This is a genomic window from Fusicatenibacter saccharivorans, from assembly GCF_015557635.1.
Lineage (GTDB): Bacteria > Bacillota > Clostridia > Lachnospirales > Lachnospiraceae > Fusicatenibacter > Fusicatenibacter saccharivorans.
Genome location: NZ_JADNOP010000013.1, coordinates 1 through 115343, shown reverse-complemented (window position 1 = coordinate 115343; position 115343 = coordinate 1). Strand labels below are relative to the sequence as shown.

The following is a 115343-nucleotide window of genomic DNA, read 5'->3' as shown; positions in this document are numbered from 1 at the left end:
TCTTCACTGCGTCAACCATTGTGATACGCTCGAACGGCTTACCGAGATCCATCGGGATTCCTTTGTATACGATCTGTGTCGTTCCGAGCACTTCCTGTGCGACAAAACGATACAGGTTCTCTGTCAGATCCATCATGCCGTGGTAATCTGTAAATGCCTGGTAAAGCTCCATCAGAGTGAACTCCGGGTTATGTCTTGTATCAAGACCCTCATTACGGAATACACGTCCGATCTCATATACCTTCTCGAGTCCTCCGACAATCAGTCTCTTCAGGTACAGCTCCAGGGAAATACGAAGCTTCAGATCTTCGTTCAGGGCATTGAAATGTGTCTCGAACGGTCTTGCTGCTGCTCCACCTGCGTTCTGTACAAGCATTGGAGTCTCAACTTCCATGAATCCTTCTCCGCTTAAGTACTTGCGGATCGCACTGAGAATCTTGGAACGCTTGATAAAGGTATCTTTAGACTCTGCATTCATGATCAGGTCTACATATCTCTGACGGTAACGGGTATCTACATCTGTCAGACCGTGGAACTTCTCCGGGAGGATCTGTAAGCTCTTGGAGAGGAGTGTCACTTTCTCTGCATGGATAGAAATCTCACCTGTTCTTGTTCTGAAAGCAAATCCTTCCACTCCGAAGATATCACCGATATCAGATTTTTTAAAATCAGCGTAAGACTCTGTTCCGATCGCATCTCTTGCAACGTATACCTGGATGTTTCCCTGTAAATCCTGAATATTGCAGAAAGATGCCTTGCCCATGACTCGCTTAAACATCATACGTCCTGCAATTGCCACATGGATCGGGCTTGCGTCCATGATATTTCTTCTCTCTTCGTAATCCTTTTTAAGAGCTTCTTTCGCCTGCTCCTCATCCATTCCCTCTACGTTCGGCTCCTGGCGGTCTTTTAACAGCTCACTCTCATGTGCCTCATAAAGACCTTTCACCTCAAGCGAATGATGTGTCTGATCGAACTTTGTAATCTGGAACGGGTCTCTTCCGTTCTGCTGCAGCTCTGCAAGTTTCTCGCGGCGAACCTTCAGTAAGTGGTTAATATCCTGTTCCTGTGTCTGCTGTGCCAATCTCTTCACTCCCTTTTCTTTGTATTTTTTAGATATTTCTCTGGATAGAAAGTACTTTGTACTGCATAATTCCGGCCGGTGTTTCTACATCGACAATATCATCCTTGTGCGCGCCGATCAGAGCTTTTCCCACCGGAGACTCGTTGGAAATTTTTCCTTCCAGGCTGTTTGCTTCGGTGGAGCCAACGATCTGGAACTCGATTTCCTCGTCATACTCCAGATCCAGTACGTCTACTTTACATCCGATATTGATCTTATCGGAATCTACTTCGTCCTCAACAACAACCTCTGCGTTTTTCAGGATTTTTTCGATCTCTTCAATTCTTGCCTCGATGTCACGCTGCTCATCTTTGGCTGCATCGTACTCGGCGTTCTCGGAAAGGTCTCCCTGCTCTCTTGCTTCTTTGATTTTACCGGCAATTTCTCTACGTTTGTTTACTTTGAGATCATGAAGCTCGTCCTCCAGTTTTTTCAGGCCGGCATAGGTAAGAATCGTTTTTTTCTGTTCCATTTTATACACCCTTTCTATCGTTTCTGTATCCAGTCATATCTGATTTTATTCTGTAAACTCTCCGGAAATGCGCTGTATTTTCAGTATTCCCGGTTGAAATAAGGATAGACTCCGCCTATCCTAACAATTAAAGTAGTATAAAGGATTGCCCACGGAATGTCAAGAAAAAAAGAAACGCAGGAAAGATTTTCTTTTTCACAAATCCTTCCTGCATCTTTCTCTTATTTTTCCTTTATTTTTCGGATGAGCTTCCTGTCAGTGCTTTCTTTTTCCAATTTCCTTTTTTATAGAAAATCAGCGTCAGAAGCGCACCCATGCACCAGCTTACCAGCATGGAAATCCAGAGTACCTGATATCGTCCGTTTGGCAGCTCCGGCGTTCTGGTCAGAAAGGCCAGACCGTATGCCAGCGGCACACGGATTACAACGGTAACAACCATCGAAATCCACATCGGGGTCATCGTATCGCCTGCTCCACGCATGACGCCGGAAAGCGACTGTGTTATTGCCATGGCAATATAGCCGACCGCAAGGATCTTCATCATATTGGCACTTAATGTTACGAGCTCTGTGGTATTCGTAAAGATTCCCATCAGATGATGGCCGAAAATAACAATTAAAAGGGTAATGGTCGTTGAGGTTCCGACCGCAATCAGTGTTCCCTGTTTTGCGCCCTGCTCTACGCGGTCCATACGGCGTGCACCGACATTCTGACCGGCATACGTTGTCATCGCGGTACCAAACGAAAAGTTCGGCATCATTGCAAAGCCATCGACACGCATGATGATAACATTCGCGGCGATAACCATTTCACCGAAGCTGTTGGTCAGCGACTGTACGATAACCATCGCCATGGAGAAGATCGCCTGGGTAATACCGGACGGCAGACCAAGGCGGATAATTTCCATCGAATACTGTTTTTTCATTTTCAGGTATTTGGGTCTGAAATCAAAAATGTCGGTCATACGCATCAGACGCCACATGCAGAGTACTGCAGAAATTGCCTGCGCAATCACGGTCGCGTATGCAACTCCGGCAACGCCCATGTGGAACTGGGAAACGAATACAATATCCAATACAATGTTGATGACCGTTGCCACCAGCAGATAAATCAGCGCCGAAATCGAATCGCCGAGTCCGCGAAGGATACCACATAGAATGTTATAGTACGCACTGCCGGCACAGCCCACCATCAGGATCACCAGATACGAGGTACACCAGTCGATGATGGAATCCGGTGTTTTCAGCATTTCCAGCAGCGGCCTTGAGAGGACGGCTCCCAGAATCATAATAATGATGGAAGAAATTGCTGTCAGCGTGACGCAGTTTCCGATCGTCATCGAAAGCTCTTTTCTTTGTTTTGCCCCAAAATACTGCGACACCATGACGCCGGCGCCGACGGAAATTCCGACGAACAGAACCAGAAGCAGGTTTAAGATCGGGCTGGCGCTTCCAACTGCCGCAAGCGCATTGTCCCCGACATATTTTCCGATCACAATACTGTCAACCGTGTTGTAGAGCTGCTGGGCAATGTTGCCGATCAGCATAGGGATTGTAAAAGCTACAATCTTTTCCCACGGCTTTCCCACCGTCATGTCGGACGGTGCGAAAAGTTCTTTGATAGTCATACACTACACTCCCTCTTTTGTTTTTTTATTCCCAATACCTCTAAATGTCAGTATAGCATAGAAAAAGTACCCGTGATATATCAATATTGGCATATCATAGGTACTTTTTTGACTTATTTTACTTACTTGTCAGCCGCGTTCCCACTCATTCAGCATCTGTTCCAGCTCCTGCAGGCTCTCCACCTGGTTGATCGCTGCGCGCAGTTTCGCCGAGTGCGGGAATCCCGCCGTGTACCACGCAACGTGCTTCCGCATCTCGCGGATGCCGATCGCGCCGCCTTTGTATTCCACCTGCATGCGCGCATGGCGAAGCATCATCTCTTTTACCTCATGCTGCGTCGGCTTTGCAAGTGTTTCTCCGGTTTCCCTGTAATGAAGAATCTGTTTAAAAATCCACGGATTTCCTTCCGCGCCGCGGCCAATCATAATGCCATCGCAGCCCGTCTGTTCAACCAGCGCTTCGGCGCTCGCCGCATCAACCACATCGCCATTTCCGATGACCGGAATCGAAACCGCTTCTTTTACCTGACGGATGATATCCCAGTCTGCTTTTCCGGAATAGAACTGTGCCCGCGTTCTTCCATGCACCGCAATCGCAGCCACACCGCAGTCCTCGAGAATCTTTGCAATCTCCACAGCATTCGCCGACTCTTCGTTAAATCCCTTTCGAATTTTAACTGTCACCGGCTTTTTCACTGCCTTTACCATACCGGTCACAATCTTCCGCACCAGCGCAGGATCCTTCATCAGCGCGGAGCCCTCGCCGTTGTTGACGACCTTCGGCACCGGGCAGCCCATGTTAAAATCCAGAATGTCAAACGGCCGCTCCTCGATCTGTGCGGCAATCTGCGCCAGAATTTCCGGATCACTGCCAAAAAGCTGGAGCGATACAGGATGTTCACCCGGATGAATCGTCATCAGATCCTCGGTATTTTTGTTCTTATACAGAATCGCCTTCGCGCTGACCATCTCCATACAGATCAGGCCTGCTCCCTGCTCCTTGCAGAGAACGCGGAACGGCAGATCCGTCACACCTGCCATCGGTGCGAGCACGAGCGGATTTTGCATTTCCACATTTCCGATTTTCAGCGGAGACATCGTCTGGAGCGTACGTTTCTTACTTTCCATCCGGCTTCTCTCCGTCTTCTTCTGCGAACGCTTCCTCCGGCACTTCCTCGCCGAGGAAGAAAACGCGGTAATACAGCTCCAGAGATTCCAGCAGATCCTTTTTCTCCTCCTGATACTGCTTGATCCGCAGCGCACCGCCGATCTCATCGTACATCGCATCCGCATCTACAGCCTCTGTTTCGAACTGCAGACTGCCGTCACTGTCAAACCACATGGTGAAAATGCCGCCGATTTCCACGGTGAACATAACGCACATGATATGAAGCTCATCCTGCACGGACTGCGGCAGGGATGCAAAATCCTGGTTAAAATAATATTTCTGCTCATACGCACTCGCTCCGCAGAGCACTACTTTTTCATCATCTGAATACATATATTTTCCTTTCCTGATCCAAGTTTTTTATACATAACTGTACAGGCCGCGCACTGAAACCTCGCCGGAATGCACTTCCGCGATCGTTCCATCCTCTTTTCTCACACGCAGCTCACCCGTCGACGTGATGCCGAGCGCCACACCCTCGAACGGCTCTTTCGGATCCAGCACACGCACCGGCTGATCCTTATTTGCAAGTACAGCCTCATAGGCTTCCTGCAGCGCCGAGAGATCTCCCGCCTCCAGGAATTTTTCGTAATTCTCCTCGAACGCCTCCAGCACCGCTGCGACTATTTTCGCCCGATTGACCGGATGCCCCATTTCGATCGCCAGTGACGTCGCGATCTCAGCAATTTCTTCCGGAAACTCCGTCTGGTTCACATTGATTCCCGTTCCAATGACGACATAATTGATGTAATCGATCTGTGCACTCATCTCGGTTAAGATTCCGCAGAGCTTTTTCCCGTTCAGCACCGCATCGTTCGGCCACTTAATTCTCGTGTCGACGCCGAGCGCTCTCTGTACCCCCTGCACAACAGCAAGTCCCATCACAATCGTCAGCATCGGCGCTTTGGCCGGCTCGAGATCCGGGTACAGCAGGAGGGACATCGAAACGGAAGTTCCCTCCGGCGATTTCCAGACTCTTCCGCGGCGGCCTTTTCCAGCGGTCTGCGTCTCGGCCGTTGTCAGTGTACCGTTCGGCGCTCCTTCTTCCGCCAGGCGCTTCGCCCACGTATTTGTCGAATCTACTTCATGGCTGTAATAGACCGTCTGTCCAACATATTTCGTATGCGTGCGGCTTTCCAGCTCGTCCTTCGTCATCAGATCCGGCTCGTTCAGCAGACGGTAACCTTTATTCTGTACCGCCTCGATCTCGTATCCTTCCTCTTTTAACTGATTCATGATCTTCCACACTGCAGTACGGGAAATTCCAAAATGTTCACACAAATCCTGACCCGAAACATTTTCTCCTGATTCTCGCAGAAGGCGCAGTGTCTCAGCTCTTTTATTTTCCAGCATATGATATCTTCACACTCCTCACATAAACCAACAGCAGCGCTGCGAAAGACGTGCTCCGCAGCGCTGCTGTACGTGTCTTGCCATTCTTCTATTATACACAGTCTGTTCCGGTTTTTCCACCAGAAAGTTTATGCACCAAGCGTTGCTGCCATCACAGCTTTGATCGTGTGCATGCGGTTCTCTGCTTCCTCGAAGACTCTCGACTGTGCGGACTCAAATACCTCATCGGTAACTTCCATCTCATCCAGTCCGTAACGGTCGTGGATCTCTTTTCCAATCTTTGTTTTCAGATCGTGGAACGACGGCAGGCAGTGCAGGAATACCGCGGTATCCTTGGCATTTGCCATTGCTTCTTTTGTCACGCGGTACGGAGTCAGATCGTGGATTCTCTCCTCCCATACGCTGTCCGGCTCACCCATGGATACCCAGACATCCGTATAGATAACATCGGCGTCTTTCGTTCCCTCTTTTACATCCTCGGTGAGGGTGATGGTTGCGCCGCTCTCCTTTGCATACTCTTCACACTGTGCAACGAGTTCCGCGTTCGGGAAGTATTTCTTCGGTGCGCAGGCTACAAAATCCATACCCATTTTTGCAGATGCAATCATCAGGGAATTTCCCATGTTGTAGCGGGCGTCGCCCATGTAAACGAGTTTGATGCCTTTTAAGTGGCCGAACTCTTCCTGGATTGTCAGCATATCGGCGAGCATCTGGGTCGGGTGGTACTCGTTGGTCAGTCCGTTCCATACCGGGACTTTGGAATATTTTGCCAGCTCCTCTACGATCTCCTGGCCGAATCCACGGTACTCAATTCCCTCATACATTCCTGCAAGAACGCGGGCCGTATCTTTGATGCTCTCTTTTTTACCGATCTGGGAACCGGTCGGGTCAAGATAGGTGGTTCCCATGCCGAGATCATGTGCGGCTACTTCGAAGGAACAGCGGGTTCTGGTGCTGGTTTTCTCGAAGATCAGCGCAACGTTTTTACCGCGCAGGGTGTCCACCGGAATGCCTTTCTTTTTCTTATCCTTCAGCTCTGCGGACAGATCCAGCAGATAGGAAATCTCTTCCGGGGTGAAATCCTTTAATGTCAGAAAATCGCGTCCTTTTAAATCCATGGTGTGTTCCTCCTTAAATATATCGGTATGTAATGTATTTTTATCGCTTAAGATGGTTTCTATTATGAAACAGGCCGGCGCATCTGTCAAGGGGTGAAATGTATATTTTTACGTATTTTACTTGTATTATTCATAATATATGTATTTTTATACATTTTTATTCTGTTATTCTTACCGGCAACTACAGAATCTGCCAGTGGCAGCTCCCTCCGGATGCAGAGCAATAAAAAATTCTCCCGTGTCCGGCATGATGCGTTTCACGGGAGAATCCTGCTTTTTTATTTCTGTCCTTCTTTCCCTGCCGGGCCTTTCTGCTCTTCCACGATTCCCTTGAATGTGGTAGCCAGACTTGCCAGTCCCTGCAGATCGGACGGAACAACAATCTTCGTTGCTTTTCCATTCGCCAGAACACCAAGTGCCTCGAGACTCTTTAAGGTAAGAACCGCATCGTCAGCACCTGCCTCTTTGATGGCACGGATACCATCGGCATTTGCCTGCTGTACTTTGAGGATCGCCTCCGCCTGGCCTTCTGCCTCGCGGATTCGTTTCTCTTTTTCTGCCTCAGCACGAAGAATCGCTGCCTGCTTCTCTGCCTCTGCATCCAGGATCGCAGACTGTTTTTTACCTTCGGCAACCAGGATGGTCGATTTTTTCTCACCTTCTGCAATCAGGATTGCTTCACGGCGTTCACGCTCTGCTTTCATCTGTTTCTCCATGGCTTCCTGAATGGCTGCCGGAGGCATGATGTTTTTCAGCTCAACACGGTTGACTTTAATGCCCCACGGGTCGGTTGCGATATCGAGAGCTGCCTGCATCTTCGTGTTGATAATCTCACGGGATGTCAGTGTTTCGTCCAGCTCCAGATCTCCGATGATGTTTCGAAGTGTCGTTGCGGTCAGGTTTTCAATGGCCATCAGCGGATTTACAACACCGTATGCGAACAGCTTCGGATCGGTAATCTGGAAAAATACGACCGTATCAATCTGCATCGTAACGTTATCTTTTGTAATGACCGGCTGCGGCGGGAAATCCACCACCTGCTCTTTTAAGTTCACGCGGATTGCCACGCGCTCGATAAACGGAACCTTAAAATGAAGACCGGTTGCCCAGGTGCCTTTGTATTTTCCAAGACTCTCAACAACGTAAGCACTGGCCTGCGGCACGATCTTCACACACGATGCTGCAATAAACAGTACAATCACAAGAAGAAAAATCATTAAAATTCCTGCAATTCCTCCACCACTCATGTTTCATTTCCTCCTTCTTTTTCTTTGACCTTTACAATCAGCTTGACGCCTTCCACACGGAGCACTTCCACCACGGTCTCTTTCGGGATAATGCCTCCTTCGCTTTCCGTTCTCGCAGTCCAGGTGTTTCCGCCCAGCGATACCTTTCCGGTGCCTGCCAGGTTGGAAATCTCTTCTGCGACGATCCCTTCCATTCCAATCACGCGGTCTACATTTGTTTTTAAGGTATCCTTATTCAGGAAACGGACGGCTACAGGACGTGTAAAAATCAGAAGTATCAGCGATACAACAAGAAAGCAGACCATCTGAATTACAAATCCGGCTCCGCACATAGCTGCGATCAGAGCAATCAGGGCGCCGCCCGCAAACCAGATGGTTGCCAGACCTAACGTTGCCGCCTCAATCACCAGCAAAACCACAAGCGCAATCAGCCAGTACACTGCATATTCCATGCTCCTCTCTCCTTTCCGATTTCTTGGCTGTTGGATTCATGATACTATATGAGAATGAAAATAGCAAGCGGAGAGGTGGAATATTCAGAAAAAAGACAGGATTTTAAGAACTGGTCGCACAGAGACAGCGCAGAAAACCCGATCTTCTTATTCTTCCATCACATCTTTTCATTTTAAAACGGCTACAACCATTCTTTACACACTCCTATCTGTTGTGATGCAGTTATAGAAACGAAGAAATTTGTAATGTTTAAAGCGTTCGAAAAAGCAGATTACATTTTCATAACGTTTTGCACCTGTGTGAAGTGAAAGGAATGGCTATAAAAATGAAAAACTGGAAAACAGCTCTTTCAAGAAGGAAATAAAGAAAGGAAATATAAAGACTGATTTTTTATTTATAAACTATCAATTCCAAGGCTTGACATCCATACAAAAACAGCTGCCACAACAAAATACATATGCATCTGTATAAAAAGTACCAAGGTAAATGCTAATAATTTCCAAAACAGCGATTTAATCTGCCTTGTATAACGAATGCACTCTTTTAGTGTCAGTTTTTGTTCTACAAACGGGTTTCTGCTGTATTGCTTTAATATCTTCGCCGCGACACGAATTTTTTTCCCTTGATATGTCATTTCTTCTTTGGCAAGATACATTGCACCAATGAGCAGATGAAAGAAAATCAGATCTCCATATTCTCTGGAAAGATGCTTTTCTTTCAGAAACTGTTCAAAATCAGATGCAATCAAAATCCAGTTTCTCATCAGATTCTTTTTCGGTTGATATGTCAGGGACTGGAGATTTTCACGGTAAAGAACGATGCTCTGTGGGACAAAAGCATATTTCGGATGGCATGCACAGCATCTAAAATTATGTGCCTTGTCTTCGGCGTAACTGTATGGGGGAATCCACAAATCGTGAGACTCCAGAAAAGATTTGCGGTAGAGTTTTCCCCAGTCGTAAGAAAGCGTTCCTTTTTGAAAAAATCCATGAAACCGGAACTCTGCGCTGTCCGGGTTTTCTTTTTCCAGATTACTGCAGCATTTCACTTTTTCGCCATTCGCCCTCCATCTGCGATATGTTCCGATCACAATATCTGCCTGCTCTCTTTCTGCCCGTGCGGCAAGGGAACGTATGGCAGATGAATCGTCCAGCTTGTCGTCTGCATCCAGGAAGAGAAGATATTTTCCTGTTGCTTCTTTTATCCCTGCATTTCTGGCTGCTCCACTGCCTTTATTATTCTGATGAATCACACGGATTCTTGGATCTGCTGCAGCAAGTTCCTCACACATTTGATTGGAACGATCTGTTGAACCGTCATTCACCAAAACAATCTCCAACTCTGAATAGTCCTGTTTTCGTACGCTCTCAACACACTCCGTCAGAAATTTTTCCGCCTGATAGACCGGAATAATCACACTTACCAGTGGATAAAACATCTTTTTTCTTTCCTCTTCTCCTATTCTTTGTACCCAAAATATAGCGGATTTTTAAAGAAACGTCAACTGAACTTTGCTTTCTTTTTGTTTTCATTTACAAATGTCTCAGCGTATTGATTCCTCCATTATTCTATAAAACAAGCTATTTCTCATCCACTCTTTACACCACAGTATATGTTGTGCTAAAGTTATAAAAGGGTCAAACATTTGCACACCCATTCCTATTTTTCCTGAAAACATTTTTCGGATATATTCTGCACGTTGGACATTACTGGCAGTATTCCTACTTAGCAGTTGCATCAATATATGGCTTTGGCGAACAGATCATAAAAAAATACGTTTTATCTGTCTGGATGCTTTTGTCATGTTGTTAATCATGAATCTTGGAAATGGATATATCCATTATTACCAGATGCTATCTTAAATAAAATACCAGAAAATGAGCGGTCCAGTGTATATAATTATGAGACAAGTTCCCAATGGCTGCTGTCTGGACTTGAACCTTATGACAAATACTGTATTACAGCAGACCATTTTTCGATGCTTTCAAATGAAATTTTTCAGCATATTCAAAATTTATTCGAGCACAGAGAGCCTATGTACATAGTAACAGGGCGCAATGTGCAGATTCAAAACCAAATTGTACAAACATATCTGGAAAAAGATTATACTGAATTGTATACCAACAACATTTATACATTATATCAAAAAATTCCTTAAACACTAAATAAATCGTTCTCACTATTAAAGTAAAGAAAAAAATATATCAACTTCTACAAAGAAAATTGAACAACTTTGACAATGTAAACTGATTTTTTGTACTGTTTCGTTATCGAAAGTATACTGTTTTTTTTGGTACAATATACGAAAGGATCGTTACAAATGAAAAAACAGATCATTGATTTTGTCATCACATGGGTGGACGGATCAGACCCCTTATGGTTTCGCCAAAAACAGAACGCCAAAAAAAAGCAAGGAGTTTCTGTTGATATCGACGACCGTATTGAACGCTATCGCGACTGGGAAATTCTAAAGTATCTATTTCGTTCGATAGAAAACTTTGCTCCATGGGTAAATAACGTATATTTTGTAACATGCGGTCATCTGCCGGCGTGGCTCAATACAGAATGTCCAAAATTGCAGATTGTTTCACACAAAGATTTTATTCCCGAAAAATATCTCCCCACCTTTAACTCGCATTCCATTGAGTGGAATTTCCACCGGATAAAAAATCTGTCGGAACACTTTGTTTATTTTAATGATGATATGTTTTTGCTGCATCCAATAAAGCCAACCGATTTTTTTGAAAACGGAAAACCCGTTGATATGCTTGCCCTGCAGCCCGATGTTGCAAACGTAGAAGATACCATTATGCCATATATCTATCTGAACAATACTATGCTGCTTGCCAAGTACTTTGACAAACGGGAAAACATGAAAAAGCAGCCAGGTGCCTATTTTCACATCGGATATCCTCCCATGTACTTTGGATATAATCTTCTGGAAATGGCATTTCCACGATTTACCGGTTTTTACACCGTTCATGGCCCGTCTCCTTTGAAAAAGGAGACTTATCGTTTCTTCTGGGAAAAGGAAGAAGAATTGTTAGACGGTGTCTGCAGCCACCCATTTCGTCATAAAGATGATGTGAGCCAATATGTTCTGCGGGAATATCAGAAACTGAGTGGTGATTTCGTTCCAAGAAACACGCACAAGTTCTGTAAATACTTCAATTTAAAACCGGAAAACCCGGAACTGGTAAAGACAATCACAAAGCAGACTGCAAAGTGCATCTGCATCAATGACAGCAATTTTGAAATCCCATATGAACATGTAAAACGGGAACTGAACGATGCCTTTTCCAAACTTTTTCCGCAGAAATCACAGTTTGAAAAGTAAATTTTGTTCCATATTCAGAGGCGGAAATTTATCTGCATCTATTTTGGCATTACGTTATCGGAACGTTCTTGTTTTTTAATCGAAATAGTAACATTTTTACCCCAAATTAGTTGATTGTCTTGAAAAACGCTTGATTTACAGGCATATTCGCAGGTTTGCAGATTGATTTTACTACTCATTTACTACTTTTAACGAATTGAGCCTTGATATGCAAAAGCACCTGCGAAGTTGCCGGATAGACCGCTGCACCACTTTACGCGACACGTCGAAAAGAAAAAATAAAATAAGCACCACCTATAAGGCGGCGTTTCTCACTCCTACACAGGAGAACAGGAACGCCGCTATTTTTATGCCCTCATGTTACGCAGTAAGGGGCAAAAAAGCCTTGATTTATGCGGCTCTTAGAGCGCGGAAATAAGAAAGACAAGGGTTGATACCTTTTCCCTCAAAACCGCGTTTCTACTGCGTAACAAATCCAACCAAAGGAGTGATGAAGCTATGGCAGTTTTCCGCGTGGAAAAGAACAAAGGTTATACGGTTATGAGCAACCACCATTTACGCAACAAGGAACTTTCTCTAAAGGCAAAGGGCTTGTTGTCGCAAATGCTCTCACTTCCCGAAGATTGGGACTACACCCTTGCAGGGCTGTCCCTTATCAACCGGGAAAGTATCGACGCTATCCGCACTGCTGTATGGGAGCTTGAAAAAGCCGGATATATCACAAGGCGGCAGGGACGCGACGAGAAAGGCAAAATGACCGCTATCGAGTACACCATTTACGAACAGCCACAGCCCCCGGCATTGGATTGTCCGGTATTGGAAAATCCAACAGCGGATAAGCCGATATTGGAAAATCCGACACCGGATAACCCGACGTCGGAAAATCCAACGCAATTAAATAAAGAGATACAAAAAACTAACTTACCAAAAAAAGAAAAATTAAATACAGATATATCAAGTACCCATTCCATTCCTTTCCATTCCCTAAATCCCTCTCCCTTAGAGGACGCGGCACAGCCGTCGGAACGGAAGCGAAAGGAAGCGACAGACGCATATAGCGTGTATGAGGAAATCATCAAGGACAATATCGAGTACGACTATCTGATACAGGACAGATACCTTGACCGGGACAGGATAGAGGAAATCCTTGCCCTTATTCTTGAAACCGTCTGCACAAAACGAAGAACAATCCGTATCGCCGGGGACGACCACCCGGCAGAGCTTGTAAAAGCAAAATTTATGAAACTGAACAGCGAACATATCCGCTTTGTACTGGACTGTATGCAGGAAAACACCACCAAAATCCGCAACATCAAACAGTACATGAAAGCTGCCCTTTTCAATGCCCCGTCTACGATTGGCAGCTATTACACGTCCCTTGTATCTCACGATATGTACGGCGGGCACACTATCCAGTCGGCAAGAAGCAGGGGCATACCCGATTACACCTGCAACGAGGGCGAAAGCCTGTAAACCAACCCAAAGGAGGATTTTATGATGACACAGAAAACAGGAGCTTTGATTTTTGATGAAACCGCTGACCGCTACGACATTCGCTTTGACGTAAACGACTATTACGGGGGCTTGCATTGCGGCGACTGCATGGAGGTCTTTGTGCGGGGCAAATGGAAGCCTACCCGTATGGAGTACGGGGACAACTGGTATCTTGTAGGTATTCGGGCGGCAGACCTTTCCGGGCTGCGGGTACGGATTTAACAGGGCGGCGTGAAAGCGGACGCTCTTTTTTCATGCCCGCCCCGCTTCCCGGCGGCGGGCATACCACCATAGAACACGAAAGGAGGACACCCATTGCAGGAGGAAACCAACGAAAAGACCATAGCCCTTTACATCAAGACAGGGAAGCTGACGGCGCAGCAGCTCCAAAAGGCTATGAAAGCCCTGCTTGCACAGATGAAAAAGCAGCATGACAAACAGAAAATCCCGCATGGAAAGCAGACCCTAAAGCAGCTTATGGAGCAGAACGCGGGCGTTTCCAACATTGAAATCACAAAGGACAATATCAAAGCCTTTGAGAGTACGGCGAAAAAATACGGGATTGACTTTGCCCTAAAGAAAGACAGCACCGAAACCCCGCCCCGCTATCTTGTGTTTTTCAAGGGACGGGACGCGGACGCACTGACCGCAGCTTTCAAGGAGTTTTCCGCAAAGAAGCTGACGCAGGAACAAAAGCCCTCTATCCGCAAGCTGATTGTTTCCCTCAAAGAAAAGGCGGCGGCTCTGAACGCACAGCGGGACAAAGTAAAAAACAAAGACAGGGGGATTGCAAGATGAACGCTATCAACTGGAAAAAATTGCTGCTTCCCAACATTCCTTATCTGCTCTTTGTGTATCTTTTTGATAAAGTCGGGCAAGCGGTACGCCTTGCGCCGGGGGCTGACCTTTCCGGCAAGGTACTTTCCCTTGCAGACGGCTTTTCCGCTGCCTTTGCAAACCCGTTTCCGAGCCTTGCCCCTATGGATTTACTGATAGGGTTTTTCGGCGCGGTGCTTATCCGGCTGATTGTCTATGTAAAAAGCAAGAACGCAAAGAAATACCGCAAAGGTATCGAATACGGCTCTGCCCGTTGGGGGACTGCCGAAGATATTAAGCCCTACACCGACCCGGTATTTCAGAATAACGTGCTGCTGACACAGACGGAACGGCTTACCATGAACAGCCGCCCAAAGCAGCCGAAGTATGCAAGGAATAAAAATATCCTTGTTATCGGGGGAAGCGGAAGCGGCAAGACGAGATTTTTTGTGAAGCCGAATTTAATGCAAATGCACTCAAGCTATGTTGTAACCGACCCGAAAGGAACGGTTTTAGTCGAGTGCGGGAAGCTCTTACAGCGCGGCGGGTATCGGATAAAGGTGCTGAACACGATAAACTTTAAGAAATCCATGCGTTACAATCCCTTTGCCTATCTCCGCAGCGAAAAAGACATTTTGAAACTGGTAAATACCTTGATTGCCAACACCAAAGGGGACGGGGAAAAAGCAGGGGAGGATTTTTGGGTAAAATCGGAACGGCTCTTTTACTGCGCCCTTATCGGCTACATTTGGTACGAAGCCCCGGAGGAAGAAAAGAACTTCACGACGCTGCTTGAAATGATAAATGCCAGTGAAGCCCGCGAGGACGACCCGGAATTTCAGTCCCCCGTTGACCTCATGTTTGAACGGTTGGAGGAAAAAGACCCGGAACACTTTGCCGTCCGGCAGTACAAGAAATTCCTGTTATCTGCGGGAAAGACACGAAGCTCTATCCTCATTTCCTGCGGTGCGCGGCTTGCCCCTTTTGACATTAAGGAGCTGCGCGACCTTATGGAAACCGACGAAATGGAGCTTGACACCATAGGCGACCGCAAGACCGCCCTGTTTGTTATCATCAGCGACACCGACGATACTTTTAACTTTGTCGTGAGTATTCTTTACACGCAGCTTTTCAATCTCCTTTGCGACAAGGCAGATGATGAATACGGCGGCAGGCTGCCCGTCCATGTGCGCTGTCTGTTAGACGAATTTGCAAATATTGGGCAGATACCGAAGTTTGAAAAGCTCATAGCCACCATACGAAGCCGGGAAATCTCCGCTTCAATCATTTTGCAGAGCCAGTCGCAGTTAAAAGCCATTTACAAGGACAACGCCGATACCATAGCCGGCAACTGCGACACCACCCTTTTCTTAGGCGGAAAGGAGAAAACCACCCTCAAAGAAATGTCGGAAATCTTGGGGAAAGAAACCATTGACAGCTTCAACACTTCCGAGAACCGGGGGCGGGAGGTATCGCATGGGCTGAACTATCAGAAGTTAGGCAAGCAGCTTATGACGGAAGATGAAATTGCGGTTATGGACGGCGGGAAATGTATCTTACAGCTACGCGGGGTGCGCCCGTTCTTCTCTGATAAGTACGACATTACAAAGCACCCCAACTATAAATATCTTTCCGACTATGACAAGAAAAATACCTTTGATATGGAAAAGCATTTAAGGCGCAGACCCGCCCTTGTAAAGCCGGACGAACCCTTTGACTATTACGAAATCAGCGAAGCAGATTTGCAGGAGGACACCGACCATGAATAGACGTATGCAGAAGAAAAAAGATAAGAAAATCACAGAAGCCATAAACGGGCTTGTTTTCATTGCCGAGCGACGGGAACAGCAACGGCAGGCAGCTATCCAGCAGTTTGTGAAACGGTGTGAAGCCCTGTATGAGCAGAAACGGGTGCGGCGGGAACTTTGATTTTACGGGAGGTTATACTATGAGCAGACAGAAAATAAAAACTGATGATATACGTCGTGAACGTTATTTTACAAAGATGATAGAAAATGCAGAAAACGCTCTGCGGGAGTATTTGCAGGAACGCGGAGGGGAACAGACCCTTTACGTTACCGAGTATATGCAGCGTAGGAGCTATCTTTTGGAATGACGAAAAATGTGTGTTCCCGGCTGAAAAGAAAGGAGGAATTGACGCAGTAACAAAGAAACAGACAACTTACAGAATACGCGCCCCTACTGGAAAATCCATAACGCCCACACTTAAAAACTGAATACCGCCGCGCGGCAGACACATAAGCAGCGCGGGGACTTATGACCGCGGCAGTTACAAAACTGACCGCCGTTTTTTATGCCCTTTTATAGGGCAAGCCGCATTTGCGGCAGAAAGGAGCTTTATGGAATTTTTTAACTCTGCTATCGACGTATTACAGACCCTTGTTATCGCACTGGGCGCAGGCTTAGGCATTTGGGGCGTTATCAATCTCTTGGAGGGATATGGAAACGACAATCCGGGTGCAAAATCACAAGGCATTAAGCAGCTCATGGCGGGCGGCGGCGTTGCCCTTATCGGCACTATCCTTGTACCGCTTCTTTCCGGTCTGTTCGGATAAGATTACGGAGGGTAGCCTATGGAGAGCATACTTGACGCGATTAACGAATGGATAAAGGAAATCCTTATCGGTGCGATAAACGGTAATCTGTCAACTATGTTCGGGGACGTAAATGAAAAAGTAGGCACCATTGCAGCGGAGGTAGGCAAGACCCCGCAGGGGTGGAACGCAAACATTTTCAGCATGATACAAAACCTGTCGGAAAATGTGATTGTACCCATTGCGGGGCTTGTCATTACCTATGTCCTCTGTTATGAGCTTATCAGCATGGTAACGGAAAAAAACAATATGCACGACGTTGACACTTTTATGTTTTTCAAGTGGTTTTTCAAAGCCTTTGTTGCCGTTTTCTTGGTAACACATACCTTTGATATTACTATGGCGGTGTTTGATATGGCGCAGCATATTGTGTCCGGCGCGGCGGGGGTAATCGGCGGCGATACGAATATCGACGTAACCGAAGCCCTTGCCGCCATGCAGGAGGGACTAAAAGATATGGAAATCCCCGAACTACTGTTACTTGTCATGGAAACGAGCCTTGTAAGCCTTTGTATGAAAATCATGTCCGTACTGATAACCGTTATCCTCTACGGAAGAATGATTGAGATATACGCCTACTGTTCCGTTTCCCCTATCCCTTTTGCCACCATGACAAACCGGGAATGGGGACAGATTGGGAACAACTACCTAAAGGGGCTGTTTGCACTGGGCTTTCAAGGCTTCCTCATTATGATATGCGTCGGCATTTACGCAGTTTTAGTAGGCGAAATGGTGGTAGCGGACAATCTGCACAGCGCGATTTTTTCCCTTGCAGCCTATACCGTTATCCTTTGTTTCTCCCTGTTCAAATCCGGCGCACTGGCAAAATCCATTTTCAATGCACATTAACACAGCACACGCGGGAAAGTCCCGCAGAAAGGAGGTTTTTTCTTGGCGTATGTACCTGTACCCAAAGACTTATCCAAAGTCAAAACAAAAGTCGCTTTCAATCTGACAAAGCGGCAAATCCTTTGTTTTTCAGTGGCACTTCTTATGGGACTGCCGCTTTTCTTTTTGCTCAAAGACAGCGCAGGGACGAGCCTTGCGGCAATGGCAATGATTGTCGTCATGCTTCCCTGCTTCTTGGTTGCCATGTATGAAAAGCATGGACAGCCCCTTGAAGTGGTTATAAAGAACATCATTCAGACAAAATTGACCCGCCCCAAAGTGCGACCGTATCAGACGGAAAACCTATATGCACTTTTGGAGAAACAGCGGGCATTAGAAAAGGAGGTATCAGCGATTGTCAAAAGGACAGACAAAAAAGACGCGGGAAACCGCAGGAAACAAGCGTAAGCTGACCCGCGCGGAAAAGAAACAGATAGCGGCGGTTATCCGGCAGGCAAAGGGGGACGGGAAAGCCCACACCGCACAGCAGACCATTCCCTATCTTGCCATGTACCCGGACGGTATCTGCAAAGTGGCACAGCGGAAATATTCAAAAAGCATTGCTTTTGAGGACATCAACTATCAGCTTGCACAGGCAGATGATAAGACCGCCATTTTTGAAAACTGGTGCGATTTCCTCAACTACTTTGACGCGAGCGTGAACGTGCAGCTTTCTTTCATCAATCAAGGCTCACAGCAGGAACAGGCAGCGCGGGCAATCCATATCCCGCCGCAAAACGACGATTTTAACTCTATCCGCACCGAGTATTCCGATATGCTGAAAGCGCAGCTTGCCAAAGGGAACAACGGGCTTGTAAAGCACAAGTACATCACGTTTTCCATTGAAGCGGACAATCCGGCGGCAGCAAGGGCGCGGCTTTCCCGTATTGAAACCGACGTACTCAACAATTTCAAGGTGCTTGGCGTATCGGCGCACCCCTTATCGGGCTATGAACGCTTAAAGGTGCTGCATGGGGTATTCCACCCGGCAGGCGAGCCGTTCTCATTCTCTTATGACTGGCTGACCCCGACGGGGCTTACCACAAAGGACTTTATCGCCCCGTCCTCTTTCAAGTTCAGGGAGGGACGCTACTTTGCTATGGGGAAAAAGACGGGGGCGGTATCGTTCCTTGAAATCCTTGCCCCGGAGCTAAACGACCGTATCTTAGCGGATATGTTGGACTTGGAAACAGGGGTTATTGTCAATCTCCACATTAAAAGTATCGACCAGTCGGAAGCAATCAAGACCATTAAGCGCAAAATCACAGACCTTGACAAGATGAAGATTGAGGAACAGAAAAAAGCGGTTAGAAGCGGTTACGATATTGACATACTCCCGTCCGACCTTGCCACTTTCGGAAATGAAGCAAAGAATTTATTGCAGGATTTACAGAGCCGCAACGAGCGAATGTTTCTTCTCACGTTCCTTGTGGTAAACATGGCAGACACGAAGCGGAAACTGGAAAATGACATTTTCGCGGCGGCGGGCATTGCACAGAAATACAACTGCGCCTTGACCCGTCTTGACTATCAGCAGGAAGCGGGGCTGATGTCCTCTATCCCTTTGGGGGAGAACCTTATCCCTATTCAGCGAGGTTTGACGACGAGCAGCACCGCTATTTTTATTCCGTTCATCACACAGGAGCTATTTCAGACCGGGGCTGCCCTTTATTACGGGCTGAACGCTTTAAGTAATAACATGATACTCTGCGACCGCAAGCAGCTTAAAAACCCCAACGGGCTTATCTTGGGAACACCGGGCAGCGGAAAATCCTTTGCGGCAAAGCGGGAAATCACAAATGCCTTTCTCATTACCGACGACGATATTTTTATCTGCGACCCGGAAGCCGAGTATTTTGCCCTTGTAAAGCGGCTTGGCGGGCAAGTGATACGATTATCCCCGACCGGGAAAGGCATGGACGGTACGCCCCAATATGTGAACCCTATGGATATGAACCTTAATTACAGCGAGGACGACAGCCCCCTTGCACTGAAAAGTGATTTTATCCTGTCCCTCTGCGAGCTTGTCATTGGCGGCAAGGAGGGCTTGCAGCCCGTTGATAAGACCGTCATTGACCGCGCCGTAAGGAATGTGTACCGGGACTATCTTGCTGACCCTGTACCGGAAAAAATGCCTATTTTGGGCGACCTTTACGACGAGCTGTTAAAACAGCCGGAGCCGGAAGCTGCCCGTATTGCGGCGGCGTTGGAACTGTATGTTTCCGGCAGTCTTAACGTGTTCAACCACAGAACTAACGTGGAACTTTCTAACCGCCTTGTCTGCTTTGATATTAAGCAGCTTGGAAAACAGCTCAAAAAATTAGGTATGCTCATTGTGCAAGACCAGATATGGAACCGCGTTACCATTAACCGGGCAGAAAAGAAATCTACCCGCTACTATATGGACGAATTTCATTTGCTCTTAAAAGAGGAACAGACCGCCGCTTACAGTGTGGAGATTTGGAAGCGTTTTAGAAAATGGGGAGGTAAACAGGCACAGTCCCTACAATCTTGCAAATGGGGATTGTGTATGCCGTCTTAACCGAAGCCGAAAAGAACGGTTAAGAATATCAGCGGAGAAGAAAACGGGAAAGGTTTTGCAATCCTAATCCGAGTGGAAGTGTCAAGGTAATACTTGATACACACGCAACGCATAGGGCTTGACCCCCGGTTTGCAATAGCCGGGAATATAACAGCCCCACGAGGCTCCGCTATCGTTTCGGTCTGCGGCATAAACCGCAGGATAAAAAGATATGCTATGCCGGGTATGAACAGACATACCGCTGAAAATGGGCGAAAGCCCCGGAGGGACAGATAAAAAACTGTCCGCTAATCACACAACAGATACCCACAGCTATCACGCAGAACATCAAGGACTTGCTTGCTTCCCGCGAGGTGGAAAATATCTTTGAAAACTCTGATTTTGTCCTCATGCTCAATCAGGCGCAGGGCGACCGGGCTATCCTTGCAAAGCAGCTAAATATCAGCCCACAGCAGATGAAATATGTAACCCACACCGAAGCAGGCGAAGGACTTATCTTTTACGGAAATGTGGTGCTGCCCTTTGTAGACCATTTCCCGAAAGACACCGAGCTTTACCGCATTATGACGACGAAGCCGGAGGAAGTGAGCAGCCTATGAAACAGTTAAAACCACGCGATAAAATCACACAGAAAATGACCCGCGACGGTGCGGTGGAAGTCAACGAAACACAGCAGACCGCCGAGCGTATCAGCAGCCGGGAAGCAGACAGCAACTTTTCACAGCCGGACACCGCTACCGCAGAGCGCGTCATGGAACACCTTGACGCAGCCCATACCCGAAAGGCAAGCAAAAAGGCAGTCAAGAAAGCGCAGGAAGCTACCGTTTTGCGTACTTCCACTTCCCGCTTGCAGTTTACCGACGAGGAACGGGCAACGCCGGAACTGGAAACTTACATCAAAAAATCAGAAAAAGCAGCCGACAAACTGGACGCGGCAAAGGCAGCTCTCCCGAAGCAGAAGAAACTGGTAAAAGAGCGCACCTTTGAGGAAGCCACCGGAAAGGCAAAGACCCGGCTTCACTTTGAGGAACAGGAAAAGCCCCTACCCGGCGGCAAACCCCACAATAATCCGTTATCCCGCCCCGCGCAGGAAGCGGGTATTTTTGTTCACAACAAAATCCACAGCGTCGAGAAAGACAATTCCGGCGTGGAGGGCGCGCACAAATCGGAGGAACTTGCCGAGCGCGGCGCAAGGTACGGGACGCAGAAACTAAAACAGGGCTACCGCAGCCATAAGCTGAAACCCTACCGGGAAGCGGCAAAGGCAGAACGGGCAGCGTTTAAGGCAAACGTCAATTTCCAGTATCACAAAGCCTTGCAGGAAAACCCGCAGCTTACAAGTAATCCCTTTTCCCGGTTCATGCAGAAACAAAAAATCAAACGCCAGTATGCAAAGACGGTAAAGAAAGGCGGCGCAGCTACCGCCAAAGCAGCCGCCGGAGCGTCCCAAACAGCAGCAAAAAAAGCGGCTGCCTTTGCAGGGCGACACCCGGCAGGCGTGATAATCGCTATCACCGCGCTGCTTCTGTTCATCATGGTATCGGTAGGGCTTTCCTCTTGTGGGGCAATGTTTTCCGGCAGCATGAACAGCGTGTTAGGGACTTCCTACACGTCCGAGGACAGCGACCTTGTGGCAACGGAACAGAGCTATGCCGCAATGGAAAACGAGCTGCAAAGTGAGATTGACGCTATCGAAAGCACCCACAGCGGCTATGATGAATACCGCTATGACCTTGATACTATCGGGCATAACCCACATGAGCTTGCGTCTTATCTGACTGCCCTTTTGCAGAGTTATACCCCGCAGAGCGCACAGGCAGAGCTAAAGCGGCTGTTCGGCTTACAGTACACCTTGACGCTGACGGAAGAAATCGAGATACGCACCACCACCGACGAGGAGGGCAACGAGGAAGAATACGAATACCGTATCTTAAATGTGAAACTGACAAACAAGCCGATTGCTTCCCTTGCGGAAGAACTGCTGAACCCACAGCAGTTTGAAATGTTCAAAGTGTACTTACAGACACAGGGCAACAAACCGCTGATTTTTGGCGGCGGCTCCCCCGACGGTAGCCCGTCCGAGGATTTAAGCGGCGTAGAGTTTGTAAACGGCACACGTCCCGGAAACCCGGAGCTTATGGAGCTTGCAAAGCAGCAAGTGGGAAATGTGGGCGGCTACCCCTATTGGAGTTGGTACGGCTTTAACAGCCGCGTGGAATGGTGCGCCTGCTTTGTGTCATGGTGCTACAATCAAGCCGGAAAAAGCGAACCCCGCTTTGCAGGCTGCGAATGGCAAGGCGTTCCCTGGTTCCAGTCAAGGGGACAATGGGGCGCGCGGGGCTATGAGAATATCGCACCGGGCGACGCTATCTTTTTCGACTGGGATTTAGACGGTGTTGCCGACCATGTGGGGCTTGTGCTTGGCAGGGACGGCAGCCGCGTCTATACCGTTGAGGGCAATTCCGGCGACGCCTGCAAGATAAAAAGCTACGACCTCAACTATCAATGTATCAAAGGCTATGGGCTGATGAACTGGTAAGCAGCCCCAAAAAGAAAGGAGAATTTACTTTATGGCAAACAAAAAAATTGACCGTATCAATAAGGAAATCGCAAAGACCCGCGAGAAAATCACAGAATATCAAAACAAATTAAAAGGACTGGAAGCGCAGAAAACCGAAGCGGAAAACCTTGAAATTGTGCAGCTTGTACGCGCTATGCGTATGACCCCACAGGAACTTAACGCCATGCTCAAAGGCGATACTATCCCCGGCATGACAGCCACAGACTATGAAGAACAGGAGGAAAATGCAGATGAAGAATAAATTCAAACAGACCATGACAGCCCTTTGTGCCGCCCTTATCCTTATGGGCGGTTTTTCTGTCCCTGCCTATGCACAGGGGACAGCCACAGAGCCGCCTACAGAGGACGCGACCAACGACAGCAATGTAGTTGTGGAGGAAAAAGAAGAAACGCCGCCCCTTACCCCAAAGGGCAACGCAACACTGGTGGACGATTTCGGCGGCAATAAGCAGCTTATCACTGTTACCACCAAAGGCGGCAATTATTTCTATATCCTCATTGACCGGGCAGCCGAGGGGGAACAGACCGTACATTTCCTTAATCAAGTGGACGAAGCCGACCTTATGGCACTGACCGAAACCGGGGAAGCCACGAAAAAACCGGAAGTCTGCAACTGTACGGAGAAATGCGAAGCCGGAAAAGTAAATACGTCCTGCCCTGTATGTGCAACTACTCTGACAGGCTGCACAGGCAAAGAACCTACCCCAACACCCACAGAGCAGCCGGAAGAACCGAAAGAAAAAGGGGGCAATCCCGGCGCGGTGCTTGCCTTAGTCCTCTTTGTGCTGCTTGGTGGTGGCGCAGTGTTCTACTACTTTAAGTTTGTAAAACCGAAGCAGAACGTGAAAGGAAACACCGACCTTGAAGATTTTGACTTTGAGGACTACGACGAGGACGAGCCGGAAGCAGATACCGGGGAAACTTCCGAAGATGAAGAAACGGAGGAAGAAACCCTATGACCCTGTTTACCGACAATCCCTTTGAAAAGATGATGATACAGAAACCGAACAGGCGGCGTGATAATGCGCCGCCTGTTCTTTATCCCCCGGCTTGTGCTTCCTGCCCTTATAAGGGACAGTCCCCTTGTGTGGGGTACTGTATCAGAAAGATTGAAAACAAACAACCGACAGAACGATAAAAAGATATACTTGCGATATGGAATATGATATAATTGTTCCAACCATAGGAAATGACAGAGTTAAACAAATTTGAAGTTGAGGAAAAGAAAGAATGGAAGATAAAAAGATATTGCTTGATAATATTGATAAAATTCATACAACCGAAATGGGAATTGATAGAATTAAAAGAAACCTAAAAATAGATACAGCAGATGTTGTTGAGTATTGCAAAAATAAGGTGTTGGATAAAAATTGCAATATATACAAACAGGGTAAAAATTGGTATTGCGAAGTTGAAAATATCAAAATTACTATCAATTCATATAGTTATACAATTATCACAGCACATATTGTTAAGTAAAATCGGACTTTGGAGTGAAATTATGGACTATATAATACGAGAAATGAGAAGTGAAGAATACTGTTTATTAAGTGATTTTTTGTACGAAGCGATTTATATTCCAGAAGGAATTGAACCGCCACCTAAATCAGTAATAGAATGTCCAGAATTACAAGAATATATCGTTGAGTTTGGAAATCGAAAACACGATAAAGCCTTAGTTGCAGAAATGCAGGGAAATGTAATAGGAGCTATTTGGGTAAGAATTATGAATGATTATGGACACATTGATAATGATACTCCATCGCTTGCTATGTCTGTCCACAAAAAATACAGAGGATTAGGCATTGGAACTTCATTATTGAAACAACTATTACAGGTAGAAAAATTGGCTGGATATTCAAAAATATCCTTATCCGTTCAGAAAAGTAATTATGCAGTCAAGATGTACGAGAAAGTGGGATTTACTGTTGTTGATGAAAATAATGAGGAATATATTATGATTGTAAATCTATAACCGAAAGCTACAGTTTGTCAAATTATTTTACTATTTCATATCGCACAATTTTATACAATCACTTGTAGGAGCAATCGAAAAATCGGTTGCTCTTTTCTTTTACCCGAAAGGAGGAACTTATATTTGATTTTAGTTATTGCAGAAAAGCCCAGTGTGGCGCAGACAATCGCTGCCGTACTTGGGGCAAAGGAAAAGAAAGACGGATTTCTCACAGGAAGCGGCTATATCGTTTCTTGGTGCGTAGGACATTTGGTAGGGCTTGCGGAAGCTGCCGCCTACGGGGAACAATATAAAAAGTGGAGCTATGACAGCTTACCGATTTTGCCGCAGGAATGGAAGTACACCGTTGCTTCTGACAAGGAAAAGCAATTCAAAACCCTAAAAGAGCTTATGCACCGGGCAGACGTTTCCGAAGTCGTCAATGCCTGCGACGCAGGGCGCGAGGGAGAACTCATTTTCCGTTTTGTCTATGAAATGGCGGGCTGCAAGAAACCTATGCGCCGCCTTTGGATTTCCTCTATGGAGGACAGCGCAATCAAAGAGGGCTTTTCCCGTCTGAAGAACGGCGAGGAATACGACGCGCTCTTTGCTTCCGCATTATGCAGGGCAAAGGCTGACTGGTTAATTGGTATCAATGCCACCCGCCTTTTCTCTGTCCTTTACAATCATACCTTGAACGTGGGGCGCGTACAGACCCCAACCTTAAAAATGCTTGTTGACCGGGACGCAGCGATTACCACTTTCAAGAAAGAAAAATACTACCATGTGCGCCTTGCCTTATCCGGCGCGGAAGCTGCAAGTGAAAGAATTTCAGATAAGGCAGAAGCAGACGCATTAAAAACGACTTGCGAAGCGTCAAAAGCAGTCTGTACTTCCCTTTTGAAAGAGAAAAAGACCGCAGCCCCGCCGAAACTCTTTGACCTTACTTCTTTACAGAGGGAAGCAAACCGCCTGTTCGGATATACGGCAAAACAGACCCTTGACCTTGCACAAGCCCTGTATGAAAAAAGACTTCTTACTTATCCGAGAACAGACAGCAGCTATCTTACTGACGACATGGGCGACACAGCGGCGGGCATTATTAAGCTGCTTTGCGGAAAATTTTCTTTTATGGCGGGAAAAGACTTCACGCCGGAGCTTGGAAAGGTGCTGAACAGTAAAAAGGTATCAGACCACCATGCCATTATCCCTACTATGGAGCTTGCAAAGACCGACCTTGCAGCGCTGCCGGAAAGCGAAAGAAATATCCTTACTCTTGCCGGGGGGCGTCTTATTATGGCGACTGCTGTACCGCATACCTTTGAAGCGGTTACAGCAGTTTTTGAGTGTGCCGGACAGTCCTTTACCGCAAGGGGAAAAACGGTACTGTCCGACGGGTGGAAAGAGATTGACCGAAAATACAGGACAGCCTTAAAGAACAAGCCCGAAACGGACGACGCAGACAGCGACACAGAAAATACCCTGCCGCCATTTACCGAGGGACAGACCTTTGAAAATCCGGCGGCAACGGTAACGGAGCATGACACAACACCGCCAAAACCTCACAACGAAGCGTCGCTGCTCTCTGCTATGGAGCGCGCCGGAAACGAGGACACCGACCCGGACGCAGAACGCAAAGGGCTTGGAACTCCCGCCACCCGCGCCGCCGTCATTGAAAAACTGGTAAAGGGCGGCTTTGTGGAGCGAAAAGGCAAGCAGCTACTTCCCACAAAGGACGGTATCAACCTTGTGTGCGTCCTGCCGGACACCTTGACAAGCCCGCAGCTTACCGCAGAATGGGAAAACAATCTGACGCAGATTGCAAAAGGCAAGGAAGACCCCGCCGCATTTATAGAGGGTATTGAGGATATGGCGCGGGAACTGGTAAAGACCTATCCGTTTCTTTCTGATGATAAAGCGCAGATGTTCAAGCCGGAACGGGAAGCGTTGGGAAGCTGCCCCCGCTGCGGTTCTCCTGTCTATGAGGGAAAGAAAAACTACTATTGCAGCAATAAGGAATGTAGCTTTACCATGTGGAAAAATGACCGTTTCTTTGAAGAACGAAAAGTAACCTTTACCCCAAAAATTGCCGCGGCACTCTTAAAATCCGGCAAGGTAAATGTGAAAAAGCTCTATTCCCCAAAGACGGGCAAAACCTACGACGGAACTATCGTATTGGCTGATACGGGCGGGAAATATGTCAACTACCGGGTGGAGCTTCCGAAGAAAAAATAACTGAATAGCAAGCATAGGAAAAGAGTACCCTTTTCCGTAAAATCCCTGCTTTCTCTACCGAGAACGGCGGGGATTTTTGCTTGTTGGGAAGTGTCCCAAACCCTCTGAAATCTTGAAAAAATATATAAAATCTTTGGCAAAAAGGCGGGCGGCAGGGTACTGAATGATGAAACAGGAAAAAGCAGCGTCCGCGCTGCCTTTGGGAAAGGAGGTTACACATGGCAAGTTTACGGGACACCGTAAAGGACTATCAAGAAGAATTAAGGGACGGTATCGCTTGGGTGGCGTTTTGGAAAACGGGACGCTCTTGGAACGCAGAATATTTCCACCTTGAAATGGGCGACTACCTTTACCCGGAGGACAGAAGCCGTATGGAAGAAATCAAGCAGGCTGACCCTGCCGCCGTTGTGGTAAACGGTTATTATTCCGGCTATCTTGGCGAGAATATGAACCTTGACGAGCTGACCGCCGGAGTGCGCCGCCACTACGAAAACGGATATAGCAATATCGGGGAATTTATCGAAGCCCACGACGACAGGCTGCCGCCGGAGCTTATTGAGGAAGCAAGAGCCGCCGCCCACGCTGCGGGGCTTCCTTTCTCTGAAAAAGCCTACCGGGACGGCGAAGAACCCGACCCCTATCTATTTGACGGGAGCATGAGCATGGAGGACTACGAACTTATGCACCGCATGATTGAAAACGAAAGGAGTGAACGCATGGCAGAAACGATTTTAAGCGGGTATCTTTCTAATCTTGGAAAGTACACCGAGGGCAGACCTGCGGGCGAATGGGTATCATTCCCCACGACTGCCGAGCATTTGAAAGAAGTCTTTGACCGTATCGGCATAGACGGCAAAAACTACGGGGAGCTGCATATCACAGAATATCAGTCCTCTATTTCGGGACTGGCAGGAAAATTGACCGAGCTTGAAAGTCTTGACGAGCTGAACTATTTGAGCGAACTTTTGAAAATGCAGTTTGACGACGACCGGGAAAAATTTGTTGCAGCTATGGCATACGGCGACCATACAAGGGACTTGCAGGACATTATCAATCTTGCACAAAACCTTGACTGTTACTGGCTTTACCCGTCCATAAAAAGCGAGGAAGATTACGGGCATTATCTGATTGAAGAACTGGACGAGTTGGAGCTGCCCGAAGAAGCAAAAAACTATTTTCTCTATGAGGAATACGGACGGGACGCTGCTATTAACGACGGGGGCAGATTTACCGAGCAGGGCTATATCTACAATAACCGCAACACCTTTACAAAATGGTATGACGGGCGCGACGTGCCGGAGGAATACCGGGTAACGCCGCAGCCGTCAGTACAGGAAAAGGAGCAGGCAGACCTTGACGCTTCCGCAGCCATACAAACCGCCGCCACAGAGCCACCCCCGGTTCTCCCGATTATCCTATCTTCTGAAAAGCCCGCCGATAAAATGAAAGAGATTACCGACCGACTGGAACAGGGAATTTTAGGACTGTATGAAAGCGACCGTTACGCCGATTATCTGCGTACTATGTCTAAATTCCATGATTACAGCCTTAACAATACAATCCTTATCGCCATGCAGGGCGGCAATCTTGTGAAAGGCTATAAACAATGGGAAAAAGAATTTGACCGTCATGTAAAGCCGGGAGAAAAAGCTATCAAGATACTTGCGCCGTCCCCGTTTACCGTCAAGAAACAGGTGGAAAAAATCGACCCGGACACCCAAAAGCCTGTTTTCGATAAAGACGGGAAGCCTGTTACCGAGGAAAAGGAAATCAAGATACCCGCTTTTCGTGTGGTATCTGTCTTTGATATTTCACAGACCGAGGGAAAGGAGCTTCCTGCCCTTACCTATGAGCTGACAGGCAACGTGGAACAATACAAGGACTTTTTCGCTGCCCTTGAAAAGACTTCCCCCTTTGCTATGGGATTTGAAGCACTAAGCGGCGGCGTAAAAGGACGCTGCAATTATGAGGAAAAGCGTATCATCATCAACGAGGGTATGGACGAATTGCAGAATATCAAGACCGCAATCCATGAAATCGCCCACGCCACGCTGCATGATACCGCCCTTGCCATGCCGGAACGCCCCGACCGCCGCACCCGCGAGGTACAGGCGGAAAGCGTCGCCTATGCGGTCTGCCAACATTACGGGCTTGATACGTCGGACTATTCTTTTGGATATATCGCCGGGTGGAGCAGCGGAAAAGAACTTGCAGAACTGAAAGGCTCTCTTGAAACAATCCGCAGCACAGCCGCAAGTCTGATTGATACCATAGACGGGCATTTTGCAGAAATCCAAAAGGCACAGGATAAGGAACAGACCACCGAACAGGCGCAGCCCGCACAGGAAGCCGCCAAACAACCCGAAGCAGAAGCAGCCGCGCCGGAGCTTCCCGAAGAAATAGCCCCGGTACAGGAAAAAGAAGCACAGCCGGAACAGGCTGCACCCGCCCCTTATTACACTATCAATGAAGCTGCCGCCAAACGCGCAAAGGATATGAACAGCTTTTCCGATTATAAGCAAGGCAGCGCGACGGCTGAATACAGGCATTACGTTGATGAAGCCGTACAGCTTGCAGAAAGGCAGAAACAGCGGGTAGACCCGATGTACCATGAGAAAATCGACAGCCTGCTTGACACCTACGCCCGGAAACTGGCGGCGAACATGAACAAGGGCTATGAGATTGACGCGCGTGTTCCCTCTATCCTGATTGCGGGCGGCTCTAACTTCCCCACAAGGAAGAAAGAAAAGCAGAACGCAGCCCGCGACAGCAATTACCGGGAATGGCAGGACATACAAGGGCTTCTTGATAAAATCCGCAGCACCGGCATGGGCGGTATCAGCGCAGACGACCCGCAGGCAGTACAGAAGTTAGAAAAGAAACTGGAAAACCTTGAAAAATCACAGGAAACCATGAAAGCCGTAAACGCCTATTACCGTAAGCATAAGACCCTTGACGGCTGCCCGCATTTACCGCCGGAGGAACTGGAAAAACTGAAAGCGGACATGGCGAGCAGTTGGCATTTGGAGGACAAGCCCTTTGCGACTTGGGCGTTATCCAACAACAGCGCAGAAATCCGGCGTGTAAAAGACCGTATCAAATCCCTTTCACAGCAAAAAGAAATCGGTTTTGTCGGTTGGGAATTTGACGGCGGCAAGGTGGAAGCAAACACCGAAGCGAACCGACTGCAAATCTTCTTTGAGGATAAGCCGGACGAAGCCACGCGGGAAGCCTTAAAAAGTAATGGCTTCCGTTGGTCGCCAAAAGCAGGGGCATGGCAGCGGCAGCTTACCAGTAACGCCTACTATGCGGCTGATTATGTGAAAGCGATTGCACCCCTTACCGGGGAAAAGCCTACCGAGTTACAGCGGGCGCATATCCGGCAACAAAAGGTAGCTGCACAGGAACAACCAGTACAGGAGCAGCCGGAACAGGAAGCCCCACAGGACAAAGACACCTTTTCCATTTATCAGATAAAAGGCGGGAACGAAACAAGGGACTTGCGCTTTGAACCTTACGACCGTCTGACTGCCACAGGACACCGGGTAGACCCGAAAAACTATGCCCTTGTCTATTCCGCAGAGCTTACGCCGGGGACTTCCCTTGAAGATATTTACACCCGCTTTAATATCGACCACCCGAAAGATTTTAAGGGACACAGCCTTTCCGTTTCCGACGTGGTGGTGCTTCATCAGAACGGGCAGGACACCGCCCACTATGTAGACAGCTTTGGTTATAAGGAAGTGCCGGAGTTTTTCAAGGAGCAGGAAAAAGCCCTCATTCCCGATGACTTGGAAACGGGCGAAACAATCAAAACACCGAGGGGGACTTTCTATGTAACCGCCATGAGCCGCGAGCAAATGGAAGCTGCCGGATATGGATTGCACCACCAGTCCGACGACGGAAAATATTTGATTATGGGGAACGGCACAAGGGCTTTTGCTGTTCCCGTTCAGCCGGAAAACTATCTGAAAGCTGCCGAGCAGACCACAGAGCAAAATTACAACATGATTGACGGGCAGATAAATAACACCCCGACCGTCGCAGAACTGGAAGCAAAGGTAAAGGCAGGAGAAACCATTTCCCTTGTTGACCTTGCGGAAGCTGTCAAGGCTGACAAGGAACGCGGCAAGGCGGCGAAAACGGAAAAGAAGCCCTCTATCCGGGCGCAGCTTAGAGCAGACAAAGAAAAGACCGCGCAGAAAAAAGCGGCAAAATCAAAAAATCACGAATTGGAGGTATGAACATGATTAGACTGACCGTTGAAGAAACAAACCTGTTGAGCATTTACAATGAGGGCGGCAAGCGCGGGCTTATGGAGAACATCAACGCTGCGCTGCCATTCATGGACGAGGATATGCGGGAACTTGCGAAACGTACCCTTGCGAAAATCGCACCTCTGACAGAAAATGAGTATGTGGAGCTTGCCATTTTCGCCGCTGATGAAGTATGACCGGGGTTAAGCGGCTTACGCCGCCCCAAAGCCGGAAAGTCAACAGCCTTGTAAAAAAGGAGTGCTGCAACTGCGATAACGGACACTGTATTTTACTGGACGACGGGGAGGAATGTGTCCGCCCGCAGCTTATTTCCTATTCGCTTCTTTGCAAATGGTTTCAGACCGCCGTATTGCCCCTTGATAAGCTGCTGTATGCAGAGCTTTTCAAGACCGAGGATAAAAAGCGTTGTACCGAGTGCGGAACTTCTTTTGCGTCCACCTCTAACAGCGTCAAATACTGCCCGGACTGCCGGAAGCGTATTACCCGCAGACAGGCAGCGGAGCGCATGAGAAAACGGCGCGCCCTTGTTACGCAGTAGGGGCAAAAAAAGTCTTGATTTAAGGGGATTTCAGTGTTTGAAAATGACGCGGCAAGGGTTTTATACCTTATTCCCTAAAAATGGCGTTCTATTGCGTAACAGATACCAAAAATGCACCTACATAAAACAGGGCGCGGACAGTCTTTTGTTAGCTGTCTGCGCCCTGTTTTTTTACTTTATTCGTGCAGTTCTTCTATATCCTTTATTCGGTTTCCCGATAGGATATACAGCTCTCCATTCTCTACCCTTATAACCAAAGTATCATTTTCTTCGGAATAAGTTCCATATTCCACACATTCTATATATCCGATAAGTGTATTTCCGTCCTCAAAAGTAATTTGGATTTTACTGTCTGCGTCAATATAAGTTTCCACGCCATAACTGCCGTTTTCTAATGTTATTCTGTAACATGGTGTAATACCAACCATTTTCATAATTATTCCCGTTCCTTTCCTTTTTCCCGTTCCGGCTCTTTGCCTTGCCGCAAAATGCTGTCTATGTTCCGTTTGATAACGTCGTATTCCTTGACCTGTTTTTTCAGCTTGCCATAATCAGTGTAAAGGGCTTCTTTCTGCGCTTGGAGCTTCCCGTATTCTTCCTGCATGGCGGCAAGATTGGGGAGCTTGGTAACGCCCGCCGCTTTCAATGCCTTTGCCGCCGCTTCATGGAGTATCAGACTGCTTTCCTGCTTTGCCCGGTATGCGTCCTTATCCTTTGCCCTGCGGTATGCTTCATAGACGGGTTTTGTCTTTTGGTAGGTGGTAACGTGCTTCATCAGCACCGCCATATCAGCAAGACGTTTTTCCACGCTCTTTAATGCGTCTGCTGTCTTTTCATTTTCCGCATTTATTTCTTCAATCCGGCTGACTAAATCTGCGTACTGTTCAATCTTATGTTCCGTCAAGAAATTCATAGTCTTTGCAGCCAGTTTCAGATTATGGATTTTCGCCCACTGTTCATAGCCCCGGCTCTCTTGTGCCTTGATACTGTTTTCAATGTCGATAAGCAGCGATACGCCGCGCTGCTCTTTGGGAGCTTTCGCCGCCTTTGTGCGCTTGCCTGCAATCCGTTCTTTGATTGCTTCCTCTGTATAGTCTGCACCGAGAGTTTTTAAGCGGGTAAAGCGTTCCTGTCCGGGAGCGCGGCAGGAGATATATTTTCCAGTCTTTATCTCATAGCCCGCTGCCTGTAACCGCTGCAACAATTCTTCAAAACTTGCCACTTGGGGGATAAGCGTATCAACAGCAATTTTCAGCTTGCCTTTCCAACTTGTACCGACCTTTTCCGCTTGATATTCCGCATAGCTCTTTCCCTTGCTGCCTTTGCCCGGAACGACAACAGACAGCCCGTTTTCCCGACACAGCCTATCACTCATGTTCCGTATGCCGTAGTAGCTGCGCTTATTGGAATTGTACTTATGGTAGTCAACAAAATTGACCGCACAAAAAATGATATGGTTATGGATATGCCCTTTATCTATGTGGGTAGTCAAGACGTATTCATGCTGTCCCTTTGTTACTGCGTCGGCAAGCTGTTTTCCTATTTCGTGGGCTTTCTCATAATCTACTTCTCCCGGCTCAAAGGACTGTATCAAATGGTGGGCGAGATTGTTCCCTTTCTCTATGGCTTGTGCAAGCGTAAATCCAAATTCAATGTCTGCCGTTTCATAGCTGCACCCAAAAGAGGACACAAGCATTTTCCCGTCTGTTTTATCCGGGTTTTGGATATAGTCAAGGGCTTTGCTCAACGTGCTTTTAATAGGCTTAATCTTTGTAACCGCCATATCTCCGCAAGCACCCCCTTTATTTCCTCTATGTCCTCTTGGTAGACGCTGCTTGTCGCATTGACACGCTTTGCAATCTGATTGATATTAACCCCGATTTTCTGTATCTCCGCAGTCATAGCTTTTATGTCGCTATGGTCTGTCTGAATGATATACCCGTCAATGGCAATCTTGCGAAGATACGCCGCCATGTTCCGGGTTGGTACGAGCTTCATTTTCTGCTCAATCAATGCCCGTTCTTCCTCTGTTACATAGAATTTGATTTGTACTTTTCTTTTGCGTCCGTTCATGCAATCGTTCCTTTCCGTTCCGAGGGTTTGGGACACTTCCCAACAAGCAATTTTCAACCGACGCACCGCAGGACGGGAGGGCGAAAATACGGAAAAGGGTACTCTTTTCCTATGCTTGCTACGAAAGTTTTTTCCTCACTGGTTACTACAATGCAATGCTCTATATGCCAAAAAAGAGCAAAAGAAAAACGCTGCAATCTACAAAGATTACAACGCTTCCTAATCCTATTTAATTTTACTGGACACATTTATTTGTCCTCTTTTTCGACTTCTGAAATTTCTTTTGCAGTTGCTGTTACAATCCGTATGCCGTTATCGCTCATTTCATCAAGCAGAGCGTCAAGCTGCCGCCGCTTTGTATTTTTTTCGGCAGGCGTATCTAAAAGAAACTGGTCTACGGATATATTGTAACGGAGCATAAGCTCAAAAAAGATTTGCAGACTGGGGTGCTGTCCTTTATTTTCAATATTCGCAAGGTAACGAGGGGAAATATACATTTCATCACTTACCTGTTTGCGGCTTTCCTTGCGTCCCGTCCGCGCAGATTTTATCGCTTCTCCAAATGCTTTGAAGTCATATTTTTCTACTGGTCTTTTTGCCATATTTATTCACCCAGTTACATTTTACTGTTCACTTTTTGTTTTGGATATGCCTACACTGTTCACATTATTAGCTTAAATAATTCCTATTATGCAATGAACAAAAAGAAGTAACGGGTAAAATGAAAAAAGCAGGGTTACCCCTGCTTCCTCTGTACCTATTGCGGTATCATTAGCGCGACTTTGAAGCCGCCATATTTACTATGGTCTATTGTAACAGTTCCTCCATGACCATTCACAATCTGCTTTACAATCAATAACCCTAAACCATGTCGCTGTTCGGTGGTGTTCGTATCACAGACCATATAATGCGGTGCATGATTGAGTTTTTTTATTTGTTCATCAGAAGCACCTATGCCATTATCCTCAACACAGATAATACACTTATTATTGTCTGCGACAACTGATACATAAATCGTGCAACCGTTTTCATTATGGCTTATGCTGTTCTGAATAAGGTTTGAAATTGCGCGTTTTAATAAATTTTTATCTACGCTTATATTGCAAACTGTTAATTTTTCGTCTGTGTTCCATTTCATCGGAAATCTATCATCAATATCCATATTCATAAAATCCACAACTACTTGTCGGACAATAGCAACTGCATTTTCCTGTTTTTTTACCAGTGGTTGCATATCGTATTCAAGTTTTGAAGCAAGATTGAGATTGCTAATCAAATTTTTCATTCTCTTACTCTGCTTCACAATAACAAAAGCCTTTTGGCGTTCAGTTCCCGAAAGATTAGGAGAATTTTCTAACTGTTCGGCATATCCCATAACCATTGATAATGGTGTTCTAATATCGTGAGAAACTCCTGCTATCCAGTTTGCTCTTGCTGTTTCTTTCTTTCTTAACTGTTCCTGCTGTTTTTGCAAAATATCAGAAGTACAGTTGATATTAGCTGAAATTTCAGAAAGCAATCCTTTTTCTGAAACGTGGACACACGCCCCGGCAGATAAATCTTGTATTCCTTTTGTAATCGGCTTTATTGATTTTAGAAGTTTGATATTGGCTATTACATAGATTGCAAGAATGAGCGCAACATTGATAAATAACACTGTTAAAACCGTTTTCGGCAAATCAGCAATCAGACTGTAATCCCAACTGGGCTGTATATGTTTCCAAAAACTTTTTTGCGGAAATCCGAGAACAACGATACCATTTTCATGTTTCCCCGTATAGGTTGGGTAACTGTCAAGATAACCGACACTCAAATTTGCTATATCAGACAAAGTATAATCGTTTGGAATAGTGGCAGGTACATTTTCTGTTTTCCATACAACCTTACGGCTATCATCTTCAATCAAAATCGCCCATATATCATTTTCCGCTAATCTTGCAGATATATCTTCTGACAGCATATAGTTTCCGCTGTCTGTCGCTTTTAACGCTGTTCCCGTTTCCTTAGCTATACTGTAAGGAGATGTATTTTCATCAGGAATTTTGCTTGCCATAAGTGCCACAAATGCAATCACATTTATAATCACTATGAGGATAGAGCTTAACAACAAAATGCCCACAAAACGCCGTATAAGTTTTGGCACACTTTTCATACTATTTGCCCTCCACATTCAACTTGTAACCTAACCCCTTAATCGTTACTAAGGAAATCGGCTGCGAGGGGTTTTTCTCTATCTTTTCTCTGATACGGCGTATATGCGCCATTAAAGAATTTTCATATCCAAAAGGATTATTGCCCCACGCCGCTTCACACAATGCGTCAATCGTTACAATGCGTCCTGCGTTACGGTATAAGGCAGAAAGTAAATCATGCTCCTTTGCTGTCAACGGGATATGTTCATTATTCTTTATCACTTCTGCGCGAGAAAAATCAATCTGACTATATTTTAACTGCACAAGGGGATTGTCGCCCTTATAGCTTCTTCTTAAAATCGCCATTACACGAAAAACAAGTTCTTTTGGCAAAAACGGTTTTACTATGTAATCATCTGCGCCTAACCCGAAACCGCGAAACTTGTCATCATCTTCGCCGCGTGCAGTAAGGAACAAAATCGGATAATCGCCATTCATCTTTAGCTGTTCCATTAAATCAAATCCGCTACCGTCCGATAACATCACATCAAGTATTGCTAATTCCGGGGGGGATTTTTTTGCTTGCACTATGGCTTCCTCTATGCTTTTTGCTGTATTTATATGATGAAATCCGTATTCATCAAGAATGGAATGAACCATATCTAATAACTCTTGTTCATCATCAACAAGCAGTATATGTTTATCTAACAGGTAATCATTGCTCATGGTAAAAACCTCCCTTCATTTTTACATTGTACCACAGAACTATGAAATTTTTTAGTCTGCTACAAAATGTAAGGTAGATGTAAGGTAGGGAGAATGTTATCGCAAGGTTCATGTTATATCATAGAAGCAACGAAAGGAGATGTTTCTATGAACTATATTATCACAACAGAGCAGTTGACAAAAAAATACAAATCTTTTGTTGCTGTCAATGATGTTACACTTCACATTCGGAAAGGGAGTATTTATGGCTTTCTTGGTCCGAATGGCGCAGGAAAATCTACAACTATGAAAATGCTCTTGGGCTTGACTGCCCCTACAAACGGTAGTTTTACAATAGACGGAAAACAGTTTCCTACTGACCGTATTGCTATTTTGAAAGAGGTTGGCTCATTTATTGAGTCCCCGTCTTTTTATGCAAATCTAACGGGAAAAGAAAATCTTGACATTATACGTCGTATTTTAGGTTTGCCCCAAAGCACAGTTGATGACGCATTAGAGCTTGTCGGTCTTTCAGAGTTTGGTAACCGTCTTGCAAAAAAATATTCTCTTGGTATGAAACAAAGATTAGGGCTTGCCGGAGCATTGCTTGGCAGACCGCCTATTTTGATTTTAGACGAACCTACAAACGGACTTGACCCGTCCGGTATACATGAAATCCGAAATCTGATTAAGTCCCTGCCTGACCTCTACGATTGCACCGTCCTTATTTCTTCTCATATGCTGTCTGAAATAGAACTGATAGCAGACGACATAGGCATACTCAATCATGGGCGGCTGCTATTTGAAGGCAGTTTAGACGACTTGCGACAACACGCCCTGCAATCCGGGTTTGCTACTGATAATTTGGAAGATATGTTCCTGTCTATGGTTGAGAAAGACAATGCCAGCAGGAAGCAGAGGGCAAAACTATGAGGACGTTTGTAATCGAACTTCGGAAAGAAAAACGGACAGGCGTTATTCCTTTGATGATTGCCATTGGCGTTTTAGGCGCAGCATACGCCTTTGTCAATTTTATTGTCCGAAAGGACACGTTACTAAACTTGCCATTAGCTCCTATGGACGTTTTACTTACGCAGCTTTATGGTATGATTATGGTCTTAAATATGTTTGGTATCATAGTCGCCGCCTGTATGATTTATAACATGGAATTTAAGGGAAGCGCCGTCAAAAAAATGTATATGTTACCCATAAGTGTTCCCACCATGTATCTATGTAAATTTTTGATTTTGACTATCATGCTGTTAATTGCAGTATGCTTTCAAAATATGGCACTTGCGAAAATCGGTGTAACAGATTTGCCAAAAGGCACATTTGAAGCGCACACTTTAATATCCTTTGCCGGATATTCCTTTCTTACATCAATGCCCGTATTATCCTTTATGCTTTTCATAGCGTCCCGCTTTGAAAATATGTGGGTTCCGCTTGGTATCGGTGTGGCAGGATTTTTAAGCGGTATGGCATTGGCAACATCTGAAATTGCGCTATTCATGGTACACCCTTTTGTGGTTATGCTAAAGCCTGCTATTGCCATGAGTGCCCAGCCGGATATTGCAGTTGTAATTGTGTCTATGATTGAAACAATCCTATTTTTATGTGCCGGATTGTGGTCTGCAAAGAAACTGCGTTATGAATAAGGAGGTGTATAGAAATGAGTTTTTGGGAATTACTCAAAATTGAGTTTATGAAAGTCAAACGAGGAAAAATTGTACCTTTGATTTTTATTGCCCCGCTGCTCGTGGTTGTTTCCGGCGTGGCAAATCTACACAGTTACTTTACCCCGGAATATACGAACGCATGGGCTGCTATGTTCATTCAAAGTGCATTAGTCTATTCCTACTATCTGCTTCCGTTCAGCATGATTGTAGTCTGTGTAATGATTGCCGGACGGGAAACAGGAAATAACGGGATATTAAAGATGTTAGCCTTACCTGTTAGCCGATATGCACTTTCAGCCGCAAAGTTTTGTATACTGTTGTTTTATCTACTCTTGGAAATGATTGTATTTCTTGTTGTATTCATTATAGCCGGATTGATTGCAACGAGCAGTACTGGAATTACAGAAACCTTACCTATCGTGTATCTGCTGAAATGGTGCGCGGGATTATTTCTTACCATGCTCCCCAGTGTAGCGGCGATGTGGGCAATCACTATACTTTTTGACAAGCCGCTGCTATCTGTCGGCTTAAACCTATTCCTTGTTATTCCGGGTGTATTAGTGGCAAATACCCCGCTTTGGATAGTATATCCCTATTGTTATAGCGGTTATTTGGTTTCTTGCTCCTTACATGACTTCTCAACAACAGGAGGAAGTACCGGGTTTGAATTGTTCCCGTTTTTACCATGTGCCATTGTGATTTTTGCATTTATATTTGGTGTAGCGGTAACACGTTTTGGAAAAAAAGAAATGAGGTAGCATTATGGAAAAAAAGAAATTTCAAAAATTGAGTATAGCAGCGTTAATTATAAGCATTTTTCCACTTATGACCTTTATCCCAGTTTTGTTCCATATTACATTGACAGACGGGGTACGTTCTGTATGGGCGGGTATAAATATTGTTTCTGTTTTCACAGGATTGATACTTTCAATTATCTGCATTAAAAACAGTGATAGCCGGAGTGCAATAAACATTATTTCAACTATCATCAGTAGTTTCTGGGTATTACTAATGGGCGGTATCATTGCTCTTGCTTTATTCATTAGCATTGTTCAGTAAAAAATCATCAAGTTACATTAACTTAAATAAAAAGTCAATCTGCCGGACGACGGTAAAGAAAAAAAGCCGTCGCAACGCAGACAGTTTTCACGCGCCTATTACAAATTCGGCGGCTTTGATTTTCAGAGCCGCCGTTTCTTTTTGTCTGTACGACGACCCTTAACCATGCAGACATGGCGGCTTTAGGAGGTAGCCGCCATGAGTTATAAACCACATCGACAAATTCTTACATTCTTTGGCTTATCAAAAAAAGCCCGACCGCCACCGGGGATATTTCTACCCTTAGATATGAACTATCAAATCATCTAAATACTTTTTATTATTCCTATGCGTCTGTCTGCACTTTGCAGGCAGGCGCATTTCGCATTTTACAGAAGATTTTTCAAAAACTTTGCCCTCTTTTTGGCAAAACAAAAAGTCGCCTGTATTATCCCGCGAAAAGGGGAGGTACTACCGCCTTTCGGCAGAAAGGAGGTGAACACCATGACACCTAATCGCAGGGAATTTGAAAAGCAATGTGCGTTTCAAAAGTTCTGTAAATCAGTGCTGCACAATGAAGCGTGCAACGCCCATGAAGAAATTCGTCGGCGCAGAGTTCGGGAAGTTGCTTTTTCTGACCTTGCCTTGCATGAGGAGCGGCAACTTTATACCGTCGATAAGTATTTTCAAGACGAAGAAGTAGAGCCGTCTTATCAAATGGCAGGAAAAGAAATAACCCCAAAACTGTTGCTTGAAGCTATCCGGGCTTTACCCGAAGAACGGCGCAAAATTGTACTGCTGTATTACTTTGAGGGATTAACTGATATAGAAATCGGAAAGCAGCTCAATATCTCAAGAAGTACGGTACAGTATCGCCGGACAAGCTCCTTTGAGCAGTTAAAAAAATATTTGGAGGAAAACGCTGATGAATGGATTGAATGGTAATCAAAACGACTACCCGGAAAATGCCCTTGTTCCCTATCCCGTTATTTTGGCAGCGAGCAAAGGCGACCCGGACGCAATGAAGATTGTATTGCAACATTTCAGCGGCTACATAGCAAGTCTTTCCATGCGGAAGCTCTATGATGAGCGAGAAAATGTTTATTTTGGAGTAGACGAAGAAATACGCGAAAGGTTGCAAGCAAAACTAATGAGGGCAATCCTCACATTTAGGGCTGAATAAACCAACGCGGTATTGGAACGCTTCCCCCTTTTCCGTTCCATATCGCAGGACAGCCCTCTGCTCTTTGACAAAGAAAGCGGCGCAATAGAACGGCGACGCAGTATAAGGCAAATCGGATACGTTCCTTTTGTGCCGAGCCATGCGGTGGGTACGCCATGACCTTTTTCTTAACCGAAAAGCGAGCGAGAAATACCACACCGTAAAGCAGGGATAGCACCCTGCGGGCGATAACGCACAAAATACATAATGATACTTCCTTACAGCCATAGTCCGAGCGTTAGAAGCGTCGCAGGCAATGGGTAGGGCTTCGGCAGACCGCCGGAGGGGTGCAAGTCCCATGAGGTTACGCTAATAGCCGTCCGATTAAAGCCTATGTTACAGATTGATTTTTGACCCATTAAGAAAGGGGGACGACAAATTGAACAATAACGACGTGCCGATTTGGGAAAAGTACACGCTTACCATAGAAGAAGCAGCAAAATATTTTCGTATCGGAGAAAGCAAGCTGCGGAAACTGGCAGAAGAAAATCCCGTCCCGGACTGGGTAATGATGAACGGAAACCGTATTCAGATTAAGCGGAAGCAATTTGAAAAAATGATTGATACGGTGGACGCAATCTGATAGTGAAATCGAGCCTTGAATGTGGTACAATATAGTCAAGCATATCAAGGCTCTTTCCATTATGGAAAGGAGCATAACGATGTCGGAAAAAAGACGGGATAATAAAAATCGTATTCTCCGCACCGGAGAGAGTCAGAGAAAAGACGGGAGATATGCCTACAAATATATAGATACCTTTGGAAAACCGCAGTTTGTTTATTCTTGGAAGTTAGTGCCTACGGACAAAACCCCGGCAGGAAAGCGCGACGATATAGCGTTGAGGGAAAAAGAGAAAGAAATCCAAAAAGACCTTGACGACGGTATCGACCATATCGGAAAGAAAATGACTGTCTGCCAACTCTACGCAAAGCAGATACGCCACCGGGCAAATGTGCGGCATGGTACAAAGCAGGGGCGAAAACAGCTCATGCGGATTTTGCAGGAGGATAAACTTGGAGCCTGCCGGATTGAAAATGTGAAGCTCTCCGACGCAAAGGAATGGGCGTTACGCATGAAAGAAAAAGGTTACGGCTTCAAGACTATCAACAACCACAAGCGTTCCTTAAAGGCTGCCTTTTACACAGCCATACAGGACGATTGTATTCGTAAAAATCCATTTGACTTCCAGTTGAACACAGTCCTTGAAGATGATACGGAACCAAAGGAACCTCTATCCCCTACGCAGGAAGCGGCTTTTCTGTCCTTTGTGCAGCATGATAAAGTCTATCAGAAATACTACGACGAGATTATCATACTGTTAGGGACAGGGCTTCGCATTTCGGAACTCTGCGGACTGACGGAAGCTGACATTGACTTAGACAAACAGCTTATCAATGTAGACCACCAACTTTTGAAGATTGCAGACGTGGGCTACTATGTGGAAACGCCTAAGACAAAAAGCGGCAACCGGATTATTCCTATGAGTGAAAAAGTGTTGGAAGCATTTCAACGGGTGCTGAACAAACGGAAATATGCACAGCCTGTTATTTTGGAGGGCTACACAAAGTTTCTGTTCCTTAATCGGAACGGCTTGCCAAAAGTGGCAGTCAACTATGAAAGTATGTTCCGGGGGCTTGTAAGGAAATACAACAAAATGCAAAAGGTAGCATTGCCAAAGGTAATGACACCGCACACCTTACGCCACACATTCTGCACCACGTTAGCAAATGCGGGAATGAACCCTAAAGCATTGCAGTACATCATGGGACATTCCAACATCAATATGACGCTGAACTATTACGCGCATACGACTTCCGAAACGTCGATAACAGAAATGAAGCGGTTGATTGCATAAGTAGTAAACGGAGAATTTACTACTCCACATACTACTTTTGAACACAAAAACATACGGGGATATAAAAAGATTTGAGAGTATCTTCCACAATGAAAAATGCCGGAAAAGCCTGTAACAATAGGCTATACCGGCATATAAGAACTTTTGAAAAGATAGTCAAAAATTACTTTGTGATTTCTATTAAATCTATTGACATTTGCGGGATTTTCCTCCTATAATAAGAATTGTAACCAAGGATGATTTTGCAAGAAAAGGACGTGAATATATATGACTAAAAATTACACAAAACCAATCGTTACAATTGATTCTGGTATGGCAGAAGGTGTTTATGCGGCAAGTGGATGTTATACTGCATCTGCATATATTCACCAGACTCCAGAAAACGGACGTGGCGATTACCGTATTCAGGTAAATGGAAAGCATAATGCTGATCATACCAAGGAAGCCCAGGTTCTGACTATCAGTTTCAACCAGAATGTTACTTATGTTTCTGGCGGCGCAGGACTTATTTCCGGTAACGAAACCACTACACTGAAAGTAAAACTGGCTTATCATCAGAATCCAACCGATAATATCGGTTTCGGTGACTTGGTTGTTACTTCCGATGCAGGTCTTGCAATTACTAGAGTAAGCATTACCGATTAATGGATCACTTCCCGTATTCTAAAAAATGGAATGCCTTTTGGCATTCCATTTTTTATTCGCTTGTAACCTGTTTTTACAAATTCGGCTCCAAATTTTGCAGGTACTTTCAATTCTGCAACTTTCTTCAATTTTAGAAATCCTTCTCCATCTCCAAAATTTCTTTCTCGCCCAGCTCCTCACACTTCTTTCCTCGAATCGCATACACTCTCGTACAGATTCCAAGCACCGTCGGCCGGTGTGTCGTTACAATGCAGGTTCGCGGATACGTATCTGTCATAATATTTTTCAGCACTTTCCGTTCCGTCGCCACATCGAGCGCCGAAGTTGCTTCATCCAGCAGCAAAATCGGAGATTTTCGAAGCATTGCACGCGCAATCGAAAGCCGCTGTGCCTGTCCTTCTGAGAATCCGCCGCCGCGTTCTTTCACCATACTTTCAATACCATCCGGCAGTTTCTCCACAAATTCCCATGCACATGCCAGTTTCAACGCCTCCACGATCTCTTCATCTGTGGCTTCCGGTTTCACATTTCGCATATTTTCTGCAATTGTTCCTGAAAACATCGTATTCCCCTGTGGCACATAAGAAAACAATTTCCTTGTGGACGGCGACAGTGCAATCCGTTGTTCTCTGTCTTCCCCTGCACCAATCCATGCTTCTCCCCCCTGGGCACGCAGCAAGGATAAGATCAGCCGCAGCATCGTTGTCTTTCCCTCGCCGGACGGGCCGACGAGTGCAATAATTTCATGCGGCCACGCTTCCAGTGATGCTTTCGAAAACACTTCTGTTCCCGTATGGTAGGTATAGCTCAAGTCCTCCATAGCAAGCCCGATGCCGCTTGCCCGGTATTTTTCTGCAAACTGCTCCACTTCCCGATCCGCACTGTAGTCCTCCTGCGGCATCTCCACAATATCCATCAGACGGCCGGCTGAGATGCCAAGAGAAATCGCCGATGGCACAAGGCTGACCAGCGAATTGACGGAACCCGTCAGTGTACCGGACAGAGACAGAAACATGGTCATGGTTCCGTAAGAAATTGCCCCGCTCCAGACACGGTAAATTCCCCATCCGTAGCAGCTGTAAGATACAAGATAGCTGATTAACGTCATCAGAAGCGAGGTTGCAATCGACATTTTCTGGAAATCCAGGCGCATTTTGATGTATTCCTGCTGCAGATTTTTCAGGCGATCGACATAAAAGCGGATCATATCGAATGCCTTGATTGTCTGAATATTGGAAAATGCTTCCTGATTAAATCCGTAAAGTTTCGCACTCATCTGTGCGCTCCGCTGGTTATTGTTCGTCATCCGGCGCAGCAGCGGGCGGGACAGAAGCGCACTGAACGGGATGCCAAGCAATGCAAAAATGGCAAAGGTGGGATCATAATGTACCACAATCGCCAATGCACTGATAAATTTCACAGTATAGATCACAAGATTCGGCAGCCAGTTCAGGATACCACTGGAAATATTTGAAGCATCAGAACTCCACCGTGTTACCAGATCTCCGGTATGATACGCTGTCAGCGATTCCCAGTCCGTGACCAGAATCTTGGCAAAAATATCATTCTGGATTTCGCGGTCTACCTTCAGGTTAATCATCGTAGATGCATACGCAGATGCCTGCGAAATCAGGGTATTTCCAAAAGAAAAGCCGATCATCAGTGCGAAGGTCTGCAAAAGTTTTCCTGTCTGGTGCCCGGTGATAATATCAACCAGATCTTTCGATATCACACTGGACGCAAGAGAAACACCGGTTCCGAAAACACCAAGTGCGGTATAGAAAATCATGGCTTTCCAGTATCGTCTGGCATACTGTGCAATCCACAGAAATTCTTTCCACATCTTCTGAAGCATTTCCGCCTGGAGGCATTTTTTTATTTTTGTCCACAAGTTTCTCATTTTAAAGCCTCCTGCGCAAGTTCATCCTCCGTGATTCTGTGATGCATCACTTCTGCCGCTGTATCATTTTTCGTACAGCGCAGGAAGTAAACCGGCTTTTCATTTGCAATTTCTTCCGCAAAAGCAAGATTCTTTTTCATCAGCCCTGCCGTCCAGGGCGGCGAGATCATCCGCTGCATCACACGGAGTGTTTTCTGCTCTTTCGTCAGGGAAACGATTTTATCCTCCGGCGCTTTTTCCAGCAGCACAATCCCTCCCAGCTCTTTCTTTTCGACTGTGAAAATTTCTGATGTGCCGCACCACGGGATTCCGTATACTACAAACTGATCGCCCTCTTTTCCTATGAGGTTCAGATCTCCGTTCAGAAACGGCGTGTCAAACAGTTTTTTCCAAAGTGCCGTATGAGTCGATTTTCCCATTCCCGACGGACCGGAAAACAGCCATGCTTTTTCCAGATAAAGAAGAGATGCGGAATGCAGCACAAACATGCCTTTTTTCTGTGCCAGGAACAGAAATACCGGCCGGATCGCCAGAAAGAGGGAATCCTGCTCTTCTTCTGTCATAGGCAGACGGTAATAAATACAGGCGAAGCTTCCATCCGCTTTCATCCAGATTTCATAGATATTTTTAAGAGCCGGGAACCAGAGGACATAGCCTTCTTCCCACGCGCAGACTGTCAGATCTTTATTCCGGATCAGAATGTTTCCATTCTGGTGGCTTTCCGGTACATGCTCGATCAATTCTAACGTGAGATCCGCCGCATCCTGCCTATTTTCTGTTTTTATCACCGTTTCTTCCACTTCTTTTTCTCCTGTTTTTTTCGCTGCCTCTCCTTCTGTTTTCTCTGTTGCTTCTTCCTTTCCTCTTTTCTTCTCAAAAGAAGCAAACTGTTTTGGAATGCAGCCCTCTTTTCCATAAACAGCAATGGAAATTCCTGCGATCTTCAATTCTCCGGCGCAAGTTCCATCCGGAGAACCAAGTTCCCGTCGTACCGCACCAAAGGCAAGAAGCTCCTGCACAAAAGCCTGAATATCTTTTTTCAGTTCCTCCTGCTCTTCTTCCGGCACTTCATAACAGCGAATCATTTTCTGCTGAAGTTCTTCCATTGTTTTTGGTGTTTCCAGCGCTTCCCAGAGAATCCGTGCGGTCTCATTCAGCTCCATTCCTCGCTGCTGGTCTGCTATTTTCTGCCCATAAGGCAGAAGATAATGTGTGTTCCCGATTTTCTGCAGTAAATATCCTTCCTGCCTTCTGATTCTCATAATCTGATTTCCCTTCCTGTGTTTGTTTTCTTATATTTGCTGTCTTTCGTTTTGTATGTAAAGTTATGCTTTTTCTGCTCATCATCCTTTTTATTTTCAGGGTAAGCTGTTATAATAAAATTCAGGTAACTATTCAGAGCCACTCGTCAAAATGCCACGCATTTCGTCGGTTCGGCGTATCCGCCAAATGGAGTTTTTTATGTACACTTACGATATTGAACAACTTTTAAAAAACGGTTCTGCCGTCAAACTGAAACCGCAGGGCTACAGTATGTATCCTCTTTTTCTTCCGGGCCGGGACGAAGCTGTCATTGAACACTGTGTTCCTTCCGAACTTCATCGCGGCGATGTAATTCTGTATCGCCGTGTGCAGGGAATCCTTGTTCTGCACCGCATCTGCCGAATTACCAGGGATGGCTTCTATCTGGTCGGGGACAATCAGACCGAAGTGGAAGGACCTCTTTCCCCGGAGCAGATTCATGGAAAACTGACTGGTGTCGTACGCAATGGAAAATCGTTTTCTGTTTCGTATCCAATTTATCGGATGCTTTCTTCCATCTGGCTCTTTTTACGCCCTGTCCGCCCGTTTTTCTGGTCGGTAACGGCTTTTTTCCGCAGGTTTTTTCAGAAGCACTGATTTTTTCATTGTCCTCTCCGAATTTTTTTCAAAATGCACAGAGAAATTTCTATTGCATCAGGCTTTTCGCATTCCCTTCACCATGGTTACAATGCTCTGAAGTCTCCAGCCTCTTCCAAAGATCACCAGATCCAGCAGCAGCGGAATCGCAATACACAGGAGAAAGCAGACGCAGAACAGAAGCATACCGCCTGCTCCGTATATCAGTGGTACGATTTTCTGCATCAGCAGAACTTCGCCCGCTATGACTGCCAGATACTCTCCGATATCCTGCGCATACCGCAGCGCCTCTCCCGGCATCTCGAGGAAATCCCGGAAATAAATGATATACCGATACAAGATCTGCAGCAGATAAGACAGTAAGGTTCCAAGCAGAACGCCTGCCATCCCATACGGTTTTACAAGTGCCAGTGACACGATCAGATTAAGAAGTGCGGAGGATGCTCCGACATTTTTCTCTTTTTCAAACAGTCCCGTCACGCCCATCACAAGGCTGAGCGGCAATCCCATAATTCGAACCAGCAATACTACAATACAAAAAACAGTAATTCCCCAGCCAAGTTCGTAGGAAGGACCAAGCCAGATATCACGGACAAATGGTGTAATCAGAGAAAACAGGCCAACCGATACAACCGACGCAATGCAGAAAAAGCCAAAGGTCAATTGCCGCAGAATCTCATAATTTCTCTGACGATTTTTTTCTGTAAAATAATCTCCGACCGTCGGCTGGATCGTATTCGCAAGGATCGTGAGAATATTGCTGATCGCCTGCGTAATCATACAGTAATTTGCATATCGTCCTACCGTACCGACCCCGATAAAACCGGAAATAATCAGGTTGTCCGTGCAATACAGCATTTTTTCTGAAATTCTGGAAATAAACAGGCTTTTCAGATCTCTTACAATTCTTTTCGTCAGAGACGATGTGCTCTTTTCTTTTCTCCGCTGGCGCAAAAACGGATATTTCTGCTCCACATACCAGCTGATCCAGATATTCAGCACGACTTCCGTTACGGTTCCAATACCAAGCGCCAGCAGATAATTCTGTTCCCATGTAACCAGCAGAATAATCGCCAGATAGCTGACCACATTTAAAATCAGTCCGGTGATGCTTGCAATGTATTCTTTCTGATCCGCAATCAGCAACGACTTCCGGTACGTTAAAAGATAAGAAAGAACGGTTCGAACCAGCCACATCGCATACAGAACGCGGATATAGGATAACGAATAACTGTTATTTTTCATAAAAAGGTGGATGAACGGCAGAACCGCCATTCCCGCCGCAAATACAAGAACAGCAAAGACGTGATATGCCTTTCGGTAAAGATTCATCAGCGATGCAATCTCTGCCTCATCCTTTCTTGCAAGCGCGCCATACAAATGGTAAACGATTGCCGTGGATATGCCAAGCTCCGTCACGGAAAGGATATTGATGACATTGGAAATAACACCATTCATTCCAACCAGCTCCGCGCCCATGTACAGGTTCATGGCACGCTGGCTGAAAAAGCCGAGGATCAGAAGCGCAAACTGTGAAAGCATACTGAAAAAACTGTTTCGGAATAAATTTCTAATGCGCATAAGTTCCTCCTTCTTCTCGTTTTTATAACATGCTACGCGGGTAAACAGTTCCGTAATTTTACATCACTCTTATTTTCCACTGTTTTCATGGATTTTGTAACATTAAAATGGTATCATATATCTAATACCTGCTATCGTTGCTGCCGTTTCCAGATACCTGTGAATGGCAGTATCCCTTTTGGAAAGGCTTTCCTTTATGAAAACAAATAGAAAAAAATCATTTTCTTATCTTCTGTTTTTTCTTCTGCTTCTGGTATTCCTTGCACTGTTCGCATTTCTTGGTATCCGTTCTTTTTATCGTGCGAATTACATGCCGGAACCATGCACAGAATCCGCAGACGAGTTATCCAATCCATACATTGGATTTTATCACATGTATGGCTATGTTCTTGGAAGCGATTCGCTCTCGAATCTTCCTGCCGCCTCTGATTCCGACGCCAAAAACAGGCAGGGAATTGTCATGCTGGAAGTGAATCTGCAGAATTTTTCAAACGAAGATCTCTCCGATTCAGCTCTTTCCCAGCTTGATACCATTCTCTCTGCCTGGCAGAGACATGGCAGTCAGGTGATCTTACGTTTTCTCTACGACTGGGATGGAAAAGCAATGGAAACAGAGCCGCAAAGTCTGGAGCAAATTCTGCGTCACATGGACCAGACAGCTGAAGTTGTAAATCGCTACACGGACTGTGTTTTTCTGATGCAGGGCATTTTTGTCGGAAACTGCGGGGAAATGAACAATTCTCACTACATGTCCGATGAGGACTGTACTACCCTGATGCACCATCTGGCAGAGGTAACGGATCCTTCGGTTTTTCTGTCTGTCCGCACACCGGTACAGAGGCGGAAAATTCTGGATTCCTCCGAACGGCCGACAAAGGAAACAGCTTTTGATGGTTCGCTTTCCTCCCGGCTTGGACTGTTTAACGATGGTATGCTCGGAACGGCCAACGATACCGGCACTTATGGTGATACCGCTGCCTCCGCAGACACTTACCGTTCCGCCTGGGTTCGTGAGGATGAGCTTTCCTTCCAGAATGAACTCTGCAATTTCGTCCCAAACGGCGGCGAGGTCACTCTGGATAACCCATTGAATGATCTCGCACATGCCATTCAGGATTTATCGCGCATGCATGTCTCCTATCTGAATTCGGAACACGATCCCGCGGTTCTGGATAAATGGAAAGCAGCTGCTTACAAAGACAAAGCTTCCGTTTTTAACGGATTGTCCGGCTATGATTATATCGAGCGTCATCTGGGATACCGCTATGTCATCCAGGACACTGCTTTGGATTCGTCTGATTTTCAGATACGGCTGGAAAATGTTGGTTTTTCTGTCTGCTATCGAAAACTGGATTTACAGCTCACCCTGGTTTCTTCCGATGGTGAGGTTTTCTCATTTCCCATCTCTTCGGATTCCAGATTCTGGATACCGGGGACTACTGCAGAGCTCTCTATTTCTCTCCCGCTTGCGAGACTCACCAAAGGCAGTTATACGGTATATTTCCAGATGACGGATCCTGTTCTGCAAAGGGAAATTTTGCCCGCAAACACATTTTCTCATGATACGCATGGATTTTCGATTGGTACGCTCGAAATCAGCAAATTATATTAAAACAATCGGGTCAATTTTGAAAATTCCCAAAAAGGGGCGTCCCTGTTTTTCTCCCTGATTGGCAAATGAAATAGTTCTTCCATCCCGCCTGCGGTACAGCGCCAGATACAGTTTCTGTTCTTCTGGTTCTGCTAATTCCGCAGGCAGTTTTATTTTCTGGCAAAGAGTGGTTTTTTCTCCGCTCTTCCAGAGTCTCGCATCTGTTGCAATCTGTATTTTTTTCTGAAGTGTTCCGTTTCTTTCCAGCTCCAGATAACAGTCTGCCTCTTCGGTCAGTTCTGCAAATCCTTTGTTTTCCAGTGTAATCTGAAGTTCTTCCCTTTCCGAAACAAACTCCACACCTTCCACAACAAACCGATAGCCGAGACGTTTTCCAATTGCCTCCAGGCCGCTTTCGTCCTCGACCGTTTCTGCTTTCCATTGTTCCAGCCGTCGTAAATCATACGTACTGTTCAGATAGGAAATATGCATTCTTTCGAGATCCGCCATTGCTTTTGGGGCCGAGACGAAAGGAGCCGGTTCTGCCCCACTTCCCCATATGGCCTCTCCGCCGCAAAATTTTCCGCACATTTCGTTTTTCTGCCATTCCAGTTCTTCTTCCCGGCTGCAGATTTTCTGTCCCGGTGTTTCCGGTGACAGTGTGCCATACGTTCCAAGATCCGTTTCCGATCCGAATATCCCATCGTTAAACAGAGTCAGTTTTTTCTTTTCCTGCTCCGTCCATCCCAAAGTCAGTTCCCGCCACTGCGCCGGTTTCCGCACTGCAACCGGGCAGGCGCCGTCCACTGCTTTTATCATGGTATCGGTCAGGGTTCGAAAGGCATCCGGGGTCAGATAACGGGAACCGTGCATTTCGCCCCAGTTCCCGATCAGAATTCCCTGTACTGCAAAAATATCGTCCGCATATTCCCGAATGACTTCTCCGATCTGCTGCATATGTTCTTCCACCAGACGGATACTGCCCGGCTCTTTCTCCAGTCCTTTTCCCTCAAGATCATAGGAAAACCGCAGGATCATTCCTTTTCTTTTCTCCCGAAAAAATGCCAGAATCCTTCGAATCCATTCCAGAGACGGTTCTGAAATCGGCTTGTCCCGGAATGCTCCGATATCAATTCTGAGAAGGACAAGTTCTTCCTCTTCACAGGCGATGTAGAGCGGTTCCCCGGTTTGCGCCGCGTTGAAAGTATATAAATGATACCAGCCACACCCGGGATTCTGTATCGCTTTCCTGCTTTCCTGAAGTATCGCTTTCTGGAAAAGCTCTTTTTTATCCTGTTTTCCCCGCAGTTCTGGAAATTCTTTCTTTTCTGCCCTGCCTTTAGCTTCTCTTCCCTTCTGCCAGCTCAGGATACTTTTTATCTTCTCTCTCCACATCAATCCGTCCTGCTCCTGCATCCATTTTCAATACCTTACACCGGAAAATCACAGCCAGGACACTGTAAAACATCCGCATCATATACCAGATTGGCTTCAAACCAGAATGCATGCTTTTCCCCGAAGTCCGAGCATGCATAACAGCTGGAATCTCCACAACTTTAAAATCAAGAAGCAGCATCTGAGTAATCATATTAGTATCCGGATATTTATCATCGAAATGATTATATTTGGAATAGTATAAAACAGCTTTCCGGCTTAAACCCTGCAGTCCGGTTGTCGGATCCGCAATTTTCCGTCCAGTTGCCAAATACAGCATTTTTCGAAACAGGACAAATGCCATTTTTTTTGCAAAGGAAACTTCAAACTCTGTACTCCCCTTCATGAAACGGGATCCAAGCACAATGTCCGGCGTTCTTCCATCATCATCTTTTTCCTTTAATCTCTGGTAAATTTTCGGGATATTGCACACATCGTGCTGCCCATCCGCATCCATCTGAATAACATAAGAATAGCCCCTTCGGATTGCATATTTATATCCAAGCTGCAGCCCACTGCCATATCCCAGATTAAAAACATGAGTAACCACCGCACAGCCATATTCCTTCGCCAGCCAGTTGGTATTGTCAGAAGAAGCATCGTTCATGACCAGCACATCAACAATATCTGCTATCTCCGGCTGCGCCAGCTGTTTCATGACCTTTTCTATATTTTTTTCCTCGTTGTATGCCGGAATAATCAGCAGTACCTCTTTTTGTCTCATATGTATGTCCGCCTCATTTCATTAGATTCAGCAGTTTCCAGATTTCCTCTGTCTGACCGTTCATTTTCTGTTTTGCCGCTGCTGCAAGCCGTTCCCGTTTCTTCGGATCATCCAGCAGTTCTTCTACTTTTTCGGCAATGCCTTCCGGTGTCAGCGTACAGAGAAGACCATCTTCCCCGTCCACAATCTGCTCTCTGTTTCCCGCACAGTCCGATGCAATCACAGCACAGCCAAGTGTCTGCGCTTCCTGGATGGCGATGCTTTTTCCTTCAAACCGTGTTGCATGAACGTAGAGATCACACTGTGCATAATAAGGAAACAGATTCTCTTTTGCACCCGGCAGCTGGAAATCTTCCTGCAGGCCAAGCTCTGCAATCTGCTTTTCGAGCGCATTTCTCTCGGATCCCTCTCCCAGTACATACCATCGCGCCTCATAGCCATCTTCGCGGATCTTTTTCATGGCCGGAATTGCGATGTCATATGCTTTCTGATAGGCCAGTCTTCCGACAGTTAAGATTCGAATTCCTGTATAGGAATCTGAAAAACCGCCCGGCAGCTGCGCCTCACGCGCAATCCGGTCTGTATCGAGAATATTGTGAAAAACCTGCACTTTCTTCTCATATTCCGGATAAAATTCCAGAAAATGACGGCGCGTCTCCTGCGAAACGGTAAAGATCTGATCCATCTTTTCGTAGCAGTCCCGATCCATTTCCCTTGTATAACCGGAATTGCCGTATGCAATATGGACAAAGGCAGCTTTTTTCTTAGCATTCACATGATCGGCAACGTAATAAGCAGAACCGCCTTCCAGGTAAGCAACCGCCAGATCGAAGGTTTCCGAAAATCGGTCTGCTCCATCCGAAATTACACGCCAGAGCAGCTTGTCCGGCTGAATGTTTCCAGTTTTTTTCATTCGGAAAAAATTTTGTATCACATATTGCATTTTCTTTATGGTGCGACCATGGCGGAAAAACGCCAGAAAAGATGTCTGTATCAGTTTTCTCCGCCCCGCACCGGACAGCACAGAAGCGGTACAGATTTTCTTATTTTTCACATGTACCCTCTGCGGTACCTGGGAAATCATTTCACCCTGCCCCAAAAGTACGTAAAGTGAAATTTCATATTCCTCCGCATCCAGGCGGCGCAAAAGTTCCAGCAGCGCTGTTTCCGCTCCCGCCCGGCCAAGGGTGTTGATCACAAACAAAATTTTCTTCATTCGTTCTTCCTTCTTCTATTCCCTTATAACTCTCTTGCATTTTTGCCCGTCAGTTTTTCCAGTTCTCTCAGAATTCTTTCATTCTCCTGGTTCAAAAGAGAAACCAGAATCGCCAGTTCCTGGTTTTTCATTAACAGGGAAGAGATCTGAATTGTCATCTGGTAAACGCCCCACAGAACCAGAAGCGCTGTGATCAGAAGAACAACGAGGCTCCCAAGCCCGATCCGGCTGCTCCATCCGGAAAATCTCGGAACCGCTCCGCTTAAGATTGCTGCAATTCCAAGCAGTTCCCAGGTAACTGCCAGGTTTACGGTCAGCTTCTTTTTCGCATGAAGCACGAAGGTAACGATCATAATTCCAATTCCCATCAAAATAACGCAAGCTTTTACAATTGCTGCTGTGCTCATTTACGCTTCCTCCTTCTGCTCTTGCTCTGCTTTTCTTTCATAAACCATACCGGATGGCCGTTTCCCCTTTCCCTGAGGAATCAGATTTCCACGGCAAAAGACATGTCTGTCCATGTTTTTTTCTACCCATCGCAGTCTCGCATATGCCACACTCCATCCTGCAAATGCTCCTGCTATGACCCCGGCGCCATACCAGATCACCGGTAAATGTGTTGCAATCAGACTGCCAATCCATGTCACCAGGCAAAACACGATCGCTGTCCAGATTGCCCCTGTCAGATCGTCAAAATAATACAGGAAGATAATTTCCGCATACATCAGAAACAGAATAAAATATCCAACCGCAAGTGACGGATAAATTTTCAGTGTCATACCGGAAAATCCCTCCCCTGGTAGCAGAATAACACAGATCAGATAAACCACAACAGAAATGATAAACTGTAACCGCGCCAGTGTCATCAGTTCACTGGAAAGCTGACGGAACATCCGTTTCTTCGCATTGTCAATATCGGCGCCTTTTCCGCCGATGACTGCCTCCGAGTACAGTTTATATTTTTCGTGAAAGTTCATCTCCACACGCGCAATAAAGATGATCGTTGCGGAAATGTTGGTAAACATGGCGAGACAGGATGCCATATCGTATGGCTGGTTACATACGAAACTTTTTGCAATCTCCATCCGCATATCCGTTGTCCAGAACACAAAATTGTGAATGTATAACCCAAGGATATACAAAAAGTTTGTAAAAATCAATTTCCAATATTTCCTAAAATACTGCAGTACCGGCCGGTAATGATTGCTATTTCGCACAAAATACCGGCGGATCAGCGCATTTTCCAGCGTTGCCGTCACAAAAAATCCGATCGTCAGAGAAAACAGCATACTCCATGTTGTCTCCCACTTCAGAATAAAGTGTAAAATCAGGGCAAGGACAAATGCCACCAGCATGCCGAAGAAAAAATACTGTGAAATCCGTTGATAATCTTTGCAAATAGAAAGATAAATCATCGAGTAAAAAACAAGCACCAGACTGATATAACCGCAAAAGCCACAGAATACATATGCGGTTGGTACCTTTCCCACAAAATGTTCCCAGAGACAGAACGGAATCCCCAACAGACAGCTGAGACCAATGTTCAGAAGCATACCAATATGATAGCAGGGTAAAATATCCTGATACCGCTCTTCGTAGATCACATCAGACATATAGCAGGACAGCACCGCATTAAACGGGGACGCCGTCAGAAGAGAAAAGATAAAGGTATAAAGAATCGTGCAGGAAAACAGCTCTCTTGTCACATATCCCACACTGGCAAAATCCAGCAGATATTCCATTAAAATCAGATTGATAATGATGACAAACATGGGCGCAACCGTCACTACGGTGCTGTAGAAAAATCCAACCAGATTTGTCGTAAGTGTATTTTTTTCAAAAATCCGATTCAGCCGAACTCCGATTCCTGCCATATCCTCTTCCTCCTTTTTTGTGCCTGCTCCGGTTTTACTTTTCCTTATCCGGCAGTTTTACCGATTCTTCCTTCCACTCCAGCCCCATCTGTTCTGCGAAATCCCGGTAAATCTCCCAGTATGTTTTCTGCATATATTCTACTCTATATTTCTCCATCACACGGCGATAGCCGGTCTCTCCCATTTCCAGGCGCATTTTTTCATTTGCCGCCATATCCAGCATCGCCTGCGCGATTTCTTCAATATTCATGATATGCGTGACAATTCCGGCCGCACCGAAATCATCACTTTCCCCGTAAATCAGTCCATAGCAGTTTCCGACATCCGTTGCAATCACCGGCTTATGCGCCGCATAGCTTTCCAGAATGGTCAGCGGCTGTCCCTCACTTATGCTGGTCAGAATGGTCACATCCATTCTTCCAAGATAATCGCGGATATTGATTCTTCCGGTAAAAACAACATCCGGGATTTCCATATCCGAGACAAGCTGGAAACACTCCTCGGCATATTCCCGGTCTTCTTCCCATGGTCCCATAATCCAGAGTTTCAGACGGTCATCTTTTTCTTTCGCAAAACCAAATGCCTGAATCATCGTTTTGACATCTTTAATCGGGGTCACACGCAGTACCGCACCGATGTTGATTTTTCCTTCATCTTCTTCCGTTTTCCCCGGAATATTCTGCAGATTTTCCACACGGATTCCGTTTGGCGTGACCATGGTTTTTTCGATCGGGCAGCCAAGTTCGATCTGCAGTTCCCGTGCATGTTCAAACAGTGATGTAATGAGCGTCCCTTCGTTGTACGCCAGCTTTGACATTTTTCGAAACTGATCGATCCAGATATTTTTATAGATTCCTTCTACCCATTTGGCTTTGATCAGTTCTTCTTCCCGCTCTCTGGTGTAAATTCCGTGCTCAGAAATCAGGAGACGGCTGCCGTAGAAGTGTTTTGCCATGGCACCAAGAACCCCCGCATAACCGGTTGCAACACAGTGGTACAAATCGGCACGCGGTATTTCCGTCTGCATGGTGAGAAACAGCGGCAGATAAATCGAACGCATCGTCCACAGGAAATCAGAAAAGACAATCTGACTGTATTTCAGATTATAGCAGTCTCTGACCGCATTCAGAAAATCCTCCCCCATCAGCAGCGCATTCAGGGAAACATTTTCTTTCTGGAAAAGGTCAAACAAAACATCCCACTCGATGTCCTGATCCAGAATCAGACTGCGCAGTGCCTGATACTGTTCTTTTTTCAGCCGTTTTCTGTGCAGTTTCTTGCTGCCGCTCCAGTCCACATCGTCAAGATAAAGTTCATAGACCGCAGACACATTTTTCGGCAATTCATAGGCATATTTTCCCCGCTGGGAACGATTTGCCGCAATTGCAAGAATCACAAATTCCGTTTCCGGAAACAGCTGGATCAGGCTGTGTACCCAGCTTGAAACACCTCCTACGACGAAAGGGTAGCATCCTTCCGCAACAATGCAGACTCTCATTCGTTTTTCGCCCCTTTCTCATAGTAATACCGTTGATCCGATGCTCCAAGCGTAATCCTTACCTCACTTTGCTCTGCGCGAATCAGCCACGCGGAATCTTCAAGTTTTTCTGCTGTTCCGCCTGTAACTTTTCTGACATCTTCATTGTGCGTGCGAAGAACATAATACGCTGTTTCATCGGTTCCTGTTGTCCTTAATGTGATGGCATTGTCTTCTCTGTCATCTTCATAACGGGAATTCAGAAATGTCCGGATTCTGGTGTCACATTCCGATACGGTCGTGCCGTCAAAACCGGAGAATAGCTTCCAGTACGTAGAAAGATTCGCCGCAAATTCCTTGCCGATATTTTCCCAGCGATCCTCTTCTGTTTTCGGATAAAGAATAGCATCCAAATCCAGCAGAACACTGGTATATCCAAGTGCAGATTCCACACTCTTTACTTTCATCCAGGAACGGTATGTAAATTGCTCCTCTTCTTCCGATATCACTTTCTGGCTTGTAACCTGATCGTTCTGATATCTTACAATATCCCCCTCGGTATCCTTGGCTTTTACAACCGTACGAATCTGTTCAAGAACAGGCTGCTGCAATGCTTTTTCCATTTCTTCATCCGTCTGTTCTCCAGCGTAAAAAGAAGAAAAAGCAAACGTATTCAATTTTTTTTGCATGAACTCCTGATCTTCCTGCAGTTTCTGTATCACATCCGTTTCTGACTCACAAGTACCGGAAAGCCCTGTTTCCCCTTTTTGCTCATTAATCAGTTTCACATAATAGTTCAGCATACTGCCATCTGGTTTTGTTGTACTGCTGTAATCAAGCTTCGGCGCCAGCATACAGGTCAGTCCGAGATGATTCTTTTCATAAACAGAAGCAAAAGAGGGCCAGATGATATCACGGTTAACAGCTGTTGCTGTGTTGCCGTAAATCTCCTGCATCTGTGCTGTATTTTCCTCTGTCAGAACCGGAAAATTAGCAGCAATCAGATTCTGTGCATTTACGACCGGGTAAATCAGATAATCTCTTGTCTCGTAAAGCATTCCGGTCAGGATTCCAAGTCCCGTTTCATCCTCCATATAATCTCCGTTTACTGCAAAAACATAGGCATTTCCCGTACTTTTTCGCCAGATTGCAACGGGATGTTCCTGCACTTTTAAGGTACTGTCTTCCGGAATACCTTTCATATAAGCTTTCGTACCACCTGCCAGTTTAAACCACGGAAAAGTCAGTTCAAGATCCTGCATCTTTTTCTCTTCCTGTTTCTTCGCCTCATAAATGTTTTCTCCGCCAAGCATCAGATTCGCATACAAATCCATTCCCTTCACCGTTACCTGATCTGCTGTAATTTTTTTGATGCCAAGCAATTCCATGAATTTCTGATTCTTTTTTATCACAGAAACATCAGGCAGATTTGCAAATACAAGATGAATCCCCTGTTCTGTACATTTTTGCAGTTCCACGGTATCCTTTACGGTTGTCCAGTCTATATTTTCCGAATTCACAATCACCATTTCCGGCAGCCTGGTATCTTTTTTCTCCATTGCTTTCTCATATTTTGTTATCGATGAATAGACTGCTGACTCATATTTCATATACCGGCACCATTCCTGAACAACGGTACCGATAGAGTCGCTCTTTTCTGCTCCGATATAAACAATGGTTCCCCTGCTGCCCTCTATGTTAATCTGATCGGAAGCATCCACTGCTCCAAATGCTCCGCTTCCATCCGCTAACGTTTCTTTATCCTTCGCATATGCATTTGTATCGTAATAGTTCAGCTTTTCTCTTGCCACATTCAATCCCTGGAATAAGAAAAGAACGATCGCCATAATGATTGTAATTGCTACAAAATTTCTACGCGAAACCATCTCTATTCTTCCTCGCTTCCTGCCTTTGGCGTTGGATTGTTATATCCGTAATCAATTGCAAAATTGTACGGACTGTTTACGTTCTGCTGTACACGATAACAAATAAAACTGTCTGTTTCATAATAGACTTCCATCTCGTCTGGATAAAGTTCTTTAAATTTCTGTGTCCAGTAATAAATATGGCACATCGTATACCACCGGTTTTCTGCAAAATACGGTTCAATTCCGCCTGCTGACGGAAGGGGTGCTTCTGCTCCCTCCACGGTTACTTCTTTGTGGTTGGTACTTCCCGCATAATCAATTGGAATTTTTTCCACAAAAAAATATACATTCTGTGTCGGCATAATGATCTCCGGATTTTTTTCCAGATCCTGCAGTTCACGCAGAAAAGTAATGGTCTCATAATGGTAGCCGTAAAACTCCGTCATTCGAAGTTCATCATCGGCAGAGCAGATGGTCCAGGTGAAATTCCTGTTTTCTTTTAAAATATTGGTAACGCAGGCAATCGCTCCATTATCTTCCAGAGCGTCTACAACAATCGGCTTTCTCAGAAGACCATTTGATATCACAGCAGAAACCGCTATGACTAAAGTAAGGATAGATGCAACATTGCTGACCCATCTTTTCTTCCACCATCGTATCAGGAGATGTACGATGGCATCTGCTCCCAGCGTCCATGAAAAACAAACCGAATAGCAAAGGAAAATGCTGCAGCGGTTTGGATCCATCAATGCCGGCAAATGCAGCAGGGATGCACATTGCAGACAGCACATACAGAGCAGATAAAAGGCAGTGGAAAAAATCACTCCCGCAAAATCAATCTCCCGTAAAAGCACCATCAAACTTCCAAGCGCAGCCAAAAGCACAATACTTCCCAGGGTAATTTCCACAATATATGGTTTTACATTCATCACATTTACGCGAATGCTGCTTCGAACTGCTGCAAATTTTTCTTTTAAACGTTCCTTTAATGGCTTCTGCTGCTCCTTCGCTTGTTCTGCCAGTTTCTCTTCAGCCGCTTTTTTCAGCGCCTCGACCTGTGATGCACTGACTGTTGAGCCGCCATCCCTGTTTTCTGTCCCCTCACTTTCCGAAATGGTGCTCAGCTCTGTATTTTCCACCAGAGAATCTGTCGCTTCCGTTTCATCATCCTTTCCTCCATTGATAACACTTAATCCCCAGTACAGGGATCCCTGCAGTCCTTTTCCCATCGCAACACCCGCCGCCATGGGCAGTACAGAAAGCAGCACACTCAGGATTCCCGTTGCCATAATTCTGCGGAAATACTTCCACCGGGCAAACCGGAAACAAAAGCCGACTGCAACGCCAATGCAAAACAGCCCGGCGATCATCGTGCTGTAAAAGTGGATCGTCAGCGTAAGCGAAAATCCAATGGCAAACTGGATCAGATACCAACGGCAGTTTTGATCCAGTTCTTTTTTTTCATTCTCTTCTGCCTTCTGCTCTTTTGCAAATTCCTGAAAAAAACGGATCGCCATGCAGACAGACGTCAGAATAAAGATCATACTGAATTCCTGCGGCAGCGCACCTTCAAATCTTGCATACGTATTCCGGTTAAAAATATCCATCACATAGAACAGCACGCCAAGATATGGAGTAAATCTTCCCTTGCACACCATTTTCAGCGCCACAACCATTGCCAGATATACAAAATATGTCTGCACTACGCCAAAGATCCGCAGCAAGACATACGTTTTGATCCCAAACACCATATGCAGATAATAAATCACGATGTGAAATCCATACGGGTACACACCTGCAACCCAGATGTTGTTCCGATCCAGCTCATTGATCCAGTAGTTGTGTACCGGGATATCACTGGCTTTATAACCGTAAGCTTCGATCATATTCGGCCCATAGACATACGTAATTGCCGCAATCGCGGCCCCCATCACAGCAAGCTCCAGCAGCACATTCAGCCATTGCTTTCTTTTTCCACGGAAAAACCGCCTGTAAATGGTCCCTCGCAGCTGCACAAGCGAAGTTTTCTTTCCACGTTCTCCACTCAGCAGACGCTCTACATTCTCCAGAACCCACTCGATCACACCTGGAATCTTACTTCTTCTTTTCCAGATCCACACCAGAAGAAACGGCCCCACGGTGCCTGCCGTCAGTGTCACACGATTGCTGATATGAAGAAACTGCAGCAGATATACCAGATAGATGATATAAAAATTTCCCGCAAAAAAATATCCGGTCAGCTGTTCCGCAGCAGAAAAACGGCGGAACCGCTTCCGGAGTACCAGCCATGGGAGGAACAAAGTTACAATGCCATATGCCGCGACAATTTCCAGAAACTGTAAAATTGTAAGCCATTTCATTGTCATAATCTCTGTTCCTCCTTTCTGCTTTTCTTTTTCTTCCTGCTTAACTGAAAATCCGGATCAGCTCCAGCGTCTCATTATCAATAATAATATCAGACTCTTTCAGTTCCTGCAAAACTTCGAAGAATTTCTCTTTTTCCCCCATTGTGAAATACAGTTTTAACCGGCAGGTATACGCTGCCAGCGCATTTCCGTGCTGCCGTGCCAGACGCATACACCACTTTTCGGTTTCCGGAATTTTTTTTAAATCCAGAAGTTTCAGGCACAGTCCCTCGTACCGGTCTGCCGTAATTCGTGCACCGTTTTTCTGGTACAGCGATTCGGCCGCTTCTTCCAGCATATTGACATACTTGGTCTGCTCCATTGTTGTAAAAATTTTCTGACTTAAAATTCGATTCATATAATCGATCAGCATTTCTTCACATTCTGTTTCCGTCTCTGTTTCCTGCTGCATCTGCGTGTACATTTTCTGCACATTGGACCGGAAATCGTTCAGCTCATCCCGCAATACCGAGGCCGCATAATGGGATGTCTCAGAATCTTCGCTGTTCAGTGCCATGGTAATGGATTCCAGGGATTTTTGCATATCTCCGCGGATCACATTCAGCATCAGCATACGCATATTCCGCTTGTCACTGACGGCAAGCGATTCTTCCAGCGGCGCCATGTTGCGCTCCCGCTCCTCGTCCGCTTTCAGATGTGTCTGCACACGTTCCTTGCTGAAAATAACATCTTCCAGATCGACCGCCTGGCGGAATACCGTCTTGTAAATCAGATAACTGCACAGAAAAAATGCCGGACCGACGACCGGGCAGAGAACCATGACGATAAAACGAATAAAAAATGCTCTCCGATTGTCGTACTGAATCTCCTCCCCCTGCTCTCTTTTCAGATCACACGCCGGAACATAAAGGAAAATTCCAACCAGCAGATACACAAGCGCAATCAGAGCATTCACGATCCACAGGATCACAAACGCCAGTGTTCCGTTTATGCTCATGCGGCCACCTCCCCATTTGCAATTGTACTCTCATATCCAGCTTCTGCAAAACGAGTAATAACACCCAGCGCATTCTTTTCCTCTGTATCCGAAAGCAATACATACAGGCCGCCATCCAGCATTCCGACGTAATCGGTCTGTCGCAGTTTCTTTCCGAGCACCTCTGCTGCTTCCAGATATTTTTCTTCTCCGCAGGTAATCTTTACCAGGGAACATTCTGTCAGTCCATTCCGCTTTGCCTCAAAAAACGCACTTACCAGCTGTGTAAATGCCTCTTTTTCCAAAATGCTGCTGTTGCCCAGATAACGGTGCTCCCGGAGTGCTTCCAGATAACGGTTTGCACGGACAACCGCATTCTGAATCAGATAGCTGATGACCGTCAGACGATTGGACTCGGCCAGGTTCATGCGGTCCCACGGAAGTCCCCACAGCATCAGAATGATCTGCATTTCATCCTCCGCATAAATGGCCTGCGCCATCAGCGGATAGCGCTCATCCATCGTCTTGTTGATGAATACGCGGCGTTCTTTCAGATCCGTATACATCGCTTCCATCTCCGGGTAGCGGATGGAATTTCCCAGCTTTCTGGCCGTCGGCGAAGTAAAGGAAAAGAGACGCGCATACGACTGGTTGGCAACGGTGTAAACCGCCACATCCTCCGTATTCATCAGCTTGGAAATCGTCTGTGCTGCATAGAAAAGCACCTCATAGGCACCGTATTGATCCAGTGACGATGTAATTTCATAAATTTTTCCAAGACTGTCCTTCTGGTTGACAAGCTGCAGTTCAAAAATCTGTTTCATCCGCACATTGCTGTCGTTGATCTCAGTCATATCGCCAAGCTGTCCGTGCAGATAGCTGATCTCCTCCTGATCGTCCTTTTTGATATGATGAATCTGGTCACGCATGTAACCGACTACCATGCCCAGGATAAAAAGCTGCGCCATCCAGATATACGTACTGTAATCCATCAGCACTTCCAGACCGCTCTGGTTATACATCTGGCGGAAACAGTAGCCAGCCGTCGCCAGAAGCGCTGAGAAGATCGCCTGCTGCTGTCCATACACAATCGCAAACAAAAGCACATACAAAAGATACGCATCCAGCTTTGCAAAATACTGGCTGCCGACCGCACGGTTATGAATCATAAAGAACGGGATAAAACAGATCAGGTTTTCCAGATACGGAGCCAGCATGCGGAAAATCCGCACCAGCAGTCTCCAGACCCGGTTGCCCCATCCGGCGCCCGTATCTTCTCTCTGTAAAAAGGAACTGCTGTATTTCTTCATATACTCTACAACAGCTTTTACGCCTTCTTCGTATGGGACAAAAATTTTTCCGTCAAATTCTTTCCTGTACCGTCTGCCATCCAGCACCAGGCGATAGCCCTCTCCGACGGTATCATCCCGAATCGTCGTTCCGTCTCCCGCATTCTGCTGAATCAGCTCTGCCAGTTTCATCTGACTGATGACCTCGCCGGAAGAAATGTGATACAGCGGATATTTCGGATGCTCTGCCATCATCACGCGGTACGCAAACTCCACCGCATCGCTCTGATAAATCATGGAAAAAACATTTCGGCTGTTTGCTGCAATCTGATTGGTTTTCAGCATTTCCAGCATCATCTGGAAACATGGGTTATTGTCGGCCTTTCCTTTCCGTGGAATATCATACATATGATCGAAGCGCAGAACCCGCGTGTCCATCTCTCTGGTGTCACGATAGCTTTTGCAGATATTTTCTCCCTGCAAAATCGCCATTGCCTGAAAGCTTTTGGACGATGCCGGTTCCGTTTCGTGGATATCGCTGCTGTAAGACCGGCCATAAACAACTTCGGAAGACAGGTACACAAAACGACCATTTTGTTTAAATGCATACGCCGAAAGAAGGTTCGTCAGATCTGCGGTGTAACGGACCGACTCTCTTCTGGCATCACTCCAGTCATAGTTGGTATCGTAAGCTCCGAGAAAAATAACAAGATCCGGGTTTACATTGGTAAAAATTTCCCGCACGCTCTCGCTGTCGTAGGGGAAATTATACCGTTCGAAGACGCGGCGGTACTTTCCTCTTCCATCCCGCTTTCCGGTCAGCAGATATGTCTTATGTCCGTCTTTTTCCATTTTGGTGATCAGAGCATCCATCAGTCTGCTCTCGCCGCCGACTAAAAATACTATCATACGCTACCTCGCCGTTTTCGTAGATTTTTCAAACACGCTCCAGGATACCATAGTTTCGGAATGTTTCCAGCACTGCGTTTACGTCCTCCTGCACTTCCTCCGCCGGCATATCGTAAGCTTTTCCGAGCCGTTTTGCAATCTCTTTTGCAGATACGGCATCGCCGGTCTGCTCGTAAATAAAAGCTGCTGTTTCACTCAGTGTGAGTACCTGATTCATCTTTTCCGCCGTCGCCCCATATGGAATCAGAACATATTCGTCTGCAATCTGTCTGAGTACAAAATCACCTTTTCTGGTCATTTTTATCTCCATTCTTCTGCGTCTTGCTTTTCTTTCTTACCTCAGAGAAAAACAAGGATACTAATAGTTCTATTATAGCCCTACCCAATTGCATTGTAAACTTTATTTTGCTTTTTATTGATATCTGTAATAAAGTTTTATTTCTCTGCACTTTCTTTTTCCATTTTGTGATATACTAAAACATATTTGAAAAATCTTTTCCCCAAAGGAGTATCTTATGCAGCCGCTTGATGCCGTTTATTTACAGATTTTAAAAAATTTATGCACGGATTTGTCCGAACCGGTCCCGCTTGATGGTGTGGATCCGTCCGCCTTATACCGTCTGGCCGAAAAACACTGTTCGCTTCCGTTTCTTCTGCCATATTTTGAACAGCAGCCGCAGTTTTCTGCTCTCAAACAGCAGACGAAGCAGATGCTGCTCTCCTATTATCAGCTGGAACATTTTACACGCCTTACTTTTTCGCTCCTCCTTGCGGAGAAGATTCCCTGCTTTCTCTTAAAGGGCATCAGTCTCGCCGCCAATTATCCCATTCCCGAATATCGGAAGCTGGGAGATCTGGATCTTTATATTCCCGAAAAAGATGCTTTTTCCCGTGCCTGCCGGATTCTTAACGCTCATGGCTACACGGAGGAGCCGGAGGAGAGCGATCACCATGTCACCTACCGCTTCACTTTTCCCGAGACTGGCCGCTCCTTTACGCTGGAACTCCATTACCGCATCGTCGGTATTTATCAGTTTTCCCGGGCCAATGAACTGGTGGACGAAATTTTTTCCGCCAGTCATCTGAAACCATCTTTCGTGGAACTCTACGGTCAGACCTATCCGGTACTGCCGCCAACGGAAAATGTGTTTTACATGCTGCATCACATGCTCAAGCATTACCTCTACAGCGGTTTTGGCAGCCGTCTGCTCTGCGATTTCACTCTGTATCTGGAACGTTATGCCTCCGAGGTTAATTTTGAAAAAATCCACTTCTGGTGCCGGGAATCGAAAATTTTTCATCTGTATGAGCTGATTCTGGAATCCTGCCGTATTTATTTCGGTCTTTCTGCCTCCATTGATCCGCAGGTTCACTGCTCTGCCTCTGACTGTGCCATTTTTCTGGAAAAAATTCTCGCAGACGGCGATTTCGGCAGTGATACACAGAGAAAAATTGTCAGCAGCGGTTCCTACCAGCACACCGGTATCCATGCCTGGTTCCACGAAGGCCATATTCAGATGAAGCTGCGGTTCCCAAAGCTTCATAAATGCGTACTTCTCTGGCCGGTTCTCTGGGTCATCACATTTTTCTGTTTCCTGTCCAACACCTACCGTATCCGCCACACGACACTGCGGCAGACGCTGGCAGACTTCCGGGCCGATAACCGGAAGACCAAGCTGTTAAAAATCTTCGACAACAACGATTTGCAATAAAACGAAAAACGAGTAAGCGAACGTCTCCCCTGTTCACTTACTCGTTTTTCTGTTCTGTCAATCTATGGGAATGCGTCTTCCCTCTGCCTATCCCCTTGCAAAGGTTCCACGCCTGTTTTTAATAAAAATGCTGATATCCGATCTGAATTCCGCTGCCGTAGCCGCTGTTGAAATACAGGCATCCGCCAACCGGGCTCTCACCTGCAAGTGCAGCCTGTGCAGCTGCGTAACAGTCACTTCTCGCTCCGCGTGCGAGCACACTCTGGAAAGTTCCGGTCGCAACCGGTGTAAACTGTCCACTCTGATAAATAACGCCGGAAATGCTGTTCGGGAAGGAACCGCTGTTGACACGGTTTACTACAACCGCTCCGACTGCCACCATTCCTGTGTAGCTCTCGCCGCCTGCCTCGCACTCGATCAGTGCTGCAAGCATTGCCACATCATTGCTGTCTGCGGAAATTACCGATGCACTGCCTGCTGTGGAGGCTGCTGCTGCGCTGCTTGCCGCACAGGCCTGTGATGCCTGGTATTCCTCCATGGAAACAGCACCTTTTAACTCCTCTGAAAGTGTCACATAGTCTCCATGAACGTATGCGCTGCTTCCGCTGTACTGGATCTGATACCAGTCAGCCTCTTCGCCGAATATGCTGACTTCACCATTCTGTGTCAGTGTTCCAACCTGCGCGGAATCTGTGGATGCTGCCTCACGGACACGAAGGCTGTCCGCCTGAACAACTCCGGTGATACCGCACATATTGCGGTAATGTGCTTTTGCCTCTTCCCCAAATACCAGATATTCATTCTTTATGTAGCCTTCTACACCATTGGAAGAGATCTTGCTCCACTCGTCTCCTTTTTCTGTTACAGTAACCGCATAGCCCGGCATCAGAACTCCGACGATCTCGGAATCTGCGTTTGCCTCGCTGCGGATGTTGACATATCCTTCTACGTTTGCTGCAGCCATTGTGCTCCAGTCTGTTTTATTTAAAATGGTTTCTTCCTTTGTCTCTGCTTTTACGGGTGCAGCCATGATGACAGTCAGTGTGAGCACGCTCCCCAGGATGCCCGGCACATAACTTTTTTTGAATGTCATACTTACCTCCTGAATAATTATTACGTTTTTGTTACATCTTGTTACAAACCGATTCTACCAGTGTTACATCTTTTTGTCAACTAGAATATTTCGACAACATTCCTGTCTTTTCCCATCGTTTTTTTCATAGAACCCACAATTTTTCACCACTTTTCCGCTTTTTTGACGAATTGGATCGGTTTTTATTCCCACTTTTTCTTCTGCATGCGGCCTGCCTGGAATACTTTTCCGTGTCTTGTTTCCTTCTTTTTATTTTGCTTTTGTTTCACATTCTGCCCTTTCTGCCCTCTTTTTCCGCAAATATTTTTTAAGAAATTGTGACAGTTCTTTTTCTATTTTTCGACATGCATTACAAACCTTTTCCACTTTTGACGCATTTTCAAATTTTCTTTTAACTTTTTATTTTTACATGATATTTCTTTCTACATATGGTATAATCTTTAAAAAGAAAGAAAATTTATATTTTATCAATTATTTTTCTTTCAATTTATACGTGAAACTTACCGCAGGAAAATAAAACAGACCGACATTAGAAACCGATCAGGTGAAAGGAGGATGTCATATGTTACACAGCACACAGACAACGAAAAAACACACAGGAAATTTGATTCTGAGATTCGGAATGGCAGGCCTCCTGGCGGCCGGATTATTTTTTTCCGCTCCGTATTCGGCAGCAGCCGAGACAGTTCCAAGTGCAGAAAATACAGACGCCGGTGAAATTACCATTCACTTCACCCATTACGATGCACAGGACCTGGAATTCTATCTGAACACCGATCAGGCGGCCCTTGCTTTTACCGATGCTGCCCTGACATTTCAGGATTCCACAATGGATGCGCCGGTCACCATGTCATATCTTTCCGATGATGGTTCCTATGTCCTGTATCAGAACAGCGAACCGGTCGAGGAAGTAAACGGAACGTTCTCCGTATCGATGGTTACGGAACCTGGCTACACACTGGATATGGATCAGATTTCCTTCTATGTTAATGGACAGGCCGTTTCCAATGGCGGTTCCGTTGTGATTACGGATTCTTCGGCGGCGATGACTTCTCTTGTTTACTGTACCGCAATCCCGGAAACACCGGCAACTGACCCGGAGCCATCTCTTCCAGAAGAGCCATCTGCACCGGAAGTTCCGGAAGAACCGGCCGCTCCAGAACCATCCGTTCCGGAACAGCCATCCGCACCGGCAGAAACCCCAACCGTGGTACAGCCATCTGCTTCGGAACAGCCGGCACAGGAAAATATTCTTCCGGAAACCGCAGCTCCTGCATCCAAAACCGCACCGGAACAGGTTCCTGCATCCGAACCGATCGCAGCAGAACCGATTGCCAGCGCAGTTGTTACAGAAGACGAAGAAGTTGATCTTTCCACCATCCACCCGGAAGTTACCGCATCCGCTGTTACTTCTTCCAGCCAGCTTCCAGCCGCAACGCAGATTGTACCATCTGTCAGAACAACAGACCCGGATGCACAGATTATTACTTCGGAAACTGCAGCTCTTGAAAATGCCGCACAGACCGAGAATACACAGACTGCACACACAGGAATCGGCTCCTGGTTCCATCAGCGAACAAATCAGATCCTCGCAGTCATGATCGCTGTGATCCTGCTTCTGATCCTGATCGAATCACTTCTGGCACTAAAGGATTCCATGAATCAGAAAAGATCGCATCGCTTCTATTAAAAATAAGGTCCATAATAAAAAATAAGCATACAAAAAGAAGGAACGTATCTCATGAAACATGGGATACGTTCCTTCTCTTATATTATTTTTTATCCTCTTTTTTTCGCAGCCGCTTTCTGAATCTCACAGAAATCGTGCAGCGCCTGACGGCCGATTTTTACAATTTTACGGATGTTGATGGAATTTGTTCCTCCCTGACGCGGCTTGAAGCTGATCGGGATGAAACGGATTTTCCGGTGAAAATACGCTCCGAAGGCAGTCAGCAGTGCGTTCGGCAGATTGTAGTTTTCCGGCATCAGCGGCAGATACTCGGCCACGTAGTCTGTTTTCATCAGACGGAACGGGGCATTTGCATCCGGCACGGATACGTGGAAATAGGTCCAGAGCACCGCGCACAGCACTTTTTCCACGACAGCGCGGGAAAAGCCGTCGCCGCGGCTTGTGCGGTTTCCGAAAATGGCGTCGTAGCCCTCGCGGATCTGCCAGAACTTTTCGAACTCCTCCGGATCGGTCTGACCGTCGGAATCGGTCTGGAAGATATAGTCCGCACCGTTTTCAAGTGCATAGCGGTAGCCGTACAGAACGGTGGAACCGTGGCCGCCGTTTGGCTTCGTCAGCACGGTGAGCAACGGGTGGGTTTCGCACTCTGCTGAAGCAATTTCATACGTATCGTCGCGGCTTCCGTCGTTGATGATCACAAGACGGGACGCACCGCCGCCGTTATGCTTCTCCACGACGGGACACCATTCCTCGATCGTTCTTTTGATATTTTCCGACTCATTATAGGCTGGTATTACAATATATAAGGTATCCATTGGTATTCTCCTTGCATTTCCTTCCATCCATTATACAGGATTTCTTTTCATTGCGAAAGATGCACTCATGGAGAAAATTTCCCAGTACCGTTCGTTTGTTATTCTTCCCACAGTTTCTGCGGATAACGGCCCTCGTCTTTTAATTTCTGCAGTGCTGCCATGACATTTTCTTTGTCTTCTTTGTACGTTACGCCGTACCAGTTATCATAGGAGCGGAGTACGGTGACTTCCGCTTTTTTCTCCTGCAGCAGTTCATCGACAACGAACGGCAGGAAGTATTCGCCTTTTAACGGGTTGGTTTTGTATACATTCTCGAGGAACGGCAGGAAGCGGCGTTTCAGCTCGATCAGAATGCTCGGTGTGAAGCCCCAGAGGTTCATGGAAACGATGGTTCCCTGCGGCAGTCCGGTCCAGGTTGCGCCGTCATCCTCGGTGTATTCGGCCTGTCCGCCGTGGTTTTCGATTCTTGTGCGCTCATGAATGCCGACAAGGTGGTTCTGGTCGTCTGCGGTGCAGATGCCGCGGGCTACGTGGCCATTGTCGGTCAGGGTTTTGTACAGGTCGTAGGCAACCATCGCGTACTGATAGGTCGCGCCGTCCTGCTCGGTTGTCAGCTGACGGTAGATCTCCTCGAATGCCGTTCTTCCATAATAATCATCGGAATTGATGACTGCGAACGGTGCGCCGTCGATGGCTTCTGCCGCACAGAGAATCGCATGACCGGTTCCCCACGGTTTGACGCGGCCTTCCGGCACTTCGTAGCCTTTCGGGAGAACGTCGAGTTCCTGGTAAACATACTCTACATCCATGTATTTCTCAATTCGCCTGCCGATGCCCTCGCGGAATGCCTCGTCGATGGCTTTTTTGATGATAAAGATGACTTTCTCAAAGCCTGCCTGTTTTGCATCATAAATGGAAAAGTCGATAATCATATTTCCGTACGGGTCAACCGGATCAATCTGTTTTAATCCGCCGTAACGGCTTCCCATTCCTGCTGCCATGATGACTAATACTGGTTTTTTGCTCATGATGTTCTCTCCTTTTTATTCTCCAAAATAAACTTTTAATCTCTCCGCAAAGTCTGCCGGGATTTCTCTTTCAAATGGAAATGGTTCTGCATCCGCCAGATACTCGGCGATTTCGCCCAGGACACCGGCGCTCCGGTTCAGTGACCAGGCGGAGATCCAGTCGATCGTATCGTGGCATGTATGCATGCCGAAACCATCGCGGTTCAGCGTCATCGCCGGGATGCCCTTCCATGCGAAGGTGTTGGAATCGCTGCTCCAGATGTTGTTGATGAGCGATACGCCTTTGTCCGCCTGTTTTAAGTGCTCCATGATCGCGTCGCATGCCTCTTTCGTTGCTGCCACGCCAAGCACGGTTCCGCCGATGGCCTGTCCGGCGAGGTCGACGTTCATGTTGAAGCGGTGCTGCGCCAGCTCGGCTTCATGCGCTTTCACATACGCCCGGCTTCCGCAGAGACCCAGCTCCTCCGCGCCGAACCAGATGCATTCCAGTGTCCGTTTCGGGCGGTTTTCGGCGAAGTAGTGTGCCAGCTCCATGATGATCGCTGCGCCCGCCATGTTGTCGTATGCACCAGGTCCCTGCGGAACGGAATCGTAATGAGCCGTCAGCGTCAGGATTTCCTCTGGCTGCTCGGTTCCCGGGATGCGCAGGATGATATTTTTCGACGTTCTCCTGATTTTTTTCTGCTGTAAAACGAGGCGTGCACGGCTCGCTCCCCGTTCTACCAGTTCCATCGCATCAAGATAATGAATGACAGCGCACGGCAGTTTCGGATTTTTTACGCCGCGCAGGGTGCGGTAGTCCGGCAGACGGTCCTCGTCTTTGTCCAGCGGCGTTCCGGTCAGAATCAGAAATCCGACGGCTCCTGCTTTTTCCAGTTTTTCATAGTTTTCTGCATTGGCACCGCCGTTGATCAGGACGATTTTCCCTTCTGCATGGGAAAGGCTGACCGGGTCGCCGTTTTCTACGTAGAGGAATGGTGCCTCCACGCCTTCCGGAGCGGTATTGGCTGCCGCGAAGCAGCCGCGGACGGTATATGTTTTCTCATATGGCTCTGTGACCGTAAAGACAGCTTCGTCAACCTGCCATGTCTCAATCTCGAACGGCTCGCGGCGGATCTGCAATTCGCCCCGCCCCCATTTTTCTGCGATTTCAGAAAGTTCTTTTTCGATCCGGCAGGCTGCTTTTTCTTCGCCTTCCGTTCCGGCTTCGCGGATGTAGTTAAACTGGCTGACGAACGCATACTGCCGCTGGCCGCAGATGGTATTTGCTTTCATAATAATGTTATGTCCTTTTCTTTTTTTATTTTCTTGTTTCAACTCACAGTCGGTATTTCACGGAGTCTGACATGTCGAAAATAGTTCGACTGTGACTTGTCTCATGTCAGTGGAGGATACCGATTTCTCTCCGCCCGCCACTGCCGTTATGTTTCTTTTAGCAATTCATCCCACTGCTTCAGAAACGGGGGACTTCTTGTCTAATGATGTTAAAGTTCTTCCAGTACCGCTCTCGCGCTGCGCACGGCTTTGACATCGGTGCGGTAGAGGGTGTATTCGCTTAAGGATGGAAGTCCCATGTTCACATTTTCTTTCCGGTACTGCATCGGGCTCGCCAGTTCGATTTTTCCGGACATGTGGTAGGCGGTCACGCCGGTTTTCGGATACAGCTCGCGGATCGCATCCGCGCAGATACCGCCGCCCGCCTGAATACGGATGCGTCCCGCCGCCTGGCGCTGCAGTTCGGCGAGAAGCTCTGCTCCTTTTACCGCACTGTTCTGCTGACCGGAGGTGAGAATGGTGTTCATACCGAGCGATACCGCCTGCTCAAGCGCTTCTTTCGGATCGCGGCAGACATCGAACGCGCGGTGCAGCGTCACGGACATGCCGTCGGCTGCCTCCATCAGCTGTTCCATTGCCTCCATATTCATCGTTCCATCCTCTTTCAGCACACCGACCACAACGCCCTCTGCACCAAGTTCGCGGTACATCGCAACTTCCTCGCGGATTTCTTCTAATTCATATGGGGTGTAGCAGAAATCCCCGAACCGCGGGCGGATCAATGCATGAATCGGAATGGTTGTCTGTCTGCGGATCACCTCAAACAGCTTCGGACTCGGCGTTGTTCCGCCGATCACCAGATTCTGACACAGCTCCAGCCGGCTCGCTCCGCCTTTTGCCGCCGCAAGCGCCGACTCCGCCGAGTCCACGCAGACTTCCAGGATATAATCGTTCATAAAATTCCCTCTGTTTTCGTAAGTTTTCTTTCTCTATCATACCCTATTTAGGGCGATTAGGAAAGAGCTTCTTTGGTTCACTTTCGTTCACTTCTGCTTTTGATGCAGATACTTCTCCCTCGTCGCCATCCCGCCGCGGATGTGGCGCTCGGACTTGTTTACATCAAGAATCTTCCGCGCCTCCGCCGCCAGCTGCGGATTCACCAGCACCAGCCGCGAGGTCAGATCCTTATGCACAGTGCTCTTGCTCACCCCGAATTTTTTCGCCGTCTGCCGTACTGTCGCTTTCGTCTCGATCATGTAAATCGCTGTTTCTACAGCACGCTCCTCGATATAGTCCCTCACAAAAAGCCTCCGAAGACGCTGTTTTTACAGTGTATTCGGAGGCTATGATGGGTATGTCTTCTATTTTATTATTTGTAATATACCCATACCGCTTTTGTCTGTTCCAGCACCTGATCGATATCCCAGGTTTTTTCGGAATTTTTTCTGCTGTTTGGGTCGTTGATTTTCAGTCTGCCATTCTGCAATCCGGTAAGAACGATAAAATGACCGTTGCTGGTAAACTCCCCGGGTCCCATCAGGGCAATGATGGGGTTTCCGGCCTGCAGGTTGTTTTCCACCCGTTCCCGTTCCACAGGAATTTCTTTGCTGGAAAGGCCGATCTGCCGGGCTCCTTCCAGCATCAGAGACCAGGCGGTTCCGCTGCCGTCTACGGCATAGCCGTTCTGTGAGGCAAAATCGGCGACCCAGCGCGGATTTTTTGTGATATCGCCGGTCATGAAAATGGCAACCATGGAAAGTGCTGTCGGTCCGCAGCCGCTTAATCCCATCACTTCACCGGCATATCGGTGATAGCCCCATCTCTGATCCCACTGCAAGAGAAGCGGAACCTCCGATGCGGATGACAGGTCGCTCAAGTCAATCTCCGGCTCCCCATCCTTTTTCAACGGATATTCTTCGACGAACGTCTCCGTCTCATTGTTTCTCTCGTAAAGCGACAACAGCTCCTCCGGGTACTGATCCATTGAAATGCTGTTTGCTTTCGCATATCGCTGGATCGGATTCTGCCGGAAGTGCCGCACACCGCCCAAAATCAGGAGACAGCTAAGTAACAGCAGCAGCCCGCGGATTCGCCACACCTTTCTTTTTCGTCTCCGCACTCTTTCTCTTCTTCGCATCATCTTTTTTCGTTCTGCCGTCTCTTGCCATGTCAGTGTATTGCTTTCACGGATCATGAAAAATCCCCCTCCCGATCTTATTGTGTACTCCCAAAATCTTTCCATTCCTGATTTTGTGAGATGCTTGAGAGTACATTCTTCTCTTTCATCATAACAAATTTCCGATTTTTCTTTTTGTATATTTTCCGAAGAAAAACTGCAATTTTTCTGTCCGCTTCCTTAAGATTTTTTGTAGCTATGCAGAGCCATGCGAAATGGAAGATGGAAGAAAAATCGCAAGCAGGAAAATAATGGCAAATTCCGGAAATATCGTTGAGAAAAAATATCAAAAATGGTAGAATAAGGAAAACACAAACTTTAAGCGGAGGATAAAACAAATGAAAAAACTGAAAGTTAAAAAAGGCAGTACCTGTATGGCTTGTCTTGCCTGTGTGGGAGCATGTTCTGAGGCATTTTATAAGGTATTTGATCCGGACAAGGCATGTCTGCAGATCGTAGAGAAAAAGGCTGTCCGCCCGATCGCCTGTCCGCAGTGCGGTAAATGTGCCGAGGCCTGTCCGGAAGGCGCCATTACCCAGAACCCGAAAGGCGTTTACATGATCAACAAGAAAAAATGTACGGGATGCGGAGCCTGTGCGAAGGCCTGTCCATTTGGCCTGATCGTAAAAACCGAGGGCAATCCGGCTTCCAAATGTATTGCCTGCGGTATCTGCGCGAAAGCCTGTCCGATGGATGTACTGGAAGTTGTGGACGAATAATGATCCGAACTCTTAGATACCGCCAGGATCTCGTGTAAGCACAGATCCTGACTCATTGCTCACATAAACATAAAAATGCACTGTGGAACGTCGTCGGACAATTTCACAGTGCATTTTTATCTTAAACGAAAAACAATTGATTCCCACTCGCTGCCTGGCAGAATGATCGATGCCCGTTTCCACAGACGGCATTCCGACAAAAAGGGACAAAATTTACAATTTTACTCCCGCGCCAGCAGAACCATCGATTTTGCCGGAAGCATCATGCTTTCTTTCATCTCTGCTCCATCCTCTGCACAGCGTTTTCCATCGCAGAGCAGTTTCCAGTTTCCTTCCGGAAGTTTCTGCAAAGCTTCTTTTTCCCATGGATTGTAGAAGACGCAGACTGCGCGGCCATCCGGGTATTCCAATTCGTAACCTGCGATCTGGTTTTCACGGAAAAATGTCTTTTTACAGTCCGGCTCGCACGTTCCGTATGCCTGAAATTTTCGGCGCAGAGCGAGAAGACCACGGTAATAGTCCACCAGCTCTTCCTGCTCTAAGGCGCGTGTCCAGTCAATTTTGTTGAGCTGCCACGACGATTTGAAGCTGTTTCCTTCGCCATGCTTCGTGCGCGCAAATTCCTCACCCGCCTGGAAAAACGGCATTCCCTTGCAGGTCATCACAATGCCCGCCGCCAGACGGTTCATTGAAAGCGTCCGCTCATCCATCTTGTCAAAATCCGACTCTACATTCTCCTTCCGTTTCGGGTCAGACAGCTTTAATTTATCCCACAGCGTATAATTATCATGTGCCGACACGTACGGAATCAGCTGGCTCGCATTGCGCGGCTCATAGGCTCCTTTTCCGTCCAGCCAGCCATCTGTCGCAGAAAGTATTCCTGCTGAAAGACGCTCTTTTCCATTGACATAGCCTCCCTCTGCGGCAATAAAAACGCTTCCCTTGATCGAATCTCTCGTATCGTCGCAGAACATGGAAATGCCATCCATCAGCCTTCCGATATTCTGTTTATCCGACGGGAAATATCCCTCCTGCATTGCGCTTGCCGCTGCTTTCCACGGTTCACCGTAAACCAGAATCTCCTCACCGCGCGGCATCTGGTTCAGAGCTGTGCGGATCGCATTCATGGTCTCCGTGTCATGCAGCGCCATCAGGTCGAAGCGGAAACCGTCGATATGATATTCCTTCGCCCAGTAACAAACCGAGTGAACCATAAAGCGGCGGAACATCTCCCTTTCACTTGCCGTCTCGTTTCCACAGTCGGAGCCATTGGAAATCGTGCCATCCTCCCATTCACGGTAATAATAATAAGGAACTGTTTTCTGAAGCGGCGAATCGAGATTGTACGTATGATTGTATACCACATCCATAATCACGCCGATGCCGGCTTTATGCAGTGCCTGAACCATTTCCTTCATTTCCCGGATACGTACCTCTCCGTGGAAAGGATCGGTTGCATAGGATCCCTCCGGCACATTGTACTGCACCGGGTCGTAGCCCCAGTTGAACGCCTCCGCATCGTCTTCCGGCACACTTCCGAAATCGAAAACAGGAAGCAGATGCACATGAGAAATGCCAAGCGACTTCAGATAATCGAGCCCTGTCGCATGAATTCCGTCTCCATTCAGCGTTGTGCCTTCTTCCGTAAATGCCAGAAACTTTCCACGGTGCTTATCCGAAACACCGGAATTCGGATCGCTTGAAAAATCCTTCACATGAAGCTCATACACACAGCGGTCCTCCGGCCGGATTTCCGGTCTTTTATCCTGCTCCCAGCCCACCGGGTCCGTCTCTGCAAGATTTACTACCATACTCCGCTCCGAATCAATACCGGAAGCCACGCCGTACGGATCGACCGTATCAAAAACGCCATCTGAGTGCAGAATGTGATACGTATAATACGTTCCATACCAGGCTCCCTGCAATGCACAACTCCAGACACCCTTTTCGCCGCGCGTCATCGCAAGCGAAGCTATTTTTCGGTCCCCGTGCTCCCGGCTGCTTCCGCGGGAAAACAGCTCCAGTGAAACCTCCATCGCCGTCGGCGCCCAAAGCTTCCATTCTGTCACAAGCTGTTCATCCTTTTTCACCGAGACACCGAGGTCATCCCCTTCATACGTAAAGTTTTCCACAAATTCTTCCGATTCAAAAAAGCTTTTCCACTCCGCCGGCGTTCTTTTCACCACCGCATTCATCTTCTTTCCCTCCATTTCTTTGTAAACCCGCAGAATCTCTCCGACACTCCACGCCTGCGCATAGCAGCCCTTCGACATCACCGGCGCCGCACCATCATAAATCTCCGCCAGATGAAACAGGCATCCTTCCTGCATCCAGCTCGCAAGACGGTCCAGTCCGCGGCGCACTTCCTGTTTTCCCTCCTTCGGGAAATAGTTCAGCACCGCACGGAAATACGCCCCAAGCGGAAATCCCCAGACTGTCCCCTGATGATATGCCCTGTCACGCTCCGGCTGACTTCCGCCGATCCATGGATGAAACGCCGGATCCTCCATCTCCAATGACCGCAGTCCTGCTGTCGTATACAGCTTTTCTTTGACCTCCTGTAAGATCCGCTGCCCCTGCTTCTGACTCACCATCTGAAACGGAAGTGCCAGCACAAAGACCTGATTGCATCGGAACTGCTTTTCTTCATACGTGCCGTTCAGCACATCCTTCAGATATCCTTCCTCTTCCATCCAGAACTTTTCGAGAAAACTCTTCTTCACCTGCTCCGCAAGCTTCCCATACGCCGATCCATCCTTTCCGACAAACGGCGCCAGCTTTTCCAGAATCCTCAGACCATTATACCAGTACGCATTAATCTCCACCGGCTTCCCGTGACGCGGTGTCGGCAGCTCCTTGTCAATCCGCACATCCATCCACGTCACCTGCTCCAGACCGCCCCCGGCCATAATCAGCCCGTCACTGTCCATTTTAATATGGAAATCCGTTCCCTTCTGATACCAGAACACAATATCCTCCATCACCGGAAACGCCTCGCGCACAAACTCCAGATCTCCTGTTTCAAGGTAATACTCATACACTACATCCAGAAACAAAAGGGCCGCATCCACCGTATTATACATCGGAAGCGCATCCCCCTCCGGAAACAGATTCGGCATCAGTCCTTCTTTTGTATATGCCATAAAAGTCCGAAGAATGCTCTTACACGCCTCATACTCCCCAAGTGCCAGCGTGCATCCCGGGAGCGAAATCATCGTATCCCGCCCCCAGTCCGCAAAATAGGGAAAACCAGCCATAATACTCTTCCCGCCTGTCGATGCCCGTTCCGTAATATACTGACTCGCACTCACCGCCAGCCGCTTTCCCACCGGATCAGAAATCCCGGACTTTTCCGCAATCGCCTCCTGCCGCTTCTCTTCCCCTTCTATCCACAGCGCAATCCTTTCCTCATCCCACTTATCCACATCATCCGCGAGACTATACACAACAAAAAAGACCTGCTCCCTGCCGTCTCCCGTCATCTCAAACCAAATCCGATGATTCACAACAGCACTTCCGATGCCATCTCTTCCATCCCGCGCATCCTGCTCAAAAAACAAATCCCTCCAGATCCTCTCCTTCTCCATCTGAAGCTCTCCATTCGTTCCATAAGAAAGAATCACACCATTGCTCGCAATGCACTTCCGATCCACCGCAAAATCCTGCCCCTCCTGCAGCTGCTCCCCCTTCGCAGCAAACCGCATCACCGGCCGAATCGAAAAACTCCCCTTCTTCCCACTTCTCACCCGATACCGGACAAGAACCGTATTCTCCCCCTGAACCATCCCAATCGTCTTCTCAATCTCAACCCCCTTCACCCGGTAAAACCATACCGGCAGACTCCCCATCTCAAACCCTTCCAGAAACCGAAACCCCTCCACATTCTGCGTCCGATTCACAAACTCCTGTGAAAACAGCTCCGTCTCCTCACCATCCACCTCCAACGTCTCCCAGACATTCGAAATCAGATGCTCCCGCACCGTAGGCGCCTTCAGCGCCCCCATCAACAGCGCCTGATCATTCCTCGCCGCATTCCCCATCACCGTCAGCGAACAATAACCTCCCAGTCCGTTCGTCAGCAAAAAACACTTCTTTTCCCCACTCCGAAAATCCATCCACTCCGAAGCATTCAGTCGAATCCTATCCATACCCCAAAACCTCCAAATTTCACACAATATCTTCCCGAAACTTTTCTGTTCTCATAAAATCAAGCACAAAAAACTCCGAAAATATTTTTTTTCATTCTATCTCCAAACGTTGCACCAGTCAACAAACTCACGCCGATTCGCCCTCCGGGCGAATCCAGCCCCTCTCCCCGTCCTCCAACACACTCTCCCCTTCCACGCAACAATCTCACGCCGATCTGCCCTCCGGGCAGATCCAGACCACTCCTCCCGTCCTCCAACCCCAGGATCTGGCTCCGGCGTCGTGGCATCTGCAAATCGCTCTGCATCTTTTCAATCTGTTCGCTGTTTACCTGTTCAAAATAGTTGTTGGCACACTCCAGCAGTACCATACGGCAGAAATCCCGGACAAAGCTCATATCGAGAAGCATCTGTGTTTTCTCCTGCATTGTGCTGCGGCTTTGCCCGTTGACCATCAGATACAGCAAATGCTCCCGCAGAAACTCCATGCTTTCGTCCTTCCGTTTTTCCTCGCGCTCACTCTTTGCAAGCTTTTCGGTGATTTCACCAACCACCTTTTTAAATTCTTCCGGGTTGACCGGTTTTAAAATATAGGCGGAAACACCGTAAGAAATCGCCTTTTTCGCGTAGGAAAACTCGTCGTACCCGCTGAAAATCACGGTTTCCGTCCCCGGATACTCCTCATGAATCCGGGAAAGAAGCTCAATTCCGTCCATGAACGGCATATTGATGTCGGTCAGCAGTACGTCTATCTTCTCTTTTTCAAACACCTCCAGTGCCTCCTCCCCATTGGAGGCCTCCAGAATATTCTCCCGGATATTCATCCACGAAAGCAGCATCCGAATTCCCTTTCGCTCTATCATTTCGTCATCTACAATCAGATATGTGTACATGTAGTTATTCCTCTTTCTAAGCAGCATTACATATTATTTCTATAATACCATTTTTCGTTTAAAATTGTATAGCTTTTGCCGCTCAAAACCGTTCCCGGAAACACCGGAGCCGTAACCATTTCAAAAAAAATGAAATCCGGAACGGTCTCCGATTTTTCGATCCATTCCGGATTTTGTTTTTCACTTCTGTTTTTGCTTTTTATTTTTGATTTTCACTTCTGCTTTCCGTTCTGAAATCCTGCTTTTCCTCAATGAATAAAGAACGCGTCCTCTTCCTCGTCTTCCACAACCGGTGTCATCGGATTATACTCGGTTTCTACCAGCTTCTTCACCAGCTCGTGATCGAAGTTGCGGCGGATTTCACAGGTTCTGTCGAAAATCATGGTTGCTTCATCCCCCGGGGTGCATGCCGGCCAGTTCGGGAGGGATGGGGTTTCCGGGCTTCCGTAGCGGGCAAAGTTGATCCAGGCGGTGGCCATACGCTCCTGCAGACGGTCTGTTTCGCCCGGGACATTGCATACGGCGATGCGGTCGATGTTATGGAATACGAACGGAATCTCGGCACAATGCCATGCGGCTTTTCCGCCATCGATCGGGAATTCATAGGTAAACTGATAGGAATAAGTCGGCGCTTCTGTAAACTCCGATTTCTGACGAATGAATTCGATCGTTGCCGGACGGAAGAACGTATCCACAGACCACAGGTCGGCAATTGTTTTGTCCGGATATGCTTTTTCAAAAAGAGAAATCAGCTCCGGCGTTGCATCGCCATATTTTCTCGTCAGGAACGCAATCTGTTCCTCACGGTTCATCTCATGTTTTCCCGGCACAACCGGTCCAAAATCAAACTCACCGATGTTGGTTCCTGCCAGCACAGGAATCGTTTTAGCGTGATCCGTAAATCCGCACTTGATCGGATTTCCGTGGAACCAGCCATTCTCCATCGGTCCCTGTCCGATATAGCAGCCTTTCGCAGCAACCTCTGCCTCAACTTTATTGTACGCATTTGACAGCTCATAATACGGGATCGTCTCAAGCTTCTCCACCTCGGACTCGTCCAGATTCAGTTCTTTTAACAGAGCCTTCACAATCGCGGTGCCGTCTCCGTCCTCTTTCTGATAAACCTTTGCCTCATAAACACCGCTCTCGATGATACCCTTCTGGAACAGGCCGTCTGCTGCCGGCGTATTCATCAGCGTTGCTACCTTCATACCGCCGCCGGACTGACCGAAAATCGTAACATTCTCCGGGTCTCCGCCGAATGCCGCGATATTGTCATGTACCCACTGCAATGCAGCTACCATATCTGCGTTTCCTGCATTCGCAGAATTTTTGTATTTTTCGCCAAACGGCGAGAGATCGAGATAACCGAGGATATTCAGCCGATGGTTCACGGAAACAACAACGACATCACCGAACTCGCTTAAGTGATCCCCCTCATATGCCACATGCTCAATCGCAGAGCCGGCGCTGAAGCCGCCGCCGTGGAGCCATACCATGACCGGCTTTTTCGCACCCGGATCAAGACTCTGTGTCCAGACATTCAGGTTCTGGCAATGCTCGTCCTGCGGCCAGTAACGATGCGGTACCAGCACCTCCATGTTCGGCTCATCCTGCTTTAAAAGCGGACATACATAGCCGTATGCCAGCGCATTTTTGATTCCTTTCCATGGTTTCACCGGCTGTGGCATCTGGAAACGGTCCGCCTCAGCGTAATGGATTCCATGAAACGCGTATGTCGTATTCAGGCGGAAGCCGCGTACCTTTCCCGCCTTTGTCTCTACTACCGGATCTGTTTTACTGCATACAAAATAATCTCCCATATTTCGGTTACCTTCTTTCTATCCTGTTCTGTGACGCGCAGTTTCCAAAAAGCCACCGCAAAATCCCCCTGATCTTTCCGTTTTTGCACCGGTCTTTGAAGCATCTGTTGTTTTTGCATTTACGCATCTGCTCCCTATTATACCAGACAATTTTTTCAGAAACAATTCTTTTTACTTTTATTTTCGGCTGTTTATATCAACAAAGTCCGAAAATCACGTCAAAAATGGATATTTCCATCACAACTTCAAAGTGCTACAATAAAAAAGAAGGTAAAATCAACGTAAAAAAGGGGACTACTATGACGAAAACAGTACAAAAGAGCAAAGCCCGCGATATGACCCAGGGCTCTATCTGGAAACAGCTTCTTCTCTTCTCTCTTCCGCTGATGGCCGGAAATCTCTTCCAGCAGCTTTACAACACCGTTGACAGCATCGTTGTCGGCAACTTTGTCGGCAAGGAAGCACTCGCCGCCGTCGGCTCCGTCGGTCCGATCATCAATTCTCTGATCGGCTTTTTCATGGGACTTTCCACCGGTGCCGGTGTCATTATCTCTCAGTATTATGGCGCAAAGGCGGATGAAAAGGTCAGCCGCACCGTCAGCACGACACTGGTGATGACGTTTATTCTCTCCATTGTCTTTACCATTCTCGGCATTCTCATCACGCCGTACATGCTCCGCATGATGAGCACACCGGACGATGTCATCCGTGAGTCGGCAACGTATCTTAAAATTTACTTTGGCGGTGTTGCCGGTCTGATGTTCTACAACATGGGCTCCGGCGTTCTCCGCGCTGTCGGCGATTCCCGCCATCCGCTGTATTTCCTGATTTTTTCCGCTGTTGTCAATACCGTGCTCGATCTTTTGTTTGTCGTTTCCTTCGGCATGGGAATCGAGGGTGTGGCGCTTGCAACCGTTATTGCACAGTACCTTTCGGCGGTTCTGACGCTGTATGTGCTGACCACAACAGACGGCCCATACCGCATCTGTTGGAAAAAGCTCTGCATGGACTGGTCTTTGCTGTACCGCATCGTCTGCGTCGGACTGCCGGCAGCGATCCAGCAGATGGTGACTTCCGTTTCCAACGTTTTCGTGCAGTCCTATATCAATGTATTCGGCTCGGATGTTATGGCGGGCTGGAGTGCCTACATGAAAATCGACCAGTTTATGATGCTGCCGATGATGAGTGTTGGTCTTGCTTCGACCACCTTCACCGGACAGAACGTCGGTGCCAGCTACATTGACCGTGCAAAAAAGGGTGCTACAACCGCATTCCTGCTTGCTGAGCTTGTAACCATTGTGATGATGATTCCTCTGCTGATTTTCGCTCCGCAAATGGTCTATCTGTTTAACCAGGAGGCAGCTGTGATTCGTTACGGAACCCTGTTTCTGTATCTGCTATCCCCGTTCTACATTCTCTGCTGCGTCAACCAGGTTTATTCCAACGTCCTGCGTGGCGCAGGAGACACCAGAACACCAATGATCGTAATGCTCGGAAGCTTCGTCGTGTTCCGCCAGATTTACCTGTTTGTGATGTCACATATATTTGATTCCATCATTCCGATTGCACTTGGTTATCCGGCGGGATGGCTGGTATGCAGTGTTCTGATTTATGCCTGCTATCGGAAATTCCGATGGAATAAAGGAATGCGGAAAAACTGAAGGATTCCTTTCCTGACATAAGCAAAATGGGCTGTTGCACTAAGAAAATGAACGTAGTGCGACAGCCCATTTTTTCGCATTATTTTTTCAGGAGTGCTGCTGAATGCTCTTTAATCAGAACAACTCCGCAATCGCCGCGATCTTCTCACAGTTTTCCGGCAGCGGACCATTGATTTTCGGTGACTGGCGCGTTGCCACGTAACGGCTTGCGATTCCGGCAGAGGCTGCACCGTGGCAGTCAGCGATATCGTCATTTCCTGTCATCAGGCATTCTGCCGGATCGAGGTGATACTGCTTCAGCAGCATCTCATAAAACGCCGGATCCGGTTTTTTCACACCGGCATCCGATGAGAGCAGGATTCCATCAAAGTATTTCGTAAGGCCAAGCAGGGAAATTTCCGGCGCGGTGAAAAGCGCCTGTGCATTGGACAGCAGAAAAACCTTCTTTCCTGCGTCTTTTAAACGCTGCAGCATTTCCGGCACGCCGGGGAACAATTTCAGTTCTTCTATCGAAATCGCACGGAACATTTTCGCCAGATCTGCAATTTCTTCTTCCGTTACTGAAACAGCCTGATCCTCAAACAGCTGCCGGAACACATCCGCAATGTCGATTTCCGGTACATGGCTGCCGCGGCACTCCATTTTAAGCGCAGCTTCCTGCTCTTTGATTTTTGTCTCATACGCCATCCGGAGTTCTTTCGGCTCATAGGCGGCCCCTTTCATCCCAAAGAACAGGCTCATTTTTTTCCAGAGATACGCTTTCTTTTCATTCGTATGTATATCTACCAGAGTTCCATATAAATCAAAAATATAATTCTGATACATCCTTTATCATCCTTTCTGTACGGAAGGTTTTCCACACGACACGTATTCTACCAGACTTTTCTCCACAATTCCATGTCTTTTTTCCAGACTTCCTATCCTTTTTTCTCCACCCAGATTGTCTATCAAACCAGATCGTTGAAACCTGTTTTGTCTTGTTCTCTGTAAGAAAGAATCCTGCCCGGAGGGCTTTTTACGTTATCGGAAAATTCAACAAAGTTTCCGGTAACGTAAAAAAATTCCCCCGTACAGATTTTGTCCGCAACAGGGGAATTCATTACATCTCACAGTTTCCTGCGAATTGTAATCTTTGATTTACTTTCTCGCATCCAGCATTTCTTTCACCAGACGAATATACTCCGGTGTCGTTCCGCAGCAGCCGCCGACAATGCCTGCTCCTGCGTCTACCAGAATGTTCATATATTTTGCGAACGTCGGCGCATCCATGCTGTAGATTGCCTCTCCGGTCGGCGTGATTTTCGGCAGGCCGGCATTCGGTTTTACGATAACCGGTACTCTTGCCACTTTTTTCATGGAATTTACGACTGCCTCAAGCTGATCCGGTCCGACCGAGCAGTTCAGTCCTACGGCGGATGCTCCCATTTCCTGCAGTGTCTCAACTGCTTCCACAGCGTTTCCGCCGAACAGGGCAGAACCGTCTGCTTCCAGCGTCAGAGAACACATAATCGGCAGATCGCAGACAGAAAGTGCAGCATCCATAAAGACACACGTTTCGTCTACGCTCAGCATCGTCTCCGCTACCAGAAGATCAACGCCTGCATTTGCTACCGCTGTTACCTGCTCTGTGTAGGATTCCAGCAGCTCTTCATAAGAGAGATCGCCTTTTGGCTGCAGCATTTTTCCTGGTGTAGAAAAATCTCCCGCGATCAGCGCACCTGTTCCGGCAAGCGCTTTTTTCGAGATGTCCACCAGGCGTGCATTCAGCTCCTCCACCTCGTTTTCTCTTCCATAATCCGCTAATTTCAGTCTGTTTGCACCAAAGGTCGGCGCATAGACAATCTGGCTTCCCGCCTCCACGTAAGCCTTCTGTAAATTTGCCAGAATATCAGGGTGCTCCAGAACCCAAAGCTCTGTACTGACTCCTTTTGGCATTCCCGCTTTTGTCAGATTTGATCCGGTTGCGCCATCCAATAAAATGACACCTGCTCCGGCAAGCTGTTCAAATTCTTCTCTTGTCATTTTCTTTTCTCCATTCTGCCCGAGTTCCCTGCAGCACATGTCCGCGTATACTGACAAATCCCGGCTGTTTTTTCTGAACCTGCCGCACTTTTCGCGTCAAATTCATGTTCAGTATAGCATTGTATTGTTTTCCCGACAAGTAGAAAAGAGGTATCCGTTTTGGATACCCCTTCTCCTGTTTCCGTTCACGGATGTTCAGCAAACCCTGACATCCTTAATCATGATGCGCGTCTGAATGATGTGTCTCCGAATGATGCGTCTCCGAATGATGTGTCCTGCCCGAGCTGTTCCCCCCACCGGACGGGATATTCTTCGGTGACCCCGGAGACAAATTTGTTCCCTGATTCACACGGGTTGCTTTCTGTCCATTTTCCACCTGCGAGGATGCCGATACCGTTGAAACACCCGAATCGGAACTGTTTTCCGTTGCAGCATTTTTTCCACACGCAACGAAAGCCAATACTGCTGTACCGACAAGTACGGAAATTACTGCCTTCTTCATTTCTCCACCTTCTTTCCTGGTACATCGTTTTCGCCTGAACATTAGAGCGTGTCTGAAAAATTATTTCCGCAATCTGTGAAACACACTCTGGTTGTAATTTCATTTTAAATAAACTTCTTACTATTGTCAATTTACTCTACAAATTCCCTATTATTTTCTTTTTTTTGTTCCAAAATATTTTCAGACACAAACAGCAGCCGGACCCCTCTCCCGGATCCGGCTGCCGTTTGTCCTGTATCGTATGCTTTTATTCTGCAGTGCTTGAAGACGTCGAAGCAGTGCCTGTGCTGCTTGTCGATGTCGTTTCGGTACTGCCTGATGTCGTGCTGTCAGACGTTGTACTGTCCGTTGTTGTGCTGTCGGTTGTGGTTCCATCTGTGGAATCTGTAGAAGCGCTGTCAACTGTCATCGTATACAGATCTGCGTCCGTTACTTCAAGTTTTTTCCAGTTGGATGCGACCTTGATATCGCTCTCCTTTACCCATCCATCCAGTGTATCGTTGTACTTATCCGATTTGCGGTTGGAAATGATAGTCTGTCTTCTGGACTCGGTTTTATCCTCGTCGAATGCTTTATCTACACGGATCACATAATATGCATCATCGCCTTCGATGACACCGTCATAATACTCGCCATCCTTCAGCTTTGCTGCTTCTTCCGCTACTTTATCTCCAAGAGAACAGGTATCGTCATCGTCTTTCTCCGATCCGGTTCCAAAGGATGTCTCGGAAGAGGTCAGATATGAAACTTCTGAGGAGGAATCGCTGTCGGAACTGCTCGATGTGCTCGCGCTTGAAGCGTCGGATGCGCTTGTGTCGGAAGCATCGGAAGAAGAACTGCTCTCATCGGAGCCATCTGCAGAATCGGTGGAATCTGCGGTATTCTCCGCATTTAACTGATCGTTCAGCTCCTTGCGCAGATCAGTAAACGATGCGGTTGCCGGATCCTCAGACTCTTTTAAGAGATCCAGGAATCTCTGTGCGATTTCTTTCTTTGCCGCTTTTTCCTCGTCCGTCAAATCAATCGTTTTTCCATCGTCATCCTTCTCGGTTCCTGCTGTGGATACCGTGATGTAGCTGATGGAGGTCTGTTTTGCCTCTTCATCGGATACCTCGGTATCTACATCTGCGATGATCGGATCATAAATTTTGGTCTGAATAACATACAGCTCCAGTGCATCCTGGATGTCCTCAACGGTTGCGTGCAGCTTTTTCATCACATCGTCACCGTTCTTATCTGCGAATGCCTGTGCAGCCTCTTTCGCCTGCTGTTTTTCCTCGTCTGTCAGGGAAATTCCGTATTCCTCTGCGTGCTGCTGCATCAGAAGCTCTTTTTCGATCGTATCAAGAGACTGCTCCTTGAACGTTTCCCCGGTAGTCTTTCCATCGTCGCCTTCCTTGTCGTACATCTCAGACGGCATCTGCATTCCGTACATCGAGTACATCTTGGAATAATAATTGTACATGGTTGCCTGCTGATATCTCAGCATGAAATTTGCCTGTCCGAGTGTAATCGACTCGTCATTTACAGTAATTGCCGTTTTTGTTCCGTCCACATTGTCGGAACCGCAGCCGGTCAGTCCCATCGCTGCCATCGAAGCACTCAGCATAACGCAGACTGCTTTTGCTTTTAAATTTTTCATTACTTCCTCCTCATGCAGGGCGAAATGTATGCTCAAAAAGAATTTACCTTTTCAAAACTGTCCGGGCCTTTCAAATGCCCGACTTTTTTACACATTCGAATTTCCGGTCCTGCATCGATTTTTATAAACGCTTTTTCTATTATACCCTTTTTGCTGATACAGGGCAACTTTTTTCTTCCCTGTTCACGCCTTTTTCACACGATTTTGTGGGTATGCGAGTGTTTCACTCCTGCGTGATCTGCAGCAGATCTTCCACCAGTGCATGGCTCTTCTCCAGCAGATCGATCTTTTCCTTTGAATTTCTCCGCCGCGGCGTGTAGACAAACGCCAGCGACTCCATCTGGAATTTCAGTTCGTCGCGGTATTTCTGCAGCAGCTCCGGAATCCGCGCTACATCGATTTTTGCATGCTGCTGTAAGGTGACTCGTACCGAATCGCCCATCTGTTTCAGCTCCGTCACATACGCACAGTGCGCCAGCGCTTTCAGTTCTGCGACAGCCAGAAGATTCTGTACATTTTTCGGCGGTTCCCCGAAGCGGTCGGTCAGCTCCTCCGTCATGTCCTCATACTCTTCCTTATTTTCAATCGCCGCAATTCGCTTATAGGTGTCAAGCTTCAGAGCCTCGTTGCTGATGTAGCTGTCTGGAATATAGGCACTGACATTCAGATCGATCGTTGTCTCGAACGCCTCTGCCGGTGCGATGCCCTTCGCCTCCTGGACAGCCTCTGCGAGCATTTTACAATAGAGATCGTATCCAACCGATTCCATATGCCCAGACTGCTCCGCGCCCAGCAGATTTCCGGCGCCTCGGATCTCAAGATCACGCATTGCAATTTTAAAACCACTTCCCATCTCCGTAAATTCACGAATCGCATGGAGACGCTTCTCCGCCACTTCCTTCAACATCTTGTTTCTGCGGTACATCAGAAACGCATACGACGTCCGGTTCGACCGTCCGACGCGGCCGCGGAGCTGATAGAGCTGTGACAGTCCCATCTGGTCGGAATCATGGATAATCATCGTGTTGACATTCGAAATATCGAGTCCTGTCTCAATGATCGTTGTTGACACCAGCACATCGATCTCTCCGTTGATAAATCCGTACATGATCTTCTCGAGCTCGCGCTCCTTCATCTGCCCGTGCGCAAAGCCTACATTTGCATCCGGCACGAGCTTCTGGATCGTGTTTGCCATATCCGCAATCGACTGGACACGGTTATAGACATAGTAAACCTGCCCGCCCCGCGCCAGTTCACGGTTAATCGCCTCGCGAACCATTTCTTCATTGTATTCACAGACAAAGGTCTGGATGGGCTGGCGATCCTGCGGTGCTTCCTCGAGCACACTCATATCCCGGATTCCAATCAGGCTCATATGCATGGTACGCGGAATCGGTGTCGCCGTCAGTGTCAGAACATCCACATTTTTTTGCAGCTGTTTGATTTTTTCTTTATGCGTCACGCCGAACCGCTGCTCCTCATCGACAATCAGAAGGCCAAGATCTTTGAACTTCACATCCTTTGAAAGAACGCGGTGTGTTCCAATGACAATATCCACGAGTCCTTTTTTCAGATCCTCCAGCGTTTTTTTCTGCTCTGCCGGCGTGCGGAACCGGCACAGAAGATCAACGCGCACCGGAAAGTCCTTCATGCGCTCAACGAACGTATTGTAATGCTGCTGTGCCAGAATGGTGGTCGGAACGAGGTAGACGACCTGTTTGCTCTCCTGTACTGCCTTGAACGCTGCACGGATTGCAACCTCGGTTTTGCCGTATCCGACATCGCCGCAGATCAGGCGGTCCATGATCTTTTTGCTCTCCATGTCCGCCTTTGTCGCCTCGATCGCCGCAAGCTGATCGTCCGTCTCCTCAAACGGAAACAGTTCCTCAAATTCTTTCTGCCAGATCGTATCCTTTCCGAACTGATAGCCGGATGACGCCTGCCGCTCGGCATACAGCTTCACGAGATCCTGTGCGATATTTTTTACCGCATGGCGAACCCGTGTTTTCGTCTTATTCCATTCCTGACCGCCGATTTTATTCAGCTTCGGCACCTTTGCAGCTTCGCCGGACGCATACTTCTGCAGCGTATCGAGCTGGGTGGCCAGCACATAGAGGTTCGATCCGCCCGCATACTCGATTTTCATGTAATCACGCGTTACGCGGTCCATCTCAATTTTTTCGATACCGCGGTAAATACCAAGACCGTGGCTCTCATGCACGACATAGTCACCGATCGATAGATCCGCAAAATTCTGGATTTTCTGACCGGAATACTCCGATTTCTTCCGGTTTTTCTTCTTCTCTTTTCCAAAAATATCCGTCTCTGTGATCAGCACAAATTTCTGCATCGGATATTCAAAGCCTCTGCGGGCCGCGCCGTGGATCAGCATGACCTCGCCCGGTTTCAGAACACGCTCCTCATTCTCGCTGTAGAAGGCCGGAATCTCCTCATTCTGCAGGTCCTCCGCCAGATGCTGCGCCCTCGTCCGCGACGGACTCGCCAGTACAATACGGTAACCCGCTTTTTTCCAGGATTTCAGATCTTTTACCAGAAGCGGGAACTGATTGTTATACGAATTGACCGATTTCACCGTCACACCGAACTCATCGCGGATGTTCCACTCGCCCTTCTGCGGCTCCATCAGCGATACGGCAACACAGCCGCGGCGGTTCAGTTTTGCCACAAACTCCGCCGTACTGCACATCAGCTTCGCCTGTCCCGGCAAGAGGTATCCCTTTTCGAGACGGTGGCTCACGCTCTCCTGAAACTCTGCTTCCAACGCATCGGCACACTCGATGATGCGGTTCGGCTCATCGAGGAAAATGCGGCTGTTCTCCGGCAGATACTCAAGAAACGAGACGGTCTCCGGATAAAAATAATGAAGATACTGCTCCGCTCCCTGCAGAATTTCGCCCTCGCCGATCTGATCGCAGATTTCCTCTGCCGCATGGCGGATACGCGCCGCTTCCTCCGTCATCATCTTGTCGCGGAACTTTGTGCTCTGCGCTTTTGCCTCTTTTTTAATCGCTTTCACACCGCGCGCAATCGTGTCCTCAGTTAAGATCAGCTCCGATGCCGGATAGATTGTGATTTCCTCGAGGTTTTCAATCGACCGCTGGCTCTCCGCATCGAAGCTTCGGATGGAATCTATCTCATCGCCCCAGAGCTCAATCCGGATCGGATTTTGTTCCGTCAGCGGATAAATATCGAGAATGCCGCCGCGCACGGAAAACTGGCCGGTCGACTCCACCTGAAAGGTACTCTCATAGCCGAGCCGCACCAGCTCTTTTCTTATTTTATCCAGATCGAGTTCGCTGTCATTACGCAGATGGATACAGTGCTTTTCAAACACGTCAAGAGGCAGAAGAAAGTCCATACATCCCCCCACACTGGTGATGATGGTAACTTCCTTCCGCTCAAGAAGTGCCTGGATGACCTGAAGCCGCTGCCGGATCAGCAGATTTCCGTGAATGTCCGCCTGATAGAAAATCAGGTCCTTCGCCGGATAATACAGCGTCTCCGCATCGTACAGCCGGTAATCCTCATATAATTCTTTTGCTTTTAATTCATTTTCCGCGATCAGAAGCCGCACCGGGGCATCCTCGGAGAGACCTGCGATCATGTGGGCTTTCTGGCTTTCCAAACAGCCCGAGATCACCGTCACACCTGCGGTTCCTTTTTTCAGATCACGGAACAGCTCGTCAAAACGGGCAATTTCTTTGATCGGTTCTAATAACGCTTTCATTTTCCTTACTCTGCCGGGTTTGCAGATTTGCGGTTATACTCATTCATAGCTGCGTCCACATCCCCGTTCAGCATCTGCTCGATTGCTTTTGCCGCATGCTCGATCGCCAGATTTACAAGGGGACGTTCGTCTTTCGTAAACGGACTTAACACGTAGTCCGCCAGATCCCAGTTTTTCGGTTTCTCACCGACGCCGACCTTCACACGCATAAATCGGTCGGTGCCAAGATTGGCAATGATGTTTTTGATGCCATTGTGGCCGCCCGCGCTTCCTTTTTTGCGGATACGGATCTGTCCCGGCGCCAGGCTGATATCATCGTAAACCACGATCAGCTCGCTCTCCGGATCCACTTTGTAATAGTTCACCAGCTCCCGAACGGACTCGCCGCTCAGGTTCATATATGTCATCGGCTTTGCGACAATGACTTTCTGGCCTGCGATCATGCCCTTTCCGAACAGTGCCTTGTGGCCTGCACCGGAAGACGGGATCTGATATTCGTCGATCAGGTAATCGATGGTGTCGAATCCGACGTTGTGCTTCGTGCCCTCATACTGGCGCGTCGGATTTCCCAAACCTACTATAATAAACATACTTCCTCCTGCAATGCAGACAACAGAGAGCAGAAAAAACTTTCCCTGCCCTCTGTTGTCTGATGTATGATTGTTCTTTTTCTTTAGTTAAAATATACCAGTTCGCTCTCCGGTTTCTTGGCCGGTTTGATTTCTTTTGCATACAGAACCGGGCCTTCGCCATCGTAAACCTTCATATAGCCCCATTTTACCGTTGCAGTCACGTCAACCCAGGAACCCATTACGAGAGATTTGGCGCTTGCGCATTTGCAGACATAGCCGATAAAAGAAGTATCATCTGCACAGCAGGTCATTGCCATACGACCCGGGACAAAGAAATCAGCTCCGACGTCTTTGCTCTTTAATACCATGCCTCGGAAATGAACGGTTTTGCCCTCGTAGCGCTCCGGGTTGTCGCCCATGTCGACATACCAGATTCCGTAATCGGCATCGTCGATTTCGATCACATCGGCATCGGTATCGAACGGCATCTGATCCTCAAAAATGTTGTCAATTTCGCCTTCTTCATTCTCAAACAGAACGTCGCATGCCTGATTGACTACTTTGATGCTGCGGCGGAATGCCGGAAGCGGATCTTCCGGACGACAGCGGTTGAACATAACCATATCCGCATTTTTTGCCATCTCCATGAAAACAGATTTCATATTCTGCATATAAATCTGGAAGCAGCTTGCATCGACCGTCACAATCTCCTGTACAATGCCCCAGCCGCGCGGCAGCTCCATTTCTTCGAGTTTTTTTACGCTCCAGAGCGGATTGTATTCCAGAATAATACGCTCCGGGCGATATTTACGGTTCAGTTTTTTCAGGTAATCTAAGGTAAACTGCTCCGGTCCTTCTACGATTTCCAGTACTGTATTGTGTTTGAGCAGTTCTTTTTCGTCATACTCTACCTCACCCTCTTCGGTTGTGATCAGAAGGGTCGGCCCGTCAATCTGGAAATATTCCTGTGCTACGGTAAAATTGATAAAAGAGGTTTTTCCACTCTCCAGAAATCCTGTTATGAGATAAATCGGAATTTCTACTTCGTCTTCTTCGTACATTTTGTACCTCCGTTGTCTTTGACGTACTCCCGGAATCTTTCTGCACTTGCTTTTGCGGCTGAGATTCCGGGCGTACCTTTTGCTTTGTCTCTAAATCAAGAAAAAAGCTACCACATCGGATTTTGTTTCTGATGCGGCAGCTTCACTACAATTCACAGGTACCCTGCGGACCGTAATTTTCGCAGCTACTTTGTATTTTTACAGTCCGAACAGCTCTGCCAGCTTATCTTCTGCTAATTTGGAACCGATGACACAGATTCTTCCGGTGAATTCCGGTGCTCCGTCACGTACTTCGTACTCTTCCGGAACCATATCGAAATAGATCCACTGTCCATCGGCGCCTGCTACCATACCTTTGGCACGAAGAACCATACCATAAGCGGTATCCTCGGAAAGTTTCTTTAAGATGCCTTCGATCTGCTCTTTGGTGAAGGTCTTCACAGTCTCCTGACCCCAGCTTGTGAAAACTTCGTCTGCGTGATGATGGTGATGATGCTCATGACCACAGCCGCACTCGTCATCGTGGTGATGATGATGCTCATGGTCATGATCATGGCCGCAGCAGCACTCGTCATCATGGTCGTGGTGATGATGCTCATGCTCCTCGTCGTGATCGTGGCCGCAGCAGCACTCGCCGTCATGGTCGTGGTGATGATGTTCATGTTCATCCTCATCATGATCGTGATGATGGTGCTCATGCTCCTCATCGTGGTCATGGCCGCAGCAGCACTCGTCGTGGTCATGATGATGGTGATGATGCTCTTCCTCTTCTACCTGCGCAAGGTTGATGATCGCACCTTCCATCGTATCGAGTACTTTCTTGCCGCCCAGAACTTCAACCGGTGTGGTGATGATGTGTGCTTCCGGATTCAGCTCGCGGAGCATTTTTACAGCTGCCTCTACTTTTTCGGTATCGGCTTTATCGGTACGGCTCAGGATGATGGTTCCTGCGCTCTTTACCTGATTCTCGAAGAATTCGCCGAAGTTTCTGAGATACATTTTGCATTTCATAACGTCGACTACGGTTGTTGCGGAATTCAGGGCTACGCCTGCTTCTTTTTCTACACCGTCTACAGCCTTGATGACGTCGGAGAGTTTACCTACGCCGGACGGCTCGATGATGATGCGGTCCGGGTGATATTTGGTGATAACGTCTTTTAATGCTGCGCCGAAGTCTCCCACAAGAGAGCAGCAGATGCAGCCGGAGTTCATTTCACGGATTTCGATACCGGCATCTTTTAAGAAGCCTCCGTCGATTCCGATTTCACCGAATTCGTTCTCGATCAGAACAACCTGCTGGCCTTTCAGTGCGTCTCCGAGGAGTTTTTTGATCAGGGTTGTTTTTCCTGCGCCCAGGAAACCTGAAATAATGTCTATTCTTGTCATTGATTTAACCTCTTTATCTTGTTGATTCCGTTTATAGTTAGCTGCAAAAGGGCCGAAGTTTATCCTCCGCCCCACACTCACGCTTATTATAGCAACCATAGAACAAAAAATCAAGAGAATTTCCCTTGCTTTTTCTGCATTTCACCATTATAATATATTACATGTCTTTTCTACTTTAACGCGTTGAATGGGCAAATCATTTTACCTATGAATGGGGGATTTTTTTATGAGTGGAACAAAAGAAAAAAAACTCAATCTGCCACAGTCACTGCTTTTGCTGCTGCTGATCATCGTATCCGTCGCAGTCTGTATCCGCCTGAAAACCGGCGGTCCTATGATCGGCCTGTTTGCAAGCTGGATTTTTATCTATCTGTTTTGTAAGATTTTCGGTATTTCTTACACCAACATTGTTGCCGGCGCATACGATGCCATCCGTATGGTCGTCCCGACGCTCTGCCTTCTGATGGCCATCGGTGTCATGATCGGCACCTGGCTGCAGAGTGGCACCATTGCCACCATCATTTCCTGGGGCTTAAAAATGATTAACCCGTCCTGGCTGCTGCCTCTGACGCTGCTGTTCTGCTCCATTTTGAGTATTGTAACCGGTACTTCCTATGGTTCCGTCGGAAGCGCAGGTGTTGCCATGATGGCGATCGGAAACGCCATGGGTATCCATCCTGGCATGGTAGCCGGTGCTGTCATCTGCGGTGCCATGTTCGGTGACAAATTAAGTCCTCTTTCCGATACCACAAACCTTGCTCCGGCCGTTGCAGATGCCAAACTTGGCGATCATATCCGCTCGATGCTCTGGACCACCCTTCCAACATATGTGATAACCTTAATTCTTTTTACTATTCTCGGTTTCCAGCAGACCAGCGGAAGCTATACCGAGGGAAGCATTACCGTTTACATCGATGCTTTAAACGGTGAATTCCAGCTTGGATGGATTACCATGATCCCTGCCATCCTGATTATTGTATTGCTCCTCTGCAAAGTAAATGCGATCTCTGCACTTGGTCTTTCCAGCTTCGCTGCCGGATTTGTTTCCTATTTTGTGCAGCACGATACTCTGCAGGGCATCATCCGCACAGCTTACAACGGTTACACAACCGCAATCGAAGAACCGGTATTACAATCCATCTTAAACCGCGGCGGCATGGGAAGCATGCTCCAGTACGTAGCCATTATCTGCTTTGCTGTCGGCATGGGCGGCATGCTGGAAAAACTCGGTGTACTGGATCACATTCTTCAGGCGATTGTAAAGAGAATCAACAGCGATGGAAGTATGATCCTGGCAACGATGATTGTCGGTTACGTGACCAGCCTCATCAGCTGCTCCCAGCCGATGGCACACGTTCTGACCGGCCGTCTGATGGCACCTGTCTTTCAAGAGCGCAAGGTTGCACCGGAAATTCTTTCCCGCTGCCTCGAAGACTCTGGAACTATGGCTGGTCCTATGATTCCATGGCATGGCTACGGCGTATACATGGCCGGCACACTTGGTGTTGCATGGTCGGCATTTTTCCCGTACTTATTCCTGCTTTACCTGACCCCGGTTTTCAGTATTTTCTATGGATTTACCGGAATTTCCATTAAGCATCTTCCGGAAACCAAAAACAATGAATCAAAAGAAGAGAAATAAGGCAAAAGCAGAAATCGTAACAGGAAATCATAAACAGAAACAAAAAAAGAAAAGGAAAAGAGAAAGAATGCAGACAAAACTTGTTCTTCTCGGAACCGGCACACCAAATGCGTGTCCGAATGCCAACGGACCTTCCTCCGCTGTCGTGGTCGGTGACCGTGCTTATCTGGTAGATTTTGGTCCTGGCGTTGTCCGCCAGGCCTCAGCCGCCTATTTTAACGGCGTGGATGCCCTGCGGCCGGATCTTCTGACCGTTGCCTTCTGTACGCACCTTCACACAGACCATACCGCAGGATACCCGGATCTGATTTTTACTCCGTGGGTGCTGGAGCGCCCGGTTCCATTGAAAGTTTTCGGGCCAAAGGGCTTACAGCACATGACCGATCATATCTTACAGGCCTATGAAACCGACATTGATTTCCGAATTCACGGTTTCGAAAAAGCAAACGAATCCGGCTACCGCGTTGAGGTAACAGAAATTGAATCCGGCATTGTCTACCGGGATGACCTGGTTACGGTGGAGGCTTTTCCGGTCAGCCACGGAACACTGGAATGCTACGGCTATAAATTCACCACACCGGACCGCACAATCGTCATCACCGGCGATACCGCTCCGCTGGATCTCGTGGCAGAAAAATCGAAAGGCTGTGATATCCTGCTGCACGAAGTGGAATACGCCGCCGGAATCTCCTGCCGCGAACCCAAATGGCAGAAATACCACCGGGAAGTGCATACGTTAAGCACGGATCTTGCCGGTGTTGCAAAAAAAGCAAATCCGAAACTGCTCGTTACGTATCACCGGATTTACCATATGAATGTACAGGATAACCACAAAAACCTTGCCGCCGAGATGGCATGGCGCGATACTGCGATACTGGATGAAATCCGGGATGCAGGGTATGACGGATATGTCGTGAACGGAAAAGACCTGGATGTATTTTAAAATACGGGGCAGCGTACCAATTCTGGTTTACGAATTGGTACGCTGCCCCGTTCGTTTTGGGATGAGCCCGGAGACGCTTTCTATTTTCATTTACCCGACTGGCAGATTCTACCATACTCTGCGTTATTTCAGAACTGTTTTTTCTGTCTCTGCCTGTGATTTACCACAGGACGCAGAAGAAAATACGCAAAAACAGCCAGTGATGAAAACCATTTATTTCTTTGACATTAACCTCCTCAGAACGTATAATCATAGTATTACAACTCTGGCAAAACAGCAGGATTTTCTGCTGTTTGTCGTTACAGGAACCTGATCCGCAGACGGCTTGCACAGTCTGCCTTTCGTTTGCGTTCCAGAAAGGATGTTTTATATGGCAGCTACTACTGCGAAACCCGTAAAAAGCGCCGGTAAAATTCCCGGCAGTACCTTGAAAATCATTGCGATGGTCTGTATGCTGATCGACCACACTGCAGCTGTACTTTTCGACCGAATCCTGATTTCCCGCGGTCTTCTGAATGCGGTGAACGCTTCGGACGGAGGCGCATCATTTCTCTCTACCGGAAACACAGCTGTGATTTATTATGCGGATATGATTATGCGCGCAATCGGAAGGATCAGTTTTCCGATTTTCTGTTTTCTGTTGATTGAAGGGTTCATGCATACGCATGATGTGAAAAAGTATGCGCTGAATCTTGGGATTTTTGCACTGGTTTCGGAAATTCCGTTCGATCTGGCATTTGCGGGAAAACCGTTTTATCTGGATTATCAGAATGTCTTTTTCACTTTATTTATCGGCCTTGTGATGATGATTTTTCTGCAGAAAATCGATTCAAAAGCGCAAAAAGATGCCGGTGCATGGCAGAGGGCGAACTGGAAGGTTTCGGTTGGCAAGCTGCTGGTGATTGTGGCAGCCTGTGCAGTGGCCACGCTGTTGAAGACAGATTACAGTGCAATGGGAATTCTGACGATTGTGCTGATGTATAATATGAGAAAGAATAAAATGTACTGTATCGGAATCGGGTGTGCGGTGCTTACGCTGTTGAGTCTGAATGAAATCACCTGTTTTCTGGCTATGATTCCGGTGCATTTTTATAACGGAAAACGGGGATTGAATCTGAAGTATCCGTTTTATGCGTTTTATCCGGTGCATCTGCTGGTGCTGTTTGCGATTGCGGCGGTACTGGGGATGGCGGGGGTTGCGGTTGTTTAAAAAACGGACACCCGGAAGTGCACCTGCGCCGCCTGGGACTGTGCCCTGGGGCACAGTCCCAGACGACACAGACGCACTTCCGGGCTGACATTGAGGCGGGCGGTGGGGAGGTCTGGATTTGCTGCGCAAATCGGCGTGAGATTCTACTTAATATACTTCTTAACTTCCAACGGATACCCCAAAAACTCTTCGCTGCGAATCACTTCAAAATTCTCCGGTTGAAAATCTTTGCGTAACGTCACAGTGTTCAGGCAATGATATCCCAATCTATGATAGAGTTTCATCGCTCCAAAATTTCGCGCAGCTACCTCAAGATAGACAGATTCAGAATACTTTTTTATCTCGACTTCGACCAGCGCAATCGCATGACTTCCGTATCCGTTTCCCTGGTATTCCGGAAGTACGAAAAGATCTTCGATCCAGTCAACTTCCGCCCCGCGGCTTCCGAGATGCACAAATCCAATGGGGATCTCTTCTTTTAAGATAAAATAAAACACATGCCCTTTGTCTGTCCAGGCAGCAAGATTCTCCGCGGCCTCTTCGTCGGTTATAACATAATCACCATGAGCCAGCCAAAAGCCTCGAATCAGCTCTTTTGCAAGTTGTGCTTCGTTTTCATATTTCTGTAAAGCTATAATTTCATTCATTTTTTCATCTCCCTTGTTTGTTTAACCGAATCAAGTAAGTCCCAACCCCCTGCTTATTGCTTCGCGCAATGGAAGCAGGTGACTTGCTTGATTCGGTTAAACTATGATATACTCAAATCATCATGATACCAGGCTCAAAAAGCTAATGCAAGCTCGCTTGCAAGAGGATTTTTGAACTCTTGACCTGTCAAAAACATGACGAGGAGTGCAATGATATGAAAAAAGCGACAAATTTGATATCCTTTCTGATTTTAATGATGGTACTGGTCGGCTGTAGCAAAGAAACGGTCCATATCGACTTTCCTTTTGAAGTTGGAGATGTTGAAAATATCGACATGTACCACTATGCGGGAGCACCGGTATCAGCAGAAAAGAAAATAGTCGTTGCAAAAACTGATATAACAGACTTGTATCATATGTTTGAAAACTTATCATTGACAGACAAACAAGTCGAGGAAATCACAGGCGCAGATGTGACCAGTTTTCGATTTAACCTTTCGGATGGGACAAACTACGAACTGGTTTATGTCTGCAATGGAGTCAAGAATGGAAAGCTGAAATCTTCCACGGGCAATTTTGAATACTTCACAAGTTCAGATATCGGCTCATATTGGTCGAATATGGATCTTGAATCAGTTCCAGTGAAAGAAAGTGAATTGCCGAAGTGGCATAACTGATTCAGCCTCGAAGGACTCCCTGTCATACGCGCTGGGGTGTTTTTATATATGATTCATCTCGTTTCCGTTTCTCATAAATCGCTTCCATCCATTCCAGCACATCCTCTTTGTTCTGCTGAAACGGTTCGCTGTGGCTCAGGAGAAAATACGGCGCACGCACGTTTTTCAGAACTCGGATTTCTGCCAGCAGGCGCTCGGCATTATAAACGGTCTGTCCGTTTTTCTGCGTCGCATATGCCGCATCCCCGAGAAAGCACCACGTCTCATCCACTTCCAATGCAAGCGATCCTTTGGCATGACTCGATGGAATCGGAAATAAATGTAACCACACGTCACCGTCCTGAAACCACGTATCTTCTTCTATCACAGTTCCTGTTTTTGTATAACGAAACGTATTTTTCCCCTGGTAAACCGCTTCGCACGAAATCTCCGACAGATTCCCAATATGGTCGGGATGAAAATGGGATAAAATCACCCGAATTTTTTTTCCTGTCTGTTCTGACTTTTCCTGCAGAATTTCTGAAACCGCAGGATGATTTCCCACGTCATATACCCAGAAAAATGCATCACCCTCGATGATCACAACATTTGCCGAAAGTGGATGTTCTGTCGGTGTAAGATAGGAAATGTGATCGTTGATTGTCTGGATGTGCGGAATCTGTATCGGCTCTTTTCTTTCTTCTTTCATCAAATCAACACCTCTTTTCCTTCGAACACAAAACACAATGACCGACAGATTTAAGAAATCTCTTTCGTTCTCTGCCGGTCATGATATTAATGAAAATTAGTAGCTATCTTATTTTAGAAGCTGAACACCGCCACACCATACGCCGGAAGTGCATATGCAATCCGATATGGCTGGCCATCGCATTCTCCCTCTTTGGCACGGTAGGCTACCTGGCGTTTTTCGGTCGGGCCGCCGTATTTCATATCGGAGCTGTCGAGTATCAGGCGGTACTGTTTTTTGCGCGGTACGCCACACATATAATCCGGACGCTCGACCGGTGTGAAATTGCAGACGAACAACAGGTTGTTTTTTCCTGTCGGTGACCAGCGGACGAAGCTGTAAATGCTGCGGTCGCCGTCGTTGGCATTGATCCACTGGAAGCCTTCGTAGCCGCAGTCGTTCGCGTAGAGTGCCGGGTACTTGCGGTACATTTTCAGCAGGTCACTGAAGAAGGTCTGCAGATGCTGATGCCCCTCATCTGCCAGCAGGAACCAGTCGATCTCGCGTTCCTCGCTCCACTCGCGGAGCTGTCCGAAATCCTGTCCCATGAACAGAAGTTTTTTGCCCGGGTGCCCGAACATGAAAGCATAGCCTACCATCAGGTTCTGGAATTTTTCCTCCAGATCGCCCGGCATTTTGTTGATCATCGAGCATTTCAAGTGGACAACCTCATCGTGCGAGAGCACCAGAATGTAGTTCTCGGAAAATGCATAGGTCATGCCGAAGGTCATCTTGTTATGGTTGTATTTGCGGAAGTATGGATCGAGCTTCATGTAATCGAGGAAGTCATGCATCCATCCCATGTTCCATTTGTAGGAGAAATGCAGGCCGCCGTCCTCTACGCTTCCCGTTACCTTCGGCCACGTTGTGGACTCCTCGGCAATCATGATGACACCTTTGTTTCGTCCGCGCACCAGGGTATTCAGGTGTTTGAAGAACTCGACGGCTTCAAGATTTTCATTTCCGCCGTTCTTGTTCGGCACCCACTGGCCCGGCTCTTTTCCGTAGTCGAGATACAGCATCGAAGCAACAGCATCGACACGGAGACCGTCTACGTGGTACTCTTCTACCCAGTAAAGCGCATTTGCCAGCATAAAGTTTTTCACTTCATTTTTGCCGTAATCAAAGATCTTCGTTCCCCACTCCGGGTGCTCGCCCTTTCTCGGGTCGGCGTACTCATACAGCGGCTGGCCATCAAAATCAGCAAGGCCGTGCGCATCTTTCGGGAAGTGTGCCGGTACCCAGTCCAGAATAACACCGATTTTATTTTTATGCAGATAATCAACAAGATATTTAAACTCTTTCGGTGTTCCGTAGCGGGAGGTCGGTGCGTAATAGCCCGTTACCTGATAGCCCCAGGAACCGTCAAACGGATGCTCTGCAATTCCCATCAGCTCTACGTGGGTATAGCCCATTTTTTTTACGTAATCGGCAAGCGAATGTGCGAACTGAACGTAATTGTAAAATCCGTCCGGGTTGGATTCGGACCACGGATGTTTCATCCAGGAGCCCGGGTGCACTTCGTAGATGGAGAGCGCGGATTTCTGAACGTCAAATTTTTTGCGGTTCGTCAGCCATTCGCTGTCACCCCAGCGGTAGCCTTCGATTTCCGCTACTTTTGACGCGGTACCCGGCCGTTTTTCGGATGCAAATGCGTATGGATCTGCTTTGTACAGTTCTCTTCCGTCCGGTGTGCGGATGTAATATTTATACATCATTCCCTCGGTCACGCCCGGAATGAACACTTCATAAACGCCGTCCTCGCCGACTTTCCGCATCACATTGGCATGGGCATCCCAGCCGTTGAATTCGCCGATGACAGATACTTCCGCCGCATGCGGAGCCCATACGGTGAACCAGGCTCCTACTTTGCCGTCTTTTTTGTCCAGGTGCGCACCCATTTTCCGGAAAATATCGTAATGGGTTGCCTGACCAAACAAATACTGATCCAGTTCAGAAAATCTTGGCTGATAGCCCGCCGGTTTTTTTGGCGCTTTTCTGGTTTTCGCTGTTGTTTTTGCCGTTGTTTTCGCAGTTTCCTTCATAGAAAAAATCCCCTTTATGCTTCTTTTTCAATCAGAACACAGCCGCACGGAGGTACTTCAACAAAAAGTTTTCCATTTTCCGGAGAAATGGCTTCTCCGGTTACCGCGTTTTTCCATGTTCCGTCGCAAGATGCAGGAATCCAGACTCCCGCACTCTGGTTTTCATCATTATTTACTGCTGTGATCAGAGCGTCTGTCTCATCCAGGCGTGCAAAGGCATACTGGCGGTTGGTCAGCATGAGTTCGCGGTATCTTCCCGTTCGTGCTGCAGGATGTTTTTTTCTGACGTCTGATAATGTTTTGATCCATGCCGGAAGTTTTTCTGCCGGCGGATTTTTCTCCAGTTCTTCCAGATTCAGCGCCGGACGCAGCGGATCGTCGTTTCCGCCTTCTTTTCTTCCCTCGATGCCGAATTCCGATCCGTAATAGATGGACGGGATGCCCGGCAGGAAGTACAGCAGCGCATAAATTGGAATCATGTTTTCTTTTACGTTCAGCTTGCTGGCCAGACGGTCTACGTCGTGATTGTCAACGAAGCTGTACAGTTTCTTTCCTTTGTAAATGCCGCCGTTTTCGTCAAATTCGCGGCGGATCGTATGTGCAATTTCGAAGTAGTTATGATCGTTATGTCCCGAATAAAGTCCTTTGTGAAGCTCGTAATTTGTGACACTGTGCAGCAGATGCTGGCCGTCTCCGATGTAGCGCGCATAGTCGCCGTGGATGACTTCGCCCATCAGCCAGAAGTCCTGTTTTTTGGCGGATGTGCGTGCGCGCATCTGCTCCATGAAGCCGAAATCCAGGCAGTCGGCGCAGTCGAGACGGATGCCGTCGATGTCGAATTCGTCGATCCAGAAGTCGATGACATCAAGGAGATAGTCACGGACCTGCTGGTTCTGGAGATTCAGGTTGACGAGTTCGAAGCAGTTTCTCCATGCTTCGTAGGAGAATCCGTCGTTATAGCAGGTGTTTCCGCCGAACCAGATTCCTTTGTACCATCCGCAGTACGGGGACTGTTCTCTTTTTTCCTGAATGTCGCGGAAGGCAAAGAATTCGCGGCCGGTGTGGTTGAAGACACCGTCTACGACGACTTTGATGCCGAGTTCGTGGGCTTTTTTTACGTATGCGGCAAAGTCCGCGTTGTCGCCTAAGCGGCGGTCTACCTGTTTGTAATCTTTTGTGTCGTATCCATGTGTGGTTGATTCAAACAAGGGGCCGATATAGATTGCGGTACAACCGAGATCTGCGATGTGCGGAAGCCACTGTTCCAGTGTGGAAAAGCGGTGTACGGTTTCTTCCGATTCATTTTTCCTCGGCGCGCCGGTCAGTCCGATCGGATAGATGTGATAAAATTCTGCCTCTTCATACCATGGTGCCATTTTGTTTGTCCTCCTTGTTTTTGGGTTATGAGTAAATTCCATACATGAACTGGTGTACCAGACGGTAGACTTCTTCGTCCCGGACGACGAGGTTGGAAAGATCGGATTGATCTCCTGCTGTCATCATCAGGTAGTGCATCAGGATTCCGGAGAAGCCTACGGCGAATTGTTCCTGACGGCCGTTCATGTTGCCGAGTTCGGCGCTGGCGTTGTCGAAGACGTCGACGCACAGGTGATAGAACCGGTCAATCATTGGGTATACGGTGCGGAAGCCTTCGCTTTTTCTTCCGGAATAGAACAGTGCCATCATCAGCATATGGAATTTCGGGTCTTCGGAGGCTCCGTTGAAGAAGGCACGCGCGATGCGGTACAGTTTTTCGGGGATGTTTTTCCCGGTTTCGGAGGCTTCGATGAGTTTTTGTTCCATGGGCTGAAAGTGCTCGTTTAGCAGGGCTTCGAGGAGGCCTTGTTTGCTGCCGAAGTAATAGTACAGGGTTGGTTTGGATACTCCGGCGGAGTCTACGATCTGCTGAACACCGACGGCGTCGTACCCGCTTTCGTAGAAGAGGGTCAGAGCTGAGTTCATGATTAGCTGACGATTGTCCATTTTGAATCCTCTTTGTTGCGGAAGGGACGCTCTCTGGAGTTCGCCTGGCCGCGGTGTGTTTGGGTGGTTGTTTGTTACGTGTGAGTTGGCATTTGTTTTGGTTTAAAATGCTTTTGTTGATTTTGTATTTAAGAAGTCTGCTTTTGTGTGTGATGGTCGAATTGCGTGAGTTTTTGGCAATTTTGACGAATTTTGTTGGATTTTGCAGGTTTCTTATGTGTGTTTCTGTTATCATTATACCAATCGGTATATAAAAAGTCAATGCGAAATATATAATGGATGAAAATAGATGCATAGAAAAAGAACCGGCGGGGAAATCTTTAGTTTAGTTCTCAGATTTCTCTGTCGGTTCTTTTCTTATTTTCCGATACTGTTTTTATACGAACTGAACCTCACATGACTAAAGTTACGTGCTTCAGACCGCTTTAGGCGGCAGACAAAATATCGGCGGATACGCCTGTTTCTTAGATCTTGCGCGGATACGCGCTTCTTCCATGCAAGATTCTGAACCTTTCTGTCAGTTCTGTTTGCTTTCGCGATATTATATTGTTTTCCAAGTAACTCATTCACCATGTCCATCAGCTCTCTTTCGTCTGCATAGTTCTTTCGTCCTTGAAGCTATAAAGTGCACAGTCCTTTTCTCCATCTGCTTTCACAGACTTCTCAGATACTACGACTGTGTCGGACTTCCTGCCATTCATTTGGATTCCTGACGCATTTCTTTGTTTTGGTTTCCATACCTTTTTTTCAGGAAATGACAGGATCTCAGCTGTTCCGATAACATACTTATCATCAACCTCGCCAAGTTCTCAGACTGGGGGCCGCCGTTATGTCCTCGCCATATCGGACATAATCCTCCTTCTGCATTTTTTTGCATTTTCTCTTTTTGTTCTCCAATTGCTGTTTTCCTTCAGATGCCGTATAATGGAAACAGCATTTTTCAAATTCAAATTAAGGAGAACATAAACTGATGATACGATTTAATAATGACTACAATCACGGTGCGCACCCGGAGATTCTGGAGGCGCTGGGGGCTATTAATGGGAACAGTTATGGTGGATATGGGGAGGATGAATGGTGTGAGAAGGCTGCGGAGCTGATTCGGGAGAAGATTCATTGTGCGGATGCGGCGGTTCATTTTTTTCCGGGGGCGACGCAGGCGAATTTTATTGTGACGGCGGCAGCGCTTTCGCCGGTGCAGAGTGTGATTGCGGCGGATACCGGACATATTAACTGCCATGAGGCGGCTTCGATTGAAAATACCGGGCATAAGATTCTAGAGCTGCCGAATACGGATGGTAAAATTTCGGCGGAACAGATTGCGGCGTGTGCGGCGGCTTATTATGAAGGCGGTGAGCCGGAGTATCTGACGGAGCCGAAGATGGTATATCTTTCATTTCCGACTGAGCAGGGAACGCTGTATTCGCTGCAGGAGCTGACGAAGATTCACGAGGTCTGCCGGAAGTATGATATGTATCTGTTTGTGGACGGGGCACGGCTTGGATACGGGCTTGGATCAGAGAAGAATGATGTTTCTCTCGAGGATCTCGCTGCTCTCACAGATGTTTTCTATTTCGGCGGAACGAAATGCGGTGCGCTGTTTGGTGAGGCCGTTGTGCTTACAGCTGACTCGCTGAAAAAGCGGTTCAAAGCCTACATGAAACAGAACGGCGCTGTCCTCGCAAAGGGATGGCTGCTCGGACTGCAGTTCCACTGCCTGCTGGGGCATGATCTTTATTTTACGGCGACACGCCGCGCCGATGAACTTGCCATGAAACTCCGCAAAGCATTTGCGGCGCAGGGGATTCCATTCTGGGTGGAGAGTTTTACGAATCAGCAGTTTGTGATTCTCACCGATGCGCAGAAGGAAACTCTGGAAAAACGCTATATTTTCGAGCCAATGGGGAAATCCGCGGACGGCGGAAATATTGCGCGGTTCTGCACCAGCTGGGCAACGACGGAAGAGGAAGTGCAGACACTGATTGATGACCTCAAAGCTTTATAATTTTTGTCCAAAACGGCATTCTGCAAACACCGGCGATCTCTAAATCTGCTTTGCAAATTCAAAGAAAAAGCTGTACCGGTGTGCCACGAAAATGCAGATTTTGCCTTGTTTTACTCCGAGAAAGGAATCTTTATGTCTCATAAAATTGGTATTACCGCCTGCTCCAACCCCATGCATCCTTCCTTTTCCGCCGATCTGGCGCGTCTCTGTCAGATTCTGCGGGAGCTGGGCTTCGATCCTGTTTTAAGCCCCTGCCTCTACGACAACGGTTCCGGCTTTTCCGGCACGGGCGCGGAGCGGGCGGATGCGTTTATGAACCTTTACTGTGACCCAGAAATCACGGATATTTTTGATGTTTCCGGCGGCGATATGGCGAATGAAGTTCTGCCGTATCTGGATTTTTCTGTCATCGCCGCCTCCAGCAAGCGCTTCTGGGGATACAGTGATCTCACAACGATTGTCAATGCTGTCACGACTGCGACTGGAAATGAGTCGATGCTGTATCAGGTTCGAAATCTGCTGTACGACCACAGCGCCGAACAGATCACTCTGTTCCAAAACGCTTTTTCCGGGCAGTCTCCCAGCCTCTTCGACCTCCCTTGCACATTTCTGCAGGGCGATCACATGGAAGGTGTGATGATCGGCGGAAATATCCGCTGTTTTCTGAAGCTCGCCGGAACGGATTTTCAGCCGGATTTCCGCGGAAAAATCCTGCTCCTCGAAGCCATGGGCGGCGGCGTTCCGCAGATGGTTACGTTTCTGTCCCAGCTGAAAATGATGCATGCCTTTGAACAGATCAATGGTATTCTCCTCGGAACATTTTCCCAGATGGAACGCGACCAGCTGACGCCGGATATGCCGCAGCTTGTCCGCCAGGCGGCCGGACCGGATCTCCCGATTGCAAGGACTCCGTATATCGGCCACGGCACGGATGCACATGCCGCCGTGATCGGCAAATTTTATCAGATTTCTTCTGACTGATATACATCCGCGTAGCGCACGCCGAACTCCTCTGCGTCTGCATGGCGTTCCATATAGATATCAATGTGGCCGTACGGCGTGCCACGGTCCTCGACCGTGTAAATTTTTCCGCCGATATTCAGCTTCGTTCCAAACGGCAGAACGCCGGTTGCAATGGTCCGGCCCTGCACCGGCATTTTTCCGGATGCGGTCGGGCCGCCCGCCCAGCGGCCACAGCAGACGGCGCAGTTGCAGTAAGCGGTCAGTTTAAAATTGCCGAGATATTTTCCCGAAGCGCTTTCCAACCGATCACCTGCGGTACTGTTTTCTGCACTTGTATTCTGCACATTTTCTGCTCCCGCCTTCTGTTTTCCACCATTCCCGTTTTCTGTTGTCTGGTTATCCACAGAGTTTCCTTCTTTTCTCCCATTATCCACATCTCCCGTTTCTATTTTGCTCTCACGTATTTCCTCCGAAATCACCCGCACAGCAAATTCTGTCGATTTCTCATAGTTAAAATCTGAAATCAGAATCCCCGTCGCCTCGCTTCCAGCGTGGATTACTTTTCCATCACCGAGATAAATCATGACATGGTAAATAAACCCGCTCTCCCGCTGGTAAAACAGCAGATCACCAGGCTTTGCCTCCTGCACCGGAATGCGTGTTCCAGCTTTCGCCTGCTGGCGTGAGGTTCTCGGAAGGGTATACCCGAAATTAGCAAAAATCTGCTGGGCAAAGCCGGAACAGTCGCAGCCGTTTGTAAGACTCGTCCCGCCCCAGACGTACGGATTTCCCAGGAATTTTTTCGCGTACTGCAGGACCTCGCCGCGCGCTTCGTCAGAAGAAAGAAGTGTTCTCGTCGTTGCATATGTATAGGTGTACGCCTTATTATTCCATGGCTTCACCCACATTTCCGCCATGGGAAAACTTTCCTCCTGCCAACGGTTTACCTCTTTTTCAGCCTCTTCTCCGCGCAGGAGATACCGCGCGCAGACAAATCCACGGACATCGCCGGATTCCACATAAACCCAGTCAGAATCCGCATCCGCTAAAATATAACAGAGGCTTCCCTTCGGCAGGATTCCGACGATTTTCTGATTTGTGTCTTTTCCTTCGCGGACGTGAAGCCAGGAATTCACATCGGCGATAGCATATGTTTTTTCAACCGTATGAAACAGCCACGGCATACGGGAAATCGTGACTTTTTCAGCTTCTGCCGCCTGCCACTCACTGTAGCTTTCCCGCGTGCGCTCAGCTTCCTGCTCTGCCGAAAAGACGGGTTCAGCCTCGGCGGCTGGCGGTTCCGCAGACTGTGATAAATCAGAATCCGAAGAGACTTCTGCCGTCTTGTCCCCACCAGTTGCATCATCACTTCCTGCAGATCCGTTTTCTTCCTCCGGCGGTTCCATCTGCTCCCCATCTCCGCCGCCGATTTCTTCCTGCCCCGGCCATGGATCGTTGGAAATATCTTCCCCTTCGCCCGGCCACGATCCATCCATTTCACTGTTTCCCGGTGTTTCCGGCATGTCTCCCTGATCTCCCGGTTCTGGATTTTCCGGCTCCTCTGGCTCTGTCTCGCCTGCCTCTCCCGGTTCTGCATTTTCCGGCCCCTCTGGTTCTGTCTCGCCCGTTTTTCCCGGTTCCGTCATTCCTGCATTCTCTCCGCCGTCAGGCTCCTGCGGTTCCGGTTCCTCCGGGACTGTCTCATCTTCTTTTCCCTCGGATCCACTTTCCTCTTCCATCTCATCATTCTGCGTACCTTCCGGTTCTGTCACCTCTTCCGCTTCCGCAGGTGCCTTCTCCGCCGCATCTTCCTCCACGCAAAAAGAAGCAGCCCCAACGGCTGCTTCCCCTGCAATCTCAATTCCAATCTGTCCCGGATCGGCCGTTTCCTCTTCTGCTGCATAAACGGCTGTCGGGTTTCCCAGTGTCACTGCGAGCGCACCGATCATCGCGGCGCGCACCAGCTCGGCGCATTTGTCGCCCATCATTGTTTTATCAACCATTTTCGCTTTCTCCTATTCAATTTGTCCGGCCAGACGGAATTGATCCGAACAAATAAAACAGAAGAAGCACCTCTGGTATCGCTTCCTATTCCTCTGCTCGAAACAGTCTGACCGCATTTTTTTCTGTCGTCTCAATGACTTCTTCTTCCGAAATTCCCTTGAGTTCTGCGATCTCCTGCACAACGTACGGCAGATACAGAGATGAATTTCGTTTTCCCCGGTACGGAACCGGTGCCAGATACGGACTGTCTGTTTCCAGCAGAATGCGCTCCATCGGAGCCATCTGAACCACTTCTTTGATCTTCTTTGCATTTTTGAACGTCACCACGCCGCCAATGCCAAGATAAAATCCCATTTTCAGGTATTCCTCTGCCATTTCCACAGAGTAGGAAAAACAATGAATGACGCCGCCGATCTCCTCCGATTTTTCTTCTTTCATGACGCGGAGCGTATCGGCCGCCGCCTCCCTGCTGTGAATAATCATCGGAAGTTTTTCTTCCCGAGCAAGCGCAATCTGACGGCGGAACCAGTATTCCTGCTTCTCATGATTCTCCTTGTCCCAGTAATAGTCAAGGCCAATCTCACCGACCGCGACCGCCTTTTCCATGCGGCAGAGTTCCCGCATCCGCGCCATCACGTCCTCGTTCAGATCGCCCACCTCATCCGGGTGAAGGCCGAACGCGCCGTAGATGAACGGATACGCTTCCATCAGTTTTCTTGTATTTTCCAGTGATTCCAGATTTGCCGAGACATTGATGATACGCCCGATCCCGTTTTCCTGCATCGAGGAAAGCAGCTCTGCGCGGTCTTCATCAAATTTCTCATCGTCATAATGTGCATGTGTTTCAAATATCATATCCGAATTTCTCCTTAAAAAAACGAAACAGAAACGGAAGAAAGCTCTGCATAGCCTTCCCCTGTTTCCGTTTCCACGTTTATCCATCCTATCGTTCGTTGTTTTCGTAAAAGTAAAGTGCGCCGCTGCGCCTGTGCTTATTATAACGCATTCATTTTTCCCGCGTCAACCAGGAAACGAAAAAAAGTCACACTTCAACATGATCACCGCCGCGCCGCAATCTCATCCAACAGGCAGCCCGCCACTTCGTCTTTTCCCATGAGCGGAAGCTCCTTGATGCCGTCCTTCGTGATCAGCGTCACCACATTCGTCGCCACACCGAAGCCGGCACCCTCTGTCTTCAGATTGTTCGCCGCGATCATGTCGAGATGCTTCTTCTCCAGCTTCGCGCGCGAGTTTTCCACCATATTCTCCGTTTCCATCGAAAATCCGCACACAAACAGACCCGGATGACGGTTCTTTTCCACCCATCCCAGAATATCATCGGTGCGCTCCAGCGGAATACTCATGTCGCCGTCTTGCTTTTTGATCTTCTGATCCGCCACTGTCGCAGGCCGGTAATCGGCAACTGCGGCCGCCTTGATCAGAATGTCTGTCTCCGGCAATGTCTCCCGCACCGCCTCCAGCATATCCTTCGCCGTCGTCACCGGTCGCATCGCAACGCCCGGAACCGGGGCTAATGAAACCGGGCCGGAAATCAGCGTCACCTGCGCGCCGCGGAGCATCGCCTCCCGCGCAATCGCGTATCCCATGCGGCCGCTGCTATGGTTCGTCAGATACCGCACCGGATCGAGGGATTCCTGCGTCGGGCCTGCAGTCACGGTGACACGCACACCAGCGAGCGTCTTTTCGCGGGCAAGCTCCATCGCGATATAATCGAGCAGCACCTCCGGGTCCGGCAGTTTTCCTTTTCCGACGTCCTTGCACGCCAGCATTCCCACGGTCGGCTCGATGATGCCGAAACCGTATTTTTTCAGCGTCGCCAGATTATCCTGCGTAATCGGATTTTCCAGCATCGCCGTATTCATCGCCGGAGAGACCAGCTTTTTGCACTTCGCTGCGAGCACCACCGTTGTCAGCATATCATCTGCAATACCATGCGCCATTTTCGCAATCACATTGGCGGTAGCCGGAGCAATCAGAATCAGATCTGCTGCTTTTGCCAGTGAAATATGCGCCACCTCATATTTAAAATCACGCGCAAACGTATCGACCACGCAGCGATTGTTCGTCAGCGTTTCAAACGTCAGCGGGGTGATGAACTGCGTCGCATTTTCGGTCATGATGACATGCACATCCGCTCCGGCTTTCCGAAGAGCGCTCGCCACGTTTGCCATTTTATAGGCGGCAATTCCGCCCGTCACACCAAGTACAACACATTTTCCGTCAAGATTTTCCATTGTAACTCCGTTCTGCTGCCTCGAAGCAACTTTTTTCCTATGATAGTTTTAAGTATAGCAGACAGAAAAACAGATTACAACCAATCCTGTTTGCCATTGACGCAAAAAGGCTTTATAATAAAAGGACAAAAGAGCTCTACTTTTAAAATAATCGCGAGGTATTTTTATGATTTTAGCCATTGATATCGGGAACACAACCGTTACGCTCGGCGGCGTCCGGATCGCACCGCAGCAAGCGTATTCCCTCGAATTCACAGCCCGGATTGACATCAACCACACCTGGTCTGCCAGCCAGTATGAATCTGCGATCGAGCAGCTTTTTGAAGACAAGAATCTTTCCCCGTCCGACTTTCGGGGCGTCATCATTTCCAGCGTTGTTCCGTCGGTTCTGACGCTTCTGCAGGAATGTGTCCGTAATCTGTTCGGCACAGAACCGCTGCTCGTCACATCCGAAAGTGATCTCGGCATGACATTTTCCATCCCGGAACCGGAAAAAGTAGGCCGCGACCGCCTCGTTGATGCAGCCTGGGCCGCCGCACATTATCCGCTGCCGGTCATCACCGTGGATCTTGGAACAGCGACGACCTTCAATGTCATCCGGGAAAACAGCGTCTTCTGCGGCGGCGCCATCGCACCGGGACTCGATATGGGACTTGGTGCCCTCTCCGAGCGGACCGCCCAGCTCCCGCGGCTCGACCTCCAGATCCCGAAACGCATCATTGGCAGAAACACCGAAGAATGCATTCTCTCCGGCACCATCGTCGGCATGGCCGCGATGCTCGACGGAATGGTCCAGCGCATCGAAGCCGAACTCGGCTCCCCCGCCACCCTCATCCTCACCGGCGGCGCGGCACGCTTCGTCGAACCGCTCGTTTTACATCCTCATATCTATGACCCGAACCTTCTGCTGAAAGGGCTGGCGTTCCTGTGTGAGCGGAATTGTGCAAATTAAAATCGTACTTCCAAATATTCATCAGACTCTTTCATTCTGCATGACGTTAAAAAGCGTGTCTGTTCTCCAGGCACGCTTTTCTCTATTTTTCTATGGAATCGCAACCCTTCTTTGTGTTGCCTCTCCGCTTTTCAGTTTTTCCTGATTCTCCTCTTTCAGTTTTAAAATACACGGGCGAATGCTTTCATCATACGTTTCTGTTGTCTGAAATACATGCCCATTGTATACAATCACATCATCGGAATACAGAAATACAAGCGCCATCTGATTCATCTCATGATCGTAGATCAGAAAATACCAGTTATAATCATACAAAATCCTCTCTGTCATGTTGAATACCCGTTTTGGCTTCTGACAGGAAATTTTTTCTCCGTAAATGGTCGAGAGAATTTCGTCCATCTCCTCCGGATGATCCTCGCGCGTGATCGCGAAGGACATTCCGGCTCCGGTGTCTTCCGGGATATAAAGATAAATCATCTCGGCTTTGTCCGTATCAAAGGTTTCGATTTCCTGCAGCAGTTCCTGATCCGATTTTTCTGAGATGAAATCTGCTGCCGTCAGGAAAACATCTGTCGTACCCCGCTCAGGACCAATGGGATTTTCTTTCTGTGTATACACCGCCGTCATTCTTTTTACCAGACATCCTGCAATCACGCAAAGGATCACTCCAGCTAACACAGTGATTTTTCTCTTTTTCATACGTTTCAAGGAAATCACCTTTCTTCCAAAACAGACATTCCGGGAACCTTCCAAAAGTTGAATTTTCTCTTTTCAGTATATCATAAATTTTTCCGGGACACACTCTTTTCCTTCTCCCTATGCACGGAAAAACTCCCGGCAGTGCCGGGAGTTTATGACTTTCTTATTTCATAGTAACTATTCAGAACCCCATCTCGATTCCGCTTGCGCTGCATCTCGATGTTGCTTCTCGCCATATGAAATTCCAGAAAACCGTTCATTCATGCAAGCATGATTCACGATTTTCTTCCATTTCGCATGGCTCTGAATAGTTACATTTCATATTACTTTTTCACCTGCTCATATACCAGTCCCGGATAAGCTTCGAGGCTGACACCGTTTTTTTCAAACATTGGAAATGCTTCTGCGCCGTATGCGCATACGGCGGTTGCCATGCTTGCCTGTTCAGTGTAGCTCTCCCAGTTGTCGGCGGTAAGGCCAGGCTGGTATGCTTCCCAGGCGGTTTCGTATTCGGTGCTCTTATCGGAAGGAATCGCATCTTTCAGGCTCTCGCCGGACCAGACGGCAAGCTGATCTGCTTTTTTGTAAGTGTATTCCGGGAGCTGATCGTCGCCCAGCGACTGGTACAGCTCGTAGCGGGTAATGGAGCCTTTGGAACTTCCGTAGGATTTTTCCATCTCTTTTTTCACGGTATCCATATCAGCATCATCCGGGTAGGTGATGTCTACTTCGCACAATACCGGTTTTCCTGTCGCTCCGGTCTGATCGAGGTTGATAAACTGAAACATGACTCTGGAAGTTTGCTCGCCGAAAACAGTGGCTTCTGTATCTACTGCGATCGCGGCTGCACTGTTAGTTTCGGAGAAAATTTCCACCTGGTCCCGATCCAGATTCCAGTCGGCAAGCACTTCATCCACCGTTTTCCCCCATCCGGTATCCGGCGGCGTAATTTCCTTGCTGCTCTCTTTCGCTCCCTGACATCCAGTCAGCAACAGAGCACACATTGCAAAAATACCTGCTAATTTTTTATTCATACACCTGCATCTCCTTTCCGCTTTGTTATTTTTTTCACATACTTTTTTGTTAGCCCTATACTACCATATATTCTTCTGAAAATCTATGACGTTTGGTGAAAATTTTCTTACATTTTTCTTATGCATTCGATTTAAATCAAAGAAAAAGCAACAACATCCCTTATAGAAATTCTCTACCGCTAGTGAACCTCACATGACTAAAGTCACGTGCTTCCGGCCGCTTTAGGCGGCAGACAAAATATCGGCGGATACGCCTGTTTCTTAGATCTTGCGCGGACACGCGCTTCTTCCATGCCGGATACGGCAGGTCTCCACATAACAGGTAGTCCACGGTATATCTGCCTGTGTTTATGCTGCTTTTCGCAGTTCCATTTCTGAAATCAGTTCTCTCAGATCTGCATAAACACATGAGGTTCTACGCTTTACTGCAGGAACTTTTGCCTCCAGCAAAGACCTTTCCGTTTCCGGTAAGGTTTTTAAATTTTCACGGATAAAATATCTTGCTCCGATATTATACGATGCCGACAAATCACAGTTGTATCTTTTTCCAGTCTGAAACGTACACAGACGATGATCCCGTATATCACGGGCAATCTCTCCTGATCCATCAAAGGCAAGCCTGCTCGTGTTCCAGGCACAAATCCGGGAAATTCGGATTCCCTTTCTGTGTGCCTGCTGTCCGCACCGTTTCTGGATATCACGTTTTCTCCACATCTGCAGTTTCTGCTTTTTCTTCCCGGAAAGTTTTCCTTTCATTTCCAGATATTCGAAAACAATCACATCTGCCTTATTTCCTGACGCATACAGAACGATTTCCCTTGCAATTTTTCTGCCAAGCTCTGTATTCAGACGTTTTGCATATGCCCATTTTCCCTGCACCTGACGCGATCCATGTTCCCGCTGAAATCTTCGGATCCGTCCCAGCACACGGTACATCCGGTCTTTGTCACTGGAAAAGTTAATAAACTTTCTCCCCAGGATAGTTCCGTCTGGACGCATGATGGTACAGACTGCATCCGTATTGATGCCGAGATCCACACTGCAGATCGTTTGTTCTTTGACAGGTGTCCGGTTTAAAGATACCTCTTCCGCATATGTAAAACGCAGAAAATATTTGTGGTGCTTCTTCTCCAACGTTGGAGCCGAAGCTTTTTTGCCCGACCAGTGTTTTCTTAAGTATTCCATATCCGTATGTTTCAGCCACACAGCAAACCATTTCCAGTCGTGTCCATCGTACAGTTTTAAAAAGGCCGCATCTTTCTCTTCTGTGTTTTCACGGTACATGACATCGTGGTAAAAAACAGG

General features: G+C 47.4%; 103 protein-coding genes and 1 pseudogene (1 of these 104 running past the window's edge). 44 read left to right on the top strand and 60 right to left on the bottom strand.

From position 1 onward, the window contains the following. The 10 genes from lysS to I2G42_RS11925 all read right to left on the bottom strand — a co-directional run. Window positions 1-1084, bottom strand: partial view of a lysine--tRNA ligase gene (gene lysS / locus I2G42_RS11970; protein WP_119221906.1) — the 5' portion only. It extends 962 nt beyond the left edge of the window; only the first 1084 of its 2046 coding nucleotides appear in the window; the start codon lies at window positions 1082-1084; its stop codon lies beyond the left edge, outside the window. Window positions 1085-1112: 28 nt separating this feature from the next. Next, on the bottom strand, window positions 1113-1595 hold the full coding sequence (gene greA, locus I2G42_RS11965) for a transcription elongation factor GreA (protein WP_022461080.1): 483 nt from the start codon (window positions 1593-1595) through the stop codon (window positions 1113-1115). Between the two features lie 232 nt (window positions 1596-1827). Beyond that, entirely contained in the window at window positions 1828-3222 is a 1395-nt protein-coding gene (locus tag I2G42_RS11960) for an MATE family efflux transporter (RefSeq protein WP_055267420.1), read from the bottom strand. Between the two features lie 129 nt (window positions 3223-3351). Then, on the bottom strand, window positions 3352-4350 hold the full coding sequence (gene dusB, locus I2G42_RS11955) for a tRNA dihydrouridine synthase DusB (RefSeq protein WP_226906337.1): 999 nt from the start codon (window positions 4348-4350) through the stop codon (window positions 3352-3354). Then, window positions 4340-4723, bottom strand: coding sequence for a DUF6145 family protein (locus I2G42_RS11950; RefSeq protein WP_022461083.1), 384 nt, complete (start codon window positions 4721-4723; stop codon window positions 4340-4342). The genes dusB and I2G42_RS11950 overlap by 11 nt, the downstream gene beginning before the upstream one ends. 27 nt (window positions 4724-4750) lie before the next feature. Beyond that, complete coding sequence (locus I2G42_RS11945; RefSeq protein ID WP_055220867.1) at window positions 4751-5743, bottom strand: biotin--[acetyl-CoA-carboxylase] ligase; 993 nt, start codon at window positions 5741-5743, stop codon at window positions 4751-4753. 128 nt (window positions 5744-5871) lie between these two features. Next, window positions 5872-6861, bottom strand: a complete 990-nt coding sequence (gene argF / locus I2G42_RS11940) for an ornithine carbamoyltransferase (RefSeq protein WP_055220869.1) — start codon at window positions 6859-6861, stop codon at window positions 5872-5874. A 278-nt stretch (window positions 6862-7139) separates the two neighbouring features. Continuing rightward, window positions 7140-8108 carry an SPFH domain-containing protein gene (locus I2G42_RS11935; RefSeq protein WP_022461086.1) on the bottom strand — a complete coding sequence of 323 codons (969 nt, stop codon included), beginning with the start codon at window positions 8106-8108 and terminating at the stop codon, window positions 7140-7142. Beyond that, window positions 8105-8560: an NfeD family protein gene (locus I2G42_RS11930; RefSeq protein ID WP_055220871.1), complete on the bottom strand. Its 456-nt coding sequence runs from the start codon at window positions 8558-8560 to the stop codon at window positions 8105-8107. The genes I2G42_RS11935 and I2G42_RS11930 overlap by 4 nt, the downstream gene beginning before the upstream one ends. Before the next feature lie 395 nt (window positions 8561-8955). Further along, window positions 8956-9999, bottom strand: coding sequence for a glycosyltransferase family 2 protein (locus tag I2G42_RS11925; protein ID WP_055220873.1), 1044 nt, complete (start codon window positions 9997-9999; stop codon window positions 8956-8958). Between the two features lie 882 nt (window positions 10000-10881). Between I2G42_RS11925 and I2G42_RS16590 the strand changes: the two genes are divergently transcribed. The 22 genes and pseudogenes from I2G42_RS16590 (at window position 10882) to I2G42_RS11820 (ending at window position 31838) form a co-directional block, all read left to right on the top strand. Then, window positions 10882-11898: a Stealth CR1 domain-containing protein gene (locus I2G42_RS16590; protein ID WP_117813376.1), complete on the top strand. Its 1017-nt coding sequence runs from the start codon at window positions 10882-10884 to the stop codon at window positions 11896-11898. A gap of 498 nt (window positions 11899-12396) precedes the next feature. Further along, window positions 12397-13371, top strand: coding sequence for a DUF6017 domain-containing protein (locus tag I2G42_RS11915; RefSeq protein WP_131780860.1), 975 nt, complete (start codon window positions 12397-12399; stop codon window positions 13369-13371). Between the two features lie 24 nt (window positions 13372-13395). Beyond that, window positions 13396-13614 (top strand): DUF5348 domain-containing protein, encoded by a 219-nt coding sequence (locus I2G42_RS11910; RefSeq protein WP_004611927.1) that lies wholly within the window; start codon window positions 13396-13398, stop codon window positions 13612-13614. Between the two features lie 93 nt (window positions 13615-13707). After that, the gene (locus I2G42_RS11905) at window positions 13708-14190 is read left to right on the top strand and encodes a PcfB family protein (protein WP_131780861.1); all 483 of its coding nucleotides are present in this window, start codon (window positions 13708-13710) and stop codon (window positions 14188-14190) included. Beyond that, window positions 14187-15977, top strand: a complete 1791-nt coding sequence (locus I2G42_RS11900) for a VirD4-like conjugal transfer protein, CD1115 family (RefSeq protein ID WP_131780862.1) — start codon at window positions 14187-14189, stop codon at window positions 15975-15977. The genes I2G42_RS11905 and I2G42_RS11900 overlap by 4 nt, the downstream gene beginning before the upstream one ends. Beyond that, window positions 15970-16137 carry a hypothetical protein gene (locus I2G42_RS11895; RefSeq protein ID WP_018112834.1) on the top strand — a complete coding sequence of 56 codons (168 nt, stop codon included), beginning with the start codon at window positions 15970-15972 and terminating at the stop codon, window positions 16135-16137. Before I2G42_RS11900 ends, I2G42_RS11895 begins: the two co-directional genes overlap by 8 nt. A 19-nt stretch (window positions 16138-16156) precedes the next feature. Continuing rightward, complete coding sequence (locus I2G42_RS11890; RefSeq protein ID WP_165483585.1) at window positions 16157-16324, top strand: hypothetical protein; 168 nt, start codon at window positions 16157-16159, stop codon at window positions 16322-16324. Between the two features lie 244 nt (window positions 16325-16568). After that, window positions 16569-16784 carry a Maff2 family protein gene (locus I2G42_RS11885; RefSeq protein WP_009906233.1) on the top strand — a complete coding sequence of 72 codons (216 nt, stop codon included), beginning with the start codon at window positions 16569-16571 and terminating at the stop codon, window positions 16782-16784. A gap of 18 nt (window positions 16785-16802) precedes the next feature. Next, window positions 16803-17672 carry a VirB6/TrbL-like conjugal transfer protein, CD1112 family gene (locus I2G42_RS11880; RefSeq protein WP_021434685.1) on the top strand — a complete coding sequence of 290 codons (870 nt, stop codon included), beginning with the start codon at window positions 16803-16805 and terminating at the stop codon, window positions 17670-17672. Between the two features lie 42 nt (window positions 17673-17714). After that, entirely contained in the window at window positions 17715-18119 is a 405-nt protein-coding gene (locus tag I2G42_RS11875) for a PrgI family protein (protein ID WP_018112831.1), read from the top strand. Then, window positions 18067-20229 (top strand): annotated as a pseudogene (locus I2G42_RS11870) (VirB4-like conjugal transfer ATPase, CD1110 family); the annotation flags it as partial. The gene I2G42_RS11875 and the pseudogene I2G42_RS11870, both read left to right, overlap by 53 nt. 359 nt (window positions 20230-20588) lie before the next feature. Next, window positions 20589-20852, top strand: a complete 264-nt coding sequence (locus I2G42_RS11865; protein ID WP_025579741.1) for a hypothetical protein — start codon at window positions 20589-20591, stop codon at window positions 20850-20852. A 152-nt stretch (window positions 20853-21004) separates the two neighbouring features. Next, the gene (locus I2G42_RS11860) at window positions 21005-22792 is read left to right on the top strand and encodes a CHAP domain-containing protein (RefSeq protein WP_426743728.1); all 1788 of its coding nucleotides are present in this window, start codon (window positions 21005-21007) and stop codon (window positions 22790-22792) included. A 31-nt stretch (window positions 22793-22823) separates the two neighbouring features. Continuing rightward, window positions 22824-23075: a DUF4315 family protein gene (locus I2G42_RS11855; RefSeq protein WP_195531092.1), complete on the top strand. Its 252-nt coding sequence runs from the start codon at window positions 22824-22826 to the stop codon at window positions 23073-23075. Continuing rightward, entirely contained in the window at window positions 23065-23793 is a 729-nt protein-coding gene (locus I2G42_RS11850) for a DUF4366 domain-containing protein (protein ID WP_018112826.1), read from the top strand. Before I2G42_RS11855 ends, I2G42_RS11850 begins: the two co-directional genes overlap by 11 nt. Further along, entirely contained in the window at window positions 23790-23972 is a 183-nt protein-coding gene (locus I2G42_RS16435) for a hypothetical protein (protein WP_018112825.1), read from the top strand. Before I2G42_RS11850 ends, I2G42_RS16435 begins: the two co-directional genes overlap by 4 nt. A 92-nt stretch (window positions 23973-24064) precedes the next feature. Continuing rightward, window positions 24065-24313, top strand: coding sequence for a DUF3781 domain-containing protein (locus I2G42_RS11845; RefSeq protein WP_005921256.1), 249 nt, complete (start codon window positions 24065-24067; stop codon window positions 24311-24313). Window positions 24314-24335: 22 nt separating this feature from the next. Then, window positions 24336-24809, top strand: a complete 474-nt coding sequence (locus I2G42_RS11840) for a GNAT family N-acetyltransferase (RefSeq protein ID WP_009905261.1) — start codon at window positions 24336-24338, stop codon at window positions 24807-24809. A 123-nt stretch (window positions 24810-24932) separates the two neighbouring features. Further along, window positions 24933-27023, top strand: coding sequence for a DNA topoisomerase 3 (locus I2G42_RS11835; protein WP_131780863.1), 2091 nt, complete (start codon window positions 24933-24935; stop codon window positions 27021-27023). Between the two features lie 218 nt (window positions 27024-27241). Next, window positions 27242-31267, top strand: coding sequence for an antirestriction protein ArdA (locus I2G42_RS11830; RefSeq protein ID WP_131780864.1), 4026 nt, complete (start codon window positions 27242-27244; stop codon window positions 31265-31267). 2 nt (window positions 31268-31269) lie between these two features. Beyond that, window positions 31270-31476, top strand: a complete 207-nt coding sequence (locus tag I2G42_RS11825) for a transposon-transfer assisting family protein (RefSeq protein ID WP_074034202.1) — start codon at window positions 31270-31272, stop codon at window positions 31474-31476. Next, a complete protein-coding gene (locus I2G42_RS11820) occupies window positions 31473-31838 on the top strand; it encodes a cysteine-rich VLP domain-containing protein (protein WP_195531091.1) in 366 nt (121 codons plus the stop codon). Before I2G42_RS11825 ends, I2G42_RS11820 begins: the two co-directional genes overlap by 4 nt. 176 nt (window positions 31839-32014) lie before the next feature. Here the strand turns inward: I2G42_RS11820 and I2G42_RS11815 are convergent, their stop codons facing one another. The 6 genes from I2G42_RS11815 to I2G42_RS11790 all read right to left on the bottom strand — a co-directional run bounded on the left by I2G42_RS11815 (window position 32015) and on the right by I2G42_RS11790 (window position 36769). Further along, entirely contained in the window at window positions 32015-32272 is a 258-nt protein-coding gene (locus I2G42_RS11815; protein WP_074088176.1) for a hypothetical protein, read from the bottom strand. Window positions 32273-32274: 2 nt separating this feature from the next. Further along, window positions 32275-33621 carry a relaxase/mobilization nuclease domain-containing protein gene (locus I2G42_RS11810; protein WP_131780865.1) on the bottom strand — a complete coding sequence of 449 codons (1347 nt, stop codon included), beginning with the start codon at window positions 33619-33621 and terminating at the stop codon, window positions 32275-32277. Next, the gene (locus I2G42_RS11805; RefSeq protein ID WP_131780866.1) at window positions 33582-33911 is read right to left on the bottom strand and encodes a plasmid mobilization protein; all 330 of its coding nucleotides are present in this window, start codon (window positions 33909-33911) and stop codon (window positions 33582-33584) included. Before I2G42_RS11805 ends, I2G42_RS11810 begins: the two co-directional genes overlap by 40 nt. Before the next feature lie 248 nt (window positions 33912-34159). Beyond that, entirely contained in the window at window positions 34160-34513 is a 354-nt protein-coding gene (locus I2G42_RS11800; RefSeq protein WP_131780867.1) for a helix-turn-helix domain-containing protein, read from the bottom strand. Window positions 34514-34668: 155 nt separating this feature from the next. Then, window positions 34669-36063 (bottom strand): sensor histidine kinase, encoded by a 1395-nt coding sequence (locus I2G42_RS11795; protein WP_131780868.1) that lies wholly within the window; start codon window positions 36061-36063, stop codon window positions 34669-34671. 1 nt (window position 36064) lies between these two features. Further along, window positions 36065-36769, bottom strand: a complete 705-nt coding sequence (locus I2G42_RS11790) for a response regulator transcription factor (protein ID WP_131780869.1) — start codon at window positions 36767-36769, stop codon at window positions 36065-36067. Window positions 36770-36916: 147 nt separating this feature from the next. On the opposite strand from I2G42_RS11790, the gene I2G42_RS11785 reads away from it, so the two are divergent. From I2G42_RS11785 to I2G42_RS11745, 9 genes are all read left to right on the top strand, one after another. Beyond that, complete coding sequence (locus I2G42_RS11785) at window positions 36917-37681, top strand: ABC transporter ATP-binding protein (protein ID WP_131780870.1); 765 nt, start codon at window positions 36917-36919, stop codon at window positions 37679-37681. Continuing rightward, on the top strand, window positions 37678-38403 hold the full coding sequence (locus I2G42_RS11780; RefSeq protein WP_055152836.1) for an ABC transporter permease: 726 nt from the start codon (window positions 37678-37680) through the stop codon (window positions 38401-38403). The genes I2G42_RS11785 and I2G42_RS11780 overlap by 4 nt, the downstream gene beginning before the upstream one ends. A 14-nt stretch (window positions 38404-38417) precedes the next feature. Next, the gene (locus I2G42_RS11775; protein WP_131780871.1) at window positions 38418-39182 is read left to right on the top strand and encodes an ABC transporter permease; all 765 of its coding nucleotides are present in this window, start codon (window positions 38418-38420) and stop codon (window positions 39180-39182) included. Between the two features lie 4 nt (window positions 39183-39186). Further along, window positions 39187-39483 (top strand): hypothetical protein, encoded by a 297-nt coding sequence (locus I2G42_RS11770; RefSeq protein WP_131780872.1) that lies wholly within the window; start codon window positions 39187-39189, stop codon window positions 39481-39483. Between the two features lie 483 nt (window positions 39484-39966). After that, window positions 39967-40407 carry an RNA polymerase sigma factor gene (locus I2G42_RS11765; RefSeq protein WP_131780873.1) on the top strand — a complete coding sequence of 147 codons (441 nt, stop codon included), beginning with the start codon at window positions 39967-39969 and terminating at the stop codon, window positions 40405-40407. Then, window positions 40388-40645: a helix-turn-helix domain-containing protein gene (locus I2G42_RS11760; RefSeq protein WP_131780874.1), complete on the top strand. Its 258-nt coding sequence runs from the start codon at window positions 40388-40390 to the stop codon at window positions 40643-40645. Before I2G42_RS11765 ends, I2G42_RS11760 begins: the two co-directional genes overlap by 20 nt. A gap of 418 nt (window positions 40646-41063) precedes the next feature. After that, entirely contained in the window at window positions 41064-41267 is a 204-nt protein-coding gene (locus I2G42_RS11755) for an excisionase (protein WP_009905235.1), read from the top strand. A gap of 79 nt (window positions 41268-41346) precedes the next feature. Continuing rightward, window positions 41347-42540, top strand: a complete 1194-nt coding sequence (locus I2G42_RS11750) for a site-specific integrase (protein WP_131780875.1) — start codon at window positions 41347-41349, stop codon at window positions 42538-42540. Between the two features lie 267 nt (window positions 42541-42807). After that, window positions 42808-43185: a hypothetical protein gene (locus I2G42_RS11745; protein ID WP_243277179.1), complete on the top strand. Its 378-nt coding sequence runs from the start codon at window positions 42808-42810 to the stop codon at window positions 43183-43185. On the opposite strand, the gene I2G42_RS16585 is transcribed toward I2G42_RS11745, so the two are convergent. From I2G42_RS16585 to I2G42_RS11735, 3 genes are read right to left on the bottom strand one after another with little or no spacing between them, the layout of a single operon-like run. Continuing rightward, window positions 43182-43313: a hypothetical protein gene (locus I2G42_RS16585; protein WP_256372496.1), complete on the bottom strand. Its 132-nt coding sequence runs from the start codon at window positions 43311-43313 to the stop codon at window positions 43182-43184. The genes I2G42_RS11745 and I2G42_RS16585 overlap by 4 nt on opposite strands. A 2-nt stretch (window positions 43314-43315) precedes the next feature. Beyond that, window positions 43316-45085 carry a peptidase domain-containing ABC transporter gene (locus tag I2G42_RS11740; RefSeq protein ID WP_195531090.1) on the bottom strand — a complete coding sequence of 590 codons (1770 nt, stop codon included), beginning with the start codon at window positions 45083-45085 and terminating at the stop codon, window positions 43316-43318. Continuing rightward, window positions 45082-46347 (bottom strand): PqqD family protein, encoded by a 1266-nt coding sequence (locus I2G42_RS11735; protein ID WP_178734458.1) that lies wholly within the window; start codon window positions 46345-46347, stop codon window positions 45082-45084. Before I2G42_RS11735 ends, I2G42_RS11740 begins: the two co-directional genes overlap by 4 nt. Window positions 46348-46546: 199 nt before the next feature. Between I2G42_RS11735 and I2G42_RS11730 the strand changes: the two genes are divergently transcribed. Further along, complete coding sequence (locus I2G42_RS11730; protein ID WP_117813382.1) at window positions 46547-46984, top strand: S24/S26 family peptidase; 438 nt, start codon at window positions 46547-46549, stop codon at window positions 46982-46984. 57 nt (window positions 46985-47041) lie between these two features. On the opposite strand, the gene I2G42_RS11725 is transcribed toward I2G42_RS11730, so the two are convergent. Continuing rightward, the gene (locus I2G42_RS11725) at window positions 47042-48565 is read right to left on the bottom strand and encodes a lipopolysaccharide biosynthesis protein (protein ID WP_178734460.1); all 1524 of its coding nucleotides are present in this window, start codon (window positions 48563-48565) and stop codon (window positions 47042-47044) included. Between the two features lie 196 nt (window positions 48566-48761). Here I2G42_RS11725 and I2G42_RS11720 point away from each other — a divergent pair, with 196 nt between their 5' ends. After that, entirely contained in the window at window positions 48762-50177 is a 1416-nt protein-coding gene (locus tag I2G42_RS11720) for a DUF4832 domain-containing protein (protein ID WP_158565045.1), read from the top strand. Here I2G42_RS11720 and I2G42_RS11715 read toward each other — a convergent pair. From I2G42_RS11715 to I2G42_RS11665, 11 genes are read right to left on the bottom strand one after another with little or no spacing between them, the layout of a single operon-like run. Next, window positions 50169-51551, bottom strand: coding sequence for a DUF4832 domain-containing protein (locus I2G42_RS11715; RefSeq protein WP_055220888.1), 1383 nt, complete (start codon window positions 51549-51551; stop codon window positions 50169-50171). The genes I2G42_RS11720 and I2G42_RS11715 overlap by 9 nt on opposite strands. After that, window positions 51496-52314 carry a glycosyltransferase family 2 protein gene (locus tag I2G42_RS11710; protein ID WP_022461099.1) on the bottom strand — a complete coding sequence of 273 codons (819 nt, stop codon included), beginning with the start codon at window positions 52312-52314 and terminating at the stop codon, window positions 51496-51498. The genes I2G42_RS11715 and I2G42_RS11710 overlap by 56 nt, the downstream gene beginning before the upstream one ends. A gap of 13 nt (window positions 52315-52327) precedes the next feature. Then, window positions 52328-53530: a glycosyltransferase gene (locus I2G42_RS11705; protein ID WP_022461100.1), complete on the bottom strand. Its 1203-nt coding sequence runs from the start codon at window positions 53528-53530 to the stop codon at window positions 52328-52330. 23 nt (window positions 53531-53553) lie between these two features. Then, on the bottom strand, window positions 53554-53937 hold the full coding sequence (locus I2G42_RS11700; protein WP_055220892.1) for a DUF2304 domain-containing protein: 384 nt from the start codon (window positions 53935-53937) through the stop codon (window positions 53554-53556). Next, window positions 53938-55404 (bottom strand): exopolysaccharide Pel transporter PelG, encoded by a 1467-nt coding sequence (pelG, locus tag I2G42_RS11695; protein WP_195531089.1) that lies wholly within the window; start codon window positions 55402-55404, stop codon window positions 53938-53940. A gap of 34 nt (window positions 55405-55438) precedes the next feature. Beyond that, the gene (gene pelF / locus I2G42_RS11690; protein WP_022461103.1) at window positions 55439-56902 is read right to left on the bottom strand and encodes a GT4 family glycosyltransferase PelF; all 1464 of its coding nucleotides are present in this window, start codon (window positions 56900-56902) and stop codon (window positions 55439-55441) included. Beyond that, entirely contained in the window at window positions 56899-58767 is a 1869-nt protein-coding gene (locus I2G42_RS11685) for a DUF2194 domain-containing protein (RefSeq protein WP_055220894.1), read from the bottom strand. Before I2G42_RS11685 ends, pelF begins: the two co-directional genes overlap by 4 nt. A gap of 2 nt (window positions 58768-58769) precedes the next feature. Beyond that, window positions 58770-61115 carry a hypothetical protein gene (locus I2G42_RS11680; protein WP_022461105.1) on the bottom strand — a complete coding sequence of 782 codons (2346 nt, stop codon included), beginning with the start codon at window positions 61113-61115 and terminating at the stop codon, window positions 58770-58772. Between the two features lie 40 nt (window positions 61116-61155). Next, a complete protein-coding gene (locus I2G42_RS11675) occupies window positions 61156-62112 on the bottom strand; it encodes a hypothetical protein (protein ID WP_022461106.1) in 957 nt (318 codons plus the stop codon). Further along, on the bottom strand, window positions 62109-64289 hold the full coding sequence (locus tag I2G42_RS11670) for an NAD-dependent epimerase/dehydratase family protein (RefSeq protein WP_117813388.1): 2181 nt from the start codon (window positions 64287-64289) through the stop codon (window positions 62109-62111). The genes I2G42_RS11675 and I2G42_RS11670 overlap by 4 nt, the downstream gene beginning before the upstream one ends. Window positions 64290-64317: 28 nt before the next feature. Further along, the gene (locus tag I2G42_RS11665) at window positions 64318-64587 is read right to left on the bottom strand and encodes a PqqD family protein (RefSeq protein WP_022461108.1); all 270 of its coding nucleotides are present in this window, start codon (window positions 64585-64587) and stop codon (window positions 64318-64320) included. A gap of 217 nt (window positions 64588-64804) precedes the next feature. On the opposite strand from I2G42_RS11665, the gene I2G42_RS11660 reads away from it, so the two are divergent. Beyond that, the gene (locus tag I2G42_RS11660; RefSeq protein ID WP_022461109.1) at window positions 64805-66001 is read left to right on the top strand and encodes a nucleotidyltransferase domain-containing protein; all 1197 of its coding nucleotides are present in this window, start codon (window positions 64805-64807) and stop codon (window positions 65999-66001) included. 118 nt (window positions 66002-66119) lie between these two features. On the opposite strand, the gene I2G42_RS11655 is transcribed toward I2G42_RS11660, so the two are convergent. Beyond that, the gene (locus I2G42_RS11655; RefSeq protein ID WP_118719473.1) at window positions 66120-67094 is read right to left on the bottom strand and encodes a cell wall hydrolase; all 975 of its coding nucleotides are present in this window, start codon (window positions 67092-67094) and stop codon (window positions 66120-66122) included. 562 nt (window positions 67095-67656) lie between these two features. Here I2G42_RS11655 and I2G42_RS11650 point away from each other — a divergent pair. Beyond that, entirely contained in the window at window positions 67657-68784 is a 1128-nt protein-coding gene (locus I2G42_RS11650; protein WP_055220897.1) for a hypothetical protein, read from the top strand. An 89-nt stretch (window positions 68785-68873) separates the two neighbouring features. On the opposite strand, the gene I2G42_RS11645 is transcribed toward I2G42_RS11650, so the two are convergent. The 6 genes from I2G42_RS11645 to I2G42_RS11620 all read right to left on the bottom strand — a co-directional run bounded on the left by I2G42_RS11645 (window position 68874) and on the right by I2G42_RS11620 (window position 74096). Then, complete coding sequence (locus I2G42_RS11645) at window positions 68874-69599, bottom strand: glycosyltransferase family 2 protein (RefSeq protein WP_118697406.1); 726 nt, start codon at window positions 69597-69599, stop codon at window positions 68874-68876. A gap of 98 nt (window positions 69600-69697) precedes the next feature. Then, the gene (locus tag I2G42_RS11640; protein ID WP_055267433.1) at window positions 69698-70627 is read right to left on the bottom strand and encodes a nucleotidyltransferase family protein; all 930 of its coding nucleotides are present in this window, start codon (window positions 70625-70627) and stop codon (window positions 69698-69700) included. A 15-nt stretch (window positions 70628-70642) separates the two neighbouring features. Next, window positions 70643-71902: a M20/M25/M40 family metallo-hydrolase gene (locus I2G42_RS11635; protein WP_055225728.1), complete on the bottom strand. Its 1260-nt coding sequence runs from the start codon at window positions 71900-71902 to the stop codon at window positions 70643-70645. Between the two features lie 209 nt (window positions 71903-72111). After that, window positions 72112-72858 (bottom strand): copper homeostasis protein CutC, encoded by a 747-nt coding sequence (locus I2G42_RS11630; protein ID WP_117761291.1) that lies wholly within the window; start codon window positions 72856-72858, stop codon window positions 72112-72114. 87 nt (window positions 72859-72945) lie between these two features. Then, complete coding sequence (spoIIID, locus tag I2G42_RS11625; protein WP_055225733.1) at window positions 72946-73203, bottom strand: sporulation transcriptional regulator SpoIIID; 258 nt, start codon at window positions 73201-73203, stop codon at window positions 72946-72948. 68 nt (window positions 73204-73271) lie between these two features. Further along, the gene (locus I2G42_RS11620) at window positions 73272-74096 is read right to left on the bottom strand and encodes a C39 family peptidase (RefSeq protein WP_195531088.1); all 825 of its coding nucleotides are present in this window, start codon (window positions 74094-74096) and stop codon (window positions 73272-73274) included. A 320-nt stretch (window positions 74097-74416) separates the two neighbouring features. Here I2G42_RS11620 and I2G42_RS11615 point away from each other — a divergent pair, with 320 nt between their 5' ends. After that, on the top strand, window positions 74417-74797 hold the full coding sequence (locus I2G42_RS11615) for a 4Fe-4S binding protein (RefSeq protein WP_022463049.1): 381 nt from the start codon (window positions 74417-74419) through the stop codon (window positions 74795-74797). 221 nt (window positions 74798-75018) lie between these two features. On the opposite strand, the gene pulA is transcribed toward I2G42_RS11615, so the two are convergent. From pulA to I2G42_RS11600, 3 genes are all read right to left on the bottom strand, one after another. Then, entirely contained in the window at window positions 75019-78945 is a 3927-nt protein-coding gene (gene pulA, locus I2G42_RS11610; RefSeq protein WP_195531087.1) for a type I pullulanase, read from the bottom strand. Window positions 78946-79004: 59 nt separating this feature from the next. Continuing rightward, window positions 79005-79835: a response regulator gene (locus I2G42_RS11605; protein WP_158581052.1), complete on the bottom strand. Its 831-nt coding sequence runs from the start codon at window positions 79833-79835 to the stop codon at window positions 79005-79007. A 248-nt stretch (window positions 79836-80083) separates the two neighbouring features. After that, window positions 80084-81658: a carboxylesterase/lipase family protein gene (locus tag I2G42_RS11600; protein WP_118742076.1), complete on the bottom strand. Its 1575-nt coding sequence runs from the start codon at window positions 81656-81658 to the stop codon at window positions 80084-80086. Window positions 81659-81957: 299 nt separating this feature from the next. Here I2G42_RS11600 and I2G42_RS11595 point away from each other — a divergent pair, with 299 nt between their 5' ends. Then, window positions 81958-83319 carry an MATE family efflux transporter gene (locus I2G42_RS11595; RefSeq protein ID WP_055225745.1) on the top strand — a complete coding sequence of 454 codons (1362 nt, stop codon included), beginning with the start codon at window positions 81958-81960 and terminating at the stop codon, window positions 83317-83319. A 114-nt stretch (window positions 83320-83433) separates the two neighbouring features. Here I2G42_RS11595 and I2G42_RS11590 read toward each other — a convergent pair whose 3' ends face one another. The 8 genes from I2G42_RS11590 to I2G42_RS11555 form a co-directional block, all read right to left on the bottom strand. Beyond that, a complete protein-coding gene (locus I2G42_RS11590) occupies window positions 83434-84144 on the bottom strand; it encodes an HAD family hydrolase (protein WP_173859439.1) in 711 nt (236 codons plus the stop codon). A gap of 312 nt (window positions 84145-84456) precedes the next feature. Continuing rightward, window positions 84457-85341, bottom strand: a complete 885-nt coding sequence (locus I2G42_RS11585; RefSeq protein WP_055220913.1) for a homocysteine S-methyltransferase family protein — start codon at window positions 85339-85341, stop codon at window positions 84457-84459. Between the two features lie 214 nt (window positions 85342-85555). Beyond that, entirely contained in the window at window positions 85556-85843 is a 288-nt protein-coding gene (locus tag I2G42_RS11580) for a hypothetical protein (RefSeq protein ID WP_055220917.1), read from the bottom strand. A gap of 247 nt (window positions 85844-86090) precedes the next feature. Continuing rightward, window positions 86091-87485 (bottom strand): SurA N-terminal domain-containing protein, encoded by a 1395-nt coding sequence (locus I2G42_RS11575; protein WP_173859438.1) that lies wholly within the window; start codon window positions 87483-87485, stop codon window positions 86091-86093. A 223-nt stretch (window positions 87486-87708) separates the two neighbouring features. Then, window positions 87709-91233: a transcription-repair coupling factor gene (mfd, locus tag I2G42_RS11570; RefSeq protein WP_195531086.1), complete on the bottom strand. Its 3525-nt coding sequence runs from the start codon at window positions 91231-91233 to the stop codon at window positions 87709-87711. A gap of 5 nt (window positions 91234-91238) precedes the next feature. Continuing rightward, window positions 91239-91823, bottom strand: a complete 585-nt coding sequence (pth, locus tag I2G42_RS11565; RefSeq protein WP_055225751.1) for an aminoacyl-tRNA hydrolase — start codon at window positions 91821-91823, stop codon at window positions 91239-91241. 83 nt (window positions 91824-91906) lie between these two features. Further along, window positions 91907-92866: a TIGR03943 family putative permease subunit gene (locus I2G42_RS11560; RefSeq protein WP_118742080.1), complete on the bottom strand. Its 960-nt coding sequence runs from the start codon at window positions 92864-92866 to the stop codon at window positions 91907-91909. Window positions 92867-93064: 198 nt separating this feature from the next. Continuing rightward, a complete protein-coding gene (locus tag I2G42_RS11555) occupies window positions 93065-94252 on the bottom strand; it encodes a GTP-binding protein (RefSeq protein ID WP_118742081.1) in 1188 nt (395 codons plus the stop codon). Window positions 94253-94478: 226 nt separating this feature from the next. On the opposite strand from I2G42_RS11555, the gene nhaC reads away from it, so the two are divergent. The 3 genes from nhaC (at window position 94479) to I2G42_RS11540 (ending at window position 98047) form a co-directional block, all read left to right on the top strand. Further along, on the top strand, window positions 94479-95894 hold the full coding sequence (nhaC, locus tag I2G42_RS11550) for a Na+/H+ antiporter NhaC (RefSeq protein ID WP_118742082.1): 1416 nt from the start codon (window positions 94479-94481) through the stop codon (window positions 95892-95894). A gap of 67 nt (window positions 95895-95961) precedes the next feature. Continuing rightward, the gene (locus I2G42_RS11545) at window positions 95962-96837 is read left to right on the top strand and encodes an MBL fold metallo-hydrolase (RefSeq protein WP_118742109.1); all 876 of its coding nucleotides are present in this window, start codon (window positions 95962-95964) and stop codon (window positions 96835-96837) included. Window positions 96838-97207: 370 nt separating this feature from the next. Continuing rightward, entirely contained in the window at window positions 97208-98047 is an 840-nt protein-coding gene (locus I2G42_RS11540) for a TraX family protein (protein ID WP_055267451.1), read from the top strand. Window positions 98048-98190: 143 nt separating this feature from the next. On the opposite strand, the gene I2G42_RS11535 is transcribed toward I2G42_RS11540, so the two are convergent. Then, window positions 98191-98694 carry a GNAT family N-acetyltransferase gene (locus I2G42_RS11535; protein WP_055225759.1) on the bottom strand — a complete coding sequence of 168 codons (504 nt, stop codon included), beginning with the start codon at window positions 98692-98694 and terminating at the stop codon, window positions 98191-98193. Between the two features lie 215 nt (window positions 98695-98909). Here I2G42_RS11535 and I2G42_RS11530 point away from each other — a divergent pair, with 215 nt between their 5' ends. Continuing rightward, the gene (locus tag I2G42_RS11530; RefSeq protein ID WP_195531085.1) at window positions 98910-99371 is read left to right on the top strand and encodes a hypothetical protein; all 462 of its coding nucleotides are present in this window, start codon (window positions 98910-98912) and stop codon (window positions 99369-99371) included. A gap of 22 nt (window positions 99372-99393) precedes the next feature. On the opposite strand, the gene I2G42_RS11525 is transcribed toward I2G42_RS11530, so the two are convergent. From I2G42_RS11525 to I2G42_RS11510, 4 genes are all read right to left on the bottom strand, one after another. Next, window positions 99394-100059 (bottom strand): MBL fold metallo-hydrolase, encoded by a 666-nt coding sequence (locus tag I2G42_RS11525; RefSeq protein WP_207741896.1) that lies wholly within the window; start codon window positions 100057-100059, stop codon window positions 99394-99396. 113 nt (window positions 100060-100172) lie between these two features. Beyond that, window positions 100173-102143 carry a 1,4-alpha-glucan branching protein GlgB gene (gene glgB / locus I2G42_RS11520; protein WP_082424829.1) on the bottom strand — a complete coding sequence of 657 codons (1971 nt, stop codon included), beginning with the start codon at window positions 102141-102143 and terminating at the stop codon, window positions 100173-100175. Between the two features lie 14 nt (window positions 102144-102157). Then, window positions 102158-103519, bottom strand: a complete 1362-nt coding sequence (locus I2G42_RS11515) for an alpha-amylase family glycosyl hydrolase (protein WP_118601732.1) — start codon at window positions 103517-103519, stop codon at window positions 102158-102160. 25 nt (window positions 103520-103544) lie between these two features. Continuing rightward, window positions 103545-104126, bottom strand: a complete 582-nt coding sequence (locus I2G42_RS11510) for a TetR/AcrR family transcriptional regulator (RefSeq protein ID WP_022461597.1) — start codon at window positions 104124-104126, stop codon at window positions 103545-103547. A 970-nt stretch (window positions 104127-105096) separates the two neighbouring features. Here I2G42_RS11510 and I2G42_RS11505 point away from each other — a divergent pair. Further along, window positions 105097-106131, top strand: a complete 1035-nt coding sequence (locus tag I2G42_RS11505; protein ID WP_055225768.1) for a threonine aldolase family protein — start codon at window positions 105097-105099, stop codon at window positions 106129-106131. 132 nt (window positions 106132-106263) lie between these two features. Then, the gene (locus tag I2G42_RS11500; RefSeq protein ID WP_055220980.1) at window positions 106264-107112 is read left to right on the top strand and encodes an LD-carboxypeptidase; all 849 of its coding nucleotides are present in this window, start codon (window positions 106264-106266) and stop codon (window positions 107110-107112) included. Here I2G42_RS11500 and I2G42_RS11495 read toward each other — a convergent pair. The 3 genes from I2G42_RS11495 to coaBC all read right to left on the bottom strand — a co-directional run bounded on the left by I2G42_RS11495 (window position 107094) and on the right by coaBC (window position 111353). Then, window positions 107094-109097 carry an NlpC/P60 family protein gene (locus tag I2G42_RS11495; protein ID WP_055225771.1) on the bottom strand — a complete coding sequence of 668 codons (2004 nt, stop codon included), beginning with the start codon at window positions 109095-109097 and terminating at the stop codon, window positions 107094-107096. The two genes, I2G42_RS11500 and I2G42_RS11495, sit on opposite strands and share 19 nt — an antisense overlap. A gap of 85 nt (window positions 109098-109182) precedes the next feature. Continuing rightward, window positions 109183-109953 carry a TatD family hydrolase gene (locus tag I2G42_RS11490; RefSeq protein WP_022461123.1) on the bottom strand — a complete coding sequence of 257 codons (771 nt, stop codon included), beginning with the start codon at window positions 109951-109953 and terminating at the stop codon, window positions 109183-109185. Between the two features lie 203 nt (window positions 109954-110156). Further along, entirely contained in the window at window positions 110157-111353 is a 1197-nt protein-coding gene (coaBC, locus tag I2G42_RS11485) for a bifunctional phosphopantothenoylcysteine decarboxylase/phosphopantothenate--cysteine ligase CoaBC (RefSeq protein ID WP_055225773.1), read from the bottom strand. A 166-nt stretch (window positions 111354-111519) separates the two neighbouring features. Between coaBC and I2G42_RS11480 the strand changes: the two genes are divergently transcribed. Then, a complete protein-coding gene (locus I2G42_RS11480) occupies window positions 111520-112305 on the top strand; it encodes a type III pantothenate kinase (RefSeq protein ID WP_022461121.1) in 786 nt (261 codons plus the stop codon). A 90-nt stretch (window positions 112306-112395) separates the two neighbouring features. On the opposite strand, the gene I2G42_RS11475 is transcribed toward I2G42_RS11480, so the two are convergent. From I2G42_RS11475 to I2G42_RS16430, 3 genes are all read right to left on the bottom strand, one after another. Continuing rightward, on the bottom strand, window positions 112396-113004 hold the full coding sequence (locus I2G42_RS11475) for a hypothetical protein (RefSeq protein ID WP_195531084.1): 609 nt from the start codon (window positions 113002-113004) through the stop codon (window positions 112396-112398). Between the two features lie 323 nt (window positions 113005-113327). Continuing rightward, window positions 113328-114038: a hypothetical protein gene (locus I2G42_RS11470; protein ID WP_195531083.1), complete on the bottom strand. Its 711-nt coding sequence runs from the start codon at window positions 114036-114038 to the stop codon at window positions 113328-113330. 348 nt (window positions 114039-114386) lie between these two features. Then, window positions 114387-115343, bottom strand: a 957-nt coding sequence (locus I2G42_RS16430; protein WP_195531082.1) for a transposase, incomplete at its 5' end; no start/stop codon positions are given.

Coding starts and splice junctions, on each gene's coding strand:
- greA (WP_022461080.1), bottom strand. CDS start 1,595: ATGGAACAGAAAAAAACGATTCTTACCTATGCCGGCCTGAAAAAACTG.
- I2G42_RS11960 (WP_055267420.1), bottom strand. CDS start 3,222: ATGACTATCAAAGAACTTTTCGCACCGTCCGACATGACGGTGGGAAAG.
- dusB (WP_226906337.1), bottom strand. CDS start 4,350: ATGGAAAGTAAGAAACGTACGCTCCAGACGATGTCTCCGCTGAAAATC.
- I2G42_RS11950 (WP_022461083.1), bottom strand. CDS start 4,723: ATGTATTCAGATGATGAAAAAGTAGTGCTCTGCGGAGCGAGTGCGTAT.
- I2G42_RS11945 (WP_055220867.1), bottom strand. CDS start 5,743: ATGCTGGAAAATAAAAGAGCTGAGACACTGCGCCTTCTGCGAGAATCA.
- argF (WP_055220869.1), bottom strand. CDS start 6,861: ATGGATTTAAAAGGACGCGATTTTCTGACATTAAAGGATTTCACCCCG.
- I2G42_RS11935 (WP_022461086.1), bottom strand. CDS start 8,108: ATGAGTGGTGGAGGAATTGCAGGAATTTTAATGATTTTTCTTCTTGTG.
- I2G42_RS11930 (WP_055220871.1), bottom strand. CDS start 8,560: ATGGAATATGCAGTGTACTGGCTGATTGCGCTTGTGGTTTTGCTGGTG.
- I2G42_RS11925 (WP_055220873.1), bottom strand. CDS start 9,999: ATGTTTTATCCACTGGTAAGTGTGATTATTCCGGTCTATCAGGCGGAA.
- I2G42_RS16590 (WP_117813376.1), top strand. CDS start 10,882: ATGAAAAAACAGATCATTGATTTTGTCATCACATGGGTGGACGGATCA.
- I2G42_RS11915 (WP_131780860.1), top strand. CDS start 12,397: ATGGCAGTTTTCCGCGTGGAAAAGAACAAAGGTTATACGGTTATGAGC.
- I2G42_RS11910 (WP_004611927.1), top strand. CDS start 13,396: ATGACACAGAAAACAGGAGCTTTGATTTTTGATGAAACCGCTGACCGC.
- I2G42_RS11900 (WP_131780862.1), top strand. CDS start 14,187: ATGAACGCTATCAACTGGAAAAAATTGCTGCTTCCCAACATTCCTTAT.
- I2G42_RS11895 (WP_018112834.1), top strand. CDS start 15,970: ATGAATAGACGTATGCAGAAGAAAAAAGATAAGAAAATCACAGAAGCC.
- I2G42_RS11890 (WP_165483585.1), top strand. CDS start 16,157: ATGAGCAGACAGAAAATAAAAACTGATGATATACGTCGTGAACGTTAT.
- I2G42_RS11885 (WP_009906233.1), top strand. CDS start 16,569: ATGGAATTTTTTAACTCTGCTATCGACGTATTACAGACCCTTGTTATC.
- I2G42_RS11880 (WP_021434685.1), top strand. CDS start 16,803: ATGGAGAGCATACTTGACGCGATTAACGAATGGATAAAGGAAATCCTT.
- I2G42_RS11860 (WP_426743728.1), top strand. CDS start 21,005: ATGGAACACCTTGACGCAGCCCATACCCGAAAGGCAAGCAAAAAGGCA.
- I2G42_RS11855 (WP_195531092.1), top strand. CDS start 22,824: ATGGCAAACAAAAAAATTGACCGTATCAATAAGGAAATCGCAAAGACC.
- I2G42_RS11850 (WP_018112826.1), top strand. CDS start 23,065: ATGAAGAATAAATTCAAACAGACCATGACAGCCCTTTGTGCCGCCCTT.
- I2G42_RS16435 (WP_018112825.1), top strand. CDS start 23,790: ATGACCCTGTTTACCGACAATCCCTTTGAAAAGATGATGATACAGAAA.
- I2G42_RS11845 (WP_005921256.1), top strand. CDS start 24,065: ATGGAAGATAAAAAGATATTGCTTGATAATATTGATAAAATTCATACA.
- I2G42_RS11840 (WP_009905261.1), top strand. CDS start 24,336: ATGGACTATATAATACGAGAAATGAGAAGTGAAGAATACTGTTTATTA.
- I2G42_RS11830 (WP_131780864.1), top strand. CDS start 27,242: ATGGCAAGTTTACGGGACACCGTAAAGGACTATCAAGAAGAATTAAGG.
- I2G42_RS11825 (WP_074034202.1), top strand. CDS start 31,270: ATGATTAGACTGACCGTTGAAGAAACAAACCTGTTGAGCATTTACAAT.
- I2G42_RS11820 (WP_195531091.1), top strand. CDS start 31,473: ATGACCGGGGTTAAGCGGCTTACGCCGCCCCAAAGCCGGAAAGTCAAC.
- I2G42_RS11815 (WP_074088176.1), bottom strand. CDS start 32,272: ATGAAAATGGTTGGTATTACACCATGTTACAGAATAACATTAGAAAAC.
- I2G42_RS11810 (WP_131780865.1), bottom strand. CDS start 33,621: ATGGCGGTTACAAAGATTAAGCCTATTAAAAGCACGTTGAGCAAAGCC.
- I2G42_RS11805 (WP_131780866.1), bottom strand. CDS start 33,911: ATGAACGGACGCAAAAGAAAAGTACAAATCAAATTCTATGTAACAGAG.
- I2G42_RS11800 (WP_131780867.1), bottom strand. CDS start 34,513: ATGGCAAAAAGACCAGTAGAAAAATATGACTTCAAAGCATTTGGAGAA.
- I2G42_RS11795 (WP_131780868.1), bottom strand. CDS start 36,063: ATGAAAAGTGTGCCAAAACTTATACGGCGTTTTGTGGGCATTTTGTTG.
- I2G42_RS11790 (WP_131780869.1), bottom strand. CDS start 36,769: ATGAGCAATGATTACCTGTTAGATAAACATATACTGCTTGTTGATGAT.
- I2G42_RS11785 (WP_131780870.1), top strand. CDS start 36,917: ATGAACTATATTATCACAACAGAGCAGTTGACAAAAAAATACAAATCT.
- I2G42_RS11780 (WP_055152836.1), top strand. CDS start 37,678: ATGAGGACGTTTGTAATCGAACTTCGGAAAGAAAAACGGACAGGCGTT.
- I2G42_RS11775 (WP_131780871.1), top strand. CDS start 38,418: ATGAGTTTTTGGGAATTACTCAAAATTGAGTTTATGAAAGTCAAACGA.
- I2G42_RS11770 (WP_131780872.1), top strand. CDS start 39,187: ATGGAAAAAAAGAAATTTCAAAAATTGAGTATAGCAGCGTTAATTATA.
- I2G42_RS11765 (WP_131780873.1), top strand. CDS start 39,967: ATGACACCTAATCGCAGGGAATTTGAAAAGCAATGTGCGTTTCAAAAG.
- I2G42_RS11760 (WP_131780874.1), top strand. CDS start 40,388: ATGAATGGATTGAATGGTAATCAAAACGACTACCCGGAAAATGCCCTT.
- I2G42_RS11750 (WP_131780875.1), top strand. CDS start 41,347: ATGTCGGAAAAAAGACGGGATAATAAAAATCGTATTCTCCGCACCGGA.
- I2G42_RS11745 (WP_243277179.1), top strand. CDS start 42,808: ATGACTAAAAATTACACAAAACCAATCGTTACAATTGATTCTGGTATG.
- I2G42_RS11740 (WP_195531090.1), bottom strand. CDS start 45,085: ATGAGAAACTTGTGGACAAAAATAAAAAAATGCCTCCAGGCGGAAATG.
- I2G42_RS11735 (WP_178734458.1), bottom strand. CDS start 46,347: ATGAGAATCAGAAGGCAGGAAGGATATTTACTGCAGAAAATCGGGAAC.
- I2G42_RS11730 (WP_117813382.1), top strand. CDS start 46,547: ATGTACACTTACGATATTGAACAACTTTTAAAAAACGGTTCTGCCGTC.
- I2G42_RS11725 (WP_178734460.1), bottom strand. CDS start 48,565: ATGCGCATTAGAAATTTATTCCGAAACAGTTTTTTCAGTATGCTTTCA.
- I2G42_RS11720 (WP_158565045.1), top strand. CDS start 48,762: ATGAAAACAAATAGAAAAAAATCATTTTCTTATCTTCTGTTTTTTCTT.
- I2G42_RS11715 (WP_055220888.1), bottom strand. CDS start 51,551: ATGTGGAGAGAGAAGATAAAAAGTATCCTGAGCTGGCAGAAGGGAAGA.
- I2G42_RS11710 (WP_022461099.1), bottom strand. CDS start 52,314: ATGAGACAAAAAGAGGTACTGCTGATTATTCCGGCATACAACGAGGAA.
- I2G42_RS11705 (WP_022461100.1), bottom strand. CDS start 53,530: ATGAAGAAAATTTTGTTTGTGATCAACACCCTTGGCCGGGCGGGAGCG.
- I2G42_RS11700 (WP_055220892.1), bottom strand. CDS start 53,937: ATGAGCACAGCAGCAATTGTAAAAGCTTGCGTTATTTTGATGGGAATT.
- pelG (WP_195531089.1), bottom strand. CDS start 55,404: ATGGCAGGAATCGGAGTTCGGCTGAATCGGATTTTTGAAAAAAATACA.
- pelF (WP_022461103.1), bottom strand. CDS start 56,902: ATGAGAGTCTGCATTGTTGCGGAAGGATGCTACCCTTTCGTCGTAGGA.
- I2G42_RS11685 (WP_055220894.1), bottom strand. CDS start 58,767: ATGGTTTCGCGTAGAAATTTTGTAGCAATTACAATCATTATGGCGATC.
- I2G42_RS11680 (WP_022461105.1), bottom strand. CDS start 61,115: ATGACAATGAAATGGCTTACAATTTTACAGTTTCTGGAAATTGTCGCG.
- I2G42_RS11675 (WP_022461106.1), bottom strand. CDS start 62,112: ATGAGCATAAACGGAACACTGGCGTTTGTGATCCTGTGGATCGTGAAT.
- I2G42_RS11670 (WP_117813388.1), bottom strand. CDS start 64,289: ATGATAGTATTTTTAGTCGGCGGCGAGAGCAGACTGATGGATGCTCTG.
- I2G42_RS11665 (WP_022461108.1), bottom strand. CDS start 64,587: ATGACCAGAAAAGGTGATTTTGTACTCAGACAGATTGCAGACGAATAT.
- I2G42_RS11660 (WP_022461109.1), top strand. CDS start 64,805: ATGCAGCCGCTTGATGCCGTTTATTTACAGATTTTAAAAAATTTATGC.
- I2G42_RS11655 (WP_118719473.1), bottom strand. CDS start 67,094: ATGACATTCAAAAAAAGTTATGTGCCGGGCATCCTGGGGAGCGTGCTC.
- I2G42_RS11650 (WP_055220897.1), top strand. CDS start 67,657: ATGTTACACAGCACACAGACAACGAAAAAACACACAGGAAATTTGATT.
- I2G42_RS11645 (WP_118697406.1), bottom strand. CDS start 69,599: ATGGATACCTTATATATTGTAATACCAGCCTATAATGAGTCGGAAAAT.
- I2G42_RS11640 (WP_055267433.1), bottom strand. CDS start 70,627: ATGAGCAAAAAACCAGTATTAGTCATCATGGCAGCAGGAATGGGAAGC.
- I2G42_RS11635 (WP_055225728.1), bottom strand. CDS start 71,902: ATGAAAGCAAATACCATCTGCGGCCAGCGGCAGTATGCGTTCGTCAGC.
- I2G42_RS11630 (WP_117761291.1), bottom strand. CDS start 72,858: ATGAACGATTATATCCTGGAAGTCTGCGTGGACTCGGCGGAGTCGGCG.
- I2G42_RS11620 (WP_195531088.1), bottom strand. CDS start 74,096: ATGATCCGTGAAAGCAATACACTGACATGGCAAGAGACGGCAGAACGA.
- I2G42_RS11615 (WP_022463049.1), top strand. CDS start 74,417: ATGAAAAAACTGAAAGTTAAAAAAGGCAGTACCTGTATGGCTTGTCTT.
- pulA (WP_195531087.1), bottom strand. CDS start 78,945: ATGGATAGGATTCGACTGAATGCTTCGGAGTGGATGGATTTTCGGAGT.
- I2G42_RS11605 (WP_158581052.1), bottom strand. CDS start 79,835: ATGTACACATATCTGATTGTAGATGACGAAATGATAGAGCGAAAGGGA.
- I2G42_RS11600 (WP_118742076.1), bottom strand. CDS start 81,658: ATGGGAGATTATTTTGTATGCAGTAAAACAGATCCGGTAGTAGAGACA.
- I2G42_RS11595 (WP_055225745.1), top strand. CDS start 81,958: ATGACGAAAACAGTACAAAAGAGCAAAGCCCGCGATATGACCCAGGGC.
- I2G42_RS11590 (WP_173859439.1), bottom strand. CDS start 84,144: ATGTATCAGAATTATATTTTTGATTTATATGGAACTCTGGTAGATATA.
- I2G42_RS11585 (WP_055220913.1), bottom strand. CDS start 85,341: ATGACAAGAGAAGAATTTGAACAGCTTGCCGGAGCAGGTGTCATTTTA.
- I2G42_RS11580 (WP_055220917.1), bottom strand. CDS start 85,843: ATGAAGAAGGCAGTAATTTCCGTACTTGTCGGTACAGCAGTATTGGCT.
- I2G42_RS11575 (WP_173859438.1), bottom strand. CDS start 87,485: ATGAAAAATTTAAAAGCAAAAGCAGTCTGCGTTATGCTGAGTGCTTCG.
- mfd (WP_195531086.1), bottom strand. CDS start 91,233: ATGAAAGCGTTATTAGAACCGATCAAAGAAATTGCCCGTTTTGACGAG.
- pth (WP_055225751.1), bottom strand. CDS start 91,823: ATGTTTATTATAGTAGGTTTGGGAAATCCGACGCGCCAGTATGAGGGC.
- I2G42_RS11560 (WP_118742080.1), bottom strand. CDS start 92,866: ATGTACGAAGAAGACGAAGTAGAAATTCCGATTTATCTCATAACAGGA.
- I2G42_RS11555 (WP_118742081.1), bottom strand. CDS start 94,252: ATGACAAGAATAGACATTATTTCAGGTTTCCTGGGCGCAGGAAAAACA.
- nhaC (WP_118742082.1), top strand. CDS start 94,479: ATGAGTGGAACAAAAGAAAAAAAACTCAATCTGCCACAGTCACTGCTT.
- I2G42_RS11545 (WP_118742109.1), top strand. CDS start 95,962: ATGCAGACAAAACTTGTTCTTCTCGGAACCGGCACACCAAATGCGTGT.
- I2G42_RS11540 (WP_055267451.1), top strand. CDS start 97,208: ATGGCAGCTACTACTGCGAAACCCGTAAAAAGCGCCGGTAAAATTCCC.
- I2G42_RS11535 (WP_055225759.1), bottom strand. CDS start 98,694: ATGAATGAAATTATAGCTTTACAGAAATATGAAAACGAAGCACAACTT.
- I2G42_RS11530 (WP_195531085.1), top strand. CDS start 98,910: ATGAAAAAAGCGACAAATTTGATATCCTTTCTGATTTTAATGATGGTA.
- I2G42_RS11525 (WP_207741896.1), bottom strand. CDS start 100,059: ATGAAAGAAGAAAGAAAAGAGCCGATACAGATTCCGCACATCCAGACA.
- glgB (WP_082424829.1), bottom strand. CDS start 102,143: ATGAAGGAAACTGCGAAAACAACGGCAAAAACAACAGCGAAAACCAGA.
- I2G42_RS11515 (WP_118601732.1), bottom strand. CDS start 103,519: ATGGCACCATGGTATGAAGAGGCAGAATTTTATCACATCTATCCGATC.
- I2G42_RS11510 (WP_022461597.1), bottom strand. CDS start 104,126: ATGGACAATCGTCAGCTAATCATGAACTCAGCTCTGACCCTCTTCTAC.
- I2G42_RS11505 (WP_055225768.1), top strand. CDS start 105,097: ATGATACGATTTAATAATGACTACAATCACGGTGCGCACCCGGAGATT.
- I2G42_RS11500 (WP_055220980.1), top strand. CDS start 106,264: ATGTCTCATAAAATTGGTATTACCGCCTGCTCCAACCCCATGCATCCT.
- I2G42_RS11495 (WP_055225771.1), bottom strand. CDS start 109,097: ATGGTTGATAAAACAATGATGGGCGACAAATGCGCCGAGCTGGTGCGC.
- I2G42_RS11490 (WP_022461123.1), bottom strand. CDS start 109,953: ATGATATTTGAAACACATGCACATTATGACGATGAGAAATTTGATGAA.
- coaBC (WP_055225773.1), bottom strand. CDS start 111,353: ATGGAAAATCTTGACGGAAAATGTGTTGTACTTGGTGTGACGGGCGGA.
- I2G42_RS11480 (WP_022461121.1), top strand. CDS start 111,520: ATGATTTTAGCCATTGATATCGGGAACACAACCGTTACGCTCGGCGGC.
- I2G42_RS11475 (WP_195531084.1), bottom strand. CDS start 113,004: ATGAAAAAGAGAAAAATCACTGTGTTAGCTGGAGTGATCCTTTGCGTG.
- I2G42_RS11470 (WP_195531083.1), bottom strand. CDS start 114,038: ATGAATAAAAAATTAGCAGGTATTTTTGCAATGTGTGCTCTGTTGCTG.